The 111,412-nt window shown below is 72.3% G+C and carries 101 protein-coding genes, 1 tRNA gene and 2 pseudogenes (2 of these 104 only partly in view); 53 read left to right on the forward strand and 51 right to left on the reverse strand.

Going from position 1 to position 111,412, the window contains the following annotated elements; translation table 11 throughout:
• Positions 1-1,141, reverse strand: partial view of a site-2 protease family protein gene (locus tag ACZ3HQ_RS26305; protein WP_467514564.1) — the 5' portion only. 407 nt of this gene lie to the left of the window's left edge; the window shows 1,141 of its 1,548 coding nt (coding positions 1-1,141); the start codon lies at positions 1,139-1,141; the stop codon falls past the left edge of the window.
• Here ACZ3HQ_RS26305 and ACZ3HQ_RS26310 point away from each other — a divergent pair.
• Complete coding sequence (locus ACZ3HQ_RS26310; RefSeq protein ID WP_467514566.1) at positions 1,140-2,069, forward strand: RecB family exonuclease; 930 nt, start codon at positions 1,140-1,142, stop codon at positions 2,067-2,069. The two genes, ACZ3HQ_RS26305 and ACZ3HQ_RS26310, sit on opposite strands and share 2 nt — an antisense overlap.
• Positions 2,070-2,084: 15 nt before the next feature.
• Positions 2,085-2,756: a response regulator gene (locus ACZ3HQ_RS26315; RefSeq protein WP_031180020.1), complete on the forward strand. Its 672-nt coding sequence runs from the start codon at positions 2,085-2,087 to the stop codon at positions 2,754-2,756.
• A gap of 61 nt (positions 2,757-2,817) precedes the next feature.
• On the opposite strand, the gene ACZ3HQ_RS26320 is transcribed toward ACZ3HQ_RS26315, so the two are convergent.
• The 4 genes from ACZ3HQ_RS26320 to metH form a co-directional block, all read right to left on the reverse strand.
• Complete coding sequence (locus ACZ3HQ_RS26320) at positions 2,818-4,392, reverse strand: ABC transporter substrate-binding protein (protein ID WP_467514568.1); 1,575 nt, start codon at positions 4,390-4,392, stop codon at positions 2,818-2,820.
• 69 nt (positions 4,393-4,461) lie between these two features.
• On the reverse strand, positions 4,462-6,066 hold the full coding sequence (locus ACZ3HQ_RS26325) for an ABC transporter substrate-binding protein (protein ID WP_467514570.1): 1,605 nt from the start codon (positions 6,064-6,066) through the stop codon (positions 4,462-4,464).
• A gap of 435 nt (positions 6,067-6,501) precedes the next feature.
• The gene (locus ACZ3HQ_RS26330) at positions 6,502-7,203 is read right to left on the reverse strand and encodes an HAD family hydrolase (RefSeq protein ID WP_467514572.1); all 702 of its coding nucleotides are present in this window, start codon (positions 7,201-7,203) and stop codon (positions 6,502-6,504) included.
• Positions 7,204-7,352: 149 nt separating this feature from the next.
• Positions 7,353-10,871, reverse strand: coding sequence for a methionine synthase (gene metH / locus ACZ3HQ_RS26335; RefSeq protein WP_467514575.1), 3,519 nt, complete (start codon positions 10,869-10,871; stop codon positions 7,353-7,355).
• Between the two features lie 292 nt (positions 10,872-11,163).
• Between metH and ACZ3HQ_RS26340 the strand changes: the two genes are divergently transcribed.
• From ACZ3HQ_RS26340 to ACZ3HQ_RS26360, 5 genes are all read left to right on the forward strand, one after another.
• On the forward strand, positions 11,164-11,928 hold the full coding sequence (locus ACZ3HQ_RS26340) for an IclR family transcriptional regulator (protein ID WP_467514578.1): 765 nt from the start codon (positions 11,164-11,166) through the stop codon (positions 11,926-11,928).
• Positions 11,929-12,147: 219 nt separating this feature from the next.
• Complete coding sequence (locus ACZ3HQ_RS26345; protein WP_130339611.1) at positions 12,148-12,939, forward strand: MIP/aquaporin family protein; 792 nt, start codon at positions 12,148-12,150, stop codon at positions 12,937-12,939.
• An 89-nt stretch (positions 12,940-13,028) separates the two neighbouring features.
• Positions 13,029-14,567, forward strand: a complete 1,539-nt coding sequence (gene glpK, locus ACZ3HQ_RS26350; RefSeq protein ID WP_467514580.1) for a glycerol kinase GlpK — start codon at positions 13,029-13,031, stop codon at positions 14,565-14,567.
• Positions 14,568-14,620: 53 nt separating this feature from the next.
• Positions 14,621-16,240, forward strand: coding sequence for a glycerol-3-phosphate dehydrogenase/oxidase (locus ACZ3HQ_RS26355; RefSeq protein ID WP_467514582.1), 1,620 nt, complete (start codon positions 14,621-14,623; stop codon positions 16,238-16,240).
• A 188-nt stretch (positions 16,241-16,428) separates the two neighbouring features.
• Entirely contained in the window at positions 16,429-17,424 is a 996-nt protein-coding gene (locus tag ACZ3HQ_RS26360; protein ID WP_467514584.1) for a PAC2 family protein, read from the forward strand.
• A 66-nt stretch (positions 17,425-17,490) separates the two neighbouring features.
• Here the strand turns inward: ACZ3HQ_RS26360 and mshC are convergent, their stop codons facing one another.
• From mshC to ACZ3HQ_RS26380, 4 genes are all read right to left on the reverse strand, one after another.
• The gene (gene mshC / locus ACZ3HQ_RS26365) at positions 17,491-18,720 is read right to left on the reverse strand and encodes a cysteine--1-D-myo-inosityl 2-amino-2-deoxy-alpha-D-glucopyranoside ligase (protein ID WP_467514586.1); all 1,230 of its coding nucleotides are present in this window, start codon (positions 18,718-18,720) and stop codon (positions 17,491-17,493) included.
• A gap of 111 nt (positions 18,721-18,831) precedes the next feature.
• Positions 18,832-19,677, reverse strand: coding sequence for an SCO1664 family protein (locus tag ACZ3HQ_RS26370; protein WP_467514587.1), 846 nt, complete (start codon positions 19,675-19,677; stop codon positions 18,832-18,834).
• Positions 19,641-20,231, reverse strand: a complete 591-nt coding sequence (locus ACZ3HQ_RS26375) for a DUF3090 domain-containing protein (RefSeq protein WP_086693440.1) — start codon at positions 20,229-20,231, stop codon at positions 19,641-19,643. Before ACZ3HQ_RS26375 ends, ACZ3HQ_RS26370 begins: the two co-directional genes overlap by 37 nt.
• Before the next feature lie 105 nt (positions 20,232-20,336).
• Complete coding sequence (locus ACZ3HQ_RS26380; RefSeq protein WP_467514589.1) at positions 20,337-21,023, reverse strand: histidine phosphatase family protein; 687 nt, start codon at positions 21,021-21,023, stop codon at positions 20,337-20,339.
• Positions 21,024-21,120: 97 nt separating this feature from the next.
• On the opposite strand from ACZ3HQ_RS26380, the gene corA reads away from it, so the two are divergent.
• Positions 21,121-22,119 (forward strand): magnesium/cobalt transporter CorA, encoded by a 999-nt coding sequence (gene corA / locus ACZ3HQ_RS26385; RefSeq protein WP_467514591.1) that lies wholly within the window; start codon positions 21,121-21,123, stop codon positions 22,117-22,119.
• Position 22,120: 1 nt separating this feature from the next.
• Here corA and ACZ3HQ_RS26390 read toward each other — a convergent pair whose 3' ends face one another.
• Both ACZ3HQ_RS26390 and ACZ3HQ_RS26395 read right to left on the reverse strand, forming a co-directional pair.
• Positions 22,121-22,909 carry a ferritin-like domain-containing protein gene (locus tag ACZ3HQ_RS26390; RefSeq protein ID WP_467514593.1) on the reverse strand — a complete coding sequence of 263 codons (789 nt, stop codon included), beginning with the start codon at positions 22,907-22,909 and terminating at the stop codon, positions 22,121-22,123.
• Between the two features lie 208 nt (positions 22,910-23,117).
• Entirely contained in the window at positions 23,118-24,173 is a 1,056-nt protein-coding gene (locus tag ACZ3HQ_RS26395) for an LLM class F420-dependent oxidoreductase (RefSeq protein WP_030812647.1), read from the reverse strand.
• 160 nt (positions 24,174-24,333) lie between these two features.
• Between ACZ3HQ_RS26395 and ACZ3HQ_RS26400 the strand changes: the two genes are divergently transcribed.
• Entirely contained in the window at positions 24,334-25,317 is a 984-nt protein-coding gene (locus ACZ3HQ_RS26400; RefSeq protein WP_467514595.1) for an aldo/keto reductase, read from the forward strand.
• On the forward strand, positions 25,314-27,992 hold the full coding sequence (locus ACZ3HQ_RS26405; protein ID WP_467514597.1) for a helix-hairpin-helix domain-containing protein: 2,679 nt from the start codon (positions 25,314-25,316) through the stop codon (positions 27,990-27,992). The genes ACZ3HQ_RS26400 and ACZ3HQ_RS26405 overlap by 4 nt, the downstream gene beginning before the upstream one ends.
• A gap of 61 nt (positions 27,993-28,053) precedes the next feature.
• Here the strand turns inward: ACZ3HQ_RS26405 and ACZ3HQ_RS26410 are convergent, their stop codons facing one another.
• The gene (locus ACZ3HQ_RS26410; RefSeq protein ID WP_467514599.1) at positions 28,054-28,749 is read right to left on the reverse strand and encodes a hypothetical protein; all 696 of its coding nucleotides are present in this window, start codon (positions 28,747-28,749) and stop codon (positions 28,054-28,056) included.
• Positions 28,750-28,796: 47 nt separating this feature from the next.
• Here ACZ3HQ_RS26410 and ACZ3HQ_RS26415 point away from each other — a divergent pair, with 47 nt between their 5' ends.
• On the forward strand, positions 28,797-28,985 hold the full coding sequence (locus tag ACZ3HQ_RS26415) for a DUF5703 family protein (protein ID WP_046732800.1): 189 nt from the start codon (positions 28,797-28,799) through the stop codon (positions 28,983-28,985).
• A gap of 76 nt (positions 28,986-29,061) precedes the next feature.
• On the opposite strand, the gene ACZ3HQ_RS26420 is transcribed toward ACZ3HQ_RS26415, so the two are convergent.
• The 3 genes from ACZ3HQ_RS26420 to ACZ3HQ_RS26430 all read right to left on the reverse strand — a co-directional run bounded on the left by ACZ3HQ_RS26420 (position 29,062) and on the right by ACZ3HQ_RS26430 (position 31,696).
• Positions 29,062-29,868: a chaplin gene (locus tag ACZ3HQ_RS26420; RefSeq protein ID WP_467514601.1), complete on the reverse strand. Its 807-nt coding sequence runs from the start codon at positions 29,866-29,868 to the stop codon at positions 29,062-29,064.
• Between the two features lie 121 nt (positions 29,869-29,989).
• Positions 29,990-30,223, reverse strand: coding sequence for a chaplin ChpH (gene chpH / locus ACZ3HQ_RS26425; RefSeq protein WP_361657870.1), 234 nt, complete (start codon positions 30,221-30,223; stop codon positions 29,990-29,992).
• 147 nt (positions 30,224-30,370) lie between these two features.
• Positions 30,371-31,696 (reverse strand): M20/M25/M40 family metallo-hydrolase, encoded by a 1,326-nt coding sequence (locus ACZ3HQ_RS26430; protein WP_467514603.1) that lies wholly within the window; start codon positions 31,694-31,696, stop codon positions 30,371-30,373.
• A 189-nt stretch (positions 31,697-31,885) separates the two neighbouring features.
• Between ACZ3HQ_RS26430 and ACZ3HQ_RS26435 the strand changes: the two genes are divergently transcribed.
• Together ACZ3HQ_RS26435 and ACZ3HQ_RS26440 are read left to right on the forward strand one after the other, a co-directional pair.
• Positions 31,886-31,973, forward strand: a tRNA-Leu gene (locus ACZ3HQ_RS26435).
• Positions 31,974-32,055: 82 nt separating this feature from the next.
• The gene (locus tag ACZ3HQ_RS26440) at positions 32,056-32,457 is read left to right on the forward strand and encodes a YchJ family protein (RefSeq protein ID WP_467514605.1); all 402 of its coding nucleotides are present in this window, start codon (positions 32,056-32,058) and stop codon (positions 32,455-32,457) included.
• Positions 32,458-32,493: 36 nt separating this feature from the next.
• On the opposite strand, the gene ACZ3HQ_RS26445 is transcribed toward ACZ3HQ_RS26440, so the two are convergent.
• A complete protein-coding gene (locus ACZ3HQ_RS26445) occupies positions 32,494-33,195 on the reverse strand; it encodes a FadR/GntR family transcriptional regulator (protein WP_467514607.1) in 702 nt (233 codons plus the stop codon).
• A gap of 141 nt (positions 33,196-33,336) precedes the next feature.
• On the opposite strand from ACZ3HQ_RS26445, the gene ACZ3HQ_RS26450 reads away from it, so the two are divergent.
• The 3 genes from ACZ3HQ_RS26450 (at position 33,337) to ACZ3HQ_RS26460 (ending at position 36,120) form a co-directional block, all read left to right on the forward strand.
• Positions 33,337-33,855, forward strand: coding sequence for a gluconokinase (locus tag ACZ3HQ_RS26450; protein WP_467514609.1), 519 nt, complete (start codon positions 33,337-33,339; stop codon positions 33,853-33,855).
• 89 nt (positions 33,856-33,944) lie between these two features.
• Positions 33,945-35,342, forward strand: a complete 1,398-nt coding sequence (locus tag ACZ3HQ_RS26455; RefSeq protein WP_467514612.1) for a GntP family permease — start codon at positions 33,945-33,947, stop codon at positions 35,340-35,342.
• 13 nt (positions 35,343-35,355) lie between these two features.
• The gene (locus ACZ3HQ_RS26460) at positions 35,356-36,120 is read left to right on the forward strand and encodes an SDR family oxidoreductase (RefSeq protein ID WP_467514614.1); all 765 of its coding nucleotides are present in this window, start codon (positions 35,356-35,358) and stop codon (positions 36,118-36,120) included.
• Between the two features lie 28 nt (positions 36,121-36,148).
• Here the strand turns inward: ACZ3HQ_RS26460 and ACZ3HQ_RS26465 are convergent, their stop codons facing one another.
• From ACZ3HQ_RS26465 to ACZ3HQ_RS26475, 3 genes are read right to left on the reverse strand one after another with little or no spacing between them, the layout of a single operon-like run.
• The gene (locus ACZ3HQ_RS26465) at positions 36,149-36,775 is read right to left on the reverse strand and encodes a cytochrome b/b6 domain-containing protein (protein ID WP_467514616.1); all 627 of its coding nucleotides are present in this window, start codon (positions 36,773-36,775) and stop codon (positions 36,149-36,151) included.
• Entirely contained in the window at positions 36,759-37,502 is a 744-nt protein-coding gene (locus ACZ3HQ_RS26470; protein WP_467514618.1) for a molybdopterin-dependent oxidoreductase, read from the reverse strand. The genes ACZ3HQ_RS26465 and ACZ3HQ_RS26470 overlap by 17 nt, the downstream gene beginning before the upstream one ends.
• A gap of 49 nt (positions 37,503-37,551) precedes the next feature.
• Complete coding sequence (locus tag ACZ3HQ_RS26475) at positions 37,552-38,526, reverse strand: hypothetical protein (RefSeq protein ID WP_467514775.1); 975 nt, start codon at positions 38,524-38,526, stop codon at positions 37,552-37,554.
• A 327-nt stretch (positions 38,527-38,853) separates the two neighbouring features.
• Between ACZ3HQ_RS26475 and ACZ3HQ_RS26480 the strand changes: the two genes are divergently transcribed.
• Genes ACZ3HQ_RS26480 through ACZ3HQ_RS26495 form a run of 4 tightly spaced genes read left to right on the forward strand, consistent with a single transcriptional unit; the run spans position 38,854 to position 41,052 of the window.
• A complete protein-coding gene (locus ACZ3HQ_RS26480) occupies positions 38,854-39,765 on the forward strand; it encodes a DMT family transporter (RefSeq protein WP_467514777.1) in 912 nt (303 codons plus the stop codon).
• 34 nt (positions 39,766-39,799) lie between these two features.
• On the forward strand, positions 39,800-40,327 hold the full coding sequence (locus ACZ3HQ_RS26485; protein ID WP_467514620.1) for an NUDIX domain-containing protein: 528 nt from the start codon (positions 39,800-39,802) through the stop codon (positions 40,325-40,327).
• 21 nt (positions 40,328-40,348) lie between these two features.
• A complete protein-coding gene (locus ACZ3HQ_RS26490) occupies positions 40,349-40,741 on the forward strand; it encodes a YidH family protein (RefSeq protein ID WP_467514622.1) in 393 nt (130 codons plus the stop codon).
• The gene (locus tag ACZ3HQ_RS26495) at positions 40,738-41,052 is read left to right on the forward strand and encodes a DUF202 domain-containing protein (RefSeq protein WP_467514623.1); all 315 of its coding nucleotides are present in this window, start codon (positions 40,738-40,740) and stop codon (positions 41,050-41,052) included. The genes ACZ3HQ_RS26490 and ACZ3HQ_RS26495 overlap by 4 nt, the downstream gene beginning before the upstream one ends.
• Here the strand turns inward: ACZ3HQ_RS26495 and ACZ3HQ_RS26500 are convergent.
• Positions 41,049-41,987, reverse strand: coding sequence for an NADP-dependent oxidoreductase (locus tag ACZ3HQ_RS26500; RefSeq protein ID WP_467514625.1), 939 nt, complete (start codon positions 41,985-41,987; stop codon positions 41,049-41,051). The two genes, ACZ3HQ_RS26495 and ACZ3HQ_RS26500, sit on opposite strands and share 4 nt — an antisense overlap.
• Positions 41,988-42,117: 130 nt before the next feature.
• Between ACZ3HQ_RS26500 and ACZ3HQ_RS26505 the strand changes: the two genes are divergently transcribed.
• The 3 genes from ACZ3HQ_RS26505 (at position 42,118) to ACZ3HQ_RS26515 (ending at position 44,805) form a co-directional block, all read left to right on the forward strand.
• Complete coding sequence (locus ACZ3HQ_RS26505) at positions 42,118-42,417, forward strand: hypothetical protein (RefSeq protein WP_467514627.1); 300 nt, start codon at positions 42,118-42,120, stop codon at positions 42,415-42,417.
• Between the two features lie 145 nt (positions 42,418-42,562).
• The gene (locus ACZ3HQ_RS26510) at positions 42,563-43,585 is read left to right on the forward strand and encodes a phosphotransferase family protein (RefSeq protein WP_467514629.1); all 1,023 of its coding nucleotides are present in this window, start codon (positions 42,563-42,565) and stop codon (positions 43,583-43,585) included.
• Between the two features lie 5 nt (positions 43,586-43,590).
• On the forward strand, positions 43,591-44,805 hold the full coding sequence (locus ACZ3HQ_RS26515) for an acyl-CoA dehydrogenase family protein (protein ID WP_467514631.1): 1,215 nt from the start codon (positions 43,591-43,593) through the stop codon (positions 44,803-44,805).
• Between the two features lie 72 nt (positions 44,806-44,877).
• Here ACZ3HQ_RS26515 and ACZ3HQ_RS26520 read toward each other — a convergent pair whose 3' ends face one another.
• On the reverse strand, positions 44,878-45,471 hold the full coding sequence (locus ACZ3HQ_RS26520; RefSeq protein WP_161189332.1) for a TetR-type transcription factor C-terminal domain-containing protein: 594 nt from the start codon (positions 45,469-45,471) through the stop codon (positions 44,878-44,880).
• A gap of 98 nt (positions 45,472-45,569) precedes the next feature.
• Entirely contained in the window at positions 45,570-46,343 is a 774-nt protein-coding gene (locus ACZ3HQ_RS26525; RefSeq protein ID WP_467514779.1) for an SDR family oxidoreductase, read from the reverse strand.
• A 184-nt stretch (positions 46,344-46,527) separates the two neighbouring features.
• On the opposite strand from ACZ3HQ_RS26525, the gene ACZ3HQ_RS26530 reads away from it, so the two are divergent.
• Entirely contained in the window at positions 46,528-47,769 is a 1,242-nt protein-coding gene (locus ACZ3HQ_RS26530) for an exo-beta-N-acetylmuramidase NamZ family protein (RefSeq protein ID WP_467514634.1), read from the forward strand.
• Positions 47,770-47,810: 41 nt separating this feature from the next.
• On the opposite strand, the gene ACZ3HQ_RS26535 is transcribed toward ACZ3HQ_RS26530, so the two are convergent.
• The gene (locus ACZ3HQ_RS26535) at positions 47,811-50,603 is read right to left on the reverse strand and encodes a penicillin acylase family protein (RefSeq protein WP_467514635.1); all 2,793 of its coding nucleotides are present in this window, start codon (positions 50,601-50,603) and stop codon (positions 47,811-47,813) included.
• Between the two features lie 256 nt (positions 50,604-50,859).
• On the opposite strand from ACZ3HQ_RS26535, the gene ACZ3HQ_RS26540 reads away from it, so the two are divergent.
• Complete coding sequence (locus ACZ3HQ_RS26540) at positions 50,860-51,462, forward strand: hypothetical protein (RefSeq protein WP_350903120.1); 603 nt, start codon at positions 50,860-50,862, stop codon at positions 51,460-51,462.
• A 22-nt stretch (positions 51,463-51,484) separates the two neighbouring features.
• Positions 51,485-52,207 (forward strand): 3-keto-5-aminohexanoate cleavage protein, encoded by a 723-nt coding sequence (locus tag ACZ3HQ_RS26545; RefSeq protein WP_467514637.1) that lies wholly within the window; start codon positions 51,485-51,487, stop codon positions 52,205-52,207.
• Here ACZ3HQ_RS26545 and ACZ3HQ_RS26550 read toward each other — a convergent pair.
• Positions 52,192-52,560, reverse strand: a complete 369-nt coding sequence (locus ACZ3HQ_RS26550; RefSeq protein WP_467514639.1) for a hypothetical protein — start codon at positions 52,558-52,560, stop codon at positions 52,192-52,194. The genes ACZ3HQ_RS26545 and ACZ3HQ_RS26550 overlap by 16 nt on opposite strands.
• A complete protein-coding gene (gene soxR, locus ACZ3HQ_RS26555) occupies positions 52,547-53,023 on the reverse strand; it encodes a redox-sensitive transcriptional activator SoxR (protein WP_467514641.1) in 477 nt (158 codons plus the stop codon). Before soxR ends, ACZ3HQ_RS26550 begins: the two co-directional genes overlap by 14 nt.
• Before the next feature lie 106 nt (positions 53,024-53,129).
• Here soxR and ACZ3HQ_RS26560 point away from each other — a divergent pair, with 106 nt between their 5' ends.
• Positions 53,130-53,591 (forward strand): MaoC family dehydratase, encoded by a 462-nt coding sequence (locus tag ACZ3HQ_RS26560; protein ID WP_467514643.1) that lies wholly within the window; start codon positions 53,130-53,132, stop codon positions 53,589-53,591.
• A 22-nt stretch (positions 53,592-53,613) separates the two neighbouring features.
• Here ACZ3HQ_RS26560 and ACZ3HQ_RS26565 read toward each other — a convergent pair whose 3' ends face one another.
• The 3 genes from ACZ3HQ_RS26565 to ACZ3HQ_RS26575 all read right to left on the reverse strand — a co-directional run bounded on the left by ACZ3HQ_RS26565 (position 53,614) and on the right by ACZ3HQ_RS26575 (position 55,826).
• Positions 53,614-54,237, reverse strand: coding sequence for a TetR/AcrR family transcriptional regulator (locus tag ACZ3HQ_RS26565; protein ID WP_467514645.1), 624 nt, complete (start codon positions 54,235-54,237; stop codon positions 53,614-53,616).
• A gap of 58 nt (positions 54,238-54,295) precedes the next feature.
• Positions 54,296-54,607, reverse strand: coding sequence for a YiaA/YiaB family inner membrane protein (locus ACZ3HQ_RS26570; RefSeq protein ID WP_350903111.1), 312 nt, complete (start codon positions 54,605-54,607; stop codon positions 54,296-54,298).
• Between the two features lie 67 nt (positions 54,608-54,674).
• On the reverse strand, positions 54,675-55,826 hold the full coding sequence (locus ACZ3HQ_RS26575; protein WP_467514781.1) for an acyl-CoA dehydrogenase family protein: 1,152 nt from the start codon (positions 55,824-55,826) through the stop codon (positions 54,675-54,677).
• Positions 55,827-55,933: 107 nt separating this feature from the next.
• Between ACZ3HQ_RS26575 and ACZ3HQ_RS26580 the strand changes: the two genes are divergently transcribed.
• Genes ACZ3HQ_RS26580 through ACZ3HQ_RS26590 form a run of 3 tightly spaced genes read left to right on the forward strand, consistent with a single transcriptional unit; the run spans position 55,934 to position 58,300 of the window.
• Positions 55,934-56,575 carry a TetR/AcrR family transcriptional regulator gene (locus ACZ3HQ_RS26580; RefSeq protein WP_467514647.1) on the forward strand — a complete coding sequence of 214 codons (642 nt, stop codon included), beginning with the start codon at positions 55,934-55,936 and terminating at the stop codon, positions 56,573-56,575.
• 40 nt (positions 56,576-56,615) lie between these two features.
• Positions 56,616-57,329: an ArsR/SmtB family transcription factor gene (locus ACZ3HQ_RS26585; RefSeq protein ID WP_467514648.1), complete on the forward strand. Its 714-nt coding sequence runs from the start codon at positions 56,616-56,618 to the stop codon at positions 57,327-57,329.
• A 38-nt stretch (positions 57,330-57,367) separates the two neighbouring features.
• The gene (locus ACZ3HQ_RS26590) at positions 57,368-58,300 is read left to right on the forward strand and encodes a DMT family transporter (RefSeq protein ID WP_467514650.1); all 933 of its coding nucleotides are present in this window, start codon (positions 57,368-57,370) and stop codon (positions 58,298-58,300) included.
• Between the two features lie 190 nt (positions 58,301-58,490).
• Here ACZ3HQ_RS26590 and ACZ3HQ_RS26595 read toward each other — a convergent pair whose 3' ends face one another.
• From ACZ3HQ_RS26595 to ACZ3HQ_RS26605, 3 genes are all read right to left on the reverse strand, one after another.
• Complete coding sequence (locus tag ACZ3HQ_RS26595; protein WP_467514651.1) at positions 58,491-59,573, reverse strand: Zn-dependent alcohol dehydrogenase; 1,083 nt, start codon at positions 59,571-59,573, stop codon at positions 58,491-58,493.
• Positions 59,574-59,671: 98 nt separating this feature from the next.
• Positions 59,672-61,930, reverse strand: a complete 2,259-nt coding sequence (locus ACZ3HQ_RS26600) for a molybdopterin oxidoreductase family protein (RefSeq protein WP_467514653.1) — start codon at positions 61,928-61,930, stop codon at positions 59,672-59,674.
• Positions 61,931-62,033: 103 nt separating this feature from the next.
• Positions 62,034-62,642, reverse strand: a complete 609-nt coding sequence (locus ACZ3HQ_RS26605; protein ID WP_467514655.1) for a TetR/AcrR family transcriptional regulator — start codon at positions 62,640-62,642, stop codon at positions 62,034-62,036.
• A gap of 181 nt (positions 62,643-62,823) precedes the next feature.
• On the opposite strand from ACZ3HQ_RS26605, the gene hmgA reads away from it, so the two are divergent.
• The 4 genes and pseudogenes from hmgA to ACZ3HQ_RS26625 all read left to right on the forward strand — a co-directional run.
• Complete coding sequence (gene hmgA / locus ACZ3HQ_RS26610) at positions 62,824-64,173, forward strand: homogentisate 1,2-dioxygenase (protein WP_467514656.1); 1,350 nt, start codon at positions 62,824-62,826, stop codon at positions 64,171-64,173.
• Positions 64,174-64,258: 85 nt separating this feature from the next.
• The gene (locus ACZ3HQ_RS26615) at positions 64,259-65,008 is read left to right on the forward strand and encodes a GntR family transcriptional regulator (RefSeq protein WP_467514658.1); all 750 of its coding nucleotides are present in this window, start codon (positions 64,259-64,261) and stop codon (positions 65,006-65,008) included.
• Positions 65,009-65,064: 56 nt separating this feature from the next.
• Positions 65,065-66,201 (forward strand): type ISP restriction/modification enzyme, encoded by a 1,137-nt coding sequence (locus ACZ3HQ_RS26620; protein ID WP_467514782.1) that lies wholly within the window; start codon positions 65,065-65,067, stop codon positions 66,199-66,201.
• Positions 66,202-66,333: 132 nt separating this feature from the next.
• Positions 66,334-66,558: pseudogene (locus tag ACZ3HQ_RS26625) on the forward strand (CoA transferase); the annotation flags it as partial.
• A gap of 110 nt (positions 66,559-66,668) precedes the next feature.
• Here the strand turns inward: ACZ3HQ_RS26625 and ACZ3HQ_RS26630 are convergent.
• From ACZ3HQ_RS26630 to ACZ3HQ_RS26640, 3 genes are all read right to left on the reverse strand, one after another.
• Positions 66,669-66,938: a hypothetical protein gene (locus tag ACZ3HQ_RS26630; RefSeq protein ID WP_030812513.1), complete on the reverse strand. Its 270-nt coding sequence runs from the start codon at positions 66,936-66,938 to the stop codon at positions 66,669-66,671.
• A gap of 128 nt (positions 66,939-67,066) precedes the next feature.
• Entirely contained in the window at positions 67,067-67,873 is an 807-nt protein-coding gene (locus ACZ3HQ_RS26635; protein ID WP_467514660.1) for an anti-sigma factor, read from the reverse strand.
• Positions 67,870-68,457: a sigma-70 family RNA polymerase sigma factor gene (locus ACZ3HQ_RS26640; RefSeq protein ID WP_467514785.1), complete on the reverse strand. Its 588-nt coding sequence runs from the start codon at positions 68,455-68,457 to the stop codon at positions 67,870-67,872. Before ACZ3HQ_RS26640 ends, ACZ3HQ_RS26635 begins: the two co-directional genes overlap by 4 nt.
• Before the next feature lie 156 nt (positions 68,458-68,613).
• On the opposite strand from ACZ3HQ_RS26640, the gene ACZ3HQ_RS26645 reads away from it, so the two are divergent.
• The 4 genes from ACZ3HQ_RS26645 (at position 68,614) to ACZ3HQ_RS26660 (ending at position 74,936) form a co-directional block, all read left to right on the forward strand.
• Positions 68,614-70,149 carry a DUF4331 domain-containing protein gene (locus ACZ3HQ_RS26645; protein ID WP_467514662.1) on the forward strand — a complete coding sequence of 512 codons (1,536 nt, stop codon included), beginning with the start codon at positions 68,614-68,616 and terminating at the stop codon, positions 70,147-70,149.
• A 96-nt stretch (positions 70,150-70,245) separates the two neighbouring features.
• Positions 70,246-71,631, forward strand: a complete 1,386-nt coding sequence (locus ACZ3HQ_RS26650; protein WP_467514664.1) for a tetratricopeptide repeat protein — start codon at positions 70,246-70,248, stop codon at positions 71,629-71,631.
• A 41-nt stretch (positions 71,632-71,672) separates the two neighbouring features.
• On the forward strand, positions 71,673-73,352 hold the full coding sequence (locus ACZ3HQ_RS26655; protein ID WP_467514786.1) for a nickel transporter: 1,680 nt from the start codon (positions 71,673-71,675) through the stop codon (positions 73,350-73,352).
• Positions 73,353-73,424: 72 nt separating this feature from the next.
• Positions 73,425-74,936, forward strand: a complete 1,512-nt coding sequence (locus tag ACZ3HQ_RS26660) for a serine/threonine-protein kinase (protein WP_467514666.1) — start codon at positions 73,425-73,427, stop codon at positions 74,934-74,936.
• Positions 74,937-75,005: 69 nt separating this feature from the next.
• Here the strand turns inward: ACZ3HQ_RS26660 and ACZ3HQ_RS26665 are convergent, their stop codons facing one another.
• The gene (locus tag ACZ3HQ_RS26665; RefSeq protein WP_467514668.1) at positions 75,006-75,800 is read right to left on the reverse strand and encodes an SGNH/GDSL hydrolase family protein; all 795 of its coding nucleotides are present in this window, start codon (positions 75,798-75,800) and stop codon (positions 75,006-75,008) included.
• Positions 75,801-76,138: 338 nt separating this feature from the next.
• On the opposite strand from ACZ3HQ_RS26665, the gene ACZ3HQ_RS26670 reads away from it, so the two are divergent.
• From ACZ3HQ_RS26670 to ACZ3HQ_RS26690, 5 genes are all read left to right on the forward strand, one after another.
• Positions 76,139-76,576, forward strand: coding sequence for a hypothetical protein (locus tag ACZ3HQ_RS26670; RefSeq protein ID WP_467514669.1), 438 nt, complete (start codon positions 76,139-76,141; stop codon positions 76,574-76,576).
• A gap of 350 nt (positions 76,577-76,926) precedes the next feature.
• Positions 76,927-77,745 carry a glycosyltransferase family 2 protein gene (locus ACZ3HQ_RS26675; protein ID WP_086690361.1) on the forward strand — a complete coding sequence of 273 codons (819 nt, stop codon included), beginning with the start codon at positions 76,927-76,929 and terminating at the stop codon, positions 77,743-77,745.
• Positions 77,742-78,728: a glycosyltransferase family 2 protein gene (locus ACZ3HQ_RS26680; protein WP_467514672.1), complete on the forward strand. Its 987-nt coding sequence runs from the start codon at positions 77,742-77,744 to the stop codon at positions 78,726-78,728. Before ACZ3HQ_RS26675 ends, ACZ3HQ_RS26680 begins: the two co-directional genes overlap by 4 nt.
• Positions 78,725-79,525, forward strand: a complete 801-nt coding sequence (locus tag ACZ3HQ_RS26685; protein ID WP_467514674.1) for a polysaccharide deacetylase family protein — start codon at positions 78,725-78,727, stop codon at positions 79,523-79,525. The genes ACZ3HQ_RS26680 and ACZ3HQ_RS26685 overlap by 4 nt, the downstream gene beginning before the upstream one ends.
• Complete coding sequence (locus ACZ3HQ_RS26690; RefSeq protein WP_467514676.1) at positions 79,518-83,075, forward strand: lipopolysaccharide biosynthesis protein; 3,558 nt, start codon at positions 79,518-79,520, stop codon at positions 83,073-83,075. Before ACZ3HQ_RS26685 ends, ACZ3HQ_RS26690 begins: the two co-directional genes overlap by 8 nt.
• A gap of 31 nt (positions 83,076-83,106) precedes the next feature.
• Here the strand turns inward: ACZ3HQ_RS26690 and ACZ3HQ_RS26695 are convergent, their stop codons facing one another.
• Positions 83,107-84,510: a GH39 family glycosyl hydrolase gene (locus ACZ3HQ_RS26695; protein WP_467514678.1), complete on the reverse strand. Its 1,404-nt coding sequence runs from the start codon at positions 84,508-84,510 to the stop codon at positions 83,107-83,109.
• Between the two features lie 110 nt (positions 84,511-84,620).
• On the opposite strand from ACZ3HQ_RS26695, the gene ACZ3HQ_RS26700 reads away from it, so the two are divergent.
• Both ACZ3HQ_RS26700 and ACZ3HQ_RS26705 read left to right on the forward strand, forming a co-directional pair.
• Positions 84,621-85,730, forward strand: coding sequence for a DUF5925 domain-containing protein (locus tag ACZ3HQ_RS26700; RefSeq protein WP_467514680.1), 1,110 nt, complete (start codon positions 84,621-84,623; stop codon positions 85,728-85,730).
• A gap of 89 nt (positions 85,731-85,819) precedes the next feature.
• Positions 85,820-86,590, forward strand: coding sequence for a DUF72 domain-containing protein (locus ACZ3HQ_RS26705; RefSeq protein WP_467514682.1), 771 nt, complete (start codon positions 85,820-85,822; stop codon positions 86,588-86,590).
• A gap of 7 nt (positions 86,591-86,597) precedes the next feature.
• Here ACZ3HQ_RS26705 and ACZ3HQ_RS26710 read toward each other — a convergent pair whose 3' ends face one another.
• Entirely contained in the window at positions 86,598-86,963 is a 366-nt protein-coding gene (locus tag ACZ3HQ_RS26710; protein ID WP_467514684.1) for a GntR family transcriptional regulator, read from the reverse strand.
• A gap of 84 nt (positions 86,964-87,047) precedes the next feature.
• Here ACZ3HQ_RS26710 and ACZ3HQ_RS26715 point away from each other — a divergent pair, with 84 nt between their 5' ends.
• On the forward strand, positions 87,048-87,977 hold the full coding sequence (locus ACZ3HQ_RS26715; protein ID WP_467514686.1) for a GNAT family N-acetyltransferase: 930 nt from the start codon (positions 87,048-87,050) through the stop codon (positions 87,975-87,977).
• Positions 87,958-88,455, forward strand: a complete 498-nt coding sequence (locus ACZ3HQ_RS26720) for a ribonuclease FAU-1 family protein (protein WP_467514687.1) — start codon at positions 87,958-87,960, stop codon at positions 88,453-88,455. The genes ACZ3HQ_RS26715 and ACZ3HQ_RS26720 overlap by 20 nt, the downstream gene beginning before the upstream one ends.
• A 3-nt stretch (positions 88,456-88,458) precedes the next feature.
• Here ACZ3HQ_RS26720 and ACZ3HQ_RS26725 read toward each other — a convergent pair whose 3' ends face one another.
• Both ACZ3HQ_RS26725 and ACZ3HQ_RS26730 read right to left on the reverse strand, forming a co-directional pair.
• The gene (locus ACZ3HQ_RS26725; RefSeq protein ID WP_467514788.1) at positions 88,459-89,061 is read right to left on the reverse strand and encodes a class I SAM-dependent methyltransferase; all 603 of its coding nucleotides are present in this window, start codon (positions 89,059-89,061) and stop codon (positions 88,459-88,461) included.
• A pseudogene (locus ACZ3HQ_RS26730) lies at positions 89,059-89,523 on the reverse strand (GNAT family N-acetyltransferase); the annotation flags it as partial. The pseudogene ACZ3HQ_RS26730 and the gene ACZ3HQ_RS26725, both read right to left, overlap by 3 nt.
• A gap of 181 nt (positions 89,524-89,704) precedes the next feature.
• Here ACZ3HQ_RS26730 and ACZ3HQ_RS26735 point away from each other — a divergent pair.
• Entirely contained in the window at positions 89,705-90,733 is a 1,029-nt protein-coding gene (locus ACZ3HQ_RS26735; RefSeq protein WP_467514689.1) for a lytic polysaccharide monooxygenase auxiliary activity family 9 protein, read from the forward strand.
• Positions 90,734-90,793: 60 nt separating this feature from the next.
• Here the strand turns inward: ACZ3HQ_RS26735 and ACZ3HQ_RS26740 are convergent, their stop codons facing one another.
• The 5 genes from ACZ3HQ_RS26740 to ACZ3HQ_RS26760 all read right to left on the reverse strand — a co-directional run bounded on the left by ACZ3HQ_RS26740 (position 90,794) and on the right by ACZ3HQ_RS26760 (position 99,154).
• Positions 90,794-91,648, reverse strand: a complete 855-nt coding sequence (locus tag ACZ3HQ_RS26740; protein WP_467514690.1) for an esterase/lipase family protein — start codon at positions 91,646-91,648, stop codon at positions 90,794-90,796.
• Between the two features lie 226 nt (positions 91,649-91,874).
• Positions 91,875-92,855 carry a DNA polymerase Y family protein gene (locus ACZ3HQ_RS26745; RefSeq protein ID WP_467514692.1) on the reverse strand — a complete coding sequence of 327 codons (981 nt, stop codon included), beginning with the start codon at positions 92,853-92,855 and terminating at the stop codon, positions 91,875-91,877.
• A complete protein-coding gene (locus tag ACZ3HQ_RS26750; RefSeq protein WP_467514694.1) occupies positions 92,852-96,283 on the reverse strand; it encodes a DNA polymerase III subunit alpha in 3,432 nt (1,143 codons plus the stop codon). Before ACZ3HQ_RS26750 ends, ACZ3HQ_RS26745 begins: the two co-directional genes overlap by 4 nt.
• Before the next feature lie 493 nt (positions 96,284-96,776).
• Positions 96,777-97,868 carry a S1 family peptidase gene (locus ACZ3HQ_RS26755; protein WP_467514696.1) on the reverse strand — a complete coding sequence of 364 codons (1,092 nt, stop codon included), beginning with the start codon at positions 97,866-97,868 and terminating at the stop codon, positions 96,777-96,779.
• Positions 97,869-98,251: 383 nt separating this feature from the next.
• Positions 98,252-99,154, reverse strand: coding sequence for a S1 family peptidase (locus ACZ3HQ_RS26760; protein WP_467514698.1), 903 nt, complete (start codon positions 99,152-99,154; stop codon positions 98,252-98,254).
• 497 nt (positions 99,155-99,651) lie between these two features.
• Here ACZ3HQ_RS26760 and ACZ3HQ_RS26765 point away from each other — a divergent pair, with 497 nt between their 5' ends.
• Positions 99,652-100,089, forward strand: coding sequence for a cell division protein SepF (locus ACZ3HQ_RS26765; protein WP_467514700.1), 438 nt, complete (start codon positions 99,652-99,654; stop codon positions 100,087-100,089).
• Positions 100,090-100,124: 35 nt separating this feature from the next.
• Here ACZ3HQ_RS26765 and ACZ3HQ_RS26770 read toward each other — a convergent pair whose 3' ends face one another.
• Together ACZ3HQ_RS26770 and ACZ3HQ_RS26775 are read right to left on the reverse strand one after the other, a co-directional pair.
• Positions 100,125-101,315, reverse strand: a complete 1,191-nt coding sequence (locus ACZ3HQ_RS26770) for an acyl-CoA dehydrogenase family protein (protein WP_467514702.1) — start codon at positions 101,313-101,315, stop codon at positions 100,125-100,127.
• Positions 101,316-101,449: 134 nt separating this feature from the next.
• Positions 101,450-103,093 carry an MFS transporter gene (locus tag ACZ3HQ_RS26775; protein WP_467514704.1) on the reverse strand — a complete coding sequence of 548 codons (1,644 nt, stop codon included), beginning with the start codon at positions 103,091-103,093 and terminating at the stop codon, positions 101,450-101,452.
• A gap of 261 nt (positions 103,094-103,354) precedes the next feature.
• Between ACZ3HQ_RS26775 and ACZ3HQ_RS26780 the strand changes: the two genes are divergently transcribed.
• Positions 103,355-104,518, forward strand: coding sequence for a glycosyltransferase family 39 protein (locus ACZ3HQ_RS26780; protein WP_467514706.1), 1,164 nt, complete (start codon positions 103,355-103,357; stop codon positions 104,516-104,518).
• 238 nt (positions 104,519-104,756) lie between these two features.
• Entirely contained in the window at positions 104,757-105,770 is a 1,014-nt protein-coding gene (locus ACZ3HQ_RS26785; protein ID WP_467514708.1) for a phosphatase PAP2 family protein, read from the forward strand.
• Between the two features lie 8 nt (positions 105,771-105,778).
• Here the strand turns inward: ACZ3HQ_RS26785 and ACZ3HQ_RS26790 are convergent, their stop codons facing one another.
• Both ACZ3HQ_RS26790 and ACZ3HQ_RS26795 read right to left on the reverse strand, forming a co-directional pair.
• A complete protein-coding gene (locus tag ACZ3HQ_RS26790) occupies positions 105,779-105,994 on the reverse strand; it encodes an I78 family peptidase inhibitor (protein WP_467514710.1) in 216 nt (71 codons plus the stop codon).
• A gap of 413 nt (positions 105,995-106,407) precedes the next feature.
• Positions 106,408-107,091 (reverse strand): LysM peptidoglycan-binding domain-containing protein, encoded by a 684-nt coding sequence (locus ACZ3HQ_RS26795; RefSeq protein ID WP_467514712.1) that lies wholly within the window; start codon positions 107,089-107,091, stop codon positions 106,408-106,410.
• 538 nt (positions 107,092-107,629) lie between these two features.
• Here ACZ3HQ_RS26795 and ACZ3HQ_RS26800 point away from each other — a divergent pair.
• Entirely contained in the window at positions 107,630-108,421 is a 792-nt protein-coding gene (locus tag ACZ3HQ_RS26800) for a hypothetical protein (RefSeq protein ID WP_467514713.1), read from the forward strand.
• A 136-nt stretch (positions 108,422-108,557) separates the two neighbouring features.
• The gene (locus ACZ3HQ_RS26805; RefSeq protein ID WP_467514715.1) at positions 108,558-108,956 is read left to right on the forward strand and encodes a hypothetical protein; all 399 of its coding nucleotides are present in this window, start codon (positions 108,558-108,560) and stop codon (positions 108,954-108,956) included.
• A 106-nt stretch (positions 108,957-109,062) separates the two neighbouring features.
• Here ACZ3HQ_RS26805 and der read toward each other — a convergent pair whose 3' ends face one another.
• The 3 genes from der to cmk form a co-directional block, all read right to left on the reverse strand.
• A complete protein-coding gene (gene der, locus ACZ3HQ_RS26810) occupies positions 109,063-110,547 on the reverse strand; it encodes a ribosome biogenesis GTPase Der (protein ID WP_467514716.1) in 1,485 nt (494 codons plus the stop codon).
• A 63-nt stretch (positions 110,548-110,610) separates the two neighbouring features.
• Entirely contained in the window at positions 110,611-111,213 is a 603-nt protein-coding gene (locus ACZ3HQ_RS26815) for a lysophospholipid acyltransferase family protein (protein WP_467514790.1), read from the reverse strand.
• 62 nt (positions 111,214-111,275) lie between these two features.
• A protein-coding gene (cmk, locus tag ACZ3HQ_RS26820) for a (d)CMP kinase (protein WP_467514718.1) crosses the window boundary here: on the reverse strand, positions 111,276-111,412 show its end. 559 nt of this gene lie beyond the right edge of the window; only the last 137 of its 696 coding nucleotides appear in the window; the start codon falls outside the window, past its right edge — the gene reads right to left on this strand; it ends in the stop codon at positions 111,276-111,278.

Below are 111,412 nucleotides of genomic sequence, written 5' to 3' on the forward strand. Positions count from 1 at the left end.
GCAGCCGGGCCATGCGGAGGCTGTTGCCGGCGCCGGTCCAGATGATGGCGGCGAGGATCGCGGCGAGCAGGGCGTCGGTGACGGTGTCCATGCCGCTGATGTCGCGGTCGCCGCCGAGGGCGCCGGACTGGTTGAGCAGGGGCAGTCCGATGAGGACGGAGACGGCGAGGGCGCGGCCGATCCAGGCGGCGGCGACGGTGCCGGTCATGGGGCGGCCGGTGATCTTCCAGACGACGGCGCGGAGCATGCGTCCGCCGTCGAGGGGGAGGCCGGGCAGCAGGTTGAAGACGGCGACGATCAGGTTGGAGATCATCAGTCCGGCGAGCAGGACGCCGGGGACGGTGCCGGGTTCGACGGGTTTGAGGGCGAGGTAGAAGAGTCCGGCGAGGACGAGGGAGAGCAGGGGTCCGACGAAGGCGAGGACGAATTCGCGGCCGGGTGTCTCGGCTTCCTTCTCGATCTCGGAGACGCCGCCGAAGAACTGGAGCTGGATGCGGCGCACGGGGAGTTTGAAGCGGAGCGCGGCGATGACGTGCGCGAGTTCGTGGACGAGGACGGAGGCGTAGAAGGCGACCGCGAAGAAGAGGGAGACGAGGTAGCGCAGGGCGCCGAGTTCGGGCAGGACGCGGTCGAGCTGGCCGCCGAAGACCCAGGTGATGAGGGCGGCGACGAGGAACCAGCTCGGGGCGACGTAGACGGGTACGCCGAAGGGGCGGCCCATGAGGATGCCGCCGCCGGGTTCCTTGGGGCGCTCGGGGGGCGGGTCGGTGCGGGCGATGCCGGCGTGGGCGAGGGAGCGGTGCTCGTGCCCGGGGCGGCCGGCCTCGGCGGTGTCGCCGGGTTCGGGCTGTTCGGGTTTGCCCTTGTCGTGTTCGGGGTCGTGTTCCGGGTTCGGGGCCGGAGGCACTGGGGGGTGCTCGGCCGGGTGGTTCTCGTCCGGCCGCGGCTGCCCGTTCCCGCCGCTCACGTCCACGGTGTCCCCTTGTTCGAAGCGTCTTCCGCGCGTGGCCGGGCGGAAGGGTCTCGGGTCGATGGTATGCGGCCGGGGTGGCGCGGTCCGCTCCGGCACCCTGGTGTTCCCGGGGCGGGGAGGTGTGCGGCTGGGTCGCTGTCGGTGCCGGGCCGTATGGTCTTGGGTCATGGAGAGCAGCGGTGTGGACAGTGCCCCCGAGGGCGTTTCGGGTGGCGGGGGCGGCGCGGAGGGTGTCGCGCGGGTCGTCGTGGCGCCGTCGTCGCTGTCTCCGTCGCGGGCGAGTGATTTCATGCGGTGTCCGCTGCTGTACCGGTTCCGGGTGATCGACCGGCTGCCGGAGAAGCCGAGCGAGGCGGCGACGCGGGGCACGCTGGTGCACGCGGTGCTGGAGCGGCTGTTCGACGCGCCGGCGGCGGAGCGTACGGCGCCGCGGGCGAAGTCGTTGATCCCGGCGCAGTGGGACCGGCTGCGGGAGAGCCGTCCGGAGGTCTCGGAGCTGTTCGAGGGTGATCCGGAGGGTGAGCGGCTGGCGCGCTGGCTGGGTGAGGCGGAGCGGCTGGTGGAGCGCTGGTTCTCGCTGGAGGACCCGACGCGGCTCGAGCCGGCCGAGCGTGAGCTGTTCGTGGAGACGGAGCTGGATTCGGGGCTGCGGCTGCGCGGGATCATCGACCGGGTGGATGTGGCGCCGACGGGTGAGGTGCGCATCGTCGACTACAAGACGGGGAAGGCGCCGCGCCCGGAGTACGCGGAGGACGCGCTGTTCCAGATGAAGTTCTACGCGCTGGTGGTGTGGCGGCTGAAGCGGGTGGTGCCGCGCCGGCTGCAGCTCGTGTATCTCGGCAGTGGTGACGTGCTGACGTACGACCCGGTGCCGGCGGATCTGGAGCGGGTGGAGCGGAAGCTGCTGGCGTTGTGGGCGGCGATCCGGGAGGCGACGGAGTCGGGGGTGTGGCGGCCGCGGCCGACGAAGCTGTGCGGCTGGTGCGACCACCAGGCGGTGTGCCCGGAGTTCGGGGGTACTCCCCCGCCGTATCCGCTCGCGGTGAGGGCGGCGGAGCCGGGCGAGGAGGGCGCGGGCACAATGGGGCCGGTCTAGCGAAGGAGTTCTCAGGTGGCCATCCGCGTCCTTCTGGTCGATGACCAGCCGCTGTTGCGTACCGGGTTCCGGATGATTCTGGAGGCGGAGCCGGATCTGGCGGTCGTCGGTGAGGCCGGTGACGGTCTTCAGGCGCTCGATCAGGTGCGTGCGCTGCAGCCGGATGTCGTGCTGATGGACATCCGGATGCCCCGGATGGACGGGGTGGAGGCGACCCGGCAGATCACGGGTCCGGAGCGGGACGGTCCGGCGAAGGTGCTGGTGCTGACCACGTTCGATCTGGACGAGTACGTGGTGGAGGCGCTCAGGGCGGGGGCGAGCGGGTTTCTGCTGAAGGACGCTCCGGCGGACGAGCTGGTGCAGGCGATCCGGGTGGTGGCGCAGGGCGAGGCGATGCTGGCGCCGAGCATCACGCGGCGGCTGCTGGACAAGTACGCCACGCATCTGCCGTCGGGCGAGGAGCCGGCGCCGAGCACGCTGCACACGCTGACGGACCGTGAGGTGGAGGTGCTGAAGCTGGTGGCGCGGGGGCTGTCGAACGCGGAGATCGCGGCGGATCTGTTCGTGAGCGAGACGACGGTGAAGACGCATGTGGGTCATGTGCTGACGAAGCTGGGCCTGCGGGACCGGGTGCAGGCGGCGGTGTACGCGTACGAGAGCGGTCTGGTGCGGCCGGGCGCGCAGTAGACACGGTTTCGAGGGCGCCCTTCCTGCGGGAGGGGCGCCCTCGGTGTTCCCTGGCGGGGTTTCAGCTCTTGCTGAGTTCCCAGAAGCGGAAGACGGTGGAGGCGTCGAGGCAGTACTCGAGGCCGTAGACGCCGTCCCGGACGACGGCGTACTGCTTGGCCTGCCAGACGGGCAGGAGGGGCAGTTCGTCGGCGACGATGTCCTGGACCTGGGCGAAGTCCTTGTCGGTGGCGGCGCGGTCGCTCTGCGCGGCGGTGGCCGGGAGCAGGGTGCCGGTGAGGCGGCTGTTGTCGTAGTGGTTGGAGAGCACGTTGCCCTTGCCGAAGAAGGGCGCGGTGAAGTTGTCGGCGTCCGGGTAGTCGGGCACCCAGCCCTTGACGTAGACGCCGTACTTTCCGGCGGCGATGTCCTTCTCGTACTGGCCGAAGGGGACGGACTTGACGTCGGCTTCGAAGAGGCCGCTGGCGTTGAGCTGGGCGGCGACGGCACGCAGTTCGGCGTCGGTGGCGGGGCCGTAGCGGGCCGGGGTGGACCACAGGGTCAGTTCGACCTTGCCGGTGATGCCGTCGGCGCGCAGGGCCTGGGCGGCCCTGGCCTTGGAGGGGCGGGCGCCGTAGGTGTCGAAGAAGGCGGTGTTGTGGCCGATGATCCCGGCCGGGATGATCGAGTACAGCGGGGTGGCGGTGCCCTGGTAGACGTGGTGGATGAGGGCGTCGCGGTCGAGCAGGTGGGCGATGGCCTTGCGTACGCCGAGCTTTCCGGCGACGGGGTCCTTCATGTTGAAGACGAGGTGCTGGACCTCGGCGCTGCTGCCCTCGATGACGTCGATGCCCTGGGTGCCTTCCTGGGCGTCGATGCCGGTGATGTCGGTGGCGCTCAGGCCGCGGTAGGCGATGTCGATGTCGCCGCCGATGAGGGCCTTCTTCAGGGCCTTCTGGTCGCCGTGGAAGAACTTGAGGGTGACGCCGGAGTTCTTGATGTCGGCGGTGCCCTTGTAGTGGGAGTTGACCGAGAAGACGGCGTTGCCCTTGTCGAAGGAGTCGAGCTTGTAGGGGCCGGAGCCGATGGCCTTGGTGTCGGTGCGCAGGGCGCCGGCGTCGTACTGGCGGTGGTCGACGATCGAGCCGGCGCCGGAGGCGATCTTGCTGGGGAAGGTCGCGTCGGGGGCGTTGAGGTGGAAGACGACCGTCTTGGCGTCCGGTGTCTCGACCCGCTCCAGCGTGGGGAACATGACGGCCGGACCGGCGGGGTCGTTGATCTTCAGCAGGCGGTCGAAGGAGAACTTGACGTCCTCGGAGGTGAGGGAGTCGCCGTTGCTGAACTTCAGGCCGGGCTTGAGTTCGCAGGTGAAGAGGGTGGCCCGGGTGTCACCGAACGCGCAGGACTTGGCGAGTTCGGGCTCGGGCTGGGTGCCGCCGTTGGGGAAGCTGAGCAGGGACTGGAAGACGTTGTTGAACAGCAGCCAGGAGCCGGGGTCGTAGCCCGATGCCGGGTCGGTCGCCAGGACGTCGTCGGACATCCCCATCACCACGGCCCGACCGGTGCCCTTGGCGTCGTCGGTCCCGGAGCCGCAGCCGGTCAGCAGGCCGCAGGCCAGCCCCGCCACCACGGGCAGGACCGGCCACTGGGTGCTCATCTTCACAGCAGTGCCTTGTCGTCGGTTCGTGGCCCGGAGCCGCCGTCGCGGCTCCGGGTACGGGAGACGTCAGCCGCTCACACCACGGCCGAGCTCCCAGAGCTGAAGCGTCGACGAGGAGTTCAGGGCGTACGAGGTGCCCGTGATGTCGTCCCGTGCGGCGACGTACTGCTTGCCCTGCCACAGCGGCAGCACGGGGACGTCCTCGGCGACGGTGTCCTGGATGTCGGTGAGGCTCTTGGCGGCGTCGAGGCGGTCGGCCTCGCGGCGGGACTCGGGGATCAGCGTCCGCTCGATCGTGCTGTTGGAGTACGGCGAGCCGAGGAAGTTGTCCTTGTCGAGGAACGGCGCCAGGAAGTTGTCCGCGTCCGGGAAGTCGGGGAACCAGCCCATGCCGTAGACGTCGTACTGGCCCTTCTGCTCCGCGGGGCGGAAGGTGGCCCAGGGGTGGCCCTGGATGGTCACGTCGAAGAGACCGCTGTCGTTGAGCTGCTTCTGGAGGACCTCGAACTCCTGCTTGGTGGCGGAGCCGTAGTGGTCGGTGGTGTAGTGCAGCGTCAGCTTGACCGGGGCGGTGACACCGGCCTTGGCCAGCAGCAGCTTGGCCTTGGCGGGGCTGGGGTCGCCGTACTTGTTGAAGAACGAGTTGGAGTGGCCGGTCAGGGTGGCGGGCACCAGGGAGTACAGCGGCTCGGCCTGGGTGCCGTAGACCTTGGAGACCAGTTCGCCGCGGTTGATGACCTGGGCCATGGCCTGGCGGACGGCCTTGTCCTTGACCGTCTGCGCGTTGGTGTTGAAGGCGAGGTAGCGGATCTCGAGACCCGGCATGTCGACGAGGTCGGCGTTCTCGTCGGAACCGCCGTCGAGCTTCTGGATCTGGCTCGGCGACATGGTGCGGCTCATGACGTCGATGTCGCCGCGGTCCAGGGCCGCGCCCATCGCGTCGGCGTCGTCGAAGGAGCGGATCTCCACCTTGTCGTTGTTCAGCTCGGAATTGCCCTTGTACGAGGGGTTCTTGGTGAACGTGGCGCTGACCATGGCGTCGCCCTTGACCTGGGCCTTGAAGGTGTACGGGCCGGAGCCGTCGACCTCGAAGCCGTCACGCAGCGTGCCCTTGGCGTAGGACTTGGGGCTGACGATGCCCGCGACCGGGGTGGACAGCTTGAAGGGGAAGGTGGCGTCGGCCGTCTTCAGGTGGAAGATGACCTCGCGGTCGCCCTGCGTCTCGACGGTGTCGATGGTGTTCAGCAGGGCGGCGACACCGCTGTCGGCCTGGAGCTTCATGGCGCGGTCGATGGAGAACTTCACATCGGCGGCGGTGACCGGGTCGCCGGAGGCGAACTTCAGGCCGCTGCGCAGCTTGCAGGCGTAGCGCTCGTTGCCGGTGTCGGTGAAGCTGCAGCTCTCGGCGGCCTCCGGGACGGGGCTGCCCTCGCCCTTGGGCTGGATCATCAGCGTCTGCACGGTCTGACGCAGGATGTTCCAGGTGCCGACGTCGTAGGCGTAGGCGGGGTCGAGGGGCGCGGGGGCGTCGCTCGTGGCCGTGAACCGGTCCGTGGTGCCGACGACGATGGGGTCGCCGTTCTTGGCCCCGCTGTCGGTTCCGCCGCACGCGGCGAGAACCGGCGTGAGCAGGCCGGCCACTGCCGGCAGCACCAGAGTCTTGCGGTTCATGCGGGACGTTCTCCAGAGCTGTTCGATTCCGTGAACCCGGCAAGCTTCGGATGGGCGCGGCGGATCACGGGGGTTGCTGCGATGTTGTCGCGACGACATTAGTCCGCGCCCGCAGGGCGCTTCGCGGCCGCTTGAGTTGAGGGCTCATCACGCAGTGAAACCGGGTGTGGACGCACCGAAAAACCGACAGCGGCAGGATTCGTACAACGGTCCATCAATCAGGACACATGGGGCCACCGATGGGGCGTTCGACGCCGTTTTCTGCACACGCGGGCAGCGTTGTCGAGGCCGGTCGGAGTGGCGAACGTCACAGCGTCAACTGCGGTCCGGGATACCGGAATTCAACCGGTTCGGCGGGCCGGGAATTTCCGCCGGGGCGCAACTCCGGTGAATTGCGCCCCTGGTCAGCATTGTTTTCGCACGCTGGGTGAACGCCTAGTGCGTGAGCGTCATCAGGCCGCGCAGAAAAGACAGGTCGACCTGTTCCAGCGAGGGTACGACGGTGCGCCGTTCGGCCGGGACGATGGGGGCGATGGAGGGGACGGCGACCACGTGGCAGCCGGCGGCCTCGGCGGCGGCGACGCCGGTGGCGGTGTCCTCGATGACGGCGCACCGGGCGGGGTCGGCGCCGAGTCCGGCGGCGGCGAGCAGGTAGGGGTCGGGGTGGGGCTTGGTGCGGGAGACCTCGTCGCCGCCGATGGAGAGGGCGAAGTGGTGCGGGCCGAGCGCGGTCAGCACGCGGTCGATGATGCGCCGGTGGGAGGCGGAGACCAGGGCGGTCGGGATGGAGTGCTCGTGGAGTTCGGCGAGCAGCCGGGCGGCGCCGGGCATCAGCGGGAGGTGGCTGCCGATGCGGGCCTCGAAGCCGTCGTTGAGGAGGACGGAGAGTTCGGCGAGGGTGATGGCGGCGCCGGTGGCCTCGATGAGGAACCCGGCGCTGCGGGTCATGGGGCCGCCGACGACGACGTGCCGCCAGGACTCGTCGAGGGTGTGGCCGAGGGCGGCGAAGACCTCGACCTCGACGTCCCACCAGAAGCCCTCGGTGTCCACCAGGGTGCCGTCCATGTCGAGGAGGACCGCTTGCAGGGCGGACCCTTCGGCCGTTCGGGTTCCTAGCGCGGGGACCGTGCTGGTCATCCGGGCGCACCTCCTTGAGGGACGATCAGGCCGGTTCCCGGAAGAGGGAACCGGCCTGCGGTGGACCGACCAGCATACGTCGCTCGCGCGCGAAACGCCTGTCGTGGGCGCGTGTCCGCGGATCGGCCTGGTCAGCGCGGTCGGCACGGTCAGCGGGCGTTGAAGTACTTCGCCTCGGGGTGGTGGATGACGATGGCGTCGGTGGACTGCTCGGGGTGGAGCTGGAACTCCTCGGAGAGGTGGACGCCGATCCGCTCCGGCTGGAGCAGGTCCGCGATCTTGGCGCGGTCCTCCAGGTTGGGGCAGGCGCCGTAGCCGAGGGAGAAGCGGGCGCCCCGGTACTTCAGGGCGAACATGTCCTCGATGTCGGCGGGGTCCTCCCCGGCGAAGCCGAGTTCGGCGCGGACGCGGGCGTGCCAGTACTCGGCCAGCGCCTCGGCCAACTGGACGGAGAGGCCGTGCAGTTCGAGGTAGTCGCGGTAGGCGTTGGCCTCGAAGAGCTTGGCGGTCTCCTCACCGATGCGGGAGCCGACGGTGACGACCTGGAGGCCGACCACGTCCCGCTCCCCGGACTCCTCCGGGCGGAAGTAGTCCGCGAGGCAGAGCCGGCGGCCCCGGCGCTGGCGGGGGAAGGTGAAGCGGGTCCGCTCGTTGCCGTCCTCGTCCAGGATGATCAGGTCGTCGTCCTTGGAGACGCAGGGGAAGTAGCCGTGGACGACGGCGGCCTCCAGCAGGTTCTCCGTCTGGAGCCGGTCGAGCAGGCCGCGCAGCCGGGGGCGGCCCTCGGTCTCGGCCAGCTCCTCGTAGTTGGGGCCGTCTCCGGTACGGGCCTGCTTGAGCCCCCACTGGCCCTTGAAGAGGGCGCCCTCGTCCAGCCAGGACGCGTACTCCTTGAGCTGGATGCCCTTGACCACGCGGGTGCCCCAGAAGGGCGGGGTGGGCACCGGGTTGTCGGTGCGCACGTCGGAGCGGACGTGGCCCTCCTCGGCGGGCTCCTCGGGGAGGTCCGCGGCGGGGGTGGCGCGGACCCGGCGCTGCTTCAGCTCGGGGAGCTGGGCGCCGGGCACACCGCGCTTGACGCCGATGAGGGCGTCCATCAGGCGCAGGCCCTCGAAGGCGTCGCGGGCGTAGCGGACCTCGCCCTCGTAGATCTCGTGGAGGTCCTGCTCGACGTAGGCGCGGGTGAGGGCGGCGCCGCCCAGGATCACCGGGTAGTCCGCCGCCATGCCGCGCTGGTTCAGCTCCTCCAGGTTCTCCTTCATGATCACCGTGGACTTGACCAGGAGGCCGGACATGCCGATGACGTCGGCGCGGTGTTCCTCGGCGGCGTCCAGGATCGCGGAGACGGGCTGCTTGATGCCGAGGTTGACGACGTTGTAGCCGTTGTTGGACAGGATGATGTCCACGAGGTTCTTGCCGATGTCGTGGACGTCGCCGCGCACGGTGGCCAGCACGATCGTGCCCTTGCCCTCGGCGTCGGACTTCTCCATGTGCGGTTCGAGGTGCGCGACCGCCGTCTTCATCACCTCGGCGGACTGGAGCACGAAGGGGAGCTGCATCTGGCCGGAGCCGAAGAGTTCGCCGACGGTCTTCATGCCGTCGAGGAGGGTGTCGTTGACGATGTCGAGGGCGGGGCGGTCCGTCAGGGCCTCGTCCAGGTCGGCTTCGAGGCCGTTGCGCTCGCCGTCGACGATGCGGCGCTTGAGTCGCTCGTCCAGGGGCAGCGCGGCCAGTTCCTCGGCCTTGCCGGCGCGCAGGGACTTGGCGGTGGCGCCCTCGAAGAGCGCCATCAGCTTCTGCAGCGGGTCGTACCCCTCGGCGCGGCGGTCGTGGATGAGGTCGAGGGCGGTCTGCACCTCCTCCTCGCTGAAGCGGGCGATGGGCAGGATCTTGGAGGCGTGCACGATGGCCGAGTCCAGGCCCGCCTTGACGCATTCGTCGAGGAAGACGGAGTTCAGCAGGATGCGGGCGGCCGGGTTGAGGCCGAAGGAGATGTTGGACAGGCCGAGCGTGGTCTGGACGTCCGGGTGGCGCCGCTTGAGTTCGCGGATGGCGTCGATGGTGGCGATGCCGTCCTTGCGGGACTCCTCCTGACCGGTGCAGATGGTGAAGGTCAGGGTGTCGATGAGGATGTCCTCCTCGCGGATGCCCCAGTTCCCGGTGAGGTCGTCGATGAGCCGTTCGGCGATCTCGACCTTCTTCTCCGGGGTGCGGGCCTGGCCCTCCTCGTCGATGGTGAGCGCGATCAGGGCGGCGCCGTGCTCGCGGGCGAGCCGGGTGACCTTGGCGAAGCGGGAGTCGGGGCCGTCGCCGTCCTCGTAGTTCACCGAGTTGATCACCGCGCGGCCGCCGAGCTTCTCCAGGCCGGCCTGGATGACGTCGACCTCGGTGGAGTCCAGCACGATCGGCAGGGTGGAGGCGGTGGCCAGGCGGCCGGCGAGTTCGGCCATGTCGGTGACGCCGTCGCGGCCGACGTAGTCCACGCACAGGTCGAGCATGTGCGCGCCCTCGCGGATCTGCTCGCGGGCCAGCTCCACGCAGTCGTCCCAGCGGGCCTCCAGCATGGCCTCGCGGAACTTCTTGGAGCCGTTGGCGTTGGTGCGCTCGCCGATGGCGAGGTAGGAGGTGTCCTGGCGGAACGGCACCGACTGGTAGAGCGAGGCGGCGCCCGCCTCGGGCCGGGGCTGCCGCTCGGAGGGCGTGAGGTCGCGGACCCGCTCGACCACCTGGCGCAGGTGCTCGGGGGTGGTGCCGCAGCAGCCGCCGACCAGCGAGAGGCCGTACTCCTGGACGAAGGTCTCCTGGGCGTCGGCCAGCTCCGGGGCGGTGAGCGGGTAGTGCGCGCCGTTCTTGCCGAGGACGGGCAGGCCGGCGTTGGGCATGCAGGCCAGCGGGATGCGGGCGTTGCGGGCGAGGTGGCGCAGGTGCTCGCTCATCTCGGCCGGGCCGGTGGCGCAGTTCAGGCCGATCATGTCGATGCCGAGGGGTTCCAGCGCGGTGAGCGCGGCGCCGATCTCGGAGCCGAGCAGCATGGTGCCGGTGGTCTCGACGGTCACGGAGACGATGACCGGCAGGTCGATGCCGAGGGCGTCCAGGCCGCGCCGGGCGCCGAGGACGGCGGCCTTGGTCTGGAGGAGGTCCTGGGTGGTCTCGATCAGCAGGGCGTCGGCGCCGCCGGCGACCAGCCCCTCGGCGTTCTGCTGATAGGCGTCGCGCAGGGTGGTGTACGGGGCGTGGCCGAGGGTGGGCAGCTTGGTGCCGGGGCCCATGGAGCCCAGGACCCAGCGGGGGCGGCCGTCGCGGGCGGTGAACTCGTCGGCGACCTCGCGGGCGACGCGGGCGCCGGCCTCGGAGAGTTCGTGGACGCGTTCGGAGATGTCGTACTCGCCGAGGGCGGAGTGGTTGGCGCCGAAGGTGTTGGTCTCGACGCAGTCGACGCCGACCGCGAAGTACTCCTCGTGCACGGAGCGCACGATGTCGGGCCGGGTGAGGTTGAGGATCTCGTTGCAGCCCTCGAGCTGCTGGAAGTCGTCGAGCGTGGGTTCCTGGGCCTGGAGCATGGTGCCCATGGCTCCGTCGGCGACCACCACACGGGTGGCGAGTGCCTGACGGAGCGCGGACGCACGGGTCCGGCTGTCGGCGGAAGGGGACGTCGGCGACGAGGCCATGAAGGGGCTCCCTTGGATGCGACGGCTGTCGGCTATGCGCCCGCTCCGGCCGGGGCCGGGGTGGGGCACGGCGCCAGAGTAACCGCCAGTGGGCTTGGATGGGCACAGGCGTCCACGACACGGACGCGGATGGCGGAGTCCGGCCGGTCGGCGCGGTGGCCGGAACCCGACGGGTGGTCCGGCACGGCCCTTCTCATTGGCGGGAGATCGGCATCGACCGGTAATGTTCGGCATTGCCGAACGCGTGTGGGATGGCTCGGCGGTGGCCGATGCGGACGGAGGCAGGACGGCGATGGCACGGAACATCCAGTCGCTCGAACGGGCGGCCGCGATGCTGCGCCTGCTCGCGGGCGGCGAGCGGCGGCTCGGCCTCTCCGACATCGCCTCCTCGCTGGGCCTGGCCAAGGGCACCGCACACGGCATCCTGCGCACCCTCCAGCACGAGGGCTTCGTGGAGCAGGACGAGGCGTCGGGCCGCTATCAGCTCGGCGCGGAGCTGCTGCGGCTGGGCACCACCTACCTGGACGTGCACGAGTTGCGGGCGCGGGCCCTGGTGTGGACCGACGACCTGGCCCGCTCCAGCGGGGAGAGCGTCTACCTGGGTGTGCTGCACCAGCAGGGCGTGCTGATCGTCCACCATGTCTTCCGCCCGGACGACAGCCGCCAGGTGCTGGAGATCGGGGCGATGCAGCCCCTGCACTCCACGGCGCTGGGCAAGGTGCTCTCCGCCTACGACCCGGTGGCCCACAGCGAGGCGCTGGACTCCTCCCGCAAGGCGTTCACCGACCGTACGGTGTGCGCGCCGGAGGAGTTCGAGCATCTCCTGGACCTCACCCGGGCGCGCGGGTACGCGGCCGACCTGGAGGAGACCTGGGAGGGCGTGGCGTCGATCGCCGCGCCGATCCACGACCGGCGCCGTATGCCGGTCGGCGCCGTGGGGATCGCCGGCGCCGTGGAGCGGCTGTGCCGGGACGGCGAGCCGCGTCCGGAGCTGGTCGCGGCGGTGCGGGACTGCGCCCGCGCGGTGTCACGGGACCTGGGCGCCGCCCGCTTCTGAGCACGGCCCCGGCGTGAGGGCCGGTCTGCTGTGCCCCCGTCCGTAACGATCCCGCGTTCTGTGCTTTTTTTCGCCCCCGGAACTCTTGACGCGTGCGCGCGCCGAAAGCGAGACTCCCGTCCATCGGTCGGCATTGTCGAACACCTATCGGTATTACGCGTTAGGGTGGGGCAGCGCCAAGGGCCGGGTTTCCCTGGACCAATGACAAAGGAGTCGCGGGTGTCCAGCTCCGACATCTTCATCGGCGAGACCATAGGTACCGCCGTCCTCATCCTGCTCGGCGGTGGTGTGTGTGCCGCCGTCACACTGAAGGCGTCCAAGGCGCGCGGCGCCGGATGGCTGGCCATCGCCTTCGGGTGGGGTTTCGCCGTTCTGACGGCCGTCTACACCTCGGCGCCCCTCTCCGGCGCGCATCTCAATCCGGCCGTGACCCTCGCGCTGGCGATCAAGGACCACGACTACGGCACGCTGCCCGCGTACTGGGGCGGCCAGTTGCTGGGCGCGATGATCGGCGCGACGCTGGTCTGGGTGGCCTACATGGGCCAGTTCCGCGCCCACCTGACCGACCGGGAGATCGTCGGCGGGCCCGGCGCGCAGGACACGGTCAAGGCGGTCGAGGCCGAGGAGGCGGCCGCGGGCCCGGTACTGGGCATCTTCTCCACCGGTCCGGAGATCCGGAACGCGGTGCAGAACCTTCTGACGGAGATCATCGGCACGATCGTGCTGGTGCTGGCGGTCCTCACGCAGGGCCTGAACAACGAGGGCAACGGTCTGGGCCCGGTGGGCGCGCTGATCACGGCCCTGGTGGTCGTCTCGATCGGTCTGTCGCTCGGCGGTCCGACGGGGTACGCGATCAACCCGGCGCGCGACCTGGGGCCGCGCATCGTGCACGCGCTGCTGCCGCTGCCGAACAAGGGCGGTTCGGACTGGTCCTACGCATGGGTGCCGGTCGTCGGTCCACTGATCGGCGGCGCGATCGCTGCGGGCATCTACAACGTCGCTTTTGCTTGATGAGTAACGAATTGCGTGAAAAGCACCGATCATTCGAGTAAGCGCCGTACACACCGCCACCCTCACCTCGGATCTCCCAGGAGCACACAGTGACCGACGCCCACACCGCAGGCCCCTTCATCGCGGCGATCGACCAGGGCACGACCTCCTCGCGCTGCATCGTCTTCGACAAGGACGGCAGGATCGTCTCCGTCGACCAGAAGGAGCACGAGCAGATCTTCCCCAAGCCCGGCTGGGTCGAACACGACGCGAACGAGATCTGGACGAACGTCCAGGAGGTCGTCGCCTCCGCCATCGCCAAGGCGAACATCACGCGGGACGACATCAAGGCCATCGGCATCACCAACCAGCGCGAGACGACCGTGCTGTGGGACAAGAACACCGGTGAGCCCGTCCACAACGCCATCGTCTGGCAGGACACCCGTACCGACGCGCTCTGCCGCGAGCTGGGCCGCAACGTGGGCCAGGACCGCTTCCGCCGCGAGACCGGTCTGCCGCTGGCGTCCTACTTCGCCGGCCCCAAGGCCCGCTGGCTGCTGGACAACGTGGAGGGCCTGCGCGAGCGCGCCGAGGCCGGGGACATCCTCTTCGGCACCATGGACAGCTGGGTCATCTGGAACCTGACCGGCGGTGTCGACGGCGGCAAGCACGTCACCGACGTCACCAACGCCTCGCGCACCATGCTGATGAACCTGCACACCATGCAGTGGGACAAGAAGATCTGCGAGTCCATCGGGGTGCCCGAGCAGATGCTCCCCGAGATCCGCTCCTCCGCCGAGGTCTACGGCGAGATCACCGGCGGCAGCCTCGGCGACCTGCTCGGCGGCACCCCCGTCGCCTCCGCGCTCGGCGACCAGCAGGCGGCCCTGTTCGGCCAGACCTGCTTCTCCGAGGGCGAGACCAAGTCGACCTACGGCACCGGCACCTTCATGGTGATGAACACCGGCGAGAAGATCATCAACTCCTACGCCGGCCTGCTCACCACCGTCGGCTACAAGATCGGCGACAAGCCGACGGTGTACGCCCTGGAGGGCTCCATCGCCGTCACCGGCTCGCTGGTGCAGTGGATGCGCGACCAGATGGGCCTCATCTCCACCGCCGCCGAGATCGAGACCCTCGCGCTCTCGGTCGAGGACAACGGCGGCGCCTACTTCGTACCGGCCTTCTCCGGCCTGTTCGCCCCGCACTGGCGTTCCGACGCGCGCGGTGTGATCGCCGGCCTGACCCGGTACGTGACCAAGGCGCACCTCGCGCGCGCCGTCCTGGAGGCCACCGCCTGGCAGACGCGGGAGATCGCGGACGCCATGACGAAGGACTCCGGGGTCGAGCTGACCACGCTCAAGGTGGACGGCGGCATGACCGCGAACAACCTGCTGATGCAGCAGCTCGCGGACGTGCTCGACGCCCCCGTGGTGCGCCCGATGGTCGCCGAGACCACCTGTCTCGGCGCCGCCTACGCCGCCGGTCTCGCCGTCGGCTTCTGGTCCAGCACCGACGAGCTGCGCGCCAACTGGCGCCGGGCCGCCGAGTGGACCCCCCGGATGGACGCGGAGACCCGCGACCGTGAGTACAAGAGCTGGCTCAAGGCCGTCGAGCGGACCATGGGCTGGCTCGAGGACGAGAGCTGACCGGGCCGGCACAGCCGCCAGGTCCGGCTCCGACGAGGAGTTAAGTACCCGACATGACCAGTCCCACCACCCTGCAGTCCGTACCTGCCCTGGGCACGCACCCGGCCTCCGGCGCCAACCCGAGCCGCGCCGAGACCCGGGAGCAGCTCGCGCGGGCGTCGTACGACCTCCTTGTGATCGGCGGCGGCATCCTGGGCATCTCCACCGCCTGGCACGCCGCGCAGTCCGGGCTCAGGGTGGCGCTGGTCGACGCCGGCGACTTCGCCGGAGCCACCTCCTCCGCCTCCTCCAAGCTGCTCCACGGCGGGCTCCGCTACCTCCAGACCGGCGCGGTGAAGCTGGTGGCGGAGAACCACTTCGAGCGGCGCGCGGTCTCCCGCCAGGTGGCCCCCCACCTGGCGAACCCGCTCACCTTCTACCTGCCGGTGTACAAGGGGGGCCCGCACAGCGCGGCCAAGCTCGGCGCCGGCGTCTTCGCCTACTCCGCGCTCTCCGCCTTCGGCGACGGCGTGGGGCACCTGCTCTCCCCGTCGAAGGCCGCGCAGGACGTGCCCGAGCTGCGCACCGACAACCTGAAGGCCGTGGCCGTGTACGGCGACGACCAGATGAACGACGCCCGCATGGCGCTGATGACGGTCCGCGCGGCCGTCGACGCGGGCGCGGTCGTCCTCAACCACGCCGAGGTCACCGGGCTGCGCACCACGCGCGGCCGGGTCACCGGCGCCGAGCTGAAGGACCGGCTCAGCGGCGAGGAGTTCGGCGTCACCGCGCGCCTGGTGCTGAACGCGACCGGGCCCTGGGTGGATCACCTGCGCCGGATGGAGGACCCGCACGCGGCCCCCTCGATCCGTCTGTCCAAGGGCGCCCACCTGGTCCTGAAGCGCACCGCCCCCTGGAAGGCGGCGCTGGCCACCCCGATCGACAAGTACCGCATCACGTTCGCCCTGCCCTGGGAGGACATGCTGCTGCTCGGCACCACCGACGAGGTGTACGAGGGCGACCCGGCTGATGTGTCGGTCACCGAGTCGGACATATCCCAGATCCTGGACGAGGCCGCGTTCTCCGTCCGGGACCAGCAGCTCCAGCGGGATCTGATCACCTACTCCTTCGCGGGCCTGCGGGTGCTGCCGGGCGGGCCCGGTGACACCGCGAAGGCCAAGCGGGAGACCGTGGTCACCGAGGGTCCGGGCGGGATGCTCTCGGTGGCGGGCGGCAAGTGGACCACGTTCCGGCACATCGGCCGGACCGTGCTGAAGAAGCTGGAGGAGCTGCCGGGCCGGCCACTCGGCGACGACTTCGAGCCGGTGTCGGAGCTGCCCAAGCGGCTGCCGCTGCCCGGTGTGGCCAACCCGCGCGCGGTCGAGCACCGGCTGCTGGTGGACCGTCCGGCGCCCGGCCCGCGCATGGGCGCCGACACCGCCCGCCACCTGGCCACGCACTACGGCTCGCTCGCCTTCGACATCGCCCGCCTGGCCAACGAGCACCCGGAGCTGGCCGAGCGGGTCCACCCGGACGCCCCGGAGATCTGGGCGCAGGTCGTCTGGGCCCGCGACCACGAGTGGGCCGAGACCCCGGACGACGTGCTGCGCCGCCGCACCACGCTGACCATCCGCGGCCTGGCCACGGACGAGGTGCGCGCGCGGGTGCGTGAGGTGCTGGACAAGAAGCAGTAGCGAGGAGCCGTCACCGACGCGCTCGGGGCGGTGGGCGGCGTCCGGGAGCAGGGCGCCGCCGCGGGGTGTTCCGGGCCGGGGTTCGGGGCAGTGATCCGTTCAGCCCCTTGCGAGGGGGCTGCGGAGGCTTCCGCCGGACGCCGTAAGGTTGGGTGGTCAGGCGAGAGCACGTCGGAAGGAGGCACTGGGTGATCGAGCTGGAGGGTGTTCCCGAGCTGATCGACCCAGTCATGGTGGCCGCGTTCGAGGGCTGGAACGATGCCGGTGACGCCGCCTCCACGGCGGTCGCGCATCTGGAACGCGAGTGGAAGGGCGAGGTGTTCGCGGCGCTGGACGCCGAGGACTACTACGACTTCCAGGTGAACCGCCCCACGGTCTTCATGGAAGGCGGCGTACGCAAGATCACCTGGCCGACGACCCGGCTGTCGGTGGTCCGCGTCGGCGGGGACAAGCCCCGTGACCTGGTGCTGGTGCGCGGCATCGAGCCGTCGATGCGCTGGCGTTCCTTCTGCAACGAGCTGCTGGGCTTCGCCCATGAGCTGGGCGTGGAGCTGGTGGTGATCCTGGGCGCGCTGCTCGGCGACACCCCGCACACGCGTCCGGTGCCGGTCAGCGGGGTCACCTCGGACGGTGACCTGGCGCGCCGGATGAGCCTGGAGGAGACCAAGTACGAGGGCCCGACGGGCATCGTCGGTGTGCTCCAGGAGGCGTGCACGCACGCCGGGGTGCCCGCGGTGTCGCTGTGGGCCGCGGTGCCGCACTACGTCTCCCAGCCGCCCAACCCCAAGGCCACGCTGGCGCTGCTGAACCGTCTCGAGGACCTGCTGGACCTGCGGGTGCCGCAGGGGGAGCTGCCCGAGGACGCGCGGGCCTGGCAGACGGGCGTGGACCAACTGGCGTCCGAGGACAGCGAGGTCGCGGAGTACGTGCAGACGCTGGAGGAGGCCCGCGACACCGCCGAGCTGCCCGAGGCGTCCGGCGAGGCCATCGCGCGCGAGTTCGAGCGGTATCTGCGGCGCCGGGACGTCGGCGGCCCCGGCGGCCATGCCACGGCGGACGGTTCGGAGAGCGGGCCCTACCGCCGGGACGCGCCGAGCGGCCGGACCCGGCCGCCCAAGCCCCCGAAGCCGGAGGCGCCGGGCGCGGCCGAGGGCGGCGACGAGCCGGACGGCTCGGAGGACTGAGACTCGGAGGACTGGGAAAGGGGGGCAGTACCCGGCCGGGTACCGCCCCCCTTTCGTGTGCCGGCTCTAGAGCGCCACGCCGAGCAGCGCGTCCACGGTGCGGCTGACCAGGCCGGGGGCGCCGATGTCGGTGCCGCCCTCCGCTTCCTGGCGGGCCGCCCAGCGGTCCACGGCCGCGAGCGCGGCGGGCGCGTCCAGGTCGTTCGCCAGGGCCTCGCGGACCTCGTCCACCAGCGCGTCGGCCGAGGGGCCGTCCGGGCGGGAGACGGCGGCGCGCCAGCGGCCGAGGCGGTCCACGGCGTCCTGGAGCACCTGGTCGGTCCACTCCCAGTCGGAGCGGTAGTGGTGGGAGTGCAGGGCGAGCCGGATGGCGGCCGGGTCGACGCCGGCGCGGCGCAGCGCGGAGACGAAGACGAGGTTGCCCTTCGACTTGGACATCTTCTCGCCGTCCAGGCCGACCATGCCGGCGTGCACGTACGCCTTGGCCATGGGGAACTCGCCGGTGAGCACCTGGGCGTGGGAGGCGCCCATCTCGTGGTGCGGGAAGGCGAGGTCGGAGCCGCCGCCCTGGACGTCGAAGGTCATGCCCAGGTGGTCGAGCGCGATGGCGACGCACTCGATGTGCCAGCCGGGGCGGCCCCGGCCGAGCGTGCCGCCGTCCCAGCTCGGCTCGCCCTCGCGGGCCGCGAGCCAGAGCATCGGGTCGAGCGGGTTCTTCTTGCCGGGCCGGTCCGGGTCGCCGCCGCGCTCGGCGGACAGCGCGCGCATGGCGGCCGCGTCCAGGTTCGAGACCTGGCCGAAGTGCGGGTCGGCGTCGACGGAGAAGTAGATGTCGCCGTCGAGGTCGTAGGCCGCGCCGAGTTCCCGCAGCCGTTCCACGAGCGGGACGATGCCGGGTATGGCCTCGACGGCGCCTATGTAGTGCTGGGGCGGGAGCATCCGCAGGGCGGTCATGTCCTCGCGGAACAGGGTGGTCTCCTGCACGGCGAGGTCGGCCCAGTCGACGCCGTCGCGGGTCGCGCGCTCCAGCAGCGGGTCGTCGACGTCGGTGACGTTCTGGACGTAGTGGACCTGCCGCTTGGTGTCGAGCCACACGCGCTGGACGAGGTCGAACGCGTTGTAGGTCGCCGCGTGACCCATGTGGGTCGCGTCGTACGGCGTGATGCCGCAGACGTAGATCCGGGCGACGGGACCGGGGTCGAGGGTGACCGGACCGTCGGTCGCGGTGTCGTGAATCCTCAGGTCGCGGCCCTGACCAGGCAGGGCGGGGACCTCGGAAGCGGGCCAGGCATGCATGTACATGAGCCTAACCGGCCATGAGCTGGGGCTACGAACCGGATCGCGCCCAAGGCGGCCGGATGGCCGGACGGGCGCTCTTGCGCGGAGCCCCCGGCTGTGCCCGGGCGGTCAGACCGGGGGCCAGGGGATGGCGGGCCAGTCGCCGGTGGGTTCGGGGTGGCGGCCGGTGGCGAGGAGGTCGTGGACCCGGGCGCGGGTGGCGTCGATCTCGGCCGGGGTGAGATGCGGGGCCAGCCTCGCGGCCAGGGTTCCGCCCTCGGCGAGGCTGTCGCGCAGGCCGGCGAGGACCGTCAGGGCGTCCTCGGTGAGGGGTTCGCCGGCCCAGCCCCACAGCAGGGTGCGGAGCTTGTTCTCGGCGTTGAAGGAGACGCCGTGGTCGATGCCGTAGAGGTGCCCGGCGACGGTGGGCAGGAGGTGGCCGCCCTTGCGGTCCGCGTTGTTGATCACGGCGTCCAGGACGGCGAGGCGGCGCAGCCGGTCGTCGTCGGCGTGCACGAGCAGCGCGGTCCGCCCCTCGCCGACCTCGGCGAGGCCGATGGCCTTCCAGCCGGGTCCGGCCTCCTCGCCCTCGGCCAGCGCGAGGAGTTCGGCGTCGGTGCTGACCTCGATCCAGAGCTGGCACATGCCCTCGCCGAAGGGCCCGTCGCGCAGCACGGTCGGCGGGATCAGGCCCCAGCCGGTGGCCTCGGACACCTCGTAGGCGGCGACCTCGCGGCCGGCCAGGGTGCCGTCGGGGAAGTCCCACAGCGGGCGCTCCCCGGCGACCGGCTTGTACACGCAGGTTGCCTCCTGCCCGTCGAGGGCGACGGTGCAGAACAGGGCGGCGTTGGAGGCGTCCCGGATGCGGCCGCGTACGGTCAGCTCACCGTGGGCGAGCAGTTCGGCGGCGTCCGCGTCGGTTCCCGTGTCCGCGGCGCTCACGCTCCCCGGCGGTATCCGTTCTGGCGCGGACATACGTGTCCTTCCGGGTCGAGCGGGAGGCTGCACAGCGGGCACGGCGGCCGCCCGGCGTTGACGACGTCCAGGGCGCGCTTGGCGAAGGCCCTGGCCTGCGCGCCGGTGAGCCGGACCCGCAGCATCGGGGGCCCGTTCTCCTCGTCCTGGAGGAGGCGTTCCTCGGCCTCGGCGAGGTCCTCGGCGGTCTCGGCGTCCAGCTCCACCAGGGCCTGCGCCTCGACGACCATGCGCTGTTCCTCGCCGTCCCAGGCCAGCGCCATGGTGCCGACGCGGAACTCCTCTTCCACGGGGCTGTCCAGCGGGCCGGTGTCGGCGATCTCGACGGGGGCGACGGCGGGCACCGCGGCGTTGCCGCCGCTGCGCCGTACGACCTCGTCGAGGAGTTCGTCCATGCGTTCGGCGAGCGCGGCGACCTGGGCCTTCTCCAGGGCCACGCTGGTCACCCGCGGGCCCGCGGTGGCCTGGAGGAAGAACGTACGGCGTCCGGGCAGTCCGACCGTGCCGGCCACGAAGCGGTCCGGCGGGTCGTAGAGGAACACCTGACGGGACACGTCCTGTCTCCATTGGGTTCGGGATCGTTCGAGCGGTTCAAGCGGTCGGTACGGGCGTGCGGGCACACCGTGCGGCCGACCGCCTCACCCTACTGCGGGCGGCGATCACGGTGCGCCCGCACCACCCCCGACCGGTGCGTCGTCGTCCGGGGGCGTCTCGCGGGGCGCCAGCGAGGCGAGGTCGCCGGTCTCGCCGAGGCGGACGAGGTAGGGCCGCAGCCGGGTGTAGCGGATCGCGGTGACCGAGCAGGGTTCCACCGAGACCCGCTGGAACAGGTCGAGGTGGAGTCCGAGGGCGTCGGCGACGATCGACTTGATGATGTCGCCGTGCGAGCACATCAGGTACACGGCGTCGGGGCCGTGCTCGGCCTCCACGCGCGCGTTCCAGTCGCGTACGGCCGCGACGGCGCGGGACTGCATCTCGCGCATGGACTCGCCGCCGGGGAAGGCGGCGGCGGACGGGTGCGTCTGGACGACCTCCATGAGGGGTTCGTCCTTCAGTTCGGCCAGTTTGCGGCCCGACCAGTCGCCGTAGTGGCACTCCCCGATCCGGTCGTCGGTGCGGGGGCTGAGGTCCGGGCGGGCGTCCAGCAGCGGCCGCATCGTCTCCTGGCAGCGCTGGAGGGGGCTGACGACGATCTCGGCGAGCGGCAGGCCGTCGAGGCGGCCCGGCAGGGCGGCGGCCTGCTCGGTGCCGCGTTCGTCCAGGGCGACGCCGGGGGTCCAGCCGGCGAGCAGCCCCGCGGTGTTGGCGGTGGAACGGCCGTGCCTAACGAGGATCAGGGTGGGCATGCGGCCCAGCGTAGACCGGCGCCGCCGGGTGGTGATCCGGGGCGCACAATCAGGGCCCCGTGTGCGTTCGGGGCGGGACGGCGGGAGAATGCACTCCGTGATCTTCGACTGTGCCATCTACCGTGACGGGCATCGGACCGATTCGTCCGACGATCCGGCGAAAGCCCTGCGGGAGGCGCGTGCGGCCGACGACGCGTTCGTGTGGATCGCGCTGCACGATCCGACGACGGAGGAGTTCGAAAAGGTCCGCAAGGTCTTCGGGCTGCATCCGCTGGCCGTCGAGGACGCTCTGAAGGCCCACCAGCGCCCGAAGCTGGAGACGTACGACGACTCGCTGTTCGTGGTGCTGAAGCCGGTGTTCTACGAGTCGGCGCGGGACACGGTGACCACGGGCGAGGTCATGCTCTTCCTCGGCGACTCCTTCGTGGTGACGGTGCGGCACGGCGAGTCCTCGCCGCTGCCGGAGGTGCGGCGGCGGCTGGAGGGCGACCCGGACAAGCTGCGGCACGGGCCGACCTCGGTCCTGTACGCGGTCGCGGACGCCACCGTGGACCAGTATCTGGAGGTCGCGACCGAGCTGGGCACGGACCTGGACGAGCTGGAGGCGGAGGTGTTCTCCCCCTCCGACGCCGGGTCTCGGGACACCGCGTCCAGGATCTACCTGTTCAAGCGGCAGGTGCTGGAGTTCCGCCGGGCCACGGTGCCGCTGGCGGTGCCGATGACCCGGCTCGCGGGGATGGGGCAGTCCACGACCCCGGTGCCGTTCGTGGACCCCTCCGCGCGGCCGTTCTTCCGCGACGTCAACGACCACCTGACCCGCGTCAACGAGTCGGTGGAGGGCCTGGACCGGCTGGTGTCCGACATTCTCTCCGCGCATCTGGCGCAGATGGGGGTGCGGCAGAACGACGACATGCGCAAGATCTCGTCCTGGGCGGCGATGGCGGCGATCCCGACGCTGATTGCGGGCATCTACGGCATGAACTTCGAGCACATGCCGGAGCTGCGCTGGGAGTGGGGCTACCCCACGGTGGTCGCGGTGATGGTGATGCTGGAGCTGCTGCTGTACCGGAACTTCAAGCGGCGCGGCTGGCTGTAGCTCACACGAGTTCGGTCACCCGGGGCGCGGGCCCGCCGAGCGCGTCGCGCCGCTCGGGCATCTCCAGGCTGACCATGCGGCGCCAGCCGAAGGCACGCTCCCAGGCGTACAGGGCGTGGATGCCGGCCGCGAGGAGCGCGTTCTTCGCGGCGGACCAGCCCAGGACGCGTCCCATGTGGGCCATGACGGCGAGGCTGACGTCCCGGTAGATCCGGATCTCCGCGAGCGCGCTCTCCCGCAGGACGCGCTGGATGGTGCGGCCGTGGCCCTGGTAGGCGAGGCGCAGCAGTTCCTCGTGGCAGTAGGCGAGGTGGTTGTCCTCGTCGTGGGAGATCATGCGCACCGCCCGGCCGATGTCGGGGTGGTCACCGAAGTGCTTGAGGAGCATCCGCATCTGCTCGGAGGCACGCTGCTCGGTGACCCGGCTGTGCGCGAGGTAGGTGACGACGTCCCGCTCGGTCAGCGGGCGGTCGGCCTTCAGCTTGTCGTGGGCGAGGCCGATGCCTCGCCGCTCCAGGAGCATCGTGTAGTCGGTGTCGGGCGGGACCTCGACGGGCTTCAGGCCGCGCTTGCGCAGCAGGGCCTCGAAGATGCGGCCGTGCTTGTCCTCGTCGGCGCCGTGCCGGGCGATCCGGGGCGCGAGCCCGCGCACGCTCCCGGGCACCAGGGCGGCGATCCTGCCGTTCTCCCAGCCGCCCTGGGACTCGCCGGCGGCGGCGATGGAGCAGAAGAGCCGGAAGGACGCGTCGTCGTCGAGGATCTCCTGGAACAGGCTCTTGGCCGAAAGCATCGCGGGCCCCTCTCTGCACGATTCCGCAGAGAAGTAGTCAAATGCGGGTCAAGGGGGCGCGCAACAGGAGGACATCCGCGCTGGGCCGAAGGAGGGACGGGCGGAGGCGTAACCCCGCCCGTCCCGGCGCGTTGTTCCCGGTGACGGCCGTGGCGGGGAAGACCCCCGAGCCCCCACCACGGCCGCGAACCTCTCCCCCGGGCCCCCGTCAGGCGAGGCCGGCGCGCTCCAGGGCCTCGGCGCCGCCGCGCAGGGCCGCGAGCCGCTCCTCAAGGGTGAAGCCGGCGGGGGCGAGCGTGAGGGTGGTGACGCCGGCCGCCGCGTAGGCCGCCATCCGGTCGGCGATGCGGTCCACCGAGCCGAGCAGGGTGGTCTTGTCGATGAGGTCGTGCGGGATGGCGGCCGCGGCGCCGTCCTTGTCACCGGCCAGGTACTTGTCCTGGATCTCGGCGGCCTCCTTCTCGTATCCCATGCGCTGGGCGAGCCGGTTGTAGAAGTTCTGCTTGCGGCTGCCCATGCCGCCCACGTAGAGCGCGGTGTAGGGGCGGAAGGTGTCGGCGAGCCGGGTCACGTCCGCGTCCTCGCCGAGCGCGAGCGGCACGGTGGGACAGATGTCGAAGCCGTCGAGGGTCTTGCCCGCCTTCTCCCGGCCCGCCCGCAGGTAGGAGACGGCGGTGTCCTCCAGGTGCTCGGCGGAGGGGAAGATCAGCAGGGCGCCGTCGGCGATCTCGCCGGTCTGCTCCAGGTTCTTGGGGCCGATGGCGGCGATGTAGAGCGGGATGTGCTCGCGCTGCGGGTGCACGGTCAGCTTGAGGGGCTTGCCGGGGCCGCCGGGCAGCGGCAGCGTCCAGTGCTCGCCCTCGTACGACAGGCGGTCGCGGGTCATCGCCTTGCGGACGATGTCCACGTACTCGCGGGTGCGGGCGAGCGGCTTGTCGAACTTGACGCCGTACCAGCCCTCGGAGACCTGCGGGCCTGAGACGCCGAGGCCGAGGCGGAAGCGGCCGCCGGACAGGGAGTCCAGGGTGGCGGCGGTCATCGCCGTCATGGCGGGCTGGCGGGCCGGGATCTGGAAGATCGCGGAGCCCACGTCGATCCGCTCCGTCTGCGCGGCGACCCAGGTGAGCACCGTGGCGGCGTCGGAGCCGTACGCCTCGGCGGCCCAGCAGACGCTGTAGCCGAGCCGGTCGGCCTCCTGCGCCACGGCGAGGTTGTCCCCGTCCATCCCGGCGCCCCAGTAGCCGAGGTTGATCCCGAGCTGCATGCCGATCCCCTTACTCGCAAGTAGCGTATCCGCGGCCGACCTTAGCGACCCCTTGCCGCGCGGCCCACCCCGCCCAGGGTGTTTTCCGGTGGTGCGGCGGCCGGGTCCCGTTGTCCACAGGCAACCCCCGGCAGCAGCTCTGGCCAGTAATCTCGCGCACATGGAGCAGAGGCATCTCGGCCGTACCGGCCTGCGCGTGTCCCGGATCGGGCTCGGCACCCTCACCTGGGGCCGGGACACCGAGGAGCACGACGCCGCGGACATGCTGAAGGCGTTCTGGGAGGCGGGCGGCACCCTCGTCGACACCGCGGACGTGTACGGCGACGGGGCGGCCGAGTACCTGCTCGGGCGGCTGACGGACTCCCTGGTGCCCCGCGAGGACCTGGTGATCTCCACCAAGGCGGGCAGCGTGCCCGATCCCGAGCGTCTGGCCGACGGCTCCCGCGGGCATCTGCTCGCCGCGCTCGACGCCTCGCTGGAGCGGCTGGGCACCGACCATGTCGACCTGTGGCACATCCACTGCCACGACCCCGACACCCCGCTGGAGGAGACGCTCCAGGCGCTCGACCTCGCGGTGAGCAGCGGGCGCGCGCGGTACGCCGGGGTGTCCAACTTCTGCGGCTGGCAGCTCGCCAAGGCCGCGACCTGGCAGCTCGCCGCGCCGGGCGTCCGTACCCGGCTGGCCGGGACCCAGCTCGAGTACTCCCTGCTCCAGCGGGGTGCCGAGCGCGAGGTGCTGCCCGCGGCGCTGGACCTCGGCGTCGGTCTGCTGCCCTCCTCCCCGCTGGGCCGGGGCGTGCTGACGGGGAAGTACCGGGGCGGGGTGCCGTCCGACTCGCGCGGTGCCTCCGAGCACATGGCGGCCTTCGTCGAGCCGTATCTCGACGACACCGCGAGCCGGATCGTGGACGCGGTCAGCACGGCCGCCGACGGGCTCGCCGTCACCCCGCTCCAGGTGGCCCTCGCCTGGGTCCGGGACAGACCCGGCGTGACCGCCCCGATCGTCGGCGCACGCAACGCACGGCAGCTCGCGGCGGCGTTGTCGGTGGAGACGCTTAGTCTTCCTGACGAGATCTGCCGGGCCCTGGACGACGTGTCGGCCCCGGTGCACCGCTACCCCGATCACGACTGGAGCACCCTGTGACCACGGAGCACACGCCTGCCGGCGACACGGAAGGGGCCCCCTCCCCGGCCGAGGGCGCCTCCGGCGGCGCGACGGAGGCCGGGACGGTGACTGCCGAGGGCGCGGGGCGCGGGGACGGCGGGGCTGAGGTGTCGGCCGACGGCGAGACCAGTGGCCGTACTGCGGCGGCCGAGGTGGCCGGGGATGCCCGGGATGACGCCGGTGCGGCTGGGGACGCCCAGAGTGACGCCGGTGCGTCGGCCGCCGAAGACGCGGACGCGGCGCGCGAGACCCGCGAGACCGGGGACGGCGGAGCGGGATCGGGCGCCGGTGATGCCGAGGGCAGTGGCGGGACGGACGGCGCCGATGCACCGACCCCGACGCCGCCCGCCGGGGCCACCGAAGACGCGGACGCGGCCTCTGAGGCCGGGGGCGGCGAGGCCGGTGCGGATACCGGGGACGTGGAGGCCGATGACCCGGCGGCCGAGGCCGGTGTGCCTGATCGGTCGGCGGCCACCGAAGACGCCGACGCGGCCTCTCAGGCCGGGGGCGGCGAGGCCGGTGCGGATGCTGGGGACGTGGAGGCCGGTTACCGGGTGGCCGAGGCCGGTGTGCCGGATCGGTCGGCGGCCGCCGAGGGTGCGGGAGGTGAGGCCGACGCCGGTGCGTCCGGTCCTGCTGGAGGCGCCCCCGCGCTGTCCGAGGCCGAGGCCGAGTTGGCTGCTCAGCGGGTGGAGCGGGAGCGGATCGCCCGGCGTAGGGCGGAGCGGCAGGGGCCGCTGGAAAGTGGGGGGAAGCTGAGCGGTAGGGCGGCGGATCTGCTGGCCGCCGTGCGGGCCGTGGAGAGCGGGGAGAAACCGGTCTCGCCCGTCTTCACGGAGCCCGCTCCCGCGCCTCGGCGTCCCGCGCCCGCGCCCGAGCCGGTGCGACGGCCGGAGCGCGTGCCGGCGATGGCCGCGCCGGATGCGGAGGCGGTGGGGGCCGTGGGGGCGGTGCTTGCCGAGGGCGGGGCGCCGGAGGCGTTGGCACCTCAGGTGGCGGCCGCGCTCGGGGACGGCGCCGAGGACACCCTGCGCGCGGACCCCTGGCAGTTGCTGCGGGTCGCGGGGGTGCGGCCGGAGCAGGCGGACGGGTTCGCGCGGGCTCTGCTGGGCGCGGAGTGCCGTCCGGACGACGAGCGGCGCGGGCGCGCGCTGACGGTGTGGCTGCTGGAGCAGGCCGCCCTCGCCGGGCACACCGCGCTGGACCTCCCCGCGCTCACCGAGGCCCTCGGCAAGCGGGCCGTACCGGACCCGGCCGAGGCCGTACAGAGCGCGCTCGCGGAGGGCGACGCCCTGGTCTTCCAGGACGCCCTGGAGGAGCCCGGAGCCAAGCCGGCGGCCGGCGAGGACGGTGAGGACGGGGAGGAGGTCCCGGTCCGGGTCCTCGCCGGTCTGGAGCGGTACGCGCTGGCCGAGGAGAGCCTCGCGGACGCGCTGGCCCGGCTGGTCAACGCGGTGCCCAAGGAGACCGAGGCGCCCTGGGAGGCGGCCGTGGCCGCGCTGTCGCGGGGCGCGGCGGACCTCGCCCGCCAGGTCGCCGGGCACGGGCTGGTGCTGCACACCGGCGGCGAGGCGGCCCGCGCCGAACCCGCCGCCCTGCTCGGCGCCGCCCGCGCGGCGGGCCTGCGCGCGTTCGCGGTCTGCCACACCCCCGACGGCGCCCGGCGCTTCGCCGCGCACCTGGGCGAGGAGCCCGGCGGCGCCGTCGGCACGGTCGCGGGCCTGCTGTCCGGCGCGTCGGGCCCCGGCCGGGACGCGGAGGGCGCGCTGGACCTCGACCTGCTGATCGTGCTGGACGCCCCCCAGGTGGACGTGGAGGCCGCCGCCATGCTGGCCGAGTCGCTGCGCGACGGCGCGCGGCTCGTGCTCAGCGGTGACCCGGCGGTGCTGTGGTCGGCCGGTCCGGGCCGGGTCTTCGCGGACCTGCTCGCCGTCCCCGCATGCCCCCAGGTCGCCTCCCGCGTCCCCGACCCCGGCCCGCTCGGCGAGCTGGTCTCGGGGATCGGGGTGGGCGAGCTGATCCAGGTCGAGGCGCCCGGCAAGGAGGTCGTGATCGTCCCGGTACGGGACCCGGGCGAGGCGGTGCACCGCACGGTGCAGTTGGTCGCGGACTCGGTGCCGCGCGCCTTCGGGGTCCCGCCGGAGGAGACGGTGGTGATCACGCCCGGACACGGCGGCGCCGCCGGCACCCGGGCGCTCAACGCGGTCCTGAAGGAGCGGCTGAACCCAGGGCCCGGCCGCTTCGGCGGCTTCGACCCCGGCGACCGGGTCGTGCACTCCCCCGCGCCGGGCCGTGCGATGCCGGGCCGCGTGGTGCGGGCGGACGCCGAGGGGCTGCATCTGGAGTGCGCGGGCGCGCCCGTGGTCGTACCCAGGGAGCTGGTGGAGAGCCGGGTCCGGCACGGCTGGGCGCTCACCGCGCACCAGGCGGTGGGCGGCCGCTGGCCCGCCGCCGTGGTGGTGCTGCCCGGTGACGCGGCGGACGCGCTGACCAGGCCGTGGGTGTACACCGCGTTCGGCCGGGCGGAACGGCACCTGTCCGTCGTCCACGGCGTGGAGCAGGCGCTGCCGAGGGCGGTCGCGGAGAGCGTGGCCAAGCCGCGTACGACCCGGCTGCGGACGTTGCTGCGGGTGCAGCTCCCGCCGGCGGGCTGAGCCGCAGAAACACGGCGGTGCCCGTGCCGGAGTCACTCCGGTACAGGCACCGCCGTTTCGTTCACCGGTCGCGGTCGAGCGGCTCCAGATCGTCGTCGGCCAGCTCGTCCAGGACGGTGCCCGGCTCGTCGGCGTCGTCGTCGCTGTCGTCCCGGTCGAAGACCGCGCTCACGTCGAACCGGCAGATGACGTGCTGCGGGTCGGCCTCCTCGAAGGGGGCCTCCAGCCATTCGCCGGGCTCGGCCGCCTCCTCCGCCGCGGTGACCCAGAGCGTGGAGTCGCCCTCCGCGAGACCGAACTCGCGGTGCCGGGACGCGATCTCGTCCGGCTCGAACTCGCCGAACAGGATGCCCAGCGCGCCGGGCACCGTGTTCGCGGTGTCGTCCTCCGTGAGGGCGTCCTCGAACTCGGCGGCCTCCACCCGCTGGGCCTGGGCCAGCAGCCGCTGGGGCTCGGCCACCGTGTAGTCGCGGCGGATCAGGACGCTGACGGCATGGGGCTCCTCGGGTCCCGTGTACGGCGGCAGCGAGTCGTCGGAACCGGGGATCTCGAAGGGGGTGACCTCGTCGTAGCGGTCGTAGAGCAGCTCGTCGTACACCTCGGCGGCCGCCGCAAGCTGATTGAACGCCTCGTAGACGGCCGGGTCGTCGTCACCCGTCCTGCGTTCGACGGCCGCCAGGTGGCGGTCGAGCGCGGTCTTGACCGCCTCGGCGGCGGCGCGTACCTCGGCAGCGGTGGGCTGCGCAGCATCAGACATAGTGCAGACGCTATCCGTACCGGGCACCAGCCCGCACAATAGATGCGATGCCGGAATACGAATTTGTCGACGTGTACGTCCCCCGCGGGGTGTCCCGCAAGGAGGCGACGCGTCTACTCACGGACCATGCCGAGTACGGACACTGGGAGTTGGACCGACTGAGCCTCATGCGCGACGGCAGCCGCAGGGTGCGGTTGCGCCGGCGGATCATCCGCCAGGTGCGGGCCACGTGGTGAGTGGGAGAACCTGACCGGAGCGGGCCCCGCCGTCCTCGCGGCAGGGCCCGCTCCGTCTTTCGGGGCAACCCCCGGATCAGGCCGCGTTCCGCGCCTTGCGGTACAGGACCGCTCCCGCGAGGACCGCACCCGCCCCGGCCGACAGCGCGAGACCGAGGGGCAGGTCGCCACCGGTGTGCGCGAGCGCGCCGCCTCCGGCGCGGTCCGCCCCGACCTGAGAGGCCCCCTGCGAGGTGTGTCCACCGCCGGTGGAGGGGGTGGCGGGGGTGGCGGGCCCGCTCGGGTTACTGGGCCGGGCCGGAGTACTCGGCGTGCCGGGGTTGCTCGGCTGGCCAGGGTGGCTCGGCCGGCCGGGGTGTTCCGGCGTGCCGGGGTGTCCCGGCTGCGCGGGCGTACCCGGATTCCCAGGATGCCCAGGATGCCCCGGCTGCCCGGGCTGGCCCGGCGTCCCCGGGGGATTGTGCTGGGTGCCGTTTCCGCAGTGGTTGGCCCCCGACGGGTTGCCCACGCCGATCACGTCGACGGTGTTGCCGCACAGGTTGACCGGGATGTCGACCGGTACCTGGACGGTGTTCCCGGAGCCCACCCCCGGTGAGTCGGTGGAGTGACCGCCCGCGTGCGCGCCCCCCGGGGCGCCGTGCGCCCCGTTGCCGCAGGCGTTGCCGGCGGCCGGGTTGAGCAGGCCCACCACGTCGACGGTGTTGCCGCAGGCGTTCACCGGTACGTGCACCGGGACCTGCACGGTGTTGCCGGACAGTACGCCGGGCGAGCGGGCGGCGGAGCCGGCCGCTCCCGCGTCGGCGTGTGCGTGTCCACTGGCCGCCGCGATCACTCCGGTCGCGGCCGCCATCGTCATCAGGCCCTTACGGGTGCCCTGTCGCATGTTCTGATCCCCCCTGGGATGTCCCTGCTCCGACTGGGTGCGGAACCGGTCGGCCCCGGAGCGCTGGAATCGCGCTTCCGGGGCCGACGGTTCGCTGAAGACGCCTTGTGAACGGCTGACGTCAGTCGTTGACGCAGGTGTTGCCGAAGGCGGGGTTCAGGAGCCCGATCACGTTGACCGTGTTGCCGCAGACGTTCACCGGAACGTGCACCGGCACCTGGACGACGTTGCCGGACAGGACGCCCGGCGAACCCACGGCGGCACCGTTGGCACCGGCGTCGGCGGCGGCCATGCCCGCACCCGCGAGAACGAGTCCACCGGTGGCGACCGCAGCAGCGACGACCTTCTTGATCATTATTCCTCCTAGTTGGAAACGCGGCCCCAAGGTGCGGGGTCACACCACGAGTAACGAGGAGGGAGTAATCGGGCTACGAGCTTATCGTCGCATTCACTCTTCTCAGTTGATCTCGTACGCCTGCCTGATTACGCGGGGCCGGAAACGTCAGGAGGCGTCGATGAACCGGTCGAGCACCCGCACGCCGAACTGGAGCCCGTCCACCGGAACCCGCTCGTCCACGCCGTGGAACATCCCGGCGAAGTCCAGCTCCGGCGGCAGCTTGAGCGGCGCGAAGCCGAAGCCGCGGATGCCGAGGTCGTCGAACGACTTGGCGTCCGTACCGCCGGAGAGCATGTACGGCACCGCACGCGCGATCGGGTCCTCGGCCAGCAGTGCGGACTGCATGGCCTCCACGAGGGCACCGTCGAAGCTGGTTTCGACGGCCTTGTCCGCATGGACGTCCGAGCGGCGCACGTGCGGACCCAGCAGCCGGTCGAGGTCGGCGAGGAACTCCTCCTCGTGGCCCGGCAGGAAGCGGCCGTCGATGTGCGCGGTGGCCTCGCCGGGGATGACGTTGACCTTGTAACCGGCGTTCAACTGGGTCGGGTTGGCGGTGTTGCTGAGGGTGGCGCCGATGAGCTTGGCGATGCCGCCGAGCCTGGCGAGGGTCGACTCCATGTCCTCGGGGTCGAGTTCGGTGCCGAGCGCATCGCCGAGTTCGTCCAGGAAGGCGCGGGTGGTCTTGGTGACCCGTACCGGGAACTTGTGGCGTCCGACGCGGGCGACCGCCTCGGACAGCTCGGTGATGGCGTTGTCGCGGTGGATCATCGAGCCGTGCCCGGCGGTGCCGGCCACGGTCAGCTTCATCCAGTGCATGCCCTTCTCGGCCGTCTGGATCAGATAGAGCCGCCGCTGCTCGTTCACCGTGAAGGAGAACCCGCCGACCTCGCTGATCGCCTCGGTGACACCCTCGAACAGCTCGGGGTGGTTGTCGACCAGGTAGCGGGCGCCGTAGGTGCCGCCCGCCTCCTCGTCGGCGAGGAAGGCGACGACGATGTCGCGCGGGGGCTTGCGCCCGCTGCGCAGCCGGTCGCGGACGACCGCGAGGGTCATCGCGTCCATGTCCTTCATGTCGACGGCGCCGCGCCCCCACACGCACCCGTCGGCGACCTCGCCGGAGAAGGGGTCGTGGGTCCAGTCGTCCGCGTTGGCCGGTACGACGTCCAGGTGGCCGTGGATCAGCAGCGCCGGCCGGGACGGGTCCTCGCCCTCGATGCGGGCGACGGTGGACGCACGCCCCGGATGCGACTCGAAGATCTTCGGCTCCAGGCCGACCTCGGCGAGCTTCCCGGCGACGTACTCGGCGGCGGCGCGCTCGCCGGGGCCGGAGTGGTCGCCGTAGTTGCTGGTGTCGAACCGGATCAGCTCGCGGCAGAGGTCCACGACCTCGTCCTCACCGGTGACGCCCTTGGCCGTGTCCGTCTCGCTCACGCTGCTTCCTCCCGCTGTCACTGCTGGTGGGTCGACCCCCATCCTCCCCCCGTCCGGCCCGTTCGCGTCCACCCCGCCACAGGGCGTTCACACAGCGGGGGCCCGGGACAGGGGGTGATCGGACACCCTCGAAAGCCTGGTAATGTTTCCTTCGTCGCCGCGGGGAACACCCCGCACGACAGACACCTTGTCCGGGTGGCGGAATGGCAGACGCGCTAGCTTGAGGTGCTAGTGCCCTTTATCGGGCGTGGGGGTTCAAGTCCCCCCTCGGACACCACTGAAGGACCCCTGTTGATCAGGGGTCCTTCTGCTTTCCCGCTCTTTCCGGGGTCCGGGCGCGGTCCGGCACAATGGCCGTCATGGCCCGACGCACCGCCCGCACAGCTCCGCCCGCCGATTGCCCCTGCGGGCTGCCGAAGACATACGCCGACTGCTGCGGCCGGTTCCACTCGGGGGCCGTTGCCGCGCCGAGCGCCGAGACGTTGATGCGGTCCCGGTACAGCGCGTTCGTGGTGGGCGACGTGGATCATCTGGTGCGGACCTGGCATCCGCGGACGCGGCCCGAGCGGCTCGACCTCGATCCGGGGATGCGGTGGACGGGGCTGGAGATTTTGGAGACCGAGGGCGGGTCTGCCTTCCATTCCACCGGGACCGTGACGTTCCGGGCCTCGTACCGGGGCGGTTCGCTGCACGAGCGGAGCCGGTTCGAGCGGGTGGACGGGGCGTGGGTGTACGTCGACGGGGAGTTCCTCGACGACTGAGACCTACAGAGGAGGAGACCTACGGCGGACCGAGACCTACGGCACCAGGATGTCCAGCTCCTGGAGCGCGCCCACCGTGATCTCCCGCGTCAGTTCCTCCGCGCGGGCGCTGTCGCCGGCGCGGACCGCCTCGGCGACCCGGACGTGCAGGGTGACGGCCGGCGGGTCGGGGTCGGCGAACATCACGTCGTGATGGGTGCGGCCCGCGAGCACCTCGGCGACCACGTCCCCGAGGCGGGCGAACATCTCGTTGCCGGACGCCGTCAGGATGATCCGGTGGAAGGCGATGTCGTGGATCAGGTACTGGTCCAGCTTGTGGCCGCGCGAGTTGGCGACCATCCCGAGGGCGCACTCGGTGAGTTCGGCGCACTGCTCGGCGGTGGCGTTGCGGGCGGTCAGGCCCGCCGCGATGGGCTCGACGGCGGAGCGCAGCACGGTCAGCGAGCGCAGTTGGTGCGGGCGGTCGGCGCCCGCGAGGCGCCAGCGGATGACCTGCGGATCGTAGACGTTCCACTCGTGCTTGGGGCGGACCGTGACGCCGACGCGGCGGCGGGAGGCGACCAGGTGCATCGACTCCAGCACGCGCACCGCCTCGCGCATGACGGAGCGGGAGACGTCGAACCGCTGGGCGAGTTCGTCGGTGCGCAGCACGCTGCCCGGCGGGTACTCCCCCGCCGTGATCGCGGGGCCGAGGGTGTCCAGTACGCGGCCGTGCAGCCCCCGGCCCGGTGTGCTCATGCACTCAGCGTACGGCCTGGATCACAGCCATAAAAAGTCAGACTTATATGTCACACCCACTTGAATTTGTCGTACCTAATGGGTTTCAGTACATCGACGCCGGAGTACGGCGTCGATGTCGAAGAAGACAGCGAGGCAGTCATGCGCACCCCCCAGGTCGTCGTCGTGATGGGCGTCGCCGGGACGGGCAAGACCACGATCGGTCCTTTGCTCGCCGCCCGGCTGGGCGTCCCGTACGCCGAGGGCGACGACTTCCACCCGCAGGCCAACATCGACAAGATGACGGCGGGTACCCCCCTGGAAGACGCCGACCGGTGGCCGTGGCTCGATGCCATCGGGCGCTGGGCGCACGGCCGGGCGGGGCTCGGCGGAGTGGTCAGCAGCTCGGCGCTGAAGCGGTCGTACCGCGACCGGCTGCGGGCCGAGGCCCCCGGTGCGGTGTTCGTGCATCTGACCGGCAGCCGTGAGCTGATCGAGGGCCGGATGTCCCAGCGTCAGGGCCACTTCATGCCGACCGCGCTGCTGGACTCACAGTTCGCCACGCTCCAGCCGCTCCAGGCGGACGAGGCGGGTGTCGCCGTCGACGTCAGCGGGTCCCCCGAGGAGATCACCGAGCGTGCGGTCGAGGCTCTGGCCGCGTTCGCCGCCGCCTCCGCGTAGTACCCCTCGCTGTACCGCAGCACCGCAGTACTTCCCTTTTCTCCACCCCCCTCATGTCCCCCGAATCCCCGTAACCGCAAGGGAAACCCGTGACCAGACTCAGCGTCGAGATGCTGGCAGCGGACACCGTCCAGCCGATCACCTCGGCCGGCCACGCCCAGTTGGGCATAGCCGTCCTGGCGGGCATCGCCGTCATCGTCTTTCTCATCACCAAGTTCAAGCTCCACGCCTTCCTGGCCCTGACCATCGGTTCGCTGGTCCTCGGCGCGGCGGCCGGTGCTCCGCTCGACAAGGCGATCGTGAGCTTCACGACCGGCCTCGGCAACACGGTCGCCGGTGTCGGCGTGCTGATCGCGCTGGGCGCGATCCTCGGCAAGCTGCTCGCCGACTCCGGCGGCGCCGACCAGATCGTCGACACGATCCTCGCCAAGGCGGGCGGCCGTGCGATGCCGTGGGCCATGGTGCTCATCGCGTCCGTGATCGGTCTGCCGCTGTTCTTCGAGGTCGGCATCGTGCTGCTGATCCCGGTCGTCCTGATGGTCGCCCGGCGCGGCAACTACTCCCTGATGCGCATCGGCATCCCGGCCCTGGCCGGTCTGTCCGTGATGCACGGTCTGATCCCGCCGCACCCCGGCCCGCTGGTCGCCATCGACGCGGTCAAGGCCAACCTGGGTGTGACGCTGGCGCTCGGCATCGTGGTCGCCATCCCGACCGTGATCATCGCCGGTCCGCTGTTCTCGAAGGTCGCCGCCCGCTGGGTGGACGTCCCGGCGCCGGAGCGGATGATCCCGGAGCGCGCCTCGGAGAACCTGGAGCGCCGTCCGGGCTTCGGCGCCACGCTGGCCACCGTGCTGCTGCCGGTGGTGCTGATGCTGGCGAAGGCCCTGGTGGACATCGTCATCGACGACCCGGCCAACATGACCCAGCGGGTCTTCGACGTGGTCGGCTCCCCGCTGGTCGCGCTGCTCGCTGCGGTGATCGTCGGCTTCTTCACGCTGGGCCGCCCCGCGGGCTTCACCAAGGGCCGTCTCCAGCAGACCGTCGAGAAGGGCCTGATGCCGATCGCGGGCATCCTGCTGATCGTCGGCGCGGGCGGTGGCTTCAAGCAGACGCTGATCGACTGCGGTGTGGGCCAGATGATCCTGGACATCTCCAAGGACTGGTCGATCCCGGCGCTGCTGCTGGCCTGGCTGATCGCGGTGGCGATCCGGCTCGCGACCGGCTCCGCCACGGTGGCGACGGTCTCGGCGGCCGGTCTGGTCGCGCCGCTCGCGGCCGACATGTCGACCACGCACGCGGCCCTGCTGGTGCTGGCCATCGGCGCCGGTTCGCTCTTCTTCAGCCATGTCAACGACGCCGGCTTCTGGCTGGTGAAGGAGTACTTCGGCCTGAGCGTCGGCCAGACGGTGAAGACCTGGTCGGTGATGGAGACCATCATCTCGGTGGTCGCCGGCGGCCTGGTCCTGCTGCTGTCACTGGTGATCTAGGAGCGGTACGGCGATGACGGCTCACCCTCTCTTCGACATCAGCGGCCGTACGGCCCTGGTCACCGGTTCCAGCCGGGGCATCGGACTCGCCCTGGCCCGTGGTCTCGCCGAGGCGGGCTGCACCGTGGTCCTCAACGGACGTGACGGTGACCGCCTCGCGCGGGCGGCGGCGGAACTGCCGGGCGACCTGGTGCACACGGCGGTGTTCGACGTGACCGACGGCCCCTCGGTGGCCGCCGGGATCGCCGAGGTCGAGGAGCGGGTGGGCCCGCTGGACATCCTGGTCAACAACGCGGGGATGCAACTGCGGGCGCCGCTGCTGGAGTTCACCGACTCCGACTGGCACCGCGTCCTCGACACCAATCTCACCAGCGCGTTCCTCACCGGCCGCGAGGCCGCCCGCCGGATGACCGAGCGGGGCCGGGGCAAGATCGTGAACGTGTGCTCGCTCCAGAGCGAGGTGGTCCGCCCCGGCATCGCCCCGTACGCGGCGGCCAAGGGCGCGCTGAAGATGCTCACCAAGGGCATGTGCGCGGACTGGGGTCCGCGGGGCGTGCAGGTCAACGGGCTGGGGCCCGGTTACATCGAGACCGAGCTGACCCGGCCGCTGGTCGAGGACGCCGAGTTCAGCGCGTGGGTGCGGGGGCGGACCCCGGCCGGGCGCTGGGGGCGTACCGAGGATCTGGTCGGCGGGCTGCTGTTCCTGGTCTCCCCCGCCGCCGACTTCGTCACCGGCCAGGTGCTCTACGTCGACGGCGGCATGACGAGCGTACTCTGAAGACTTCCCGCTCAGGGCCGCCTTCCGCTCAGGGCCGCCAGAGCGGGTGTTCCCGCTCCGCCCACTCCCGGCTCACGGTGCCGGTGCGCAGTCCCCGCCGGGCCTCCGGGTCGCCGAGCGCCTTGCCGATGTGTCCCGCGAGGACCACGCCGACGGTGAGGGCCAGCCAGTCGTGCACGAAGGTGGCCGAGGTGCGCCACAGCAGCGGGGTGAGGTGGGTGAACCACATCATCAGGCCGGTGCCGAGCATCACCAGCACGGCCCCGGCGATCCAGGCCGTATAGACCTTCTGCCCCGCGTTGAACTTGCCCGCGGGGCGTTCCGCGTACCGCCGGTCCCGGCGCAGGGCGGCGCGCAGCCAGCGCCGGTCGTGCGGGCCGAACCGGTTGAGCGCGCCGAGGTCGGCGCGGAACGCCCGCGAGACGAGGCCCAGCAGCACCGGCAACGGCAGCGCGAGCCCGGCCCATTCGTGCACACGTACGACGAGTTCGCGGCGGCCGACCAGGACGGCGAGCTGGGGCACGTAGAGGCAGGCGGCCGTGGCCACGCAGACGGCCATGAGGGCGGCGCTCGTGCGGTGGACCCAGCGTTCGGCGGGGGTGAAGCGGGGGACGCGGGCGCTCGGCGGGGCCGGGGTGTCAGCTCGTAGGGTCATCGGTCCGTCCGTTCGAGCGGCCGACCCAGGCGTCGATGTCGTAGCCGAGTCTCTCCCAGTAGCCGGGCTGGACGTGATCGCTGACGGTGATGCCGGAGAGCCATTTGGCGGACTTGTAGAAGTACATCGGGGCGACGTAGAGGCGGACGGGGCCGCCGTGGTCGTGGCCGATGTCCTTGCCCTGCATGCGCAGCGCGACCAGGACGTCGGGGCGGCGGGCCTGGTCGAGGGTGAGGCTCTCGGTGTAGGTGCCGTCGAAGCAGGTGAAGCGGATGGCCTTCGCGGTGGGGCGGACCCCGGCCGCGTCCAGCAGGGTGCTCAGGCGGACGCCCTCGAAGGGGGTGCCGGGCACGCGCCAGCCGGTGACGCACTGGACGTCCCTGGTCAGCCGGGTGCGGGGCAGGGCGCGCAGGTCGGCGAGGGTGTAGGCGCGGGGGTGGTCGACGAGGCCGTCCACGGTGAGCCGGTAGTCGGCGGGGCCCTTGTGCGGGACGGAGGCGGCGACGGAGTAGTACCGGAAGCCGCCGCCGTTGGGGAGCAGGCCGCTCAGGCCGGTGGGGTCCTGGCCGGAGAGGGTGCCGAGCGCGCTCTCCGCGCCGCGTTGCAGCCAGGGCGCGGCGGCGACGCCGAGCGCGCCGAGGCCGAGGGTGCCGAGGAAGAGGCGGCGGCCGATGGGCTTGCCGTGCGCGTCGGGGTCCTCGGCGGCTTCGGCCGGGTCGGGGGTCACGTCGTCATTCGAGCACGGGTGGGGGCCGTCGGGCCAGTGTCGCCGGGGCTCAGCCGGTGGCGAGGGCATGGGTGCGGGCCTGGTGGAACGCGGCCCAGGGGTCCTGGCCGGTGTAGGACCAGGGGGCGCGGGTGGCGTGCGGGCCGATGCGGTGGAAGAGGGCGGCGGCCTCGGCGGGGCGGCCTGCCGCGGACATGGCGAAGGCCAGGTGGTTGAGGTCCAGGTGGCGTCTGGGGTGTTCGTCGTGCTCCCACTCCAGCCACCAGTCGAACGCGGCGCGCAGCACCCGGCGGGCGCGGGGGCCGCTCCAGTGGGCGCAGGGGGCGGGGCCGGGGACGGCGGGGGCGAGACCGGCGGCGGCGAGGACGCGGTGGCGCTCGGCGTACGCGACGACTGGCAGGACGGCGAGCGGGGAGTCGGCGGGGGCCTCGGCGGCGGCCCGCTCGGCCGTGTCGTACGCCTCGTGGGACTCGGGGCCGCCGGGCGGGCGTTCGGCGAGGCCGGCGATGAGCAGGTGGTGGCCGTGGTGGTGCTCGGGGTGGCGGGCGCGCAGTTCCTTGAAGGCGGCGGTCAGTTCCGCGTCGGGGCCGAGGGTGCGGGCCAGCAGGAGCAGGCCGAGCCAGGGCGTGGGGTCGGCGGGCGCCAGGCCGGCGGCGGTGTGGCAGGAGGCGCGGGCGTGCTCGGGGTCCTCCTCGCCGGCGAGGGCGCGGTGGACGAGGGCCAGGGCGAGCAGGGTGGCCGCGTCGGCGGAGCCGGGCTCGGCGAGCAGCCACTGCCCGGCCCGGCTGTGGGCGCCGGAACCGGCGGCGAGCACGGTGACGCGGTGGCCGCGGCGGTCCCAGTCGTCGCCGGTGTGCAGCAGCAGGGAGCGGGCGGACTGCCAGCGGCCCTGGGACAGGGCGGTGCGCGCGGCGAGGAGTTCGGCGTCGCCGAGGGCGGCGTCGAAGGTGCCGGAGTGCTCGGGGGCGGTGCCGCCGGGCGGGTCCGAGGGGGCCCGGTCTGTGACGGGCGGGGGCGGGGTCAGGGGCACCGCGGGACTTCCTGTTTTTCGGGCTGCCATCGGCCGATCACTCACAGCAAACTCCCCGCCCAGGTTTGCGTCAAGCGGAATCGACGTGTTGCTCCGTCCAACCACCGTGGCAGCAGGGGGACTTGGGGCGCAGGTGCCCTGGTCGGCGCGGGTCGGTCCGGTCCGGTCGCGGTGGGTGTGGCGTACGCCATGGCGCCGGGGGGCCCGGAGACGGAACATGACGGGGCGGTTCGCCCGAAACGTGTCCGGTTCCGGGCACTCTCCACAGTCCCGGCCTTGCGGGACGCTACAGTCGGCCACTACGCAATCGTGGCCCGGCCGATGATCGAGGTACGCAGCGTGTCCGTTCTGGTTCTCCTCCTCGCCGTGAGTGCCGCGGCGTGCCTGGGGTTCGGGTTCGTGCTTCAGCAGAACGTCGCGCGTGAGGCGCCCCCGGGAGACTTCCTGTCCTTCCGGCTGCTACTGGACCTGATGCGGGTGCCGCGCTGGCTGGGCGGTACCGCGTTGATGGTGGCCGGCATGGCGCTGGGCGCGGTGGCGCTCGGCAACGGCGAGATCTCGCTGGTGGAGCCGCTGCTCGCCACCAACCTGCTGTTCGCGCTCGCCCTGTCCCGCCGGCAGACCGGTCAGCCGGTGGGCCGGCAGGGCTGGGCGGGGCTGGTGCTGCTGGCGGGCGGGGTGAGCACGTTCATCCTGGCGGGCCGGCCGCGCGGCGGCACCGCCGTCACCGATCCGGTGCGGCACTGGCTGATCCTCGGCGTGATGGTGGGGGTGGCGCTGGCGCTGGCCGGCTGGGCGAAACGCTCGCGGACCACATGGAGCCCGGTGCTGCTGGCGACGGCCGCCGGGCTTCTCTACGGCGTGCAGGACGCGCTGACCCGGGTGAGCGGCATCCGCTTCCGCGAGGGCGGCTTCACCGAGCTCTTCACCGGCGGGCATCCGTACGCCGTGCTGATGCTCGGGGTGACCGGGCTGCTGCTGGTGCAGAGCGCCTTCGAGGCGGCGCCCCTGCGCATGTCGCTGCCCGCGCTGACCGCGGCCCAGCCGCTCGCGGGCATCCTGTGCGGGGTCGGCTTCCTGGGCGACCGGCTGCACACCGACACCGGTGCGCTGGCCTGGGAGGCGGCCGGGCTCGCGGCGATCGCCGGGGGCATCGTGCTGCTGGGCATGCACCCGGCGATGCCGTGCGGCGCGGCCGAGGAGCGGCCGGTACGGGATCTCCAGCGGAACTGAGCCGTCGGCGGGCGGGGCTGCTTGGATGGCGGGCATGAACCCCGCCGACGAGATCCTCGACATCGTGGACGAGCACGACCGTGTCGTCACCCAGGCCCCGCGCGGCGAAGCGTACGCCCGGGGGCTGCGCCACCGCTGCGTCTTCATCCAGGTACGCGACGCCGAGGGCCGCCTCTTCGTGCACCGGCGCACCGCCACCAAGCTGGTCTTCCCCGCGCTGTACGACCTGTTCGTGGGCGGAGTGGTCGGCGCGGGCGAGTCCTACGACGAGGCGGCGCTGCGCGAGGCGGAGGAGGAGCTGGGGGTGAGCGGGCTGCCCGAGCCGGCGTTCCTCTTCAAGTTCCTCTACGAGGACGACAGCGAGGACGGGGCCGGGCACGGCTGGTGGTCGGCGGTGTACGAGGTCCGCTGCGAGCTGCCGGTGCGGCCGCAGGCGGAGGAGGTGCAGTGGCACGCCTTCCTCACCGACGAGGAGGTCGCCGCGCGGCTCGGCGAGTGGGAGTGGGTGCCGGACGGACTGGCCGCGCACGAGCGGCTGAGGGCGTTCCGGGCTGCCGGGTGAGGCGCCGGTAGGGTCCGGCGCGTGAGCGAATTCGTACGCGGCGTCCGCCTCTGGCTCGAACCCGGGCGGGTGCGGGAGCAGGGCACCACCCCGGACTACCGGTTCTCGCTGGCCAACGAGCGGACCTTCCTGGCCTGGCTGCGGACCGCGCTGGCGCTGATCGGCGGCGGTTTCGCGGTGGACCAGTTCCTGCCGCACCTGCGCTGGGCGTGGCGGGTGGGGCTGGCGCTGGCGCTGCTGGGCGCGGGGGTGCTGTGCGCGCTGCGGGCGGTGCACCACTGGGTGCGCTGCGAGCAGGCGATGCGACGGGGCGAGGATCTCCCGGTGTCCCGGTTCCCGGCGGTGCTGAGCCTGCTGGTGGCGGTGGTCGCCGTGGCGATGGTCGTGGTGGTGCTCGCCGGATGGGCGGGATGACGGCGCCGGTCCCGGACGCCGGGCTCCAGCCGCAGCGCACCCGGCTGGCGTGGCGGCGTACGACCCTGTCGGGCACGGTGACCGCGGTTCTGGCGATACGGGCCTCGGTGCGGGCGGCCAGCCCGCTGACCGGGGCGGTGCTGGTCCTGTTGTGCTGTCTGTGCTGGCTGGCCTTCCTCGCCCTGGCCCACCTGCGCATCCGCACCCTGGCCGCCGGCCCGGTACCGCCCCCGCTCACCCCGCGCCTGGCATGGGCGGCGACGGGGTGCGCGGTGGCGCTGGCGGTGTGCGCGGCGGTGCTGGTGACCTAGTCGTCGGCTCCCGACACGATCACGACGATCTTGCCCCGTGTGCGGCCCTCCTGGCTGAGTCGCTGGGCCTCGGCGGTCTGCTCCAGCGGGAAGGTCTTGTCGACGTGCACGGAGACGGCGCCCTGGTCGGCCAGTTGGGAGAGCTTGGCGAGGTCCGCGGCGTCGGGGCGGACGAACCAGTAGCGGCCGCCGTACTCGGTGACGTCCGGGTCGGCGATGGAGGCGAGTCGGCCGCCGGGGGCGAGGAGCTGGGCGGAGACCTTCAGGGTCTCGCCGCCGACGGTGTCGAAGACGGCGTCCACGCCCTCGGGCGCGATGCCGCGTACGCGTTCGGCCAGGCCCTCGCCGTAGGCGACGGGTTCGCCGCCGAGGCTGCGCACATAGGCGTGGTTGCGTTCGCTCGCGGTGCCGATGACGCGGGCGCCGAGGTGGGCGGCGATCTGCACGCCGAGGGAGCCGACCCCGCCGGCGGCCGCGTGGATGAGCACGGTCTCGCCGCGCTTGACCTTCAGGATCTGGACGAGGACCTGGTAGGCGGTCAGACCGGCCAGCGGCAGCCCGGCGGCCTCCTCGAAGGAGAGCGCGGCGGGCTTGCGGGCCAGGGTGCGCACGGGGGCGGCGATGTACTCGGCGAAGGTGCCGAGCGAGAGCAGGTCCTCGCGGACGTACCCGATCACCTCGTCCCCTTCCGCGTACTCGACGACGGAGGCGCCGGGGCGGACCACGACGCCGCTGACGTCCCAGCCGGTGACGACGGGGAAGACGGTGTTGAGGATCGGGTCGAGATATCCCTCGCGACACTTCCAGTCGACCGGGTTGACCGCGGCCGCGCGCACCCGGACCAGTACCTCGTCGGGGCCCACCTTGGGCTCGGGGACCTCGCCGTACTCCAGGACCTCGGGGCCGCCGTAGCGGCGGTAGCTGATGGCCTTCATGATCTGGACCCTCCAGGGTGTTCATCCGCCGCGCAACCCCTGTGCCCCGTTATGGGCGGTTCGCGGCGTACGCACGTAACCTGTCCGTCGTCAGCCGCCCCTACCCCCGAGTCCCCCGGAAGTGAGCACCATGACCGAGCCCCACCAGGAACACAGCGCGCACGGCGGCCACAGCCACGGGCCGGGCTGCGGGCACTCCGCGGTGCCGCACCACGACCACGTCGACTACGCGCACGACGGCCATCTGCACCGCGAGCACTCCGGCCACTGGGACGAGTGCGAGATCACCGGGCACACCACGCACCCGCACCACGAGCACCTGCACCACGAGGAGTGCGGGCACGCGCGTGTGGTCCACGGCGACCACGTCGACTACCTGCACGACGGCCACCGGCACGCCGAGCACGAGGGCCACTGGGACGACCACTGAGCCGCCGGTAACCACGTCGGACACACGCCACCCGGCGTGTGTCCGGTCACGTCTGCGCACGCTTTACGGTGAACACACTGGACGGCATACCGACCGGTCGGCATCATGTGACGCGTTCCTGTTCACCCGTTCGTAGGAGTGATGTATGAGCGCCGACCACCCGCCCGGACTCGATCTCGACCGGCTGCGCGCGCTGCTCGACCGTGAGCGGCCCGGCCTGGTGACCGGTCCGCTGACCGGCAGGCTGATCGAGGGCGGACGGTCGAACCTCACCTACGCCGTCACCGACGGCACCTCCCGCTGGGTCGTCCGGCGCCCTCCGCTGGGCCACGTCCTGGCCACCGCGCACGACATGCGCCGCGAGCACCGGGTGATCAGCGCCCTGCACCCCACCCGTGTGCCGGTGCCCCGGCCGGTGCTGCTGTGCGAGGACGACGAGGTGCTGGGCGCCCCGTTCTACGTGATGGAGTTCGTCGAGGGCACCCCGTACCGCACGGCGGACCAGCTCGCGCCGCTCGGTCCGGAGCGCACCCGGAACGCGGTGCTGTCGCTGGTGGACACGCTGGTCGAGCTGCACGCGGTGGACCCCGCCGAGGTGGGCCTCGCGGACTTCGGCCGCCCCGAGGGCTTCCTGGACCGCCAGCTCCGCCGCTGGGGCAAGCAGCTCGACGCCTCCCGCAACCGCGAACTCGCGGGCGTGGACGAGCTGCACGCGGCCCTCGGCCGCTCCCTGCCCACCTCCCCGGCGCCGGCCGTGGTGCACGGCGACTACCGCCTGGACAACGTGCTGATCGGCAAGGACGACCGCATCGAGGCCATCCTCGACTGGGAGATGTCGACCCTGGGCGACCCGCTGACCGACCTGGGCCTGCTGGTGATGTACAGCCGGCCGCTCGGCATGGCGCACTCCCCCGTCTCCACCACCGCCGAGGCCGCGGGCCACCCGACGCCCGCCGAGCTGATCGAGCGGTACGCGGAGCGCTCCGGGCGGGATGTCTCGGACGTCAACTGGTACACCGCGTTCGCCTGGTTCAAGCTCGCCGTGATCCTGGAGGGCATCCACTACCGGTACACCCTCGGCCAGACGGTGGGCGGCGGCTTCGACCGCATCGGGGACCTGGTGCCCGTCTTCATCGACCACGGACTGACCACTCTTCAGGAAGGCTAGAGCAGATGGACTTCGCGTTCGACGCGCGCACCGAGGAACTCCGCAGCCGTCTCCTCGCCTTCATGGACGAGTACGTGTACCCGGCCGAGAAGACCGCCGAGGAGCAGCGGGCGCTGCTGGACTCCCCCTGGGACACCCCGGCGGTGATGGACGAGCTGAAGGCCGAGGCGCGCAGGCAGGGCCTGTGGAACCTCTTCCTCCCCGACGCCGAGTACGGTGCCGGGCTGACCAACCTCCAGTACGCGCCGCTGGCCGAGATCACCGGCCGGTCCCCGCAGTTGGCGCCGGCCGCGCTGAACTGCGCGGCGCCGGACACCGGGAACATGGAGGTGCTGACGCAGTTCGGCACCGACGAGCAGAAGAAGCAGTGGCTGGAGCCGCTGCTGGCCGGGGAGATCCGGTCGGCGTTCGCCATGACCGAGCCGGAGGTGGCCTCCTCGGACGCCACCAACATCACCACGCACATCGAGCGGGAGGGTGACGAGTACGTCGTCACCGGCCGCAAGTGGTACATCTCCGGGGCGATGAACCCGGACTGCAAGATCTTCATCGTGATGGGCAAGACCGACCCGGACGGTGACGACATCCGGCGCCAGCAGTCGATGGTGCTGGTCCCGCGGGACACCCCCGGTGTGACCGTGAAGCGGGCCATGCGGGTCTTCGGGTACGAGGACCACTGGCACGGCGGGCACGCGGAGGTCGTCTTCGACCACGCGCGCGTGCCGGTCTCCCACCTGGTCGGCGAGGAGGGCGGCGGTTTCGCCATCGCGCAGGCCCGGCTCGGTCCGGGGCGTATCCACCACTGCATGCGGCTGATCGGCATGGCCGAGCGGGCGATCGAGCTGATGTGCCGGCGGGCGGTGTCGCGTACCGCGTTCGGCAAGCCGCTGGCGCAGCAGGGCGTGGTGCAGAACTGGATCGCGGACGCGCGGGTGACGGTGGAGCAGCTCCGGCTGCTGGTGCTGAAGACGGCCTGGCTGATGGACACCGTCGGCAACCGGGGCGCGCACACCGAGATCCAGGCCATCAAGATCGCCACTCCGCGCGCGGTGGTGGAGATCCTGGACCGGGCGATCCAGTTGCACGGCGCGGGCGGCGTGAGCCAGGACTTCCCGCTGGCCGATCTGTACGCGAGCGCCCGCACGCTGATGCTGGCGGACGGCCCGGACGAGGTGCACCAGCGCTCGCTGGCCCGGCGTGAGCTGAAGAAGTATCTGTAGCGAGGCCGATGTTGTAAGGGGCGCCTGCCATTGCGGGCGCCCCTTACGCGTGGTCCTTTATGGGCGTGGTCCTTACGGGCGCAGGGCGCGCAGGAGGAGGTCGGCGAGGTGGTCGGCGACCTGCTGCGGGGTGAGCGGGCCCTTGGGGCGGTACCAGGTGGAGAGGTGGTGGACCGAGCCGAAGTGGTAGTCCACGACCAGGTCGGCCGGGGTGGCGGTGGAGAACACGCCCTCGCGCTGGCCCTCTTCGATGAGCGCGCGGAACCGTTCGTGGTAGCGGCGGCGCTCGGCGCGGACCTGCTTGTTCTTCTCGGGGCTGAGGTGGTGCATCGAGCGGAAGAAGATCGACGCGTCGTCGAGGTTCTCGATGGTGGTGACGACGACGTCGGCGGCCGCGTCCCGCACCCGCTTCTCCACCGGCTCGTCGGCGTCCGCGAAGGCGTCCAGGCGCTCCTGCTGGAGGCGGAGCACGCGCGCGTAGACCTCGTGCAGGAGGTCGTCCTTGGAGCCGAAGTAGTGGTAGAGCGCGCCCTTGGTGACTCCGGCGGCCTCCACGATCTCCTGCACCGAGGTGCGGTCGTAGCCCTGGTCGGCGAAGAGGCGGGTCGCGGCGTCCAGCAGCCGCCGCGGGACGGGCGTGGCGTCTCCGTCCGTGGTCCTGGGCACTGCCGCCACCTGCCTTTCCGTCGGGTCCGCCGACTGTCGTCACTGGCGCGGGAACGCGTCCCCGCCGGAGGATCTTCCCATCCCGCGGCGGGGCCGGGTCAGCGGGAGCCCTCCCAGGCGCGCTGGAGCCGGTTCATGCCGCCCAGCCACTTGTCCGGCTGGGCCGCGCGGGCCTGGTAGTACTCCGCCACCTCGGGGTGCGGCAGGATCAGGAAGCGGTCCTCGGCCATGCCCGCGAAGAGGGCGTCAGCGACCTCGTCCGGTTCGATGGCGGTCGGCTGGAGCACCAGGTCGCCGGCGCTGCCGGTGGCGGCCAGCATGTCGGTGCGCACGCCCTGCGGGCAGATGGCGTGCACCTTGACGCCCCGGTGGCGGTAGGTGAGGGACAGCCACTCCGCGAAGGCCAGCGCGCCGTGCTTGGTGACGCTGTAGGAGGGGGCGCCGATCATGGTGAGCAGTCCGGCGGCGGAGACGGTGGAGACGAACCGGCCGCCGCCCCGCTCCAGCCAGTCGGGCAGCAGCTCGTGGGCGGCGCGGACATGGGCCATCACGTTGACGTCCCAGGACACCGCCCAGGAGCGCTCGTCCAGCGGGCCGCCGGGGGCGCCGCCCTCGAAGGCGACGCCCGCGTTGGCGCAGTACACGTCGATGGTGCCGCCGAGCGCCGCGCGGGCCTCGGCGACGATGCCGGAGGCGTCGCCGGGTACGGCGGTGGCGCCGATCTCCTCGGCCACCGCCTTGGCCTTGTCGGCGTCGAGGTCGTTGACGACGACCCGGGCGCCCTCGGCGGCGAACCGGCGGGCGAGAGCGGCCCCGATCCCCCCGCCCGCCCCGGTGACGACGACTCCGGCGTCCTGCACGGCTTCCACCAGCGGCCTCCTTCGAGCTGTGGCTGTGCGCGGCGGTCCGGCCGCCGCCGCGCCAGACTAACCAGTCGGTATGCCGGAGGGAAGAGGAATCCCCCCGACGTCCCCGGTCCGGCGCGTTCCCTGCCGGGCCGCCAGGCGCTAGCGTCCCCGTGGTCATGACACCCGCCGCGCTCACGGAGGTCCACGGATGACGCTGTCCAGACGGAGCATGCTCGCCACCACCGCGACGGCGGCGGTCGGGGCCGGGGTCCCGGCCCCCGCCTCGGACGCCGGTGGCGGGAACCGGGTGCGCACCGGGTTCGAGCGACTGGCCGCCGACGGCTACGCCCTGCTGGCCGGCCGCAAGGCCGGGATCGTCACCAACCCGACCGGGATCACCCGCGACGTCCGGCACATCGTGGACGTGATGCACGCGGACGACCGGGTGCGGCTGACCGCCGTCTTCGGCCCCGAGCACGGCTTCCGGGGCACCGCCCAGGCGGGCGGCTCGGAGGGGCGCTACGACGACCCGGCGACCGGGCTGCCGGTGTACGACACGTATCTGAAGAGCGGCCGGGCGCTCGCCGACGTCTTCACCGCCTCCGGGGTGGACACGGTCGTCTTCGACATCCAGGACGCGGGCGCCCGCTTCTACACGTACATCTGGACGCTGTACGACTGCATGGAGGCGGCGGCGCTCGCCGGCAAGCGGTTCGTGGTGCTGGACCGGCCGAACCCGGTGACCGGACGCGCGGCCCTGGGGCCGGTGCTGCACGAGGAGTTCGCCACGTTCGTCGGCCGGCGGCCGATCGCGCAGGCGCACGGGATGACGGTGGCGGAGCTGGCCCGGCTGTTCAACGGGGAGTTCCTGGACAAGCCGGTGCCGCTGGAGACGGTGACGATGACCGGCTGGCGGCGCGGGATGTTCTTCGGCGACTGCGGGCTGCCCTGGGTGCCACCGAGCCCGAACATGCCGACCCCGGACACCGCCCTGGTGTACTCCGGGACCTGTCTGTTCGAGGGCACCAACCTCTCCGAGGGCCGGGGTACCACCCGCCCCTTCGAACTCCTCGGGGCGGAGGGCATCGACGGGCGCTGGGCCGAGGAGGCGAACGAGGCCGGGCTGCCGGGGGTGCGGTTCCGGGAGGCGTACTTCGCGCCGACGTTCTCCAAGTTCCAGGGGAAGACGGTGGGCGGGGTGCAGCTCCATGTGCACGATCCGGCGGCCTTCGACCCGGTACTGACCGGGGTGACGCTGCTGGTCACCGCGCGGCGGGTGTGGGACGGGTTCGCCTGGCGGCCGGACAACTGGATCGACAGGCTGACCGGTTCGGAGCGGGTGCGCACGATGATCGACGCCGGGGCCGGGGCGGACGAGGTGGCGGCCGCCTGGCACGGGGAGCTGGCGGCGTTCCGCCGGACGCGGGCGAAGTACCTGATGTACCGCTGAGCGCGGCGGCTCCCTGTACGGGGAGCCGCCGCTCACGGCCGTCAGCGGTGCGAGGTGTACTCCACGACCTGCTGGTAGGTCGGCCGGTTCTGCCAACTGATGTTGCCGTGCTTGATGCCGCCCAGGGCGCGCTGCCGGATCGAGTCGGCGCACCACTGGTCCCCGGCCGAGCACAGGTCGTCGCCGGGGTAGACCTGGGCGGCGGTGCGCCCGGCGGCCTGCTTCAGCGTGCCGAGCAGGGCGTCCCGGCAGGCGGTCAGGCTGCCGTCGCCGCAGTACTTCCGGGAGAGCCCGCCCTGTACGGGCTCACCGAGCACCGCTCGTATGTCCTTGTCGACATAGCTCCACCAGCCGTACTGGAAGGAGCTTCCGGCGTGCGAGCCGGTCGGGCCGTGTCCGGCGGAGGGTGCCTCGTCCACGGGCAGGTTGGCGGTGAGGGCGCCGTACAGGTCGCTGCCGAGGCCGGGTTCGAACTCGGCCTTCACCAGCAGCGGCCACCAGGCGTCCAGGATGCGGATCGCGTCGGCGTCGGCGTACTTCTTCGACCCCGCCGACGTCTCGGTGCGCCTGGCTCCCGCGTCCAGCCACGTCTGGAGCTTGGTCGCGGCCGCCGCTGCCGTCGGGTCGCTCACCGGCGCGGAGTTGACCACCTTCAGCAGCCCCGGCAGCACGTCCTCGGCGCGCAGGTCGGCCAGGGCCGCGTCCGCCATGGCCTGGACCAGCTTGGTCCGGGTGACCCCGCCCCGCGCGACCAGCTCGCTCACCCGGTCGTCGAGGAGGTCGCCCCGGTGCACCGAGCCCTCGCCCCAGGGCGCGGCGGTGTACGCCTCGGCCTGCTTGTTGTTCCAGGAGATGTAGTAGTCCTGGTCGATGGAGTGGGGGTGTTCGCTCGCCGGGGTGTAGTCGGCGGTGTTGGCGGCCGGGTCCCAGTTCCGCCACTCGTAGGCCGGCTGGGCCCACACCGGGAACTCGGCGTCGACCCCGGCCGCGCGGACCGGGTTGTCGCCGCTGTTGTAGTACGCGGTGTGCGCGGAGTCGGCGTAGAACCAGTTGAAGGTGAAGTTGATGTGCTGGGCGGCCTTCTGGAAGTCTTCGGGGCCCTTCACATAGCCGGGGTCGTTGAGCATCTGGAAGCCGATGATGGAGTCGGCCTCGTGCAGGTAGGAGGAGCGCAGGGTGGTGTAGGCGACCTTCTTGCCGCCGACGGTCGCCCGGTACTGCACGGGCCCGTACTTGGTCCGCCACACGCGCATGGCGTACGAACCGGCGGCGGTGCCGTCGGCCACGGTGGGCTTCCAGGCGTTCTTGCGCTCGACCTGCTCCATCGCGGTGCAGGTGCCCCGGTAGAGGTAGTGGTGGTCGTCCTGGCACAGCTCGACGGCGTAGGTGTCGATGATGTCCTGGCCGGAGGTGGTGGCGCTCCAGGAGTAGTCCTGGCCGCGGCCGAGTTCGACGTACATGCTCAGGCCCGCGAAGGAGGCGCCGCGGGCGCTGATGCCGGGGCCCTGGATCTCCTGGAGCATCAGGAGCTGCGGGGCGAAGTAACCGGTCTGCGGGCCGAAGACGGCGACCGGGTGGCCGCTGGCGGTGTGCTTGCCGCTGACCACCAGGGCGTTGGACATGCCGCGCCGGGCCGAGCTGAGCGTGTCCTTGGCGACGGCGGCGGAGGAACTCCTGGCGCTCGCGGTGCCCGCGCTGCCGGTGCGGTCGTACACCAGCGGTTCCTGGGTGACCGAGCCCGCGTCGGGCAGGGCGCGGCCCTGGGGGCTGTCGGGCCGGGTGGCATAGGGGAAGCGCTGTCCGTCGTGGAGGGTGAGGACGGCCTCGGGGTCATTGCGCATCCGGAAGGACTCCCAGACGCGGGTGCCCTCCTCGACGCCGTACTTGGACTGGGCGGCGATCAGGGAGAGGGCGTTGTTCACCTCGCCGCCCCCGCCGGAGCCGAAGAGCGTGCCGACGACCGAGGCGAGCGCCACCAGGTCGGTGACCTTGAAGTGGTCGATGGTGCCGGCGTTGGTGATGGAGTCCTTGTGCCCGGTGAGGACGTACTCGCCGGGGAAGTAACGGCCGCTGTCGGAGGCGTCGATGTAGGCGTTGATGCCGTCCAGGTAGGCGGTGACGTCGGCGAGGGCCTGCTGTCCGCGCTCGCCGTTCCTGGCCACGGCGCCGTCGATCTGCGCCTGGAGGTCGGCCTCGGTGTAGGGCGCCTGGCGGTAGAACTCCTGCTCCAGGCCCTGGTTGGCGGGGGCGCCGCCCGCGAAGCCGGTCAACTGGCCCCGGCCGACATGCCGGAACACGTCCATCAGCCAGAGCCGGTCCTGTCCCGCCGCGTAACCGGCGCCGAACTCGGTGCCGTAGCGGGTGGTGCCGGTGATGTGGGGCACCCCGGTCTTCCTGTCCCGGACGATCGTGACGTCGGTGCGCCCGGCGGGCTTCTCGGTGGAGGCGACCTGGTCCGCGGGGACGCCGAAGGAGGCGTCGGTGAAAAAGTTGTTGATCTTCGCGTCGGTCAGGCCGGGGTGGCCGGTGGCGAGATTCGCGTAGGGGCCGAGCTGGTCCTCGGCGTGCGCGGGCTGGGTGCCGAAAGCCTGGTTGAGCAGGATCTGCGCCAGGGTGGCATTGCCGTTCTCACCCGGCGGAAGGATGTCCGAACACTGGCCGGAACAGTAGTCGTTCACCGCGGTGGGAGCGCTGGTGGCGGCCGCCGCCTGACCGAGCGGGGAAAGACAACCCGCGATCAGGACGCATATCGAGGCCGTCTTCAGGAACCCGGAGAGAGTGCGAGGAGTTCTGAGTCTGTCGGACAACACGTTACGTGGGGTGCGCCGTGGCATGGCAGCTCCTCCCGACGGGGGTGGGCCGGACGTTACCGCCGGTATCCCCGCGGAGAAAGGTGAACATGCGTCAAGTTCCGTTGTCACTCAGGCCGATGCCCGGCGGTCAACACGGAACGCGTTATGGGAGGGCATCGGAAATCGGATGGAGCCGGATCGGCCCGCGGCACGTCTATCCGGCGACGTCGCGCGACAGCCGTACGGCGACGCCGAGGTGACCGAAGAGCGGACACAGGTGTGACGGAGGTGCAGGGCGATGGCCGGATTCCGAAGTCTGGCGAGACAGGTGCGCGATCCGCGATGCGATCTGGCGCTGCGGCGCTACTCACTGCGCAAGTGCCTGGAGCGGTTCGCTCCTTACGGGCACCGGGCGACCTGGGACCATCTGTGCGGGCGGGCCGGTTTCGGCCCGGAGGACCGCTCCCCCGACCCGGCGCGGCTCGTGGCCGCACTGGTGGAGCTGGAGCAGGCGCGCGCGGTGTGGCTGACCTACGAGGCCGATTTCGCGGAACGCCGTAAGAAGGAGAAGCACGACGGCCTGCGCAGGCCGGGCAGTGTCGACGACTGGCACCGGATGACCTGGGGCGGCTTCGGTGTCGCCTGGTGCGACGACCCGCGGCTGCACCCCCGTGAGCCGCTGGCCGACGTACTGCACCGGCTGATCAGCGCCCTGGAGCGGCGGCCGGGGTCGGTGTGCCCGGTGTGCGACGGCGAGCGCCTGGTGTGGCGGTACGGCCTCGATCACGAGCCGTCCGCCGGACCGGTGTGCGCCGACTGCGGCATCCTGGTGCCGCGCCCGGTCCTCACCGAGGGCGCGCTGGCCTCGGCGCGGCGGGAGCGGCTGCTGATGTCGGCCTGACCGGGTGCGGCACGATGGTCCGGTGCAGGTCTGTCTGAACGGGAGCAGAACGGCGTCGGCGGGGGCTCAAGTCCCCCTGACGCCGGAGGAGTTGGCACGGTCGGCGGTGGACGCCGTCGACGCCGGGGCCACGGAGGTGCATGCGCATCCCCGGACGCCGTGCGGGCGGGAGTCCCTGTCCGCACGCGTCGTCGGGCCCGCGGTGGAGGCACTGCGCGAGTGGGCCGGGGTACCGGTCGGGGTGACCACCGGTGCCTGGGCCGAGCCCGACCCCGCCGAGCGGCTGGAGCGAGTGCGTTCCTGGTCGGTGCTGCCCGACTTCGCCTCGGTCAACTGGCACGAGCCGGGCGCCGAGGAGCTGGCCGGGCTGCTGCTGGCGCGGGGGGTCGGGGTCGAGGCGGGCATCTGGTCCGGCACGGAGGGCGCGGCGCGCTTCGCGGCCTCGCCGCTGGGGCCGCGTGTGCTGCGGGTGCTGGCGGAGGTGACGGACACCGACCCGGCGACCGCCGAGACGTCGGCGCACGCCCTGCTGGCTTCCCTCGACACGGCGCACGGCCGTCCCGTCCTGCTGCACGGCGAGGACGGCGGCGCGTGGCCGGTCCTGCGGCTGGCCGGCCGGCTGGGACTGGCGACGCGCATCGGCCTGGAGGACACACTGTTCCTGCCGGACGGTGAACGGGCCCTGTCCAACGCCCTGTTGGTAACGGCGGGGCTGGCGGAACACGCGGCTCAGCGGGACCAGTAGGGGTCGTTCCAGCGGGCGTCGCAGGCAGGGCGAGGAGGGCTGTGCGGTCGGCGAGGCCGGTCAGGCCGAGCGGCATCCAGCCAGCCTCCTCCAGGGTGCCGTCCGCCAGGGCGTGCGCGCCCTGGCGGCAGCAGGCGGCGCATCGTGGCGGCGTGGCCGGCGAAGTGCTGCGGCGACTTGTGCAGGAAGCGGTTCAGCAACTCGGCCGGCAGGCGGGTGCGCGGGGTACGCAGATACGCGGCGTCCTCGGCCGTGCAGCAGTGGCGGGCGCAGCCGGACTCGGCGCGGCTCGCCTCGCCGTTGAACACCACGTCGATCTCCGCGAGCGCGGCCGTGAGTTCAGGACTGCGCACGCGGCACCCGCTCCTCCCGCATCAGGCGGGACCCGGCGCCGCGCTCGCCGAACACGTCGTCCGGGTTGGACAGCACGCACGTGGCCAGGGAGAGGCAGCCGCAGCCGATGCAGTCGGTGAGGTGGTCGCGCAGCCGGTTGAGCTGGTTGATCCGGTCGTCCAGCTCCGAGCGCCACGCCTCGGAGAGCCGGGCCCAGTCCGCACGGGTCGGCGTGCGCTCCTCGGGCAGCTCGGCGAGGGCCTCACGGATGGTGGCGAGCGGGATGCCGACCCGCTGGGCGGCGCGTACGAAGGCGACCCGGCGCAGGGTGTCGCGGGAGTAGCGGCGCTGGTTGCCGGAGGTGCGGCGGCTGCTGATCAGGCCCTTGGACTCGTAGAAGTGCAGGGCGGAGACGGCAGCGCCGCTGCGCGCGGACAACTGGCCTACGGTCAGCTCGTGGATCTTCTCGGGAAGCTGGGGCACCGTCCCGAGCCTACCGACCCACCGGGCCGGGCGAGCCGTTGACAGGCGCCGCCCGCCCCACCATGCTAAGCAGTTGCTTAGACTTACGACGCGAGAGGCCGGGATCATGGCAGAACCGAGGACCTTCCACTCCCCCGACGAGCTGAAGGCGGCCGTGGGCGAGCAGCTCGGCCACACCGACTGGCTGGAGGTCGACCAGAAGCGGATCGACCTGTTCGCGGAGGCCACCGGTGACCACCAGTGGATTCACGTGGACCCGGAGAGGGCGGCCGCGGGCCCGTTCGGCACCACCATCGCGCACGGCTACCTCACCCTCTCGCTGCTCCCCCTGTTCGGGCCGCAGCTCATCGCGGTCGAGGGCGTGAAGATGGGCGTCAACTACGGCACCAACAAGGTCCGCTTCCCCGCTCCGGTGCCGGTCGGCTCCCGGCTGCGCTCCACCGCGGTGATCACGAACGTGGAGGACGTGCCGGGCGGGGTCCAGGTGTCCGTCGCCTTCACCGTGGAGCGCGAGGGCGGCGACAAGCCGGTGTGCGTGGCGGAGTCGGTGTCCCGGTACTACTTCTGATCCCGGTGTGCGGGCGTCGGGGTCAGCGGGCCCCGACCATCCGCAGGACGAGGCCCGCGTACAGTTCACCGACCTGCTCGGGGGTGCGCGGGCCGTCCACGCTGAACCAGCGGGCCACGTCGATGCAGAGCGACAGGACGGCGAGGGTGGTGCCCTGTACGTCGGGCACGTCGAACTCGCCGGCGGCCACGCCGTCCTCGATGATCCCGCGCACCTCGGCGTCCACCTGGCGGCGCAGCGCGACGATCTCGGCGCGGGCGTCCGGGCCGAGCGCGTCCAGCTCGTACTGCACGACCCGTGCGGTGGTGCGGCGGCCGGCGTGCCAGCGGACGAAGGAGCTGACGCCGTCGGCGAGGCGCTCGGCCGCCGTGCCCTCGCCGCGCGCGGCGGTGCGCAGGATGTCGAGCGCCTTGTCGTGACCGATGCGGCTGATCCGGTGGAGCAGCTCTTCCTTGGTCTTGTAGTGGATGTAGAGCGCGGCCGGGCTCATCCCGGCGCGGCCCGCGATGTCGCGGGTGGTGGTGGCGTGGTAGCCGCGCTCGGCGAAGGCTTCCACGGCCGCGACGAGCAGCCGCCGGGCCGCGTCCGGGGTGACCTCGGCCCACGCGTCGGCCTCGCCGCCGACCGTCTCCTGCGCCGCACTCATCGCTCACCCCTCCTCGAATGACAGGAGCACCACCATACCGCCGAAGGTGAGCGGCCGCTTAGTGAGACTGCTGCCGGGGGTCGGGGGTCTTGCGGTACGGGTCGTGGGCGGTGAGGAGTTCCTCCATGCGGGCCTGGTCGACCCTGCTGACGATCTCGCCGGCCTCCTGTCTGTCCCGGATCACCTTGGCGAGGGTGAAGGCGGAGGTGACGAGGTAGAGGACGGCGATGGCGAGGAAGCCGCGCACCCAGGCGTTGGCGTCCAGCCGGTAGATGCCGATCGCGGTGGCCGTCATGGCGACGGCGAAGGAGGCGACGGCCTGTCCGTAGAAGGCGGCCGTGCTCTGCTGCTTGACGGGTGTGTCGCTCATGGCACGAGTGTCGGCGGACGCGGCGCGGGCCACATCCGCCGACGTACTCAGGACGGGTACTCAGAACTCAGAACGCCGAGACTCCGGTCAGCGCGCGGCCGATGAGCAGCTTCTGGATCTGACTGGTGCCCTCGTACAGGGTCATCACGCGGGCGTCGCGCAGCAGCTTGCCGACCGGGTACTCGTCGATGTAGCCGTAACCGCCGAACACCTGAAGGGCGTTGGAGGCCGCGCGCACGGCGGCCTCGGAGGCGAAGAGCTTGGCCTTGGAGGACTCGGTGGCGAACGGCTCGCCCCGGTCGATCAGGTCGGCCACCCGCCAGGTGAGCAGCCGGGCGGCGTCCACGTCCACGGCGATGTCGCTGATCAGCTCCTGCACGAGCTGGTGCCTGGCGATGGAGGTGCCGAACTGCTCGCGTTCACCGGCGTACCGGACGGCCGCGTCGAGGGCGGCCTGGGCTATGCCGACGCAGCCCGCGGCGACCGACATCCGGCCCTTGGCGAGCGCGGACATGGCGACGGAGAACCCCTTGCCCTCGGCGCCGACCATCGCGGAGGCGGGCACCCGTACGTCCTCCAGCACCAGTTCGGCGGTGGCCTGGCCGCGCAGGCCGAGCTTGCCGTGGATGGTGCGACGGGTGAGGCCGGGAGTGTCGGTGGGGACGAGGAACGCGGAGACGCCCTTGTGGCCGGGGGCGTCGGTGGAGCGGGCGAAGAGCAGCACCACGTCGGCCCAGGTGCCGTTGGTGATGAACATCTTGGTGCCGTTCAGCACGTAGTCCTCACCGTCCCGTACGGCCCGGGTGGTGAGGTTCCCCGCGTCCGAGCCGGTGCCGGGTTCGGTGAGGCCGAAGCAGCCGATCAGCTCGCCGGAGGTCAGCCCCGGCAGCCACCGGCGCTTCTGCTCCTCGTTCCCCCAGGCCGCGACGGACTTGGCGACCAGGCCGAGGGAGACGGAGACGATGCCGCGCACGGAGGAGTCGCCGCGGCCCAGTTCCTCGGTGACCAGGCAGTACGCGAGATGGTCACCGCCGGAGCCGCCGTACTCCTCGCCGATGGTCAGGCCCAGGAAGCCGACCTCGCCGAGCTTCTTCACGATGCCCCGGTCGACCTCCTCGGCGCGGTCCCAGGCGGTGACATGGGGGGCGATCTCGCGCTCCACGAAGTCACGGGCCAACTGCCGTACGGCCGCCTGTTCCTCGCTCAGGCCCAGGTTCACCACGCGATCACCCCACACGGCCCCGGGCGAGAAGCCCTGAGGCCCTTGAAAGACGTACATTTAAATTAGCACTGCTAGTTTCTGCTCGCAGCCCTACTATGTGCGCCATGGCCCGACCACGCAAGCCCCTGCTCAGCACCGACCGGATCGTGAAGACGGCACGGGACCTCGTGGACACGGAGGGCCTCCAGGCCGTCTCCACCCGGCGGCTCGCCGCCGAACTCGGGGTCAGCGGGCCCTCGCTCTACAACCACTTCCGCACCAAGGACGAGATCCTGGAAGCGGTCGCGGACTCCGTGAGCGCGCAGGTCGACCTGTCGATGTTCGAGGACGGCCGGGACTGGCGGACCGCGCTGCGCGACTGGGCCGTCTCCTACCGGTCCGCGCTGCGCGACCACCCCAACATCGTCCCGGTCCTCGCGCGCGGCCCCGGCCGCCGTCCGGCCGCGCTGCGGCTCGCGGACGCGGTGTACGGGGCGATGGTCGACGCGGGCTGGTCCCCGGCGCAGGCGACCTCGATCGGCGCGCTGATGCGGTACTTCATCATGGGCTCGGCGCTCGGCTCCTTCGCGGGCGGATTCGTGGGCGACGCGAGCGCCTACGACCCGGCCGACTATCCCCACCTCGGGCAGGCCCACCTCCTCGCCGAGCAGCAGGAGAAGATCGACGAGCGGGCCTTCGAGGCGGGGCTCGCGGCGCTGCTGGCGGGGCTGGAAGGGCAGTACGGGCAGCCGGAGCACCGGTCATGATTCGGTGGGCGCCGAAGCGTCCGTCCCGCATGCTGTGCACATGACCGCCAGCGAACCGTGCGCCACCGCCCTCGCCTCGCTCGCCGCGCTGCTCGCCGACGAGACGCGGGCCGGGTGTCTGCTGGCCCTGCTGGACGGGCGGGCGTGGACCGCCGGGGAACTCGCCCGGCACGTCCGGGTCGCGCCCTCGACACTCACCGAGCACCTGAATCGGCTGGTCGCGGGCGGCCTGCTCGCGACGGAACGCCAGGGTCGGCACCGCTACGTCCGGCTGGCCGACCCGCGCGCCGCCCAGCTCGTCGAGGACCTGGCGGCGCATCTACCGCAGGACGTGGTGGTCGACGTCCCGCGCACGCTGCGGGAGGTCCGTACCCAGTCCGCGATGGCACGCGGGCGCACCTGCTACGACCATCTCGCCGGCCGGCTGGGCATCGCGGTCACCGACGCGCTCACCTCGCGCGGGCTGCTGCGCCAGGACACCGGGTTCGCGCTGACCGACGCGGGGCTCGCCTGGTTCGGCGACGCGGGTATCACCGTGGACCGCTCCACCCGCCGGCCGCTGGCCCGCTCCTGCCTGGACTGGACGGAGCGGCGCCCGCATCTCGGGGGCGCGGCGGGCGCGGCGCTGTGCCGGCACGCCCTGGAGGCCGGGTGGTGCGCCCGCGTGGGCTCGGGGCGGGCGGTGCGGGTGACGGCCGCCGGGGAGCGCGCGCTGGCGGAGCTGCTGGGCATCGACGGGCGGGCGCTGGCCTGAGGGCGCCCGCCCTTTCACCGAATCGATCGAGGAGTCCGATGGACCTCAGTCCGCGTCATCGTCTGCTGCCGGCGGCCGCCGCCGTGTTCACCGTGCTGCTGTGGGCGTCCGCCTTCGTGGTGATCCGCACCGCCGGTGACGCCTACTCGCCGGGCGCGCTGGCGCTCGGGCGCCTGCTCGCGGGCGGTCTCACCCTGGCCGTACTGTGCGCGATACGGCGCGAGGGCTGGCCGCCGCGCGGGGCGTGGCGCGGCATCCTGGTGTCCGGGGTGCTCTGGTTCGGCTTCTACATGGTGGCCCTGAACTGGGGCGAGCAGCGGGTGGACGCCGGTACGGCCGCCCTGGTGGTGAACGTCGGCCCGCTGCTGATCGCCCTGTTCGCCGCACGGTTCCTCGGCGACCCGATGCCGCCCCGGCTGCTGGCGGGGATGGCGGTGTCCTTCACCGGCGCGGTGATCGTGGGTCTGTCGATGTCGGCCGGGGGCGGGGGTTCCTCGGTGCTCGGGGTGGTGGCCTGCCTGCTCGCGGCGGTCGCGTACGCGGCCGGGGTGGTCGCGCAGAAGCCCGCGGTGGCCCGTGCGAGCGCCCTCCAGGTGACGACCTTCGGCTGCCTGATCGGCGCGGTGGGCTGCCTGCCCTTCACCGGCCAACTGCTGTCGGAGGCGTCCCACGCCCCGCTGTCCGCCACCCTCGGCATGATCTACCTCGGCGTCTTCCCCACCGCCCTCGCCTTCACCGCCTGGGCCTACGCCCTGGCCCGCACCAGCGCCGCCAAGCTGGGCGCGACGACGTACGCCGTCCCGGCCCTGGTGGTCCTGATGTCCTGGCTGGCCCTGGGCGAGGTGCCTGGCCCGGTCATGCTCGGCGGCGGCCTGCTGTGCCTGGCGGGCGTGGCGGTGGCCCGGTCGCGGGGCCGCAGGGCACCCGCGCAGGTGACGGACGCGGCACCTCAGGCGGATCGGGTGCGGTGAAAGGGGCTCGGCGCGGGGTGTTCGGCCGTGTGTCGCTGAGCACCCCGCTGAGGCGCTGCGCTGCCCCGGCGGGCGGGCGCGGCGCCGCGAGCGAACTCCGTCGTGGCTGGGCAGCCTTGAGGCTGGGCGACCCGGTGGGGGCGGGCAGGCGACGGAGGCCGGGGTACGTGGCGTGTCCCGGCCGGCCCCCTCAGAACACCACCAGCGCCCGCCCTCCCCGGCCGGCCAGCATGTCCTCGAAGGCCGCCGGGATGTCCTTCAGGGTGATGTGTTCGGTGACCAGGGCGGAGAGGTCGAGGCGGCCCTCGCGGACGTGGGCGGCGATGGCCGGGAGGTCGCGGGCCGGGTCGGAGTTGCCGTAGACGCAGCCGGTGAGGGTGCGGCCCCAGTGGAAGATCTCGAGGGCGTTGAAGGTGACCTGCTCGTCCTTGCCGCCGATGCCGACGACCGTGGTGCGGCCGCCCCGGCGGGTGGACTCCCAGGCGGCGCGGATGCTCCGGGCGCGGCCCGCGCACTCCACGGCGACGTCGACGCCCTGCTTGCCGGTGAGGGCGCGGATCGCGCGCGGGGTCTGCTCGTCGGCGAGGACGAAGTCGGTGGCGCCGCAGGCGCGGGCCAGCTCCTCCTTCCCCGGCGAGATGTCGACGGCGACGACCTGGGCCGCACCCGCGATCCGGGCCGCCTGGAGCGTGGCGAGCCCGACCCCGCCGACCCCGAACACGGCGACCGTCTCGCCGGGCTGGACCCGCGCCGAGTGGTGGACGGCGCCGTACCCGGTGAGGACGGCGCAGCCGAGCAGGGCCGCGTCGGTGAGCGGCACCCCCTCGGGCAGCGGCAGCGCGCAGGAGGCCGGTACGACCGTCTCCTCCGCGAACGCCCCGACGTTGAGGCCGGGATGGAGTTCGGTGCCGTCGGCGGTACGGGCGTGGACGCGGGCGGCACCGTCGAGCGCGTGCCCGCACAGCCAGACCTCGCCCCGCGCGCAGGCAGGGCAACCCCCGCAGGCGGGCGCCCAGTTGAGGACCACGGGCGTACCGGGCACGAGCCCCGCCACCCCCTCCCCCACGGCGGTCACGGTGCCCGCCCCCTCATGGCCGAGCACCGCCGGTACCGGCACCCGCATGGTGCCGTTGGACAGCGACAGGTCGGAGTGGCACACCCCGGCGGCGGCCAGGCGCACCCGCACCTGGCCGGGCCCCGGCTCGGGCAGTTCGATCCCGGTGATCTCCAGCGGGACCCCGACGGCGGGCAGGACGGCGGCTCGTACGGTCATCGCGCGCGGTCTCCTCGAAAGCTGGGGCGACGGTCGCCCGAAGGTACCCGGTGGACGTGTGCCCGCCGGATGGCTGACCGCGCACCAAACTAGCGGTGTTAGTTTTCCGGCGCCAGGGCTGCCGGGACGTCCGCGGGGGCGACCTGGACCGGGATGCCGTTGAGGACGGCGTTGCCGGACAGGGGATCGAGGAGGGTGCCGTCGAGGAGCTGGTTGACATTGACGCCGGGTTCGCGGCCGGCGTGGCCCAGCCGGGTGCCGGGGCGGTCGTGGCCCCAGCCGTGCGGGAGGCTCACCACGCCGGGCCGGACGGTGTCGGTCACCTCGGCGGGCGCGGTCACCTCTCCCCCGGCGCCCTTGACCCGTACCGGTTCGCCGTCGCGCACGCCGAGACGTTCGGCGTCCTCGGGGTGGAGGTGCAGGGTGCAGCGGTTGGTGCCGCCGGTGAGGGCGGGCACGTTGTGCAGCCAACTGTTGTTGGAGCGCAGATGGCGGCGGCCGACGAGGACGAGTCCGGTGGGCCGCTCCCGCAGGGCCTCCCGCAGCCGGGGCAGGTCGGCGGCGAGGGGCGCGGGCAGCAGCTCGACCTTGCCGCTGGGGGTCTTCAGCGGCTGGGGCAGGCGGGAGCGAAGCGGCCCGAGGTCGATGCCGTGCGGGTGGTCGAGCAGCCGGGCGAGGGTGAGTCCGTCGGGGCGGGCGCCGAACCCGTCGCCGTAGGGGCCGAGCCGCAGCATCAGGTCGAGACGGCGCTCGGGTCCGTCGTCGCCGGTGAGCAGGGCGGCCAGCTCGCGCGGGTCCCGGCCGTGCACCGGGGAGTGGGGGTCCTGGACGGCCTTGCCGAGGGTCTGCTCGATGACCATCGCGTCGACGGCGGCCGGGTCGGCGCCGTGCATGCCGCTCGCGGCGAGGACCAGGCGGGCGAGTATCTCGGTCTCGGCCATCCTGCCGGGCTCCAGCGGCACGGCGGGCCGGGTGTAGCGGACCTGGTTGCGGACGGCCAGGGTGTTGAAGGCGAAGTCGTGGTGGGGGCTCTGCGCGGGCGGCGGCGGGGGCAGCACGACATGCGCGTGGCGGGAGGTCTCGTTGAGGTAGGGGTCGACGCTGACCATGAAGTCCAGCGACTCCAGGGCCTTGTCGAGCCGGTCCCCGTCGGGCGCGGACAGCACCGGGTTGGCGGCGATCACGATCAGTGCGCGCAAGGGCTCGCCCTCGGCGGTGACGGTGTCGATCTCCTCGGCGAGCGCGGAGAGCGGCAACTCGCCCTTGGCCTCGGGCAGCCGGCGTACGCGGGAGTGCCAGCGGCCCAGCGCGAAGCCCCGGCCGGGGCCCGCCGGGCGCGGGGTGCGGTCGGTGGCGGCCTGGGGGAAGAGGGCGCCGCCGGGGCGGTCGAGGTTGCCGGTGAGGGTGTTGAGCACGTCGACCAGCCAGCTCGCGAGGGTGCCGTGCGGGACGGTGCAACTGCCGATGCGGGCGTAGACGGCGGCGGTGGGGGCGGCGGCGAGTTCACGGGCGAGGGCGCGGATGGTGCCGGCGTCGACGTCACAGGCTCCGGCGACGGCCTCGGGGGTGAAGTCCCCCAGGGCATCGCGGAGTTCGGGCAGGCCGTCGACGTGCGGCGCGAGGTCCTTGAGGTCGACCAGCCCCTCCTCGAACAGCACGGTGGCCATCGCGGCGAGCAGCAGGGCGTCGGCGCCGGGCCGGATGGCGAGGTGCCGGTCGGCCAGTTTGGCGGTGCGGGTGCGGCGGGGGTCCACGACGGTGAGGGTGCCCCCGCGCGCCTTGAGCGCCTTGAGCTTGCCGGGGAAGTCGGGCGCGGTGCACAGGCTCCCGTTGGACTCCAGCGGGTTGGCGCCGATCAGCAGGAGGTGGTCGGTGTGGTCGAGGTCGGGCACCGGGATGGCGTTGGCGTCACCGAACAGCAGGCCGCTGGAGACGTGCTTGGGCATCTGGTCGACCGTGGAGGCGGTGAACAGGGAGCGGGTGCGGACCGCGCCGAGCAGCACGGTCGGGTAGAGGGCGCCGGCCATGGTGTGCACGTTGGGGTTGCCCAGGACCACCCCGAGGGCGTCGGCGCCGTACCGCTCCACCACCGGGCGCAGGCCCCGCGCGACGGCGTCGAACGCCTCTTCCCAACTGGCCTCGCGCAGCTCGCCGTTCTCCCGGACCAGCGGGGTGCGCAGCCGGTCGGGGTCGGCGTCCAGGGCGCCGAAGGAGGCGCCCTTGGGGCAGATGAAACCCTTGCTGAACACGTCGTCGCGGTCGCCCCGCGCGGCGGTGACGCGGGTGCCCTCGATGGTGAGGGTCAGCCCGCAGGTGGCCTCGCACAGGGGGCAGATACGCAGGGCGGTGCGGGGCACGGGTCCTCCCGGAGGGTCGGCGGCTCTGCCGGACGGGCACGGCCGTACCGGCCCGGGCGAGCATACCGACCGGTAGGCATGGTGGGGAGCCCCTGCGGTCGGTTCAGTCCAGTACGCGGCCCAGGTAGGCCCGCAGCAGCTCCCGTGTCTCGTGGATGATCGCCGGGTCGCCGTCCGGGTCGGCGCGGAAGGCGAGCTGGATGAGGGCGTCCGCGCTTTCCACGGCCACCAGCAGGACCCGGCGCAGATCGTCGTCCGGGGTGCGGCCGAGGTAGCCGGCGATGAGTCCGCCGAGCCGGTCGGCGACGCGGGTGTTGGGGGCGGCGCTGCGGGTGCCGACCGGTATCTGGTTGCCGAAGTCCACCAGCGCGAAGCCGGGCGCGGTGCGCTTCATGCCGAGGTACTCGTCCAGGACGACGTCCATCGCGGCCCGCCAGTCGCCGGGCGGCGCCTGCTTCAGCCGGGCGGTGACGTGCTCGGCGTAGTGGCGCAGGTTGCGCTGGGCCAGCGCGTCGGCCATCTGCCGCTTGTTGCCGAAGAAGCGGTACACCGAGCCGATGGGCACCCCGGCCCGCTCGGCGACCGCACGGGTGGTCAGGGCGTCGTAGCCGACCTCGTCCAGGAGGGCGGCGCAGGCGTCGAGGATTCTGGTCAGCCGTTCGGCACTGCGCCGCTGAACGGGGGCGCGCCGGAGGGATGTCACATGGGGCACGGCCTCATGATGCCTCGCTGCGGGGAGGCGGAGAAGGGCGGGGAGTCCCCCGTACGTCCTCCGCGCGGCCGGTTCTCGCGCTCCGGGCGGGTGAAGGGGGCGTTCGCCTCTTGCGCACACCCCCCGGCATTCCTACGGTGCTCCATAGGAATACCGGAGAAGCGTGCGCAAGGGAGCGATCATGACCGATGGGGGTACCTCCCGCGCGAGCGGGTTCGAGCGTGGGGGAGCGCGGAAGACCGCCGAGGCACTGGCGTACCTGACCGGGTTCGGCAACGAACACTCCTCCGAGGCGGTGCCCGGCGCCCTGCCGGAGGGCCGCAACTCACCCCAGCGCGCGCCGCTCGGCCTGTACGCGGAGCAGCTCAGCGGCACGGCGTTCACCGAGCCCCGCGCCCACAACCGCCGCTCCTGGCTGTATCGCATCCGCCCCTCCGCCGCGCACCCCTCCTTCACCCGCACCGCCAACGGCGCGATCCGGACCGCCCCCTTCACCGAGACCGTGCCCGATCCCAACCGGCTGCGCTGGAGCCCGCTGCCCGAGCCGCTGCCGGGCACGGACTTCCTGGCCGGCCTGTGGACGCTGGGCGGCAACGGCGACGCGACCCAGCGCAGCGGCATGGCCGTGCATCTCTATCACGCCAACTCCTCGATGGAGCGGGTGTTCTCGGACGCGGACGGCGAGCTGCTGATCGTCCCCGAGCGGGGCGGACTGCTGCTGCACACCGAGTTCGGCCGCCTCCATGTGGAGCCCGCACAGGTGGCGCTCATCCCCCGTGGGGTCCGCTTCCGTGTGGAGCTGCTGGACGACTCGGCACGGGGCTATGTGTGCGAGAACTATGGCGCGCCCTTCCGGCTCCCCGACCTGGGCCCCATCGGCGCCAACGGCCTGGCCAACGCCCGCGACTTCCGGGCGCCGGTCGCCGCGTACGAGGACACCGAGGGTCCGGTGGAGGTGGTCAACAAGTTCTGCGGCAACCTCTGGACGGCCACCTACGACCACTCCCCGCTCGACGTTGTCGCCTGGCACGGCAACTATGTGCCGTACGCCTATGACCTGCGCCGGTTCAATGTGATCGGCACCATCTCCTACGACCACCCGGACCCGTCGATCTTCACCGTGCTGACCTCCCCGTCGGACACTCCGGGCCTGGCGGGCGCCGACTTCGTGGTGTTCGCCCCGCGCTGGCTGGTCGGTGAGGACACGTTCCGGCCGCCGTACTTCCACCGGAACGTGATGAGCGAGTACATGGGCCTGATCGAGGGCGCCTACGACGCCAAGGCGGAAGGGTTCGTGCCCGGCGGCGGCTCGTTGCACAACATGATGTCGGCGCACGGCCCGGACCGGGAGACCTTCGACCGGGCGAGCGCGGCCGAGCTGCGCCCGCAGCGCATCGACGACGGGCTGGCCTTCATGTTCGAGACCCGCTGGCCGATCACCCTCACCCCGGACGCGGCCCGCGCCGACCACCTCCAGCGGGGTTACGACGACGTGTGGCGCGGACTGGAGCCGCACTTCCGTACACCGTGACGATCCGAGTGCCGGCTCCGGGCGCCAACTCCCATGTGTGACCGTTCCGTTGCGCCGACCGGTCCAGACAGGTACGGATAGCCGCGTGACCTCTTTCGCCCCGGACTCGATCGTCCTGAACCGCAAGCTGCCGCTCTGGTACCAGGTGTCGCAGTCGCTGCGGGCCTCCATCCTGGGCCGCTCCCCCGAGGACCCCCTGCGGCTGCCCACCGAGGAGCGGCTGGCGGGGCACTACGGGGTGAGCGTGCTGACGATGCGGCAGGCGCTGAAGGAGCTGGAGGACGAGGGACTGATCAGCCGGCACCGGCGGCGCGGCACCTTCATCGAGCCGGGGGTGCGGCGCGGGGCGCCGGTCCGGCTGCTCGGCTCGGTGGACGCGATCGTGGCCCAGCAGTCCGGGATGACGGCCGAACTGCTGGACGTGGCGCGGGTCCCGGTGCCGTCCATGTGGGCCGAGCACTTCCCGGACCTTTCCGAGGTGGCGGTCTACCACCGGCTGCGCGGGGACGCGAAGACCGGCGAGCCGACCAACCATGCCGTCAACCATGTGCGCCCGGAGCTGGCCGACCGGATCGACCCGGCCGATCTGGCCCGCTGGCCGATGACCAAGGTGCTGCGGGACATGGTGGGCGCCGACATCAGCCGGATCACCGACACGGTGGAGGCCCGGCTCGCGGACCCGGAGACCGCCCGGCTGCTGGAGGTGCCGCTGCTGAGCCCGATCCTGCACTACACGGGCGTCACCTACGACTCCACGGGCCGGGTGCTGGACGTCGCCGTCATCCACTACCGGGGCGACCGCTTCTCCTTCACCGTCACCCTGGAGGCGACCTGAGCCCCGCCCGCACCCGCGCCCCCGTTCCCGTACCCCGGACGGGCCGAGGACGTAGCATTCCGGGCGTGACGTACGAGGACGCGCCGCCGCTGGCGGACCTCATGCCGTGGTCCGTCGCACCGCTGCGGCCGGGCCGCGGCTGGCCGACGGCACCCGACCCGGCGTCCCTGAAGGCCCGCTGGACGGCGCTGCTGGCGGCGGAGGGGGCGGAGCGGGAGGCCCTGTTCGAGCCGACCCGGTCGCGCACCATCAACTCGGCGGTGGCCCAGTTGCCCGGCCGGAACACCGGTACCGAGCGGCTGGCGCGCGCGTCGGGGCCGTGCCCGGAGCCGGTACGGGTGCTCGCGGCGCCGTTCGACGAGCGCTGGCTGATTCCGGACCACCGGCTGATCGACCTCGCCCGCCCGGAGCTGTGGCGGGTCGCGGACGAGGGGCAGGTGTTCGTGGTGGAGGCCGGCGCCGGACTGCTGGCGACCTCCCTGCCGCCCACCCTCGCGGCGGGGCGCATCCGCCCGCTGTACCGGCGTCCCGGCGGCGCCGAACCCAACCTGGCGCCAGGGCTGTTGGACGAGCTGGCCGCGCGGCTCGGCTCCCGGCCCACGGCGGCGGACGTGCTGGCGTGGATACTGGCCGCCGTCCAGGCCGACTTCACCGTGCCGCTCACCGGGGACCCCGAGGTGTGGGCGCGGGGCGTGGAGGCTGGCCGGCGCACGCTGTGGCTGATGCGCCGGGACGGGGAGCGCCCCAAGCTGCCCGGTGGCCGCCGCCCGTACGTCCGCGCGCCGCTGCCCCCGTACCCGCGCGCCCTGCGCTACGACGCCGACGACGAGGCGCTGTACCTGGACGAGGGCCGTGTCTCCCCCGTGCCGCGCGCGGCCTGGGAGCACGAGGTGGCCGGGGTCCGCACGCTGGAAGCCTGGTTCACGGCCCGTACGACCCCCGGCGCCCCCGGCACACTGGCCGCGATCGGCCCCCGCACCTGGCCGCAGAGCTGGACCTCGGAGCTGCTGGAGCTGATCACGGTGCTGACCCTGCTGACCGAACTCCCCGCACCGGGCCCGGTGTCGGCCCCGATCACGGCAACCGGCCTCCGCACGGCGGGAGTTCTGCCGCCCGCACCCCGCTCCCGTCGCCCCGCCTCCGTACTGGACCACCAGGAAGAGGGACCGGAGGGGCAGTTCGCCCTGCTCTAGGGAGGTGACGCCCGCGGCTACGACACCGCCGCCGAGGGACTCGCCTCGCGCTTCGTGCGGTGCGACCGGGGCAACGAGTCCATCGCACTCCGGGGGCTGCTGTCGGTGCGGAACGGCCGGGAATGGCGACGGCTGGCGGAGCATCCGCAGCTCGCGGCGCGGGGGCGGGGGCGGCGGGTGGGTTCGCCGGTGGGAGCGCTGCGCGCGCTGTTGCCGCCCATCACGCTGCCGGGCGGCGGGGAGACGCGGCTGGGGGACGTGCCCGCGCTCGGCCGGCACACCGACGCGCTGCTCCGTGCCGTGGGGACGACGGACGACGAGACAGCGGCATTGCGCCGGGACGGTGTGGCGGCCTGAGCGCGGATGACGCGCGGAACTGCGGGGCGGGGCGCCGGTTCACTCGGGGCCGGGCCGGAGCCGGGCGGGACTCCGGGGAGTCCGCTCGGTACGGCTCAGTGGCTGACGGCTCAGTGGCTGCCGAAGAGCGATCGGCGCAGCCGGCGCAGGGGCGCGAAGAGAGAGACCCGGCTGACGCGGACGCGCCGGTCGCTGCGCTGACGCACGGTGTCCCGCGCGGTCAGTTCACGCATCAGCGACGTCGCCTCGACCGTCTCCCGCTGCGGTATGGCAGGTCCGCCGAGCACCGCGAGGTGGCGGTCCAGACGCCTGCTGGTCGCACCACTGCCGCAGGTGATCGCAGGGACCCTGGCCCTGCTGCGCATTGCTATCTGCTCCATGTCACTCCCCACCCGTACGAATCCACCCGGCCCACGGGCAGAGTAACCCTATCGTCCCCATAGGGCATGCGTGTATCTCGGCCACGGGATTCACCTTCCCCGCAAGGAGGTTGATCATCCCTCGATGACTACTCTCCGAATCCGACTGATTTCAGGGTGAGTTGGACAATGGGCTGGCCAGTGGGCCGTACAGAACCGCCGTTCGGCTCGATGGTCACGGCGAGTGACGCCGCCGACTTCTCAAGCCCCTTGACGGCCAAGGGCGTGTCGCCGCCGAGAAGCCCGAGAGAACGGGGCTGTGCGCCGGGGCGCGTGAGCCAGAGCTGGTGCACCCGGCCGCCGGACGGGGTGCCGTATCCGCTCAGGGTGACGACGGCCCGGCCCTCGGACGGCGAGGCGACGACCGCGAGCGCGCGGCCGTGTCCGTCGTTCCCGGCCGTGGCGCGGGCGTCGGGAGCGGCCAGAACGTGGGCGATGTCACGTGCCCGCGCCTGCTCGGCGGCGAGTCGTCCCTCCGCACGGTGCGCCTGGACGGCGAAGAGCGAGGCGACGACCAGGGCGGCGGCGGCCGTCACGGTGGCGAACGGCACGAACAGCGGACGCGGCCGGGCGCGCCGGGGCGGCGGCTGGACTCCCCAGACATGCGGGGGCAGTTGGGCGGCGCGCGGCCGTCCGGCGGGCGCCGGTTCCTGCGGTGTGGTGCGTACGGCGGCCAGGACGCGCTCGCGCAGCGCGGCCGGGGCGGGGGCGGCGGTGGACCAGGCCAGCCGGACGGCGTCCTCGGACAGTTCACGGACCTCGGCCGTGCAGCGGCCGCAGCCCGCGAGGTGCTTCTCGAAGCGGCGCCGCTCACCGGGGTCGAGGGCGTCCAGGGCGTAGGGCGCGGCCAGCGAGTGCGGGGCCTCGCGGCGCAGGAGTCGGGCGAACAGGCTCACGCGGCACCTCCGAGGCAGCCGCGCAGCCGGTTGAGGCCGTCGCGCATCCGGGTCTTGACGGTGCCGAGCGGGAGCGCGAGCCGTTCGGCGACCTCGCGGTAGGTGTAACCGTCGTAGTAGGCGAGGGTGACGGACTGGCGCTGGAGGTCGGTCAGCCGTCTCAGACAGCGGCGCACCCACTCCCGTTCGAGTCCGGCCTCCACCTCCTCGGTGACGTGGTCGAAGGCGGGTTCGCCGGCGCGCAGGGCCTCGCGCTGCTCGCGTTCGCCGGCCGCGCGGACGCTGCGCACCCGGTCGACGGCGCGGCGGTGGGCGAGGGTGAGTATCCAGGACAGGGCGCTGCCGCGTGCCGGGTCGAACCGGCCTGCGGAGCGCCAGAGTTCGAGCAGCACCTCCTGGACGACCTCCTCGGACTGGGCGGAGTCGCGCACGACCCGCCGGACCAGTCCGAACACCGGCCCGGAGACCAGGCCGTACAGCTCCTCGAACGCCTGGTGGTCGCCGCCCGCCACGCGCACCAGCAGTACCTCGGCACCCTCACCCCGGCCGTGGCCGCACCCGGCCCTGCCGGTGACCCCTCGCATCCGCACGAACGCACACCTCCAGCGGTTGATACGGATCGGCGGGCCGAAAACGCGGGTCTGAAAAGGGAAAAAGAAAGTTCCTCTCCGGCCAATCCGCGGTCGCCGACCGCTCCGTATACCCGTCCGTCAAGCAAGTCGGATTCGAGGACGGACGGCATGACTCTCTTCGCCAGAAGCGGCACGGCAAGCAAGGGCCTGGTCCCGCTCATCTGCGGCGCGCTGGCCGCCGGTGGGCTCGCGGCCGCCGGTGTCGCCACGCTGGAGCCGGGGGCGGCCTCCGCCTCCTCCCACCGGGAGGCCCCGCTGATCTCGGGCACCCCGCAGTACGACAACACCGATCTGTACGCGTTCGTCAGCCCCGACAAGCCGGACACGACGACGATCGTGGCCGACTGGATACCGTTCGAGGAGCCGGCGGGCGGCCCGAACTTCTACACCTTCGCCGACGACGCGCAGTACGACCTGCACATCGACAGCGACGGCGACGCCAAGGACGACCTTCTCTTCCGGTACACGTTCAAGACGCGGACGAAGAACGGGAAGACGTTCCTCTACAACACCGGTCCCGTCACCAGCCTGGACGACCCGGACCTCAACATCACCCAGACCTACGACCTCGAACTGGTCCGCCTGAAGGGCGGCCACGCGATGTCCAGGACCAAGGTGGCGGACGACGTGCCGGTGGCGCCGTCCAACGTGGGCAAGGCGTCCATGCCGGACTACGGCACGCTGCGCTCGCAGGCGGTGTACAAGACGGCGGGCGGCGCGGCGACCTTCGCGGGGCAGGCGGACGACCCGTTCTTCCTGGACCTGCGCGTCTTCGACCTGCTGTACGGCGGCAACCTCAGCGAGGTCGGCCGGGACACCCTCAAGGGCTACAACGTCAACACGATCGCCCTCCAGGTCCCCAACGACCTGATCCGGCAGTCGGCGGACCAGCCGGTCGTCGGCATCTGGTCCACCACCCAGCGCCGCAACGCCCAGGGCTACTACAGCCAGGTCTCCCGGCTGGGCAACCCGCTGGTCAACGAGGTGGTCAACCCGCAGGCGGACAAGGACCGCTTCAACGCCTCCCAGCCCTCGCACGACGCCCAGTTCCTGATGAACGTCACCAATCCCGAGCTGCCCAAGCTCATCGAGGGCATCTACAAGATCGACGCCCCGGCCGAGCCGCGCAACGACCTGGTCGACGTCTTCCTCAAGGGCGTCAAGGGTCTCAACCAGCCCCCGAACGTGCGCCCTTCGGAGCAACTGCGGCTGAACACCTCGATCAAGCCGGCCATGCACCCCAAGCGGCTCGGCGTGCTGGACGGCGACAACGCGGGCTTCCCCAACGGGCGCCGGCTCACCGACGACGTGATCGACGCGGCGCTCCAGGTCGTCGAGGGCGAACTCCTCGGCTCCAAGAACGACTTGGGCGACGCGGTCGACGCCAACGACAGGAAGTTCGAGAAGTCCTTCCCCTACGTCGCCCAGCCCACGGCGGGTTCGCGGGGCGCGCTGGCCAAGGGCACGACCGCGGGCGCCGACGTGAAGAGCCAGCTCGGTGACGCGCTGAGCCCGGCATCGGCGACCGGCGGCACCAGCGACACCACGCTGATCGCCGGTTCGGCGGCGGCCGGTGCGGCCGGAATCCTGCTGCTCGGGACCGTCGTCGGCTGGTGGCGGCGCCGGATGCGCCGCGCGTACTGACCCCACTTCGAAAGCGACCGGCACGGCCCGCACCCTTCCCCCACGGCGGGCCGCGCCGGTCTTCCCGACCACCATCAGGCGAACCAGGAGAGGGCGATGGGCCCGCGTACGAGTAGTGACGAGCAGAACGGCGGCACGCCGGACGGTCGCGGTCAGGGCCGCCGCCGGACGGCGTGGCGGGTGGCGTCCGCCGCCCTGCTGGCGGTCGCGCTGACCGGTGGCGCTGTCGCCTTCGGGGCCGCGCGGGACGGCGGGCGGCCGGAGCCGGCCGCCGTCCCGGCCGCCCTGGCCCCCGGCGCGCCGGCGGGCGCCGACCCGGACGCGGCCGTCGCCGCGCTCCAGAGCCACTTGAAGGCGCAGCCGAAGGACCACGACGGCTGGGCCACGCTCGGCCTCGCCTACGTGGAGCAGGCCCGCACCAAGGGCGACCCGGCCCGGTACCCGCAGGCGCGGGCCGCCCTGAAGCGCTCCCTCGCGCTCGCCCCCGGCAACGACCGGGCGGTGGCCGCACAGGCCGCCCTCGCCGCGGCCCGCCACGACTTCACCGGCGCCCTCGCCGACGCCGACCGCGTCCTGAAGCACAACCCCTACGACGAACGCGCCCTGTGCTCCCGCATCGACGCCCTGGTCGAACTCGGCCGGTACGCGGAGGCCGCACGCGCCGCCGACACCGCCGACGCCCGCAAGCCCGGCACCCCCGTCTTCACCCGGTACGCCTACGTGCACGAGCTGCGCGGCGACGTCACCACGGCCCGGCGCGTCCTCCAGCAGGCTCTCACCGGCGCGACCTCCCCCGGCGACATCGCCTACGTGGCCACCCAGCTCGGCCAACTCACCTGGAACCAGGGCGACTACAAGACCGCCCTCACCCAGTACGCCCGCGCCCTGACCGCCGACGACAGCTACCTCCCCGCCCTGGAGGGCCGGGCTCGCGCCCAGGCGGCGAGTGGCCGACGGGGCGACGCGATCAAGGGACTTGAGGCCGTCGTCGCCCGCGCCCCGCTGCCCACCTCACTGGTCGCGCTCGGGGAACTGTACGAGGCACGCGGCGGCGCGGGTGACCGGGAGAAGGCCCGCCGGCAGTACACGCTGGTCCAGGCGTGGATCGCTCTGGCCCGTGCCAACGGCGTGAACGCCGACCTCGACACCGCGCTGGCCGCCGCCGACCACGGTGACAAGGCGGCCGCCCTGCGCGCGGCCCGCACCGAGTGGGCCCGCCGGCACACCGTGCACACGGCGGACGCCCTCGCCTGGGCGCTGCACGTCAACGGCCACGACGCGGAGGCGCTGGCGCCCGCCCGCGAGGCCACCGCCACCGGCTACCGCAACGCGTCCTTCCTCTACCACCGGGGCGTCGTCGAACTCGCCACCGGTCACGCGAAGGAGGGCCGGGCCTCGCTGGCGGCGGCGCTGAAGCTGAACCCCGGCTTCTCCCCGCTCGGTGCCGCCGAGGCCCGTAAGGCACTGGAGGGCGCCAAGTGAGGCTCCGCCGTTCCCTCGCCGTCCTCGCGGGCGCCTGCGCCATGCTGCTGGGCTCCGCCCCGGCCGCGGACGCGCATCCCCTGGGCAACTTCACCGTCAACCGGTACGACGGCCTGGTCGCCGCCCCCGGCAGGCTCCACGTCACCCATGTCGAGGACCTCGCGGAGATCCCGGCGACCCAGGCCAAGCCGGAGCTTCAGCGGCTCGGCACCGCCCGCTGGGCCGAGGCGCGCTGTGCCGAGGCGGCGCGGGGCAGCGAGGTCACCGTGGGCGGGCGCCGGGTCACGCTCACGGTGTCGGCCGCGCGGGCCGGGCTGCGGCCGGGGCAGGCGGGGCTGGACACCCTGCGGCTGGAGTGCGCGGAGTCGGCCCCGCTGCCCAAGGGTGCGACGGTGGACGTCGGCTTCCGCAGCGCCGGGGTGTCCGCCGGGCCGGGATGGCGGGAGATCACGGCGCGGGGCGACCGGATGACGCTGAGCCGGTCCGACGTGCCGCGCGAGTCGGTCTCGCGTGAACTCACCACCTACCCGGCCGGCTTGCTCTCCTCCCCCGCCGACACCTCCACCGCCCGGCTCACGCTCCGGCCCGGCGGGGCCGCGCTCGCCCAGGAACGGGAAGCGCCCGGCGCCTCGGTACTCCCGCGCGGCGCCGACCGCTGGACCCAGGCCCTCGACGACCTGGTCGCCCGGCGTGACCTCACCCTCGGCTTCGCCACGCTCGCCCTGCTCATCGCGGTCGGGCTGGGCGCGGCCCACGCGCTGGCACCGGGGCACGGCAAGACGCTGATGGCCGCCGCCGCGGCTGCCCGGGGCGGCCGGGCCCGGCTGCGGGACGTGCTCCCGCTGGCCGCCTCGGTCACCGTCACCCACACCCTCGGGGTGGTCGCGCTGGGACTCCTGGTGACGGCCGGCTCCGCGGCGACGCCGTCGGTGGTGGCGTGGCTGGGGGTGGCCAGCGGGGCGTTGGTGCTCGGGGCGGGGGTGAATCTCGTACGGCGGGCTTGGCGGGGGCGGGTGGTTCAGGCGGGGGTTACGCATGTGCAGGTGCCGGCCGGCGAGACGGAGGCGGAGGGAGAGGAGGGAGAGGAGGGGCGGGTTCTGGCGCTGGTCGGTGGGGGTGATGGTGGGGAGGCACATGTGCATGCGCACCATGGCGCGGCGCCACGTATGCCGAGCCCACATGTACACAGTCCACATGTGCCAAGCCCCCATGTGCCAGGCGCACATGTGTCAGGCGCACACGGAGAAACCCCCCATGTAACTGACCACCACCACCCACACTCCCGCCCACACGACCACGACCACACCCACCCACACCCCCACGTACACACCCACACCCACACCCACGGCGGCCACACCCACTCCCACCCCACCGCCCCCACCCTCAAAGGCACCCTGCTCCTGGGCTTCGCGGGCGGCCTCGTCCCCAGCCCCTCCGCCGTGGTCGTCCTGGTAGGTGCCGCCGCCCTGGGCCAGGCATGGTTCGGCCTCCTCCTCGTCGTCGCGTACGGCATCGGCCTGGCCCTGACCCTCACCGCGGCCGGTTTCGCCGTGGTCCGTCTCGGCTCGGTCGCCGGCCGACTCCTGGACCGGAGCCCGGCCCATCGCACCCACCCCCTCGCCACCCTGCTCCGCCGCACGATCCCCCTGGCCTCCGCGCTGGCCGTGCTGGTGCTGGGCGCCGGATTGATGCTCAAGGGGGTCGCAAGCGCTCTTGGCTGAGCTACGTTGTTCAGGATTCGCGCGACGTGCCATGGGGGGAAGCCCGTGTCAGAACAGCCGGGACGCGATCGGTTGATCGCCGGCCGTTACCGTCTGCTGTCCCCGCTGGGCGAGGGCGGCATGGGCACCGTGTGGCGCGCCCACGACGAGGTGCTCCAGCGTGAGGTCGCCGTCAAGGAGGTACGCGCCCCGGCCGGGCTGCCCGCCGGGGACGTGGAGCGGATGTACGCCCGTCTGGAACGCGAGGCGTGGGCGGCGGCTCGGGTCGCCCACCCCAATGTGGTCACGGTGTACGACGTGGCGATGGAGGGCGGCCGCCCCTGGATCGTCATGGAGCTGGTGCGCGGTCGCTCGCTGGCCGACATCCTGGAGACGACCGGCCCGCTGTCCGTGACGGAGACCGCCCGCGTCGGCGCCGAGGTGCTGGGCGCGCTGCGCGCCGCGCACGACGTCGGCGTACTGCACCGGGACGTGAAGCCGGCCAATGTGCTGCTGTCCGACGACGGCCGGGTGGTGCTGACCGACTTCGGGATCGCCTCGGTCGAGGGCAGCTCGGCGCTGACCATGGCCGGAGAGGTGATCGGCTCGCCCGAATTCCTCTCCCCCGAGCGGGCGCTGGGCCGTACGCCGGGCCCCGAGTCGGACCTGTGGTCGCTGGGTGTGCTGCTGTACGCGGCGGTGGAGGGCGGCTCCCCGTTCCGCCACGACACCCCGCTGTCCACCCTGCGTGCCGTGGTGGACGAACCGCTGCCGCCGCCACAGCTCGCGGGCCCCCTCACCCCGGTCATCGAGGGTCTGCTCCGCAAGGACCCCGAGGAGCGGCTGCCCGCCGAACAGGCCGCGCGTGACCTGCGGTTGATCGCGGCCGGGGGCGCGCCCACGACCCGTCTCGCGTACGTACCGCCGCCCCCGCCGACCGTCCCGCTGCCGGAGGGCGAACCCGACCCGGGTCCGCCGGTTCGTGAGCGGCGCGCGGGTGTCGTCCTGGTCGTCGGCGTGCTCGCCCTGGTCCTCGCGCTGGCCGGGCTGACGTACACCCTGCTGCACCGGGACGACGGCGACCGGAACGAGGGCGGGAGCACCCCGAGCGCGACCGTCACGAAGACCGGCGAACCCCGCTCCCCCACGCCGACCAGCGACAAGCCGTCCCCGTCCGCATCGAGGAGCAGCGCCCCGCCGAGCAGCAGCGAGCCCGCGCAGTCGGTGCGGGTGTCGCTGAGCGGTACGCACACGCGGTATCAGGGGAGTTGCCCGCCGCCGGAGGCCGAGTCACCGGTGTTCACCGCGACGTTCACCGTGGGACGGCTGCCCGCCGAGGTGCGCTACCGGTGGAAGCTGAGGCACGGCTCGTTCGAGGGCGAGGAGTGGCGCACGCTGTCGTTCCCGGAGGGCGGCGCGCACACGAAGCAGGCGCGGGTGACGGTGCGGACCGACGAGGACGGCACGTCGGAGAACGCGATCAGCGTGGAGGTGCGCGAGCCGGAGCGGGTCACGTCCGACGAGGTGCCGTTCACCGTGACGTGTGACAAGGCGACGGAGACCCCGTCGGACGGGGCCTCCGCTTCTTCCTCCGGCACACCGTGATTTTTCATTCGTCCGAGTGAATCCCGTGCGGCTCGCGTTGACGGGGTCACCCTGGTGGACGGTGGGGGGTCAGGCTGCGTTGGTGAACACGGGGAGGTAGCCGCCGGACTGTCCGGCCGCGGTCGGGTGGTACGACTCGCCGATGTTGGTCCAGTTGACGCTGTGCAGCCAGGAGTTGCTGGAGCAGATCTCGTGGCCGGTGAAGGTGGTGCGGACGTCGCCGAAGACGAAGCCGTGGGCCTGGGCGCGCTTCTGGATGGCGCTGTTCATGTAGTCGGCCGCGCTGTTGATCGCGGAGCGCTTGGTCTCGGAGAGGCCGAGGCAGCTCTGGCCGAGCAGGTAGAACCGCGGGTAGCCGATGACGACCACGCGGGCGGAGGGCGACTTGGCGCTGATCGCGTTGTACACGGCGTCGAGCTTGCCGGGCAGCGTGGAGTCGACGTAGGCGCGGGCGGTGTTGATCCGGGACAGACAGGTGCTGTCGGAGGAGATGACACAGGTGGTCATGACGTCGGCGAAGCCGGCGTCGTTGCCGCCGACGGTGATGGACACCAGGCCGGTGGAGGAGTTGAGCGAGCCGAGCTGGTTCGCGAGGACGTCGTCCGTGCGGGCGCCCGAGCAGGCGTTGAAGGCGAAGGAGGACGGGCCGTGCGCGGCGTTCCAGAGGTAGGGGTACGCCTTGGTGCTGCGGTCGCAGTCGCCGCTGGAGCTGATGTAACTGCCTGAGCCGACCCCCGAGGAGTAGGAGTCGCCGAGCGCCACGTAGCCGCCGGTGGCGGCCTGCGACGATCCGGCACCGGCGAGGGTGAAGCCGGTGGCGAGGAGGAGTGAAGCCACGTATGCCGCAATTCGGGTACGTCTCATGGAACCTCCCTTTAGCAGGATCTCTGCCACAACTTTGGTACCAGCTACGCGCGTTGACGGGAAGTGTCCATGCCAAAACAATTTCGGTTCTCAAGCATGATCAGTCGATTGCGCTGACGCCCCGCCACATAGCACAAGTCGCAGGGGTGTTCCGGCACAATCCCCCGGAAGAGGAACACGGGCGGAGGTCGTCTTGACGCCCTCGGAGCGGCTGGGCCACATTGAAGCCCGGCATCCGGCGCGTCGGGGGGCAAAGTCGGCCCATGTGGTCCTCAACTGGCAACAGATCCACGGCAGATGGCTCCACCTCGGATGACTCCACGGCAGCGGGTGAAGGCATGGCGCGGGGAGGCCCGGGGAGGGACCTGCCGGCACTGCTCGCCGGAGCCGCGACCGGCACCGCCGCGTGCGGGGCGCTGCTCGCGCTCATGGACTCCGGCTCACCGCTGCGCGGACCGTGCGCACTGCTCTTCCTGCTCGCCGCGCCCGCCCTGGCGATCGCCGTGGCGCTCGGCGGACTCGACCCCTTCGGCCGGCTGATCGCCGCGCTCGCGGGGGCGGTCGGGCTCGACATGCTGGTCGCCCAGGCCATGCTGACCGTGCACCGCTGGTCGGTGACCGGCGGCATCGTCGCCGTGACCGCACTCAGCCTGCTGATCCTCCTGGCCACCCGCGTGACACAGCGGGCGGGTTCGCGGGGACGGACGCGAGAGGGGACGCCGGAGGGGAGTAAAACAGGCCAAAGTTCCGTAACGGCCAAACCAACTGATTCGTGAGACCACGTCCAGGTCTTGCGATTCTGCTTCTATCGTCAATACCGTCATACATCTCACCCGCATCGGTCTGTCGCCATACGGTTCAGGGGAGGGCTCGGGGCCGTGACATACCGGGGTGAGGCGCGGTAGGGGGGTGCCGTGCTCGGTGACCGCACCAGGTGACCGGGCCGTGCCGCGCGACCGGAGGTCCTTGCACGCTCGGGGCCCGGTCAGCTTTGCCAGCTCGTCCTTTCGGCCCGGAGCGCGTTTCGCCGTGCCGCGACCAGGGACGAGAACCCCCCTTTCGAACCGGACACACAGCCGGGCCGCCCGAGGGGCGGGCGGTCCACCGGACGAGAGGGACCACAGTCATGAGTTCTGTTCTGCGCACGCCGGGTCCGGACCGCGAACCGCTGCTCGCGGCCCACTACCGGCCCATCTCCTCGCACCTGGCGATCACTCCGCCGGTGAGCGTGGTGATCCCCGCCATGAACGAGGCGGAGAACCTGCCGTACGTGTTCAAGACGCTGCCCGACTGGATTCACGAAGTGGTCCTGGTCGACGGCGACTCCACCGACGACACCGTGGACGTGGCCCGCTCGCTGTGGCCGGACGTGAAGGTGGTCGCCCAGCGCGGCAAGGGCAAGGGGGACGCCCTGATCAGCGGGTTCGAGGCGGCTTCCGGCGACATCATCGTGATGGTCGACGCGGACGGCTCGGCCGACGGCAACGAGATCGTCTCCTACGTCTCCGCGCTGGTCTCCGGCGCCGACTTCGCCAAGGGCTCACGGTTCGCCAACGGCGGCGGCACCGACGACATGACCCTGATCCGCAAGCTGGGCAACTGGGCGCTGTGCACGGTCGTCAACCGCAAGTTCGGCGCCCGCTACACCGACCTCTGCTACGGCTACAACGCCTTCTGGCGGCACTGCCTGGACAAGATCGACCTGGACTGCACCGGCTTCGAGGTCGAGACGCTGATGAACATCAGAGTGGTCAAGGCCGGGCTGAAGGTGCAGGAGATCCCCAGCCACGAGTACCTCCGCATCCACGGCACCAGCAATCTGCGGGCCGTGCGGGACGGGCTGCGGGTGCTCAGAGTGATCCTCCAGGAGCGTTCCAACCGCCGTGCGCTGCGCCGGGGCCGCCGCTCGCCGCTGGCGGACTCCCGGCGGGGAGCGGCGTCTTGACCGCTCCGGCCGTCTCCGTTGTGATCTGCGTGTACACCGAGGACCGCTGGGAGGACATCCTCGCGGCGGTCGCCTCGGTGCGCGCCCAGTCGTATCCGGCGCTGGAGACCCTGCTGGTGGTGGACCACAACCCCACGCTGCTGGAACGGCTGGCCGCCGAGTACAAGGAGGCGGCCGGCCCGGTCCGGGTGCTCGCCAACGCCGGTCCGCGCGGCCTGTCAGCAGGCCGCAACACCGGGGTCGCCGCGTCCGAGGGCGAGGTGATCGCGTTCCTCGACGACGACGCGGTGGCCGAGCGGGACTGGCTGCGCCGCTTCGCCGAGGGATACGCCGACCCGCGCGTACTGGCGGTCGGCGGCCGGACCGAGCCGGTGTGGGCGTCGGGGCGGCGGCCGGTCTGGTTCCCGGAGGAGTTCGACTGGGTGGTGGGCTGCACCTACCGGGGTCTGCCGCCCGGCCGGGTCCGGGTGCGCAACGTGCTGGGCGGCAACGCCTCCTTCCGGCGCAGCGCGTTCGAGCTGGCGGGCGGGTTCGCCACCGGGATCGGCCGGGACGGCGACCGGCGCCCGCTGGGCTGCGAGGAGACGGAGCTGTGCATCCGGATCAGCCGGGCCCGCCCGGACGCCGTGCTCCTCATCGACGACCGCGCGGTGATCCACCACCGGGTGCCGGAGGTCCGCGAGCGCTTCGCCTACTTCCGCACCCGGACCTACGCCGAGGGCCTGTCCAAGGCGCTGGTGGCCCGCAGTGTGGGCGCGGCGAAGGGGCTGGAGTCGGAACGCCGGTACACCACACGGGTGTTGCCCGCCGGGATCGCGCGCGGGCTGCGGGACGCGGTGCTCGCCCGGCCGGGCGGCGCGGGGCGGGCCGGGGCGATCGTGGCGGGCGTGCTCGGCGCGGCCGGCGGCTACCTGGTGGGCAGCGTACGGGCCCGGCGGGGCGGCCCCCGGTTCGCGGTGCCGCCGGTGGAGGTGGGCGGATGACCGGGGCGGCCGTACCGATCCTGATGTACCACGCGGTGGCGGTCGCGCCCAACGACGCGACCCGTGCGCTGTCGGTCGCGCCGGAGGCGTTCGCGGAGCAGATGGCGCTCATCGGCGAACTGGGCCTGACCCCGCTCACCACCGCCGCGCTCGCGGCGCACTGGCGCTACCGGCGCCCGCTGCCCGCCCGGCCGGTGCTGATCACCTTCGACGACGGCTACGAAGGCGTCCACCGGCACGCCCTGCCGGTGCTCGCCGAGCACGGTTTCCCGGCCACCCTGTTCGCCTCCACCGGCTGGCTGAGGGGCCCCCACGACACCGGGGGCGGCCTGGACGCCATGCTCGACTGGGGCCAGGTGCGCGAACTGGCCGACAGCGGTGTGGAGATCGGCGGCCACACCCACAGCCACCCGCAGCTCGACCAGTTGGACGACGCCGCGCTCGCCGCCGAGCTGGAGCACAGCACCGGCATCCTCACCGACGAACTGGGCGCGCGCCCGCTGTCGTTCGCCTACCCCTACGGTTACTCCAGCCGTCGCGTCCGCCAGGCGGTGCGGGCGGCGGGGTACACGCAGGCGCTGGCGGTCGGCAACGCGCTGGCCCGGCGCCGGCAGGGCCCGTACGCGCTGCGCCGGGTCACGGTGCGGCGGAGCACGGGGGTGGGCGAGTTCGAGCGGCTGCTGCAAGGACGGTCCATCGCACGGGACTTCGCCAAGGACCGTGCGCTCACCAAGGGATACGCACTCGTGCGAAGAGCACGCCAGGTCTGCCGGAAGGCCATCCGCTCCCGTGTCTGACACGACCACCGCCCAAGAGGCCGCCCCGGCCGTCTCCGCGCCGGGGCGCCGCCCGCGACTGCCCGTACTGGGCCGCGCGTTCGGCGGCAGTCCGCTGTTCCGCAACGCCTACGCGCTGATGCTGAACACCGGCATCTCCGCCGTCCTCGGCCTCGGCTTCTGGCTGGCGGCGGCACGCTACTACTCGGAGTCGGCGGTCGGGCAGGGCTCGGCCGCCATCGCGGCGATGAAGTTCCTCGCGGGGCTGACCGCGGTGACCCTGACCGGCGCCCTGGCCCGCTTCATCCCGGTCGCCGGACGCGCCACCGCGCGGCTCATCTTCCGTACCTACGCCGGAAGTTCTCTGGTGGTGGCGGTGGCGGCGGGGGTGTTCCTGCTGACGCTGGACGTGTGGGGGCCGTCGTACCGGTTCCTGCACGGGCCGGTGACCGGGCTCGGCTTCGTCGCGGCCGTGGTCGCCTGGAACGTGCTCACCCTCCAGGACGGGGTGCTGACCGGGCTGCGCAGCGCGCCGTGGGTGCCGGCGGGCAACACCGTGTTCTCGGCGGTGAAGCTGGGACTGCTGGTGGCGTTCGCGGTGGCGATCCCGACCGCCGGGGTCTTCGTGTCCTGGGTCGCGGCCATCGCCACCTCGGTACTGCCGCTGGGCTGGCTGGTGTTCCGGCGGCTGGTCCCCCGGCACACCGCGGCGACCGAGGGGCGGGCGCATCCGCCGACGCTGCGGGAGATCGGCCGGTTCCTGGCCGGCGACTACACCGGCTCACTGTTCTCGCTCGGGGTGGTCTACCTCGTCCCGGTGATCATCGCCTCGCAGGTCAGCGCCGAGGACAACGCGTACTTCTACATCACCACCACCATCGGCGGCACGACCAACCTGCTCGCCATCAACATGGGCGCCTCGCTCACCGTGGAGGGCTCGCACGACCCGGCGCGGCTGGCCGCCAACACCCGTGCGGCACTGAGGCGGATGGCCCGGATCATGCTGCCGGTCGCGGGCGTCCTCTTCGTCGGCGCCCCGTGGATTCTCGGCGTGTTCGGCGCGGGGTACGCGGACGCGGCGACCCCGCTGCTGCGCTGGTTCGCGGTCGGCGCGGTGCTGCGGGTGGTGATGGAGACGTACTTCGCGGTGCTCCGGGCGGAGAGCCGGACCGCCGGACTCGCCTGGTTGCAGGGGCTGTTGTGCTTGCTGGTGCTGGGCCTGACGCTGCTGCTCCTGCCCCGGATGGGGCTGACCGGCGCGGGTGTCGCGGAGATCTCCAGTCTGGCGGTGATCGTGGCCGTCGCCGCGCCGCGTCTGTGGCGGGTGATCCGGCCCGGCCCGGTCACCGCGGCTCCGGACGGCGACCTGGCCGACCTGGGTCCGCGCGAGGCGGTCCGGCCGGCGCCCTCGTGGGTCAAGGAGAAGGAAAACTCGTGGGTCAAGGAGAAGGATGAGGTGGACGCGCCCTTCGCAGCGGTGCCGTCGGTGGCCCCGCCCGTAGCTCCACCGGAAGAGCAGCGCGCGCCGGCGGAAAACCCCCCACCCGCTCGCCGGGCACGCCGCTCGCCCAAGCCCACCCGTACCGGCCTGGTACTCGGCTCCCTCCTCCTCGCCGCACTGGTCCTCTACTGGGTCCCCGCGCTGCGTCTGACCGACGCCGACCTGGACCGGATGGGCGGCCTCGGTCTGGTCTCGGTGCTGCCGCTGCCGACGCTGGCCGGTGCCGCGCTGCTGGTCACGGTGTTCGCCGCGCTGCTCCGCCTGCGCCGCGAGCACCGGGCGCTGCTGCTGCTCACCCTGGTGGCGACGGTGTTCTCGCTGCACGCGCTGCCCGCCGTGATCGAGAGCGCGCCCAGGTTCCCCACGGCCTGGCAGCACCTGGGCTTCCTGGACTACATCGACCGCACCGGTGCGACCGTGCCCGATCTGGACGCCCGCTGGAGCTGGCCGGGCTTCTTCGCGGTCACCGCGTTCGCGGCCCAGGCGTGCGGGGTGTCCGACCTCACCGAGGTCATCCGCTGGTGGCCGACGGCGATCCAACTCGCCTACCTCACACCGATGTTCCTGCTGACCCGGTCGCTCCGGGCGAGCTGGCGGGCGCGGTGGGCCGGGGTGTGGCTGTTCGCGCTGAGCGGCTGGGTGGGGCAGGACTACTTCTCCCCGCAGGGCTTCACCTATCTGCTGTACCTGGTGTTCGTGGCGGTGCTGCTGGTGTGGTTCCGGGCCCCGCACATGATCTGGTCCCGGTTCCGGCCCGGCGAGGCCGAGGTGGAGCCCACCGACCGGCGCCAACGGGTCATACTGCTCCTGGTGTTGATGGCCCTGTTCCTGGCCTGCGTCCCGGCCCACCAGCTCACCCCGTTCGTGATGCTGGGCGTGCTCGCGGCCCTGGTGCTGCTGCGCCGGTGCGAACTGCGCGGGCTGCCACTGCTGTTCGCGGTGGTGGTGGCGGTGTGGGTCGGCTTCATGGCGGAGCCGTACTGGTCGGGGCACTTCGACGAGCTGTTCGGTGGGCTCGGCGGGGTCGGCGGCAATGTGTCGACGTCGGTCTCCGGCCGTATCGAGGGCGGGAGTTCGACCCACAAGCTGGTGCTGTACACGCGGGTGCTGCTGGCCGGTTCGGTGCTGGCGCTGGCCTGCTGGGGCTGGTGGCGGCGGCGCGAGCACGGCTACCGCGAACGTTCGCTGCCGGTCCTGGCGTTCGTGCCGTTCCTGGGCTTCGGCATGCAGTCGTACGGCGGTGAGATGGCGCTGCGTGTCTTCATGTTCGCGCTGCCCGGGGCGGCCCTGCTCGGTGCGCTCGCCCTGTTCCCGCGTACCGGTGCGAAGGAGCGGGTCCGGGTGAACCTGGCCGCGCCGGCCGCGCTGCTGGCGGGGCTGCTGCTGATCGGCGGTTTCCTGGTGGCCCGCTGGGGCAACGAGCCGTTCGAGCGGACCCGGCCCGGCGAGGTCGCGGCGATGGACTGGGTGTACGCCCATGACAAGCCGACCGTACGGCTGCTGTGGCTGACCACGGACACGGTCGACGACGTGACTCCGGCGCTGGCCTGGGGCGCGCGGGACATGGAGCGGGTGACGTACGTGCCGACGCTCGCGCCTCCCGACCCGGTGCTGGTGTCCGGGCTGGTCAAGTCGCTGAAGGACGCGGGCCCGAACTCGTATCTGATCGTCAACGAGAGCCAGGTCCGCTATCTGGAGCTGGACGCGGGCTACCCGGCGTCCTGGGAGTCCCGGCTGACCCGCACGCTGGACGGCCGCGCGGAGCTGTCCAAGGTGCTGGTGAACGAGGACGCGACCGTGTACGCGCTGCGCGGGGGCGGTTCGGCGGCGGTGCCCGAGCCGGACCCCGGTCCGATCGGGCCGCAGATCACCTGGACGCCGTGGTCGGTGGTGGGGGCACTGGCCGCCGGGATGCTGATCCTGCTGCTGGCCGGGCGTGAGGTGCTCCGGGTCGCGGGCCGGCCGAGCGTGGGCGGGCTGCGGCGGTCGCAGAGCGCGTTCTGGTTCGCGCTGCCGCTGCTGGCGATGGTGCTGGCCTCGCTGGTGCAGCGGTTCCTCACGATGAGCTGAGACGAGGACGGGCTGAGGCGGGTGAAGTGGCTCAGCGCTCCAGCCACTTCACCTCGTACCCGCGCATCCGGAACCGCTTGCCGTCGACGCGGGCGGTGACCGGGTGGTCCAGGGTGTTCACCACCAGGACGGTGTCCCGGCTCGCCAGCACGCGGAGGCCGGGCGTGGCGGACACCTGCTCGTAGCGGGTGCCGGGCGGGAACGCCGTACTGAAGCGGGAGAGCAGGCCGTACATGGGCAGTTCGCGGCCGCCGTCGGTGTCGCCGGTCGGGGTCCACAGGCAGCCGGGGCAGTCGGCGCCGCTCTTCTTCTCCGGGTTCCAGTAGAAGCCGGAGCGGGCGCCGCCCCGCGCCATGGCGATCAGTCCGGTGGCGTGCACGGCGATCCGGCGGTCCTCGGACCAGCCCTCGCGGCGGTCCTGGGAGTCGGCGGGCTCCACGTAGTACTCCGCCCACCACAGCGGCAGGTCGTGCGTGCGCTCGCGCACCCACTCCCCCACGGCCGTGAACTTGGCCGTGGCGGCGAACTCGTCGGGGAGCAGCTCGTCGTCGTTGGTGTAGCTGGAGCCGTCGACCACGACGAAGTCGGCGCCCGACTTGTGGGCGTTCCAGTAGTCGAAGGCGTCCAGCACCCGCTGGTCCATGGCGCCCCAGGGCCCGCGGAGCTGGGACGACGCGTCGGTGGCGCGGGGGTCGACGCTGTCCATGGGCAGATAGGGCCCGCCGACGAGGTTGTCGGGGCCGGCCTTCTTCAGCGCCGCCCGGACCAGGTTGTACAGCTTGGTGTACCCCTCGTGGTCCCAGCGGCCCTTCGCCTCGTTCCAGAACCCCTTGAACTCGTTCCAGACGACGAAGTGCCGTACGTCGGGGTAGCGGCGGGCGACGGTCGCGGCGAGGTCGGCGAAGTCCTGGTAGTGCTCCGGGTCGGGCGCCCGCTCCAGCGCGTCCTGGCTCCAGTCGGTGGCGCCGACGCCGGACCGGCCGCCCTTCATCCAGTCCGGGGCGCAGCACAGGGTGATGACGGGGGTGCTCCCGGAGGCCCGGATGAAGTCGATACGGCGGTCCAGCGCCCCGAAGTCGTAGTGCCCCTTGACCGGTTCGGGGTTGTCGGCGCCCCAGCCCATGACGGCCTGGTCCTGCGGGAGTCCGCCGTCGCCCTTGATCAGCCGGGCCACGCGGTCGCTGCCGCCGCCCTGGTCGGCGCTGTACTGGGTGTGGGTGAAACCCCAGCCCACATCGGGGCGGACGGGGCCGGCGGGGGCGACGGGCGTGCCGTGCGCCCGGTCGCCGTCGCGGGTGGTGCCGCTTAGGCCGGCGCCGCGTCCGGGGAGGGTGTTCAGGAGGGTCACCAGCAGGGCCAGCGCGGTCACGCACACGCCGAGCAGGGCGGTGAGCCGCCACCTCCGTGCCCCCGTGTACCACCGATGACTGCCCATCAGCTCCACAGTAACGGCGGAAACCCGGCGTCGGGCGCGAGTTGGGAACACCTGGGGACAAGCGGCGGAATTGCCGTGCGCGCGGTGCGCCGGTGCCCGATCATGGCGGCATGTCTGTGAACCCGCACGACGCGCTGCCGATCCGGCTGAACGTCGACGACTCCGACTCGCCCTCCGACGTCGTCGACGCGCTGTTCCTCGGCCGTTTCGCCACGGGTGAGCAGCCGTACGCGCACGCGGCCAACATCGACCGGGTCCGCTCCGGGGCGACCCTGCTGCCCGACGGCGCCCGGGTGCTGCGGGTGGCCCGCGACGAGGACCGCAGCGCGACCCTCGCGGAGGGCGACGGCTGGACCCTGCTGGTCTCCCGCTGGAACCGGGGCGCGGATGTCACGGTGACCGCGACCACGGCCGAGCTGGCCCAGGAGGTACTGGGCCGGGCCACCGACGGCGCGGCCGACGAGCCCGCCCCGCAGCCGGACAACGTCACGATGGGCTTCTGGTACGTCTCGCCCCGGCGCGGTCCGCACCGCACCACCCGGCAGATCTCGGCCGGGACCTGGGAGGAGGTGCGGTCCAACTACACCGCGCCGGTGGCCCAGGCGATGGACCGGCTGATGAAGACGACCCCGGAGGACATCGCGGGCCGGCTCCTGCTGCTGCACGGCCCGCCGGGCACCGGCAAGACCTCCGCGCTGCGCACGCTGGCCCGGTCCTGGCGGGAGTGGTGCCAGGTGGACTGCGTACTGGACCCGGAGCGGCTCTTCTCCGACGTGGGCTATCTGATGGACATCGCCATCGGCGAGGAGGACGGCACCGGCAAGGGCCGCTGGCGGCTGCTCCTGCTGGAGGACTGCGACGAGCTGATCCGGGGCGAGGCGCGGCACACCGCGGGCCAGGCGCTGTCCCGGCTGCTGAACCTGACCGACGGGCTGCTGGGCCAGGGCCGCAACGTCCTGGTGGGGGTCACCACCAACGAGGACCTGGAGCGGCTGCACCCGGCCGTGGTCCGCCCCGGCCGCTGTCTGGCCCGGATCGAGGTGGGTCCGCTGACCCGCGCGGAGGCGGTGACCTGGCTCGGCGACCAGGCCCCGGAGCTGCACAGCGAGCTGGGCCGGGAGGGTTCGACCCTGGCCGAGCTGTACGCGCTGCGCCGGGGCACGGCACCGACATCGGTACCGGGCGCGCGGGAGGGCGCGGACGCGGGGCTTTACCTGTAATCGCGGGGGTCCGCATCCTGGGCTGGGCCGTTCCGGTGCGCGCGGTCCTTCCGCCCGCCCGGCCCGCGCGCGGATGTTTTCATGGACACATGACCCTGTTCGTCGGTACGTCGGGGTGGCAGTACAAGAGCTGGCGGGGCGTGCTGTACCCGGCGGGCGTGCCGGTGCGCCGGTGGCTCGAGGAGTACGCGGAGCATTTCGCCACGGTCGAGCTGAACAACGCCTTCTACCGGCTGCCGACCCGCGAGAACTTCGAGGCGTGGCGGGAGCGGCTGCCCGAGGGCTTCGTGGTGGCGGTGAAGGCGAGCCGCTATCTGACCCACATCAAGCGGCTGCGGGACCCCGAGGAGCCGGTGCACCGGCTGATGAGCCACGCCGAGGGGCTGGGCGAGGACCTCGGCCCGGTGCTGCTCCAGCTCCCGCCGACCCTGCGCGCCGACCCCCCGCTGCTGGACGCGTGCCTCGCCTGCTTCCCGGCGAAGACGCGGGTGGCGGTCGAGCCGCGCCACGACTCCTGGTGGACCCCGCAGACCCGCGAGGTGCTCGAGACCCGCAAGGCCGCCCTGTGCTGGGCCGACGAGCTGGGCCGCCCGGCCGGCCCGCTGTGGCGCACCGCCGACTGGGGCTACGTCCGCTTCCACCGCGGCCGCGCCAAGCCCTGGCCCCGCTACGGCACCCAGGCCCTCCAGTCCTGGGTCGACCGCATCGCCACCACCTGGCCGGAGGGCCAGAACGTCTACGCCTACTTCAACAACGACCCCAGAGGCGCGGCGGTCAAGGACGCGGCCGAGTTCGGCACCCTGGCCCGCCTGGCGGGGCTGGAGGTCACGCGGACCCCGGAGCCGTGGGCTCGGCGGTGAGCGCCGGTCAGTCGGTGCCGTAGGCGGCGCGCAGGGCGTCGTGGACCGTGGCCAGGGCGGTGTCGTGGTCGAGGCCGAGGCGGCGGGCGCGCTCGGCGTACGCCTGGGCGGCGGTGCTCGCCTCGCGGGTGGCGGCGGGGGCGGCGACGTAGGTGCCGTTGCGGCCGCGGGTCTCGATCACGCCGTCCGCCTCCAGCGCCCGGTACGCCTTGGCGACGGTGTTCACGGCGAGGCCGAGGGACTCCGCGAGGCCCCGCACGGTGGGCAGCCGGTACCCGGCCGGGAGGGCGCCCGCCCGCGCCTGCTCGGAGATCTGCGCCCGGACCTGCTCGTACGAAGGCGCGCTGTCATCAAGGTGGATCTTCAGGCTCACAGGGCCGATTCTCCCGCACCCGGCGCGGACGAGGGACGGAAAATGAGAGGCACTCCGGCGGCCCCGCCCGTACGGTGCCTGCTCATGACCGTACTCGTGCGCGATCTGCGCCCCGACGTGCCGGCCGACACCGAGGGCTTCGCCCGGGTCCGGCGGCTGGCACTGCCCTACATCCTGTTCACCCCCGAGTCGGTACGGCACGTCCTGCTGCGGAGCCACCCGGACGCGCGGTTCCGCTCGCTGGTCGCGGAGGAGGACGGCGAGGTGATCGGCACGGCGCAGGTGTCGCTGGCGCACGAGAGCACGGAGCCGGGACAGGCGTACGTCAACGTCCACGTCCGCCCCGATCGCACCGGTCGGGGCGCGGGGCATCTGCTGGTCGCCACCGCCGAGGAGTACCTCGCCTCGCTGGGCGCCACCCGGCTGTACTCCTGGGTGCAGGACGAGCCCGCCAGCGTGCGCTTCGCCGAACGGCACGGCTACCGCGCCGGCCGCCCCGCCCGCTTCCTCCGTCTCGACCTGGCACACCGCACCCTCCCGCCGCTCCCGCAGACCCCGGCGGGGGTGGAACTGCGTACGGCCGCCGACTTCGCGGCCGACCCGCGTCCGCTGTTCGAACTGGACGCCGAGACCCTGGCGGACGAGCCCGGCGACATCACGCTCGCCTACTCCGACTACGAGGCGTGGCTGGCGGAGACCTGGGAGCATCCGCTGCTGGACCTCGACCTGACCGTGGTCGCGGTGGTGGACGGCCGTCCGGTCGCCTTCAGCGTGGCCTACTCCGACGGCGCCTCCCGCTACTTCACCGCCATGACCGGTACCGCCCGCGCCCACCGGGGCCGGGGCCTGGCCAAGCTCGCCAAGCTGCACTCGCTGCACCGGGCCCGCGCGGCCGGCCACACCGAGGCATTCACCGGGAACGACGCGGGCAACGGCCCGATGATCGCCATCAACGAGTGGCTCGGCTACGAGTTCTGCGCCACGGAGGTGCGGTATGTCCGCGAACTCGGCTGACACATCGGGTGAGTTGGAGGTCGTCCTCGTCAAAGCGGGCCGTACGAAGATCCGTTACCCGGCGACGCTCCTCGCGGACGACGGCACCCGTGTCTCCGTGCGGGCCCCCTGGGCGGGCGAGGGCGTGCGGGACTTCGGCTTCGTGCGCTTCGAGCCGGGCGACGTGTTCACCGAGCACTACTGGCGGGACCGCTGGTACGCGGTGAAGGAGGTCCGCGCCGGGGACGGCACGCTGAAGGGCTGGTACTGCGACATCACCCGGCCCGCTGTCCGGTCCGGCGCCGAACTCGTCGTGGAGGATCTCGACCTGGACCTCTGGGTCTCCGGCGACGGCAGGGACGTACTCCGGCTGGACGAGGACGAGTTCGCCGCGAGCGGGCTGGCCGGGCGGGACCCGGAGGCGGCGGCCGCCGCGCGGTCCGCGCTGGACGAGCTGGAGGCGCTGGCCCGCGCGGAGGGGCTCACGGGGCTGGTCTGAGCCTCAGATCTCGGCCACCACCGCGTACCGCTCGCCGGTGACGGACTTGCCCCAGAGCACCGGGTCGTCGGACAGCGGCTCCACCCGTATCCGCCCGGCGAGGGGGGCCAGCAGTGCGGTGACCTCGTCGACGGGCATGCCGACCGGGGAGAGGCTCCCCCAGACGCCCTCGACCAGCACGAACCGTCCGCCGGGGCGCAACAGGGTGCGCCAGTGGCGCAGCACCCCGGCGGGGCGGGGCAGCGTCCACAGCACATGCCGGACGAGGATCACGTCGTACCCCTCCTCCTCCACCGGTGGCACGGCCGCGTCCCCGCGCAGGACCCGTGCGTCCTGCCCGGCGAGCTTGGCGCGGGCCCGCTCGACCATGGCCGGGGAGGCGTCGACCCCGGTGACCCGGTGCCCCTGCTCGGCGGCGAGCAGCGCGAGGCTTCCGGTGCCGCAGCCCAGGTCGAGCACGTCCGAGGGCTGGGCGGGCAGCCAGCCCCGCAGCCGGCCGGCCCACGCGGCCCGTGTCTCGGGCGCGCGCAGCCCGTGATCCGGTTCGTCGTCGAAGACGGGGGCCTGGGCGTCCCAGTCGACGTCCGCGCCGAGGGTCCGCTCCAGCGGCTTGCGGTAGTGGAGCCGGTCGTAGGGGCCGTCGACGCGGCGTTCCACCATCTCGTAGCCGTAGCGGGGGTAGATCTGCTGGTTCTCCCACATCAGGGCGTTGGTGTACAGCCGGATCTCGGGGAGTCCCAGCGCGCGGGCGTGGGCCTCCACGAAACGCAGCAGCCTGCGGCCGATGCCCCGGCCGTGGGCGTCCGGGTGGACGGCGATGCTGTCGAGAAAGAGGTGGTCGGGGTGGGCGCGCACGACCACGAGTCCGGTGATGGGCTCCCCCACAACCTCCCCCACAACGAAGACACACCCCTGTTCGACGTCGGCCATGTGGTCCGCCTCCATGGGCTGGGGCACCACACCGATGCGCGCGATGTAGGGGCGGTAGGCGGCGTCCGTGACCGCGCGGACGGCGGGGACGTCGGCGGCCGTGGCGACGCGGACCGGGACTTCGGGGTGATCGTTCATACCGGGCACGGTAGCGACCTGAGCCCAGTCTGAGCACGGCCTTAAGCGGACCATAAAGATCGGCTCCAGGGGCTCGGAGCCGGTCGATCCGCCGTCGTACGGGGCTAGTTTCTGACCGTCCCCCCACGGGACCAGCCCCCTTTCCGGCAGTCGGCCGGCCCCACCGTTCCGAGGAGTTCCGATGCCCTTCGCCACGCCCTCGACCCCGCGCGGGCGGCGCGTGCCCCACCTGCGGGCCGCCGTCACCGCGGCCGCGCTCGGCCTGGCGCCGCTGACCCTGACCGTGCTGGCCGCCGCACCCGCGTCCGCGCACGGTTCGATGGGCACCCCGGTCAGCCGGGTCGCGCAGTGCTTCGCGGAGGGCCCGGAGTCCCCGAAGTCGGCGGCCTGCCGGGCGGCGGTGGCGGCGGGCGGCACCCAGGCGCTGTACGACTGGAACGGCATCCGGATCGGCGACGCGGGCGGCCGCCACCAGGAGCTGATCCCCGACGGCAAGCTGTGCAGCGCGGGGAACGACGAGTTCAAGGGCCTCGACCTGGCCCGCGCCGACTGGCCCGCGACCGGCGTGCACAGCGGCGCGTACACCTTCAAGTACCGGGTGACCGCACCGCACAAGGGCACCTTCGAGGTCTATGCCACCAAGCCCGGCTACGACCCGGCGAAGCCGCCGGCCTGGTCCGACCTGGACCTGGCCCACCCGGTGGCGAAGTCGACCGACCCGGTCGCCACGGACGGCTTCTACACCTTCTCCGGCACGCTCCCCGACCGCACGGGCCGGCACCTGCTGTACGCGGTGTGGCAGCGCTCGGACAGCCCGGAGGCGTTCTACTCCTGCTCGGACGTCGACTTCGGCGGCACGGCAGCGGCGGCCCCGGCCGGTACGGCCGAGGTCACCAAGTCCGCGAAGGCGGCCCCCGCCCCCACGCCCACCGTCTCCGCCCCCTCGGAGCGCCAGATCGCGGCCGGCGCCGACCGCTCCACGGTGGAGCACCACGGCCACGGCGACGACGACCCGAGCACCTCGGCGAAGCCGGTGCCCCACACCCCCAACGCCCCTCAGCCGGAGGGCACTTCGGTCCCCCTGGCCGAGACCGGCACCCCCACCGGCACCTCGTACGCGGCCATCGGCGGCGCCGCCGCCCTGGCCCTCGGGTCCGCCGCGCTGTTCCTCTCGGTGCGCCGGCGCGCGACGGGCCGGAACCCGCGCTGAACACCCCTCGAACGCGGGGCCCTGCCGGGCGGCTCAGGCCGGGCAGGGCCCCGAGCCACGTCAGCTAAAAGCCGACGCGCAGTTGGTCGTGGTGGCGTGGGACGGGTCCAGGGCGTTGGCGACTTCGTGGTGGGCGATGCGGTCGAAGATGCCGATCGCGACGTGTTCGGAGAGGTCGAGCGGGCAGAGGTCCTGGAGGAGGACGTTGCGGACGTCGGAGCCGGACAGGTACTGGGTGCGCCAGGGGGTGACGACCTCGTCGTACTTGGTGGCGATGACCGTGTAGTGCACGCCGGGGACGGTGTCGCCGCCCGCGTTGAGCTTGGTCATGAAGGCCGAGTTGGTGATCTGGTCGGCCAGCGCCGGCGTGCTGGACCTGATGAGGTCCTCGGCGCCGGGGAAGTACGGCAGCAGGTTGGTGAGGCCGTTCAGGTCGGTGCCGTGGTTGCTGGGGGCGACCCCGACGAGCGCGTTCACCTTGGCGGACCCGCCGAGGAACTTCAGGTAGTACCGGGGCATCATGCCGCCCTGGGAGTGGCCGACGAGATCGGCCTTGGTGGCGCCGGTGGCGGTGAGCACCTTGTCGACGAAGGCGGAGAGCTGCTCGGCCGACTTGTCGATCGGGCCGAGCCCGTAGAAGACGGGGACGCCGGGGAGCTGCCCGTAGTCGAGGGAGAAGACGCAGTAGCCGCGCTCCTTGAGGTACGGAGCGAGCGACACCCAGTTGGTGACGGAGTTGCCGAGGGTGCCGTGGACGAGGACGACGGGTCGCGGGTGGGCTGCGGAGGGCTTGCAGGAGTAGTCGTTCCAGCCACTGCTGGGAGCGGCGTGGGCGGTGGCGGCGGGAACGGTGGCGAGCGCGGCGGCCAGAACCAGCGCGGCGAGCGGTCTGAGCGCTCGCTTCCAGGGCAGCATCGTGTGATCTCCTTGCGGCTCAAGGGAGAAGGTGCACGGCCTAACCCTGTGATCCGGATCACGGGATGCTGTTCACTCGTCAAGTTACGGACGAGTAGTGCAACTGTGAAGTTACGCGTCGGTAAAAAGTTCCATCCGCCCTCAGAAGCCCCCGCACACTGAGGAACCGTCACGAGGGGGCACAGGGCCGCCGAATCCCACCAGAAACTCCCGCAACTCGCGCAACTCAGGCCGCGAGCGTTCCGGGCATCACCGCGCGGGGTCCGAACTTGGCCCGCGCCAGGTCGGCGACCTCCTCGATCCGGCGGACCTTCTCGTCCACGGGGTCGAAGGTGAGCTGGTGCGCGGCCTCTCCGGCCGGGGCCAGCCCCTCGGCGCGCAGGGCGAGCGCCCGCACCCGCGCCCGCTGGAGCCCGAGCGCCTCGTACATGCCGTACGCCGCCCTGGTGAGGTCCGCCGAGTGCGCGGTCGGCTCGGCGAGGGTGCGCCCGCGCACCGTGGTGGAGCGGTCGGCGTAGCGCACGGTGAGCGTCAGGGAGCGGCAGACGTGCTCCATCCCCCGCAGCCGCGCGCCCAGTTCCTCGGCGTCGGCCAGCAACGCCCGCCGGTGCCGGCCGGTGTCCAGCTCGTCCGTGCCGAAGGACCGCTCGGCGGCCACCGACCGGGAGACTGCGTTCGGCACGACCCGCCCCCGGTCCACCCCGTTGGCCCGCTCCCGCAGCTCACGGGCGGTCCTGGCTCCGACCAGCCGCTGCAGCGTGGCGGGCGGCGCGACGGCGACCCGCCCGAGGGTGTCAAGACCGTACTCGCACAGGGTCCGGGCGGTGGCCGTGCCCACACCGGGCAGCGCGACCACGGGCAGCCCGGCGAGGAACTCCGCGCCGGCACCGGGCTCGTCGGGAACGGCGCACACCCTCCCCGGCCGGGCCTCCCGCAGCGCCATCCGGGCCAGCATCGGCCCCGGCCCGGCGCCCACCACGCAGTCGACCCCGTACCGGGCGAGGGCCCGCACCCGGATCAGCGCGGCCAGCTCCACCGGCCCGCGCCCGAAGTACCGCTCGGCCCCGCGCAGATCGGCCAGCGCCCCGTCGGGCGGCAGCCCCTCCACCACGGGAGTGAACTCCTCCAGCAGCCCGAGCAGTTCGGACAGCTTCAACTCCCCGCCGCCCTCGCCCGCGCGGCGAAAACGCACACAGAGGATGGTCATCCCGCACTCCCCGGACTCTGATGCCACAACTTCCGCATGGCGGACGGCGCCTGCTCGGACACCTCCTGGCCGGCCGGGCGCAGGTCGGCCCAGGGATGCATCTGGAAGCCGGTGGACATCCGGATCGACCGCCCCGCCCCGTCCTGCGCGGCCTTCGCCTCCGGCGCGGGCTCGGCCAGCCGGGCCGCCACCTTCTCCAGCCCGCCCTCGGCCCGCAGCTCGGCGAGTTCGGCGAGGTTCCAGGCGACCGACCCGACCACGCTCAGACTGCGCGGCCCGCGCCGCTGCACCACCCCGCGCACCAGCAGCAGCCAGGAGTGGAAGACGGTGTGCGCGCAGACGTCGTGCGAGTCATCGAAGAAGGCGAGGTCGACCAGCCCGGTGCCGTCGTCCAGGGTGCTGAAGATGACGCGCCGGCCGGACCGGATCGGCGGGGTCTGGGTGGCCGCCTTGGCCCCGGCGACCAGCACGGTCTCCCCGTGCCGGGCCTCGCGCAGCCGCCGGGCCGACACCACGCCCAGCTCCTCAAGGAAGCCCCGGTGGTCGTCCATCAGGTGATGGGAGACGTCCATGGACAGCACGCCCAGCTCGGCGCTGAGCCGCTCGGCGTCCGACAGATCGGGCAGCCCGGCAGGGGCGGTCCGCCGCCCCCCGCCCAGCGGAAGCTGGTCCCCACGCCCGCCCCGGGACCCCCGATGCAGCTCGGCCAGGTGCAACTGGAGGTCACGCCGGTTGGCCCCGAAGGCGTCCAGCGCCCCCACCTGGGCCAACCGCTGCGCGAGCGGCCTGCCGGGCCGCGCCCGCTCCCAGAAGTCCAGCAGGGACGCGTACGGCTGTCCCTCCGCGATCCGCGCGGCCTCCGCCTCACTGATCCCATGCACATCGGCCAGGGCGAGCCGCACCCCCCACACCCCTGAACCAGACACCAGTTCGATTCGGTGAGCGACCCCGGACACATTCACGTCCAACGGCAGGATCGGCACCCCGAGCCGCCGGGCATCGGCCAGGAGCAGCCGCTTGGGATACATACCGGGATCATGCGTGAGCAGCCCGGCGTAAAAGGCGGCCGGGTGATGCGCCTTGAGCCAGGCCGACTGATAAGTGGGCACAGCGAACGCAACGGCATGCGCCTTGCAGAAACCGTAGGACCCGAAAGCCTCGACGATCTCCCAGGTCCGCCGAATGGTCTCGGCGTCGTACCCCTTCTCCTCGGCCCGCTGAGCGAACCACACCCGCACCCGCCCCTGAGCCTCGGAATCGGAGAGCAACCGCCGCGCGGCATCGGCCTCTCCCCGTCCGCACCCGGTCATGACCGCCAAAATGTCAATGACCTGCTCATGAAAAACCACCACCCCGTACGTGTCCCGCAACGCCGGCTCAAGATCCGGATGCGGATACCGCACAGGCGCCCGACCGTGCCGAGCCTCGATGAAAGGCCGCACCATGTCAGCGGCAACAGGGCCGGGCCGGAACAAAGAAATATCCACCACCAGATCCCCGAAACAGTCAGGCTGAAGCCGCCCGACAAGATCCCGCTGCCCGGGCGACTCGATCTGAAAACACCCCAGCGTCTCGGTGGACCGGATAAGCCGATAAGTATCCGCATCCCCCGCGGGCAAAGCCTCCAGATCGACCCGCTCCCCGGAAGCCCGCTCCACCTCGGCGACGGCATGCGCCATGGCCGACTGCATCCGCACCCCGAGCACATCCAGCTTCAGCAGCCCGAGATCCTCCACGTCCTCCTTGTCGAACTGCGACATGGGCAGCCCCTCCCCACTGGTCGGCATCACCGGAGTGCGCCGGAGCAGCGAGGAGTCGGACAGCAGAACCCCACAAGGGTGCATGGCGACCCCGCGCGGCAGGGCATCGAGCGCCTCCACCAGCTCCCACAACACCCCGTACCGCTCCTGCTCCCCCGCGAGCCCCTTCAGCTCGGGCAACTCGGCAAGCGCCACACGAGCATCCCGAGCCCGGATGTGCGGAAAAGCCTTGGCGACCCGATCGATCTCGGCAGGGTCCATGGAAAGGGCGGCCCCCACATCCCGAATGGCATGCCGAACCCGATAGGTCTCGGGCATGGCAACAGTAGCGACCCGCTCTTCCCCAAACCGCCCGATAATAGCCCGGTAAACCTCGATCCGCCGAGCGGACTCCACATCGATATCAATATCAGGAAGCGCAACCCGCTCCCGTGACAAAAACCGCTCCATGAGCAGCCCATGCTCCACCGGATCGGCATGAGCGATCCCCAGCAAATGATTGACGAGAGACCCGGCCCCGGACCCACGGGCAGCAACCCGAATACCCATCCCCCGCACATCATCGACCACCTGAGCGACGGTCAAAAAATAAGACGCATACCCGTGATACCCGACAATCTCCAGCTCCTCGTGCATCCGCTCCCAGTACTCCCGCCGCCCGGAATACCCGAGCCGCACCATCCCGGCAACGGCCCGGGAGGCAAGCGCCCGCTGAGCCCCCCGCCGCCCGGCCCCCACGAGCCGCCCCTCGGGAAACCGCACACTCCCGATCCCCAGATCATCCTCAGGATCGACCACACACTCCCCGGCGACAGCAAGCGTCTCGGCGACCAGCCGCCCAGCCGTCTCCCGCCGGTACCCGGCAGCCTCCACCACCCGCTCGGCGACCCGGAACATCTCCGCGGGCCCCTTCAGCCAGCCTTCCCCGGAATCAAGCCCCTTCCGGGGATCGATGGGCACCAGCCGCCGAGCGGCATCCAGCACATCGGCAACCCGCCCCTGCCCCGGATCGGCATACCGCACCGCGTTACTGAGAACAGGCCGGACCCCCTGCTCCACAGCGAACCCAAGACTCCGGGCAGCGAGCCGCAAGGAACCGCTCCCCGTCCCCTCCACCCCGTGCCAGACGACCTCGACCCGCAGGGCGTCCCCAAAAACCTCCCGCCAGGCCCCCAACAGCCGCCCGGCCCGGTCAGGCCGCCCAGCGGCAAGAGCCCGCCCCACATCGGAGTCAGGCCCCAACAGCACGACAACCCCTTCTCCCCGAAGCGCATCCCAGGGCACCAGCGGCGTACCCCCACCCCCGGCATGAGCAGCGCTGACCATCCGGCAGAGCTCAGCCCACCCCAAGGCCCCGTCCCGAGCCAGAAAGGTCACCCGAGGAGCCGACTCGTCGACAAAGGCACCCCCGCGCACGGGAGCCCGGAGCCGCCCCCCGCCACCCCCGGAACCGGGGACGGCGACCCCCAGCTCAACGCCGAAAACGGGCCGCACCCCACTGCCCGCACAGGCTTTGGCGAACCGCACAGCCCCGGCGAGCGAGTCCCGATCGGTAAGGGCCAGCACATCCATCCCCCGCTCGGAGGCCCGCAGGGCAAGCCGCTCCGGATGCGAGGCCCCGTACCGCAGGGAGAACCCGGAGACGACCCGCAGATGCGCGAACGCCACCCCAGCACCTCCCAACAACTCAACCAATCGAACACCCGTTCCATCCCCACCATACCCCCACCATCGAACGCACGTACGACAAGACCAACCACCCCCCTCACCTGCGAAAACACACCAGGCACCCGCACAGACCACCGCGCCCCACACGAACCACCCGCACGGCGCCCCAGACGCCCACGGCGGCAAAGAGGACGTGCCGGGGGAGCCCGCCCGCCACGGCGGCGAGGGGACGGGTGTCCGCCCACCACGGCGGCGAGGGGACGTGCCGGGGGGTGTCCGCCCGCAACGGCGGCGAGGGGACGTGCCGGGGGGTGTCCGCCCGCAGCGGCCGGCGAAACACCAACCCGAACGCACCGGAGAAACAAAAGTCGCCGGACCGAGGACGGACACCCCCCGGCGCGGCCCCGCCCCACACGCGAAGGCCCCCGCCACACGCAAAGACCCCCGCCCTCCCGAAGGAGAAGCGGGGGCCAGAAGCCCGAAACCCGACGCCTCAGCCGATCTGCGTCCCAGTGGCGGACAGCGCCTCGGTGACAGGCTGGAAGAACGTCTCCCCACCGGAGGAGCAGTCCCCGCTGCCACCGGAAGTCAGCCCGACCGCGCTGCTCCCGGAGAACAGCGACCCACCACTGTCCCCAGGCTCGGCACACACATCGGTCTGGATCAACCCGCTGACGGTCCCCTCGGAGTAGTTCACGGTCGCGTTGAGCCCCGTGACAGTCCCGTCGTGCACCTGAGTGGTCGACCCACTACGAGTGACCTTCATCCCCACAGTGGCCTCGGCGGCCCCCGTGATCTGCTGAGCGGACCCGTTGTAGAGATTGACCTCGCTGGGGTGATCGACCCCGTCGACGTACTTGACGAGCCCGTAGTCGTTACCCGGGAAGCTGGAGTCGGCGTTGGACCCGATGGCGTTCCCGGACGCATCGGTCCAACTGGAGATCGAAGCGGTGCAGTGCCCCGCCGTGAGGAAGTACGGCGCCCCGCCCTTGGTCACGTTGAACCCGAGCGAGCACCGCCCACCCGACCCGTTGATGGCGTCACCACCGGCGACGAAGGGCTTGAACTCCCCCTTGGACCGCTTGAGTTCGGCGGTGTCCCCGAGCCCGGAGACGACCTTCGCCAGCTTGGTGTACTGAGCCGGGGACACGGTCTTGTCGGCGGTGACGACGACCTTGTTGGACACCGGGTCGGTGGCCCAGGAGGTACCCGGGATCGTCGCGTCCTTCGTGAGCGTGGACCGCGCCCCGTCGAGCACGGCGAGCGAGTGGGAGACGATTCTGGCCTTGGCGCCGGCCGCCTGGACGGTATCGGCGGCAGAGGCGTTGAGCACGTTGACGACGAGGCTCTTGGCCTGGGCGTCGTAGTAGCTGCCCGCGCCGTCGGACCCGAGGTCGGCGAGCAGCGTGGAGGCGAGCTTTCCGGCCGCGGGAGCGGACAGAACGCGTGCGCCGGCCGCGGAGTCCGTGGATTCGGGAGATTCGCTGGCGTTCGCAGTCTGGAAGGTGACACCCGCTCCGACCAGTGCGAGAACACCCGCTCCGGCGATCGCGGCCCGGCGTGCGGGTATGCGTCGATGCTTCAACTCACGTCCTCCTGTGGGGGGTCGATCCGGCAGGTTGTGGGGACCTGACGGACCGGAAGGCTGGTTGACGAGCGCCTACTCTTCCGAAGGTCACAACGGGCACACAAGACCGACTTCCGGACGCTCGTGCGGCCTCACCGCACACCCCCTTCACCCCCGCACCCCCACAACCGTTCGCAGTCACCCAGGAGGATTCGCACTGCAAACACAATTCCCGCACAAGAAAGTTGACGTCCGCCCTGGCTTGTTTTCACCCTCGCTCACCCCACCGAACCGACAGCCGGGCCTCCTGCCGGACGAGCAGCCACCCGGACGGCACCACGCCGAAAGCCCCCGCACGCATACCGCGTGCGGGGGCCACGTCGGATCAGACCCGGACCGGATCAGTAGACGTGAACTCCATAGGCGTTCAGCGCCTCGACGACCGGCTGGAAGAACGTCGTACCGCCGGAGGTGCAGTTGCCACTGCCGCCGGAGGTCAGACCGTACGCCCGGGTGCCGCCGTACAGCGGGCCGCCGGAGTCACCGGGCTCGGCGCAGACGTTGGTCTGGATGAGACCGGAGACGATGTCACCGCCGCCGTAGTTGACCGTGGCGTTGAGCGCCTGGACGGTACCGCTGTGGATGCCCGTCGTGGAGCCGCGGCGGGTCACCGAGGTGCCGACGGAGGGCGTGGACGCGCTGGTGATGTCCTGGCTGCCCACCGCGCCCGACTTCGTCACCGAGCTGTTGGTGTAGCGCACGATGCCGTAGTCGTTGCCCGGGAAGGAGGAGCCGGTGGTGGTGCCGAGCACGGTGGTGTGCGAGGAGTTCGACCACCAGGTGCCGGCGCCGTCCGTGCAGTGACCGGCGGTCAGGAAGTAGTAGTTGCCGGCGGAGTCCTGGACGTTGAAGCCGAGCGAGCAGCGCCAGCTACTCGCATAGATGGCGTCGCCGCCGGAGATCAGTTTCTGGAACTTGCCGGGCGTGTGCTTGATGGTGAGAGCCTCGGCGTTGGCGCCCGCCTGACGCTTGATCGTGGCGATCTCGGCCGGGGAGACGGTGCTGTCGACGGTGACCACGACGCGGTTGGTCTTGCTGTCGACGGCCCAGGCGGTGCCGGGGACGTCGGCCTGGCGGATGGAGTCGCTCGCCTTGGTGAGCTGGCCGGCGCTGAACGTGTGGACGTCGCTGGCGTGCGCGGTGGGGGCGGCGAACGCGGCTACGGCGAGGAGGCCGCTGACGGCCGCCGTGAGCTGGGTGCGTCTGGCGATACGGCCTCGGGGAGTGGTGCGCTTGATCCTCACGTGTCGTTCCCTCCTGGGGAATTCGGGGGCCCGCGTGGGGTCGGGGCCCGTGAGGCGCAGTCAGCGGCAGGCGGTCCAGATGTGCATGCCCCTGACAAGCGCTGAGGGGAGTATTCGGCCGAACGACCGGTCGGCGCAAGAGGGCCTTTCGGTCGCCACTGCCTCAATGACGGGACGGCTCGCCCGTCCTGACGCTCCCTCACGTCACAAAACCCGACAATCGCCCCACACGCCCCACCTCGGGCGCCCCGGCGGTCCCTTCCGTCACCCGGACACACCACACATCACCCATCCGCCGCGACAAATCATATTTCACTCACAGTCAGCAGCCGTATGAGTCGCAGCCCTTGGGGCACAAGGGCTCTCGACGGATCGATCGTGCACCAGTACCGTCACAAACCCCCCGCGCGGCGTCTATCCACTTGGCGCACCGTCCGCATCATGGATGACCATAGGGAAGCGAAGAACAGATAAGACCGCTGTGAGAGGAGGCGTCCATGGGATCGGTACGCAAGGCGAGTGCGTGGCTCGGCCTCGTCGACGACAACGAAGACGAGCGTTACTACGACGACGACTACTCCGAGGGCACGGAGCCCGCTGACGCCTGGGTCACCGACCCGCGGGTGAAGGTGGCCGCGGACACGGCCGAGGACAAGGGCCGCCGGATCGGCACGGTCACCCCGGACAGCTTCCGGGACGCCCGCGCCATCGGCGAACTGTTCCGGGACGGCGTCCCGGTGATCATGAACCTCACGGCGATGGAGGGCGCCGACGCCAAGCGGGTGGTGGACTTCGCGGCCGGGCTCACCTTCGGTCTGCGGGGCACGATCGAGCGGGTGGCGACGCGGGTCTTCCTGCTGACGCCCGCCCACACCGAGATCATCAGTGGCGAACCGGCGGGCCGCCGGGAGGACGGCTTCTTCAACCAGAGCTGAGGCGGGGCCGTTCACCGGCCCCGCCCCCTGGGGGCTCACCGGAAGGCGTCGAGCCCGGTGAGCGCCTTGCCCAGCACGAGCTGGTGCATCTCCACGGTGCCCTCGTAGGTGAGCACCGACTCCAGGTTCGTCGCGTGCCGCATCACGGGGTACTCCAGGGAGATCCCGTTGGCACCGAGGATCGTCCGCGCCGTGCGGCAGATCTCGATGGCCTCGCGGACGTTGTTCAGCTTGCCGAGACTGATCTGCTCGGGCCGCAGCTTCCCGGCGTCCATCCGCCGCCCCAGATGGTGGGCGAGCAGAATCCCCTTGTGCAGTTCGACCGCCATGTCGGCGAGCTTGGCCTGGGTGAGCTGGAAGCCCCCGATGGGCCGCCCGAACTGCTCCCGCGTCCGCGCGTAGTCCAGGGCCGCCTCGAAACTGGAGCGGGCGGCGCCCATCGACCCCCAGACGATGCCGTACCGGGCGTGCGAGAGGCAGCCGAGCGGTCCGCGCAGCCCGGTGACGCCGGGCAGCACCGCGTCGGCGGGCAGCCGTACGTCGTCCAGGACGAGTTCGCTGGTGACCGAGGCCCGCAGCGACCACTTGTGCTTGATCTCCGGCGCGGAGAAGCCGGGCCGGTCGGTGGGGACGACGAAGCCCCGGATGCCGTCCTCGGTGCGCGCCCAGACCACCGCGACCCCGGCGACCGAGCCGTTGGTGATCCACATCTTGCGCCCGCTGAGCACCCAGTCCTCGCCGTCCCGCTTGGCGAACGTACGCATGCCCGCCGGGTCGGAGCCGTGGTCGGGCTCGGTCAGCCCGAAGCAGCCGATGACCTCGCCGGAGGCCATGCGGGGCAGCCACTCGTTCTTCTGCTCCTCGCTGCCGTACCGGTGGATCGCGTACATGGCGAGCGAGCCCTGCACCGAGACCAGGGAGCGGATGCCGGAGTCGGCGGCCTCCAGCTCCAGGCAGGCCAGGCCGTACTGCACGGACGACGCGCCCGCGCAGCCGTAGCCGGTCAGGGACATGCCGAGGGCGCCGATCGAGCCGAGTTCGCGGGCCAGCTCCCGGATGCCGGGCAGCTCGCCCTTCTCGTACCAGTCGGCCACGTACGGCAGCACGCGGTCGGCCGCCCAGGAGCGGACGGTGTCGCGGACGGCGAGGTCCTCGGGGTCGAGGAGGTCGTCGAGGCCGAGCGGGTCGGCGGGGTCGAACGCGGGCGGCTTCGGGGACGCGGACATGGGAAACACCCTCCGGCACTCTGCGGCTCTGGACCTGCGCGGCACTGCTCTCGAAAACTAGCACCGCTAGTCACGTATGCCGGGCCGACGTTACGGCCGAGCGCGCCGCACGTCCAGAGCGACCGGGCCCCAGGTCAGGCGGAGACCGTGGGTTTCTGGGCCGCCCGTGGCGCGGGCAGCTCGCTCTTGGCGAGCGGTACGGGGTTCTCGGGGGCCGGTTCCGGCGCCCCGGCGCCCTCCGGGGCGCAGTTCATGACGCGGGGCAGCCGGAGCGCCATCAGCGCCCCGAGCAGCAGCAGACCGGCACTGACCAGCAGCGTCACATGCAGTCCGTGCACGAAGGAGTCGCGGGCGGCGTGCCTCAGCGCGGCCCCGGCGGGTCCGCCGAGCCGGGCGGCGACCTCGTACGCCTCGCCCAGGGAACGGCCCGCGGCCGAGGAGGCGGAGGCGGGGACACCGGGCACGGAGTCGAGGGCGGGCGCGTAGGCGGCGTTCATCACGCTGCCGAGCAGGGCGATGCCGATGCCGGCGCCGAGCTGGTAGGAGGTCTCGCCGATGGCGGCCGCGCCGCCCGCCCGGTCGGCCGGGGCCTCGCTGAGCATGGACTCGTAGGCCCCGAAGAGGGTGGTCTCCAGGCCGAAGCCGAGCAGCACGAAGCCGGTGAGGAGCAGCGGGGTGTTGTCGTGGCCGCCCATCGCGGTGAGGGTGACGACGGCGACCGCGGTGAGGACGAACCCGGCGCAGACCATCCGGCGTGGCCCGAGACCGCGCAGCACGCGGGCGCCGGCCACGCCCGCCGCCATCGCGGCGACGGTCAGCGGGAGCAGCCGCAGCCCGGTCTGGAGCGGGGACAGGCCCAGCACGAGCTGGAGGTACTGCGCGGCGATCAGCTCCAGGCCGACCAGGGCCAGCATGGCGAGCACGATGCAGCCCACCGAGGTACTGAAGGCGGGCCGCCGGAACATGCTCAGATCGACCAGGGGGTGGGCGCGGCGCGACTGGCGCCGGACGAAGAGGACGAGCAGGGCCACCCCGGCCAGGAGCGGTACCAGGGTGAGGGGGCCGGTCACGTCCTCGCCACCGCCGAGCCGCTTGACGCCGAGGACGACGCCGAAGAGGCCGCCCGCCGCCATCAGGGCGCCGACGACGTCCCAGGGGCCGTCGCGCTCGCCGCGGGACTCGGGCAGCAGCATCCGGCCGATGGGCAGGCTCACCAGCATCAGCGGGATGTTGACCAGGAAGACCGAGCCCCACCAGAAGTGCTCCAGCAGGAACCCGCCGAGCAGCGGACCGACGGCCGCGCCGACGGCGGCGACCGCGCTCCAGATGCCGATGGCGAGCGCCCGTTCGCGCCGGTCGGGGAAGACCTGGCGGAGGATGGACAGCGTGGCGGGCATGATCATGGCGCCGCCGACGCCGAGCAGCGCCCGGGCCAGGATCAGCGTCTCGCCGTTGTGGGCGAGCGCGGCCAGGGCCGAGGCCACGCCGAACAGGGCGTAGCCGAGCAGCAGGACGCGTCTGCGTCCGACCCGGTCGCCCAGCGTGCCGAAGAGGATCAGCAGCGAGGCGCAGACCAGGGGGTAGATGTCGACGATCCAGAGCAGTTCGACCGCGCTGGGCCTGAGGTCCTCGGTGACGGCCGGGACCGCCACGTGCAGCACGGTGGCGTCGAGACCGACGAGCAGCAGGCTGACACAGAGGACGACGAGGACGACCCAGCGGTTGGCGCAGGTCGCCTCACGGGACGGCCGGACGGCGGCCGTGGTCGTCCCGGACATGTACGTACCTCCCAGAAGAGTCCTCGCGTGCGGCGGGTCGGCAGGGTGGGGGGATCTCCACGCCGTGCGGCCGGAGAGGAGCGGTGCCCGAAGGCCCGCTCGGACCCACGCGGGTGGCTCGTCAGCGTACGCGAGTTCATGCCCAGGTCACGTGGTGGACCTCTCACGGTTGCGCCCCGATCGGTGTGGCGTGCGCCACCTCCCGGCCGGCGGTCACCGGCGGATGACGGGGCGGCCGGCCGGGCCGTCGATAATCGGCCCGTGACCGAAACAGCCACGCGGGCGGCCCCGCCCGCGACCTCCCTCCCCCGCCGGGCCCTCCCGGCGCTCCTGGGGTACGCGGGGGTCCGGGCCCTGGGGCTGGCCGTGCTGGCCGGGTGGAGCGCGGCGCGCGGCACGAGCGCGCACACCCTGCTCTCCGCCCGCTGGGACTCCCTCTGGTACGCACGGGTCGCCGGCGCGGGCTACGGCCACGAGGTCCGGCTGCCGAACGGCGACATCCACTCCGACCTCGCCTTCTTCCCCCTGCTCCCCTGGCTGGAGCGGCTGCTGCACACCCTGACCCCGCTGTCGTACGCGGACGCGGGCCTCGCGGTCTCCGCCCTGGCCTCGCTGGTGGCGGCGGCCGGGATCTTCGCGCTGGCGGACCGGCTGTACGGGGCCCGGGCCGGGGTGTGCGCGGTGCTGCTGTGGGCGGTGCTGCCGGTCGGGATCGTGCAGTCGATGGCGTACAGCGAGTCACTGTTCACCGCGCTGGCCGCCTGGTCGCTGTTCGCGGTGGTGTCCGGGCGCTGGGTGACGGCGGGGGTGCTGGCGGCGCTCGCGGGGCTGACCCGGCCGGTGGGGGCGGCGGTGGTCGCCGCGGTGTGGGTGGCGGCCGTCGCCTCGTTCGGGCGAACCGGGAGCACGGACGGCCCGCGCGCGCCCGCCTGGCGCCGGGTACTGGGCGCCGCCCTGGCCCCGCTGGGCGCGGCGGCCTACGTCCTGTGGGTGGGGCATCGCACCGGCGACGGCCTCTTCGGCTACCTCGACGTGCAGGCGGGGTGGCGCAACGGGTTCGACGGCGGGTACGCCTTCGCCCGCTTCGTCGGCGGCATGCTGACCGCCTTCCCGTCGGCCCTGGCGGGCGTCGCCCTGATCGCCGGCGTCCTCCTGCTGCTGTGGCTGTACGCGGCCGGCGTGCGCCGGGGGCAGCCGCTCCCGCTGCTGGTCTACAGCGGGGTCGTCCTCGCGCTGGCCCTGTGCGCGTCGAGCTACTTCGGCTCCAAGCCCCGGCTGCTGCTGCCCGCCTTCCCCCTGCTGTTCCCGCTGGCCGAGTCCCTCGCCCGGACCCGCCCGGCCCGTGCCGCGCTGCTGGTCACGGCGCTCGCGGCCGGTGCGGCCGTGTACGGCGCCGGGTGGCTGAACGGCTCCGGCCCGCCCTGAGGGCCCCGGCGGGCCGGGTGAGCGCCCGCCGAATACCGGACCACCTTTCGGTGAACCGAATTAAAAGCGCCATAAAACCGCTCCCGGCGAGATCCGGGGTAATTACGGGAACCGCTCCGGAGATATTGCGGACGCTCGGGAATTCACATGGTTCCTGAGAGGTTTCCCACATCACATCGTCATCACAAAGCCCCAGTACCGACCGGGAACACAGCTCACTCGCTGTAACGTCGATTGGGTGCGTACCGAACGAAAGCTCACCCGGCGTCTGGACCGGGTGTTCGCCAGGCTGGACCGGGAGCCGGAACGGCCGGCCCATATCGACGTGCCGCGGATGTCGCGGCACCGGGCCGTGCTGTTCTCCTCGACCCTGGCCTTCTACCTGGCGATCGTGTGGGCCGTGATCACCACGTCCTGGCTGGTCCGGCTGGACTGGCAGGTCATGTTCTTCCGCCCCTACCAGCAGTGGCCGGGCATCCACGCCTTCCTCGACTACTACGTGGTGCTGGGCCAGCGCGGCCCCACCGCGGTGATGGTCGCGGCCTGGCTCGGCTGGCGCTCCTGGCGGCAGCACACGGTCCGTCCGCTGCTGACCCTGGCCGCCTCGCTGCTGCTGCTCAACATCACGGTCGGCGCCGCCAAGCTCGGCATGGGCCGGCTCGGCCCGCACTACGCCACCGTCATCGGCTCGAACGAGATGGGCCTGGGCGGAGACATATTTCCCTCGGGTCACACCGCCAACGCGGTCGTGACCTGGGGCATCCTGGCGTATCTGGCCTCCACGGCCCGGGCGCGCCGCTGGCTGTCCGCACTCTCCGCGATCACCTCGCTCGGCGTCGGCCTCACCACCGTCTACCTCGGTACGCACTGGCTGAGCGACGTGCTGCTGGGCTGGGCCGCCGGGCTGCTGATCCTGCTGGCGCTGCCCTGGTTCGAGCCGCTGATCTCCCGCGCGGAGAACGCGCTGTTCGCACTGCGGGACCGGCTGCGCGACCGTTGGCGGCGCACCGCGCCCGCGCCGGCCGCGCCGCTCGCCCCGGTGGCGCTCCAGCCGCTGGCCAAGGCCGCCGGGCCGGCCGTACCGGCGCGGGAGCCGGTCACGTCGGCGCGCGGGTCCCGGCCGCCGATCCATCTGGCGCCGGGCCCGCACACGGCCCGCTCCGAGCGCACCCCGGTCACCCCGGCGGGCAGCCGGCGTCCGGCGCACCCGGACCGGCTGCCGCGCGGGGCGTCGCAGGCCGCGCGACCCTGACGGCCGGGTCAGCCCTTCCAGACGCGGGCGACCCGGCCGTCCTTCACCTCGAAGTTCAGACGGCCGGTGCGGTACTCCATGGTGATGATCGCGCCGGGCGGCAGCGCCCGCACCGTCTGCCAGCCCCTGTTCCGGGCGCGCCGGTCGGCGTCCTCGGGGGCCAGGCCGACATAGCTGTCCAGGGTGTCCTGCGGCTCCGGCGGCGGAGCGGGAATCTGTGCCATGCCGCCACGCTAGGCGGCCCGCGCCGACTACGGAAGGCGCCCGCTGCGACGGCCGCCGGGGCGCCGCCGGTCACACTTCTGTCACAGCTCCCGGTGCCCGTCCCCCGCGTACTCCGTCACACGTATGGGGGTTTCCGTTCACCTTCACGGGGTAATCGAACAGAATTTTCCTGTGCGGGCCGTCGCGGGGTCCAATTAACGCTCGTAATGCGTCGGATCACACACCGGAACCGGCCAAGAACGCGACCGGAACGTTTTTCCCCCGGGAATTGGACGCACACGCCCCGGAGCTGACGCCGCATAGGAAATTCACGGGTTCCCCGCACGAAGGGTTCCCCGGCACGAACAGACATACGAACGGCCGCCGCCCTCCTTCAGGGCGGCGGCCGTTGCCGTCGAGGCGGGGCCTCGCGTCAGAGCGCGAGGTGCTGCCCCGGCACGATCAGGTCGGGGTCGGCCCCGATGACCGACCGGTTGGCTTCGTAGACCCGCTGCCAGCTCACCCCGTGCCGGGCGGCGATGGTGCTCAGCGTGTCGCCCTGGCGGACGGTGTAGCCGCCCCGTGCGGCTCCCCGGTCGGCGTGGGTCGCCGCCGGGCGCTGCGGGGCCTGGGCGGACCGCGTCGGTGCGGTCCGGGTGGGGGCGGACCGGGTGGGGGCGGACTTCTTCGTCACGCCCTTGTCGGTTCCGCCGCCCGACGCCGAGGCGCTGGACGGTGCGGACCCGTAGGCCCCGGCGCGGCCGGAGCAGACGGGCCAGGCTCCCCAGCCCTGGGCCCGCTGGACCTTCGACGCCACGGCGATCTGCGCGCTTCTCGACGCCTGGTCCGCGGTGGCGGCGTAGGCGCCGCCACCGTAGGCACGCCACGTACTGGCGGAGAACTGGAGCCCGCCGTAGTAGCCGTTGCCGGTGTTGATGTGCCAGTTGCCGCCGCTCTCGCACTGGGCGATGCGGTCCCAGACTCCGTTGTCCGCCGCCTGCGCCTCTCCGGAGGCTGCCAGCAGCCCCAGCGGGGCGAGCAGCGCGGCCCCGGCGAGGGCGGCCGTCGTACGGCCCTTACGGGCGGTCGAACGGGTCGTATCGGCACACTCGGACATGCAGTTCCCTCTCCACGAACCCGGGCTCCCCCTGGGCGGGGCACGTCTCGCCGCGTCGGACCGCGGTTCCTCGCGCCCGCCCCGTCCACCGGTGACCGGTGCCGCGGCCCTGACGGACCCGGCGCCGGGCGGCGGACCTACCCGAGCGGTGCTAGTTGCACACGGCGAAGGAATCTAAGGAGGACAGGTGCCGCATTTCAACAACACCCCGTCGCGGCAGGCCAGTTGGCGGTTACCGCCGGTATCGGCGATTTCCGGCCAACCACTTCATACGGTTATTTCGGTACTTGTCGACCATGGGCGGCACCTGCTCGTGACGCACATCACCCTTTCAAGTTCCTTGACTGTGCACGGAGTTGACGGTGAGTGGCAGATTCCGTGCCGAAAGTGACCGTGCGCGCAGGCCGGTTCGATTCCGTTCCCCCTGGGGCGTGACTCCCACCACAGGACGCCCGTTGTCTTCTGCATGAGCCCGCGATCCCAAGGCTCAGCGACCGGGAGCCACCCGGCCGACCGCGCGCATCCCGAGGGAGCCACCGTGCCGCGCATGCTCGACGTCAGTGACGCCGTACGCGCCGAGATCGGCGACGAAGAAGCCGACCGGCTGCTCACCGGAGCGAACGCTCCGGGCAGTTACGACTGCACGTCCTGCCGCACTCCGGGGGACTCCGAGCAGGAACGCACCAGCACCGTCCTGTTCGTCGGGGACGAGACCGCCGTCCTCGCCTTCGCCCACGCGGGCTGTCTGCCCTCGCAGGTCGTGCAGGTCACCGAGGAGCAGTTGCAGGGCGCCGTCCGCTCCATCGGCGGCGAGGCCGCCCCCCAGGGGCAGGAGCAGCCCCACCGGACCACGCCCGAGCCCGCCGTGCTCGGAGTGACCAGCGGACTGGTGCTGATCGAGGGCGAGTTGCACCCGGCGCTCGTCGTGGAGCCGACCGCGCCCATCGCGCGCCCCGGCGCCACCGGGGGCGGGGACGACTTCCTCCCGCTCCTCATCGAGCAGGGCTTCATGCCGGTGACCGCGCTCGACGCCGTCCCCCCGGTGCTGCACGGCTGGTCGGTGCTGCTCGCCGTCGGCCAGCTCCACGCCGTCCTCCAGCCGGGCCCGCACGGCAGCCAGCCGGTGGCCTGGTGGCAGGCGCACCAGCCGCTCCAGGTCACCGAGAGCTGGCGGGCCGCCGCCAACAAGCACCAGCAGGTGCTGATGTTCGCGGCCCCCGTCGGCTCCATCGGCCGCCAGCCCCGCGAGGACCTGCTCCGCGACGCCTTGGACCAGGCCGCCGGGAACGGCCGCCTGGTCGCCGCCGCCCTCCCCCTCGCCGGCACCTGACCCCACCCCTTCCCGAGCACCGGCCGTACCGTCCACCATCCCCCAGGGGCGGCACGGCCGGTCGTGCTGTCCGGCGCACCCCCGACAGCCCCTCGGGTGGCCGCATCCCTTTGGGTGCAGCGTCGTTTGGACATACGTGCACTCATACGACACCTCTGCCCGCCGGCCCGCCCTGTCCCCCGTTCCCGTCGCCCGGTCCGGGCAGGAGAACTCCGGTGGGCCCTCGTCCACGCCGATCTACGACACGCTGTACGCGGAGTGGGTCAAGACCTTCCGTACGCTGCCGTTCGATCGCAGTGGTGAGGAAAACCTCGATTTCACCGCCTTCGGGAATCTCCCGCAGAGCACCGGCTCGTACGGCGGGCACCGGCCGGGGTCGTTCAGCAGCTCCTACAGCGCCTACAGCGCGGGGGCGTACAGCGCGCGGCAGCAGTCCCAGCAGTCCCAGTGGCAGCGGATCGGCACGATCGGGCGGGCCCAGCCGGACGGCGGCGGACCTCCGGCGCTCCCCCCGGCCCCGCGCCAGGGCAACTGAGCCGTACGCGAAGGGGCGGCCCGTCTCCACCGAGACCGGGCCGCCCCTTCGCCGTGCGTTGATCCGCCGTGGCGGTTACCTCTGCCTTCCTCTGTTACTTCTTCTTCTACTTCTTCTTCGCGCCGCGCTTCTCGCGCACCCGCACCGAGATGTGGATCGGGGTGCCCTCGAAGCCGAACTCCTCGCGCAGGCGGCGCTCGATGAAGCGCCGGTAGCCCGCCTCGATGAAGCCGGAGGCGAAGAGAACGAAGCGCGGCGGCTTGGTGCCGGCCTGGGTGCCGAACAGGATGCGCGGCTGCTTGCCGCCCCGGACCGGGTGCGGGTGGGCGGCGGCCAGCTCGCCGAGGAACGCGTTCAGCCGGCCGGTGGGGACACGGGTCTCCCAGCCGTCCAGCGCGGTCTCGATCGCCGGGACCAGCTTCTCCATGTGGCGGCCGGTGCGGGCGGAGACGTTGACGCGGGGGGCCCAGGCGATCTGGCCCAGCTCGGTCTCGATCTCGCGCTCGAGGTAGTAGCGGCGCTCCTCGTCGAGGGTGTCCCACTTGTTGAAGGCCACGACGATCGCGCGGCCCGCCTCGACGGCCATGGTGACGATGCGCTGGTCCTGCACCGAGATGTTCTCGGAACCGTCGATCAGGATGACCGCGACCTCCGCCTTCTCCACGGCGGCGGCCGTGCGCAGGGAGGCGTAGTAGTCGGCGCCCTGCTGGAGGTGGACGCGCTTGCGGATGCCGGCGGTGTCCACGAACTTCCAGGTCTTGCCGCCCAGCTCGATCATCTCGTCGACCGGGTCGCGGGTGGTGCCCGCCAGCTCGTTGACGACGACGCGCTCCTCACCCGCGACCTTGTTCAGCAGGGAGGACTTGCCGACGTTCGGGCGGCCGATCAGGGCGATGCGGCGGGGGCCGCCGACGCCGGGGCCGCCGAAGGTCTGCGCGGGCGCCTCCGGCAGCGCCTCCAGGACGGCGTCCAGCATGTCGCCGGTGCCGCGGCCGTGCAGCGCGGAGACCGGGTGCGGCTCGCCGAGGCCGAGGGACCACAGGTAGGCCGCGTCGGACTCGCCGGAGAGGCCGTCGACCTTGTTGGCGGCCAGCACGACCGGCTTGCCGGCCTTGCGCAGCAGCCGGACCACGGCCTCGTCGGTGTCCGTGGCGCCGACCTTGGCGTCCACCACGAAGACCACCGCGTCGGCGGCCTCGATGGCGTACTCGGCCTGCGCGGCCACGGAGGCGTCGATGCCGAGGACGTCCTGCTCCCAGCCGCCGGTGTCGACCACCTTGAAACGGCGGCCGGCCCACTCCGCCTCATAGGTGACGCGGTCGCGGGTGACACCGGGCTTGTCCTCGACGACCGCCTCGCGGCGGCCGATGATCCGGTTCACCAGGGTCGACTTGCCGACATTGGGGCGGCCGACGACGGCTAGCACGGGAAGGGGGCCGTGGCCCGCCTCCTCGATGGCGCCCTCGACGTCCTCGATGTCGAAGCCCTCTTCCGCGGCGAGCTGCATGAACTCCGCGTACTCGGCGTCGCCGAGAGCCCCGTGCTCGTACTCGTGCGCGGCCGAGCCGTCGGGCTGGTTCTGGTCGTTCATGAAGTCCGTACCTCGTCGTCGTTCGTGGTGATCGGTGGAAGCGGCCCGAATCGGGCCGTTCCACTACTCAAGTGTCGCCCAGCGCCCGGTCAGGCGCCTGGCGTTTTCCAGGTGTGCGGTGAGCCGCTTCTGGATGCGCTCGGTCGCCTCGTCCAGCGCCTTGCGCGTACGCCGCCCACTGCCGTCGCCCGCCTCGAACGGATCTCCGAAGACCACGTCGACGCGGGAGCGCAGCGGCGGCAGGGCCTTGACCAGGCGGCCCGGCCGGTCGGCGCTGCCGAGCACGGCCACCGGCACGATCGGCGCCCCGCCGCGCACCGCGAAGTAGGCGAGCCCGGCGCGCAGCGAGGCGAAGTCGCCCTCGCCCCGGGTGCCCTCCGGGAAGATACCCAGCACGCCGCCCTGCTCCAGCACGCCGAGCGCCCCCCCGATGGCGGTGCGGTCGGCGGTGGTGCGGTCGACCTTGAGCTGGCCGATGCCGGTCAGGAAGGGGTCCAGCGGCCCGATGAACGCCTCCTGCTTGATCAGGAAGTGCGTCGGCCGGGGCGCCACGCCCATGACCATCGGGCCGTCGATGTTGTGGGAGTGGTTCACCGCGAGGATCACCGGGCCGGAGGCGGGCACCTTCCAGGCGCCCAGCACGCGCGGCTTCCACAGGCCGTACATCAGGCCGACGCCGATGCGCCGCCCGATCTCGGCGCCCCGCTCCGAGGGCGGTGCGCTCTGGCTCACTTCCCGGCCCGCTTCTCCTCGACCAGGGTGACGACGCACTCGATGACCTGGGCGAGGGTCAGCTCGGTGGTGTCGACCTCGACCGCGTCGCCGGCCTTGGCGAGCGGGGAGGTCTTGCGGCTGGAGTCGGCCG

Source organism: Streptomyces sp. NPDC018263 (genome assembly GCF_055562575.1).

Coding starts and splice junctions, on each gene's coding strand:
- ACZ3HQ_RS26310 (WP_467514566.1), top strand. CDS start 1,140: ATGGAGAGCAGCGGTGTGGACAGTGCCCCCGAGGGCGTTTCGGGTGGC.
- ACZ3HQ_RS26320 (WP_467514568.1), bottom strand. CDS start 4,392: ATGAGCACCCAGTGGCCGGTCCTGCCCGTGGTGGCGGGGCTGGCCTGC.
- ACZ3HQ_RS26325 (WP_467514570.1), bottom strand. CDS start 6,066: ATGAACCGCAAGACTCTGGTGCTGCCGGCAGTGGCCGGCCTGCTCACG.
- ACZ3HQ_RS26330 (WP_467514572.1), bottom strand. CDS start 7,203: ATGACCAGCACGGTCCCCGCGCTAGGAACCCGAACGGCCGAAGGGTCC.
- metH (WP_467514575.1), bottom strand. CDS start 10,871: ATGGCCTCGTCGCCGACGTCCCCTTCCGCCGACAGCCGGACCCGTGCG.
- ACZ3HQ_RS26340 (WP_467514578.1), top strand. CDS start 11,164: ATGGCACGGAACATCCAGTCGCTCGAACGGGCGGCCGCGATGCTGCGC.
- ACZ3HQ_RS26355 (WP_467514582.1), top strand. CDS start 14,621: ATGACCAGTCCCACCACCCTGCAGTCCGTACCTGCCCTGGGCACGCAC.
- mshC (WP_467514586.1), bottom strand. CDS start 18,720: ATGCATGCCTGGCCCGCTTCCGAGGTCCCCGCCCTGCCTGGTCAGGGC.
- ACZ3HQ_RS26370 (WP_467514587.1), bottom strand. CDS start 19,677: ATGTCCGCGCCAGAACGGATACCGCCGGGGAGCGTGAGCGCCGCGGAC.
- ACZ3HQ_RS26380 (WP_467514589.1), bottom strand. CDS start 21,023: ATGCCCACCCTGATCCTCGTTAGGCACGGCCGTTCCACCGCCAACACC.
- ACZ3HQ_RS26390 (WP_467514593.1), bottom strand. CDS start 22,909: ATGCTTTCGGCCAAGAGCCTGTTCCAGGAGATCCTCGACGACGACGCG.
- ACZ3HQ_RS26395 (WP_030812647.1), bottom strand. CDS start 24,173: ATGCAGCTCGGGATCAACCTCGGCTACTGGGGCGCCGGGATGGACGGG.
- ACZ3HQ_RS26400 (WP_467514595.1), top strand. CDS start 24,334: ATGGAGCAGAGGCATCTCGGCCGTACCGGCCTGCGCGTGTCCCGGATC.
- ACZ3HQ_RS26410 (WP_467514599.1), bottom strand. CDS start 28,749: ATGTCTGATGCTGCGCAGCCCACCGCTGCCGAGGTACGCGCCGCCGCC.
- ACZ3HQ_RS26415 (WP_046732800.1), top strand. CDS start 28,797: ATGCCGGAATACGAATTTGTCGACGTGTACGTCCCCCGCGGGGTGTCC.
- ACZ3HQ_RS26420 (WP_467514601.1), bottom strand. CDS start 29,868: ATGCGACAGGGCACCCGTAAGGGCCTGATGACGATGGCGGCCGCGACC.
- chpH (WP_361657870.1), bottom strand. CDS start 30,223: ATGATCAAGAAGGTCGTCGCTGCTGCGGTCGCCACCGGTGGACTCGTT.
- ACZ3HQ_RS26440 (WP_467514605.1), top strand. CDS start 32,056: ATGGCCCGACGCACCGCCCGCACAGCTCCGCCCGCCGATTGCCCCTGC.
- ACZ3HQ_RS26445 (WP_467514607.1), bottom strand. CDS start 33,195: ATGAGCACACCGGGCCGGGGGCTGCACGGCCGCGTACTGGACACCCTC.
- ACZ3HQ_RS26450 (WP_467514609.1), top strand. CDS start 33,337: ATGCGCACCCCCCAGGTCGTCGTCGTGATGGGCGTCGCCGGGACGGGC.
- ACZ3HQ_RS26460 (WP_467514614.1), top strand. CDS start 35,356: ATGACGGCTCACCCTCTCTTCGACATCAGCGGCCGTACGGCCCTGGTC.
- ACZ3HQ_RS26465 (WP_467514616.1), bottom strand. CDS start 36,775: ATGACCCTACGAGCTGACACCCCGGCCCCGCCGAGCGCCCGCGTCCCC.
- ACZ3HQ_RS26480 (WP_467514777.1), top strand. CDS start 38,854: ATGATCGAGGTACGCAGCGTGTCCGTTCTGGTTCTCCTCCTCGCCGTG.
- ACZ3HQ_RS26485 (WP_467514620.1), top strand. CDS start 39,800: ATGAACCCCGCCGACGAGATCCTCGACATCGTGGACGAGCACGACCGT.
- ACZ3HQ_RS26495 (WP_467514623.1), top strand. CDS start 40,738: ATGACGGCGCCGGTCCCGGACGCCGGGCTCCAGCCGCAGCGCACCCGG.
- ACZ3HQ_RS26500 (WP_467514625.1), bottom strand. CDS start 41,987: ATGAAGGCCATCAGCTACCGCCGCTACGGCGGCCCCGAGGTCCTGGAG.
- ACZ3HQ_RS26505 (WP_467514627.1), top strand. CDS start 42,118: ATGACCGAGCCCCACCAGGAACACAGCGCGCACGGCGGCCACAGCCAC.
- ACZ3HQ_RS26510 (WP_467514629.1), top strand. CDS start 42,563: ATGAGCGCCGACCACCCGCCCGGACTCGATCTCGACCGGCTGCGCGCG.
- ACZ3HQ_RS26515 (WP_467514631.1), top strand. CDS start 43,591: ATGGACTTCGCGTTCGACGCGCGCACCGAGGAACTCCGCAGCCGTCTC.
- ACZ3HQ_RS26530 (WP_467514634.1), top strand. CDS start 46,528: ATGACGCTGTCCAGACGGAGCATGCTCGCCACCACCGCGACGGCGGCG.
- ACZ3HQ_RS26535 (WP_467514635.1), bottom strand. CDS start 50,603: ATGCCACGGCGCACCCCACGTAACGTGTTGTCCGACAGACTCAGAACT.
- ACZ3HQ_RS26540 (WP_350903120.1), top strand. CDS start 50,860: ATGGCCGGATTCCGAAGTCTGGCGAGACAGGTGCGCGATCCGCGATGC.
- ACZ3HQ_RS26560 (WP_467514643.1), top strand. CDS start 53,130: ATGGCAGAACCGAGGACCTTCCACTCCCCCGACGAGCTGAAGGCGGCC.
- ACZ3HQ_RS26565 (WP_467514645.1), bottom strand. CDS start 54,237: ATGAGTGCGGCGCAGGAGACGGTCGGCGGCGAGGCCGACGCGTGGGCC.
- ACZ3HQ_RS26570 (WP_350903111.1), bottom strand. CDS start 54,607: ATGAGCGACACACCCGTCAAGCAGCAGAGCACGGCCGCCTTCTACGGA.
- ACZ3HQ_RS26580 (WP_467514647.1), top strand. CDS start 55,934: ATGGCCCGACCACGCAAGCCCCTGCTCAGCACCGACCGGATCGTGAAG.
- ACZ3HQ_RS26585 (WP_467514648.1), top strand. CDS start 56,616: ATGACCGCCAGCGAACCGTGCGCCACCGCCCTCGCCTCGCTCGCCGCG.
- ACZ3HQ_RS26590 (WP_467514650.1), top strand. CDS start 57,368: ATGGACCTCAGTCCGCGTCATCGTCTGCTGCCGGCGGCCGCCGCCGTG.
- ACZ3HQ_RS26595 (WP_467514651.1), bottom strand. CDS start 59,573: ATGACCGTACGAGCCGCCGTCCTGCCCGCCGTCGGGGTCCCGCTGGAG.
- hmgA (WP_467514656.1), top strand. CDS start 62,824: ATGACCGATGGGGGTACCTCCCGCGCGAGCGGGTTCGAGCGTGGGGGA.
- ACZ3HQ_RS26630 (WP_030812513.1), bottom strand. CDS start 66,938: ATGGAGCAGATAGCAATGCGCAGCAGGGCCAGGGTCCCTGCGATCACC.
- ACZ3HQ_RS26640 (WP_467514785.1), bottom strand. CDS start 68,457: ATGCGAGGGGTCACCGGCAGGGCCGGGTGCGGCCACGGCCGGGGTGAG.
- ACZ3HQ_RS26645 (WP_467514662.1), top strand. CDS start 68,614: ATGACTCTCTTCGCCAGAAGCGGCACGGCAAGCAAGGGCCTGGTCCCG.
- ACZ3HQ_RS26650 (WP_467514664.1), top strand. CDS start 70,246: ATGGGCCCGCGTACGAGTAGTGACGAGCAGAACGGCGGCACGCCGGAC.
- ACZ3HQ_RS26655 (WP_467514786.1), top strand. CDS start 71,673: ATGCTGCTGGGCTCCGCCCCGGCCGCGGACGCGCATCCCCTGGGCAAC.
- ACZ3HQ_RS26665 (WP_467514668.1), bottom strand. CDS start 75,800: ATGAGACGTACCCGAATTGCGGCATACGTGGCTTCACTCCTCCTCGCC.
- ACZ3HQ_RS26670 (WP_467514669.1), top strand. CDS start 76,139: ATGGCGCGGGGAGGCCCGGGGAGGGACCTGCCGGCACTGCTCGCCGGA.
- ACZ3HQ_RS26675 (WP_086690361.1), top strand. CDS start 76,927: ATGAGTTCTGTTCTGCGCACGCCGGGTCCGGACCGCGAACCGCTGCTC.
- ACZ3HQ_RS26685 (WP_467514674.1), top strand. CDS start 78,725: ATGACCGGGGCGGCCGTACCGATCCTGATGTACCACGCGGTGGCGGTC.
- ACZ3HQ_RS26695 (WP_467514678.1), bottom strand. CDS start 84,510: ATGGGCAGTCATCGGTGGTACACGGGGGCACGGAGGTGGCGGCTCACC.
- ACZ3HQ_RS26700 (WP_467514680.1), top strand. CDS start 84,621: ATGTCTGTGAACCCGCACGACGCGCTGCCGATCCGGCTGAACGTCGAC.
- ACZ3HQ_RS26705 (WP_467514682.1), top strand. CDS start 85,820: ATGACCCTGTTCGTCGGTACGTCGGGGTGGCAGTACAAGAGCTGGCGG.
- ACZ3HQ_RS26715 (WP_467514686.1), top strand. CDS start 87,048: ATGACCGTACTCGTGCGCGATCTGCGCCCCGACGTGCCGGCCGACACC.
- ACZ3HQ_RS26720 (WP_467514687.1), top strand. CDS start 87,958: ATGTCCGCGAACTCGGCTGACACATCGGGTGAGTTGGAGGTCGTCCTC.
- ACZ3HQ_RS26735 (WP_467514689.1), top strand. CDS start 89,705: ATGCCCTTCGCCACGCCCTCGACCCCGCGCGGGCGGCGCGTGCCCCAC.
- ACZ3HQ_RS26740 (WP_467514690.1), bottom strand. CDS start 91,648: ATGCTGCCCTGGAAGCGAGCGCTCAGACCGCTCGCCGCGCTGGTTCTG.
- ACZ3HQ_RS26745 (WP_467514692.1), bottom strand. CDS start 92,855: ATGACCATCCTCTGTGTGCGTTTTCGCCGCGCGGGCGAGGGCGGCGGG.
- ACZ3HQ_RS26765 (WP_467514700.1), top strand. CDS start 99,652: ATGGGATCGGTACGCAAGGCGAGTGCGTGGCTCGGCCTCGTCGACGAC.
- ACZ3HQ_RS26770 (WP_467514702.1), bottom strand. CDS start 101,315: ATGTCCGCGTCCCCGAAGCCGCCCGCGTTCGACCCCGCCGACCCGCTC.
- ACZ3HQ_RS26775 (WP_467514704.1), bottom strand. CDS start 103,093: ATGTCCGGGACGACCACGGCCGCCGTCCGGCCGTCCCGTGAGGCGACC.
- ACZ3HQ_RS26790 (WP_467514710.1), bottom strand. CDS start 105,994: ATGGCACAGATTCCCGCTCCGCCGCCGGAGCCGCAGGACACCCTGGAC.
- ACZ3HQ_RS26795 (WP_467514712.1), bottom strand. CDS start 107,091: ATGTCCGAGTGTGCCGATACGACCCGTTCGACCGCCCGTAAGGGCCGT.
- der (WP_467514716.1), bottom strand. CDS start 110,547: ATGAACGACCAGAACCAGCCCGACGGCTCGGCCGCGCACGAGTACGAG.
- ACZ3HQ_RS26815 (WP_467514790.1), bottom strand. CDS start 111,213: ATGTACGGCCTGTGGAAGCCGCGCGTGCTGGGCGCCTGGAAGGTGCCC.